Source organism: Staphylococcus sp. GDY8P196P, from assembly GCF_017891705.1.
Lineage (GTDB): Bacteria > Bacillota > Bacilli > Staphylococcales > Staphylococcaceae > Staphylococcus > Staphylococcus ureilyticus.
Genome location: NZ_JAESJS010000008.1, coordinates 57,672 through 173,014, shown reverse-complemented (window position 1 = coordinate 173,014; position 115,343 = coordinate 57,672). Strand labels below are relative to the sequence as shown.

109 protein-coding genes and 1 pseudogene (2 of these 110 cut by a window edge) are annotated in these 115,343 nt (G+C 31.9%); 79 read left to right on the top strand and 31 right to left on the bottom strand.

Translation table 11 applies throughout. The features are described 5' to 3' along the window. Positions 1-853, bottom strand: partial view of a DMT family transporter gene (locus KA814_RS03760; protein ID WP_064209575.1) — the 5' portion only. The gene continues 77 nt to the left of window position 1, outside the view; only the first 853 of its 930 coding nucleotides appear in the window; the start codon lies at positions 851-853; the stop codon falls past the left edge of the window. A gap of 252 nt (positions 854-1,105) precedes the next feature. On the opposite strand from KA814_RS03760, the gene KA814_RS03755 reads away from it, so the two are divergent. Then, a complete protein-coding gene (locus tag KA814_RS03755) occupies positions 1,106-1,354 on the top strand; it encodes a hypothetical protein (RefSeq protein ID WP_046207303.1) in 249 nt (82 codons plus the stop codon). Positions 1,355-1,546: 192 nt separating this feature from the next. Here KA814_RS03755 and KA814_RS03750 read toward each other — a convergent pair whose 3' ends face one another. Continuing rightward, positions 1,547-1,765, bottom strand: a complete 219-nt coding sequence (locus tag KA814_RS03750) for a DUF2922 domain-containing protein (protein ID WP_046207304.1) — start codon at positions 1,763-1,765, stop codon at positions 1,547-1,549. A gap of 14 nt (positions 1,766-1,779) precedes the next feature. Then, the gene (gene sroA, locus KA814_RS03745; protein WP_064209574.1) at positions 1,780-1,986 is read right to left on the bottom strand and encodes a sigS mRNA-stabilizing protein SroA; all 207 of its coding nucleotides are present in this window, start codon (positions 1,984-1,986) and stop codon (positions 1,780-1,782) included. A 146-nt stretch (positions 1,987-2,132) separates the two neighbouring features. On the opposite strand from sroA, the gene KA814_RS03740 reads away from it, so the two are divergent. From KA814_RS03740 to KA814_RS03700, 9 genes are all read left to right on the top strand, one after another. Next, a complete protein-coding gene (locus tag KA814_RS03740; RefSeq protein ID WP_064209573.1) occupies positions 2,133-2,684 on the top strand; it encodes a tyrosine-type recombinase/integrase in 552 nt (183 codons plus the stop codon). A gap of 23 nt (positions 2,685-2,707) precedes the next feature. Next, a complete protein-coding gene (locus KA814_RS03735; RefSeq protein WP_064209572.1) occupies positions 2,708-5,104 on the top strand; it encodes a DUF4040 family protein in 2,397 nt (798 codons plus the stop codon). Then, complete coding sequence (mnhB2, locus tag KA814_RS03730; protein WP_019468412.1) at positions 5,091-5,516, top strand: Na+/H+ antiporter Mnh2 subunit B; 426 nt, start codon at positions 5,091-5,093, stop codon at positions 5,514-5,516. Before KA814_RS03735 ends, mnhB2 begins: the two co-directional genes overlap by 14 nt. After that, on the top strand, positions 5,513-5,860 hold the full coding sequence (gene mnhC2, locus KA814_RS03725) for a Na+/H+ antiporter Mnh2 subunit C (protein ID WP_019468411.1): 348 nt from the start codon (positions 5,513-5,515) through the stop codon (positions 5,858-5,860). Before mnhB2 ends, mnhC2 begins: the two co-directional genes overlap by 4 nt. After that, positions 5,850-7,352, top strand: a complete 1,503-nt coding sequence (gene mnhD2 / locus KA814_RS03720; RefSeq protein WP_046207308.1) for a Na+/H+ antiporter Mnh2 subunit D — start codon at positions 5,850-5,852, stop codon at positions 7,350-7,352. Before mnhC2 ends, mnhD2 begins: the two co-directional genes overlap by 11 nt. Continuing rightward, positions 7,352-7,834 carry a Na+/H+ antiporter Mnh2 subunit E gene (mnhE2, locus tag KA814_RS03715; protein ID WP_040029960.1) on the top strand — a complete coding sequence of 161 codons (483 nt, stop codon included), beginning with the start codon at positions 7,352-7,354 and terminating at the stop codon, positions 7,832-7,834. The genes mnhD2 and mnhE2 overlap by 1 nt, the downstream gene beginning before the upstream one ends. Beyond that, positions 7,831-8,133 carry a Na+/H+ antiporter Mnh2 subunit F gene (mnhF2, locus tag KA814_RS03710; protein ID WP_046207309.1) on the top strand — a complete coding sequence of 101 codons (303 nt, stop codon included), beginning with the start codon at positions 7,831-7,833 and terminating at the stop codon, positions 8,131-8,133. Before mnhE2 ends, mnhF2 begins: the two co-directional genes overlap by 4 nt. Next, the gene (locus tag KA814_RS03705) at positions 8,108-8,557 is read left to right on the top strand and encodes a Na+/H+ antiporter subunit G (RefSeq protein ID WP_064209571.1); all 450 of its coding nucleotides are present in this window, start codon (positions 8,108-8,110) and stop codon (positions 8,555-8,557) included. Before mnhF2 ends, KA814_RS03705 begins: the two co-directional genes overlap by 26 nt. A gap of 404 nt (positions 8,558-8,961) precedes the next feature. Further along, the gene (locus KA814_RS03700; protein ID WP_046207311.1) at positions 8,962-11,013 is read left to right on the top strand and encodes a cation:proton antiporter; all 2,052 of its coding nucleotides are present in this window, start codon (positions 8,962-8,964) and stop codon (positions 11,011-11,013) included. A 692-nt stretch (positions 11,014-11,705) separates the two neighbouring features. Here the strand turns inward: KA814_RS03700 and mntC are convergent. From mntC to KA814_RS03685, 3 genes are read right to left on the bottom strand one after another with little or no spacing between them, the layout of a single operon-like run. Then, positions 11,706-12,638, bottom strand: coding sequence for a manganese ABC transporter substrate-binding lipoprotein MntC (gene mntC, locus KA814_RS03695; protein ID WP_064209570.1), 933 nt, complete (start codon positions 12,636-12,638; stop codon positions 11,706-11,708). After that, entirely contained in the window at positions 12,638-13,468 is an 831-nt protein-coding gene (locus tag KA814_RS03690) for a metal ABC transporter permease (RefSeq protein ID WP_064209569.1), read from the bottom strand. Before KA814_RS03690 ends, mntC begins: the two co-directional genes overlap by 1 nt. A gap of 21 nt (positions 13,469-13,489) precedes the next feature. After that, on the bottom strand, positions 13,490-14,224 hold the full coding sequence (locus KA814_RS03685; RefSeq protein ID WP_064209568.1) for a metal ABC transporter ATP-binding protein: 735 nt from the start codon (positions 14,222-14,224) through the stop codon (positions 13,490-13,492). A gap of 121 nt (positions 14,225-14,345) precedes the next feature. Between KA814_RS03685 and KA814_RS03680 the strand changes: the two genes are divergently transcribed. Beyond that, positions 14,346-14,990: a metal-dependent transcriptional regulator gene (locus KA814_RS03680; RefSeq protein ID WP_046207315.1), complete on the top strand. Its 645-nt coding sequence runs from the start codon at positions 14,346-14,348 to the stop codon at positions 14,988-14,990. Positions 14,991-15,394: 404 nt separating this feature from the next. Here the strand turns inward: KA814_RS03680 and KA814_RS03675 are convergent, their stop codons facing one another. Then, positions 15,395-16,144 carry a M50 family metallopeptidase gene (locus KA814_RS03675; RefSeq protein ID WP_046207316.1) on the bottom strand — a complete coding sequence of 250 codons (750 nt, stop codon included), beginning with the start codon at positions 16,142-16,144 and terminating at the stop codon, positions 15,395-15,397. A 255-nt stretch (positions 16,145-16,399) separates the two neighbouring features. Here KA814_RS03675 and tarA point away from each other — a divergent pair, with 255 nt between their 5' ends. Continuing rightward, positions 16,400-17,146 carry an N-acetylglucosaminyldiphosphoundecaprenol N-acetyl-beta-D-mannosaminyltransferase TarA gene (tarA, locus tag KA814_RS03670; protein WP_046207317.1) on the top strand — a complete coding sequence of 249 codons (747 nt, stop codon included), beginning with the start codon at positions 16,400-16,402 and terminating at the stop codon, positions 17,144-17,146. Positions 17,147-17,303: 157 nt separating this feature from the next. On the opposite strand, the gene tagH is transcribed toward tarA, so the two are convergent. Continuing rightward, the gene (tagH, locus tag KA814_RS03665) at positions 17,304-18,098 is read right to left on the bottom strand and encodes a teichoic acids export ABC transporter ATP-binding subunit TagH (RefSeq protein WP_046207318.1); all 795 of its coding nucleotides are present in this window, start codon (positions 18,096-18,098) and stop codon (positions 17,304-17,306) included. A gap of 365 nt (positions 18,099-18,463) precedes the next feature. On the opposite strand from tagH, the gene KA814_RS03660 reads away from it, so the two are divergent. From KA814_RS03660 to tagD, 4 genes are all read left to right on the top strand, one after another. Beyond that, positions 18,464-19,264 (top strand): ABC transporter permease, encoded by an 801-nt coding sequence (locus KA814_RS03660; protein ID WP_019468398.1) that lies wholly within the window; start codon positions 18,464-18,466, stop codon positions 19,262-19,264. Between the two features lie 129 nt (positions 19,265-19,393). Beyond that, positions 19,394-20,485 carry a teichoic acid glycerol-phosphate primase TarB gene (gene tarB / locus KA814_RS03655; protein WP_064209567.1) on the top strand — a complete coding sequence of 364 codons (1,092 nt, stop codon included), beginning with the start codon at positions 19,394-19,396 and terminating at the stop codon, positions 20,483-20,485. After that, positions 20,482-21,540 carry a glycosyltransferase family 2 protein gene (locus tag KA814_RS03650; RefSeq protein WP_046207321.1) on the top strand — a complete coding sequence of 353 codons (1,059 nt, stop codon included), beginning with the start codon at positions 20,482-20,484 and terminating at the stop codon, positions 21,538-21,540. Before tarB ends, KA814_RS03650 begins: the two co-directional genes overlap by 4 nt. A 91-nt stretch (positions 21,541-21,631) precedes the next feature. Then, positions 21,632-22,030, top strand: coding sequence for a glycerol-3-phosphate cytidylyltransferase (gene tagD / locus KA814_RS03645; RefSeq protein ID WP_019468395.1), 399 nt, complete (start codon positions 21,632-21,634; stop codon positions 22,028-22,030). Between the two features lie 202 nt (positions 22,031-22,232). Here tagD and pbp4 read toward each other — a convergent pair whose 3' ends face one another. Then, positions 22,233-23,525, bottom strand: a complete 1,293-nt coding sequence (gene pbp4, locus KA814_RS03640; RefSeq protein WP_064209566.1) for a penicillin-binding protein PBP4 — start codon at positions 23,523-23,525, stop codon at positions 22,233-22,235. Between the two features lie 241 nt (positions 23,526-23,766). Between pbp4 and KA814_RS03635 the strand changes: the two genes are divergently transcribed. The 12 genes from KA814_RS03635 (at position 23,767) to KA814_RS03580 (ending at position 37,323) form a co-directional block, all read left to right on the top strand. Then, entirely contained in the window at positions 23,767-25,485 is a 1,719-nt protein-coding gene (locus KA814_RS03635) for an ABC transporter ATP-binding protein (protein WP_064209565.1), read from the top strand. A 338-nt stretch (positions 25,486-25,823) separates the two neighbouring features. Beyond that, positions 25,824-27,053, top strand: coding sequence for a NupC/NupG family nucleoside CNT transporter (locus tag KA814_RS03630; RefSeq protein ID WP_064209564.1), 1,230 nt, complete (start codon positions 25,824-25,826; stop codon positions 27,051-27,053). Positions 27,054-27,701: 648 nt separating this feature from the next. Continuing rightward, positions 27,702-28,538 (top strand): YitT family protein, encoded by an 837-nt coding sequence (locus KA814_RS03625; protein ID WP_046207325.1) that lies wholly within the window; start codon positions 27,702-27,704, stop codon positions 28,536-28,538. 313 nt (positions 28,539-28,851) lie between these two features. Next, a complete protein-coding gene (locus KA814_RS03620; RefSeq protein WP_046207326.1) occupies positions 28,852-29,655 on the top strand; it encodes an ABC transporter ATP-binding protein in 804 nt (267 codons plus the stop codon). Positions 29,656-29,663: 8 nt separating this feature from the next. Then, entirely contained in the window at positions 29,664-30,665 is a 1,002-nt protein-coding gene (locus KA814_RS03615) for a FecCD family ABC transporter permease (RefSeq protein ID WP_046207327.1), read from the top strand. Beyond that, positions 30,662-31,678: a FecCD family ABC transporter permease gene (locus tag KA814_RS03610; protein WP_064209563.1), complete on the top strand. Its 1,017-nt coding sequence runs from the start codon at positions 30,662-30,664 to the stop codon at positions 31,676-31,678. The genes KA814_RS03615 and KA814_RS03610 overlap by 4 nt, the downstream gene beginning before the upstream one ends. A gap of 239 nt (positions 31,679-31,917) precedes the next feature. Continuing rightward, positions 31,918-32,886 (top strand): dihydroxyacetone kinase subunit DhaK, encoded by a 969-nt coding sequence (gene dhaK, locus KA814_RS03605; protein WP_064209562.1) that lies wholly within the window; start codon positions 31,918-31,920, stop codon positions 32,884-32,886. A gap of 31 nt (positions 32,887-32,917) precedes the next feature. Further along, positions 32,918-33,493, top strand: coding sequence for a dihydroxyacetone kinase subunit DhaL (gene dhaL, locus KA814_RS03600; protein WP_064209561.1), 576 nt, complete (start codon positions 32,918-32,920; stop codon positions 33,491-33,493). Between the two features lies 1 nt (position 33,494). Next, on the top strand, positions 33,495-33,860 hold the full coding sequence (gene dhaM / locus KA814_RS03595; RefSeq protein WP_046207331.1) for a dihydroxyacetone kinase phosphoryl donor subunit DhaM: 366 nt from the start codon (positions 33,495-33,497) through the stop codon (positions 33,858-33,860). 179 nt (positions 33,861-34,039) lie between these two features. Further along, a complete protein-coding gene (locus tag KA814_RS03590; protein ID WP_046207332.1) occupies positions 34,040-34,540 on the top strand; it encodes a hypothetical protein in 501 nt (166 codons plus the stop codon). 536 nt (positions 34,541-35,076) lie between these two features. Then, positions 35,077-36,144, top strand: a complete 1,068-nt coding sequence (locus KA814_RS03585; RefSeq protein ID WP_064209560.1) for a YkvI family membrane protein — start codon at positions 35,077-35,079, stop codon at positions 36,142-36,144. A 147-nt stretch (positions 36,145-36,291) separates the two neighbouring features. Beyond that, complete coding sequence (locus KA814_RS03580; RefSeq protein ID WP_064209559.1) at positions 36,292-37,323, top strand: alpha/beta hydrolase; 1,032 nt, start codon at positions 36,292-36,294, stop codon at positions 37,321-37,323. Between the two features lie 368 nt (positions 37,324-37,691). Here KA814_RS03580 and KA814_RS03575 read toward each other — a convergent pair whose 3' ends face one another. Then, the gene (locus KA814_RS03575; RefSeq protein WP_046207335.1) at positions 37,692-38,198 is read right to left on the bottom strand and encodes a GNAT family N-acetyltransferase; all 507 of its coding nucleotides are present in this window, start codon (positions 38,196-38,198) and stop codon (positions 37,692-37,694) included. 121 nt (positions 38,199-38,319) lie between these two features. On the opposite strand from KA814_RS03575, the gene KA814_RS03570 reads away from it, so the two are divergent. The 5 genes from KA814_RS03570 to KA814_RS03550 all read left to right on the top strand — a co-directional run bounded on the left by KA814_RS03570 (position 38,320) and on the right by KA814_RS03550 (position 43,260). Then, on the top strand, positions 38,320-39,237 hold the full coding sequence (locus KA814_RS03570; protein WP_046207336.1) for an NAD-dependent epimerase/dehydratase family protein: 918 nt from the start codon (positions 38,320-38,322) through the stop codon (positions 39,235-39,237). Between the two features lie 13 nt (positions 39,238-39,250). Continuing rightward, positions 39,251-39,925 carry a response regulator transcription factor gene (locus KA814_RS03565; protein WP_046207337.1) on the top strand — a complete coding sequence of 225 codons (675 nt, stop codon included), beginning with the start codon at positions 39,251-39,253 and terminating at the stop codon, positions 39,923-39,925. Further along, complete coding sequence (locus KA814_RS03560) at positions 39,918-40,943, top strand: sensor histidine kinase (RefSeq protein ID WP_046207338.1); 1,026 nt, start codon at positions 39,918-39,920, stop codon at positions 40,941-40,943. Before KA814_RS03565 ends, KA814_RS03560 begins: the two co-directional genes overlap by 8 nt. A gap of 678 nt (positions 40,944-41,621) precedes the next feature. Then, a complete protein-coding gene (locus KA814_RS03555) occupies positions 41,622-42,239 on the top strand; it encodes a DUF47 domain-containing protein (RefSeq protein WP_019468170.1) in 618 nt (205 codons plus the stop codon). Between the two features lie 13 nt (positions 42,240-42,252). Then, on the top strand, positions 42,253-43,260 hold the full coding sequence (locus KA814_RS03550) for an inorganic phosphate transporter (RefSeq protein ID WP_046207339.1): 1,008 nt from the start codon (positions 42,253-42,255) through the stop codon (positions 43,258-43,260). A 581-nt stretch (positions 43,261-43,841) separates the two neighbouring features. Here the strand turns inward: KA814_RS03550 and KA814_RS03545 are convergent. Further along, positions 43,842-44,651 carry a LysM peptidoglycan-binding domain-containing protein gene (locus tag KA814_RS03545; RefSeq protein WP_046207340.1) on the bottom strand — a complete coding sequence of 270 codons (810 nt, stop codon included), beginning with the start codon at positions 44,649-44,651 and terminating at the stop codon, positions 43,842-43,844. A gap of 451 nt (positions 44,652-45,102) precedes the next feature. On the opposite strand from KA814_RS03545, the gene KA814_RS03540 reads away from it, so the two are divergent. The 5 genes from KA814_RS03540 (at position 45,103) to KA814_RS03520 (ending at position 50,815) form a co-directional block, all read left to right on the top strand. Continuing rightward, positions 45,103-45,765, top strand: coding sequence for a Bax inhibitor-1/YccA family protein (locus KA814_RS03540; RefSeq protein WP_046207341.1), 663 nt, complete (start codon positions 45,103-45,105; stop codon positions 45,763-45,765). 460 nt (positions 45,766-46,225) lie between these two features. Beyond that, positions 46,226-48,376, top strand: coding sequence for a helix-turn-helix transcriptional regulator (locus tag KA814_RS03535; RefSeq protein WP_107521852.1), 2,151 nt, complete (start codon positions 46,226-46,228; stop codon positions 48,374-48,376). A gap of 166 nt (positions 48,377-48,542) precedes the next feature. Continuing rightward, positions 48,543-48,899 carry a transcriptional regulator, SarA/Rot family gene (locus KA814_RS03530; protein ID WP_046207343.1) on the top strand — a complete coding sequence of 119 codons (357 nt, stop codon included), beginning with the start codon at positions 48,543-48,545 and terminating at the stop codon, positions 48,897-48,899. Between the two features lie 694 nt (positions 48,900-49,593). After that, entirely contained in the window at positions 49,594-50,310 is a 717-nt protein-coding gene (locus KA814_RS03525) for a YebC/PmpR family DNA-binding transcriptional regulator (protein WP_046207344.1), read from the top strand. A 1-nt stretch (position 50,311) separates the two neighbouring features. Further along, complete coding sequence (locus tag KA814_RS03520; RefSeq protein ID WP_064209557.1) at positions 50,312-50,815, top strand: cupin domain-containing protein; 504 nt, start codon at positions 50,312-50,314, stop codon at positions 50,813-50,815. A 68-nt stretch (positions 50,816-50,883) separates the two neighbouring features. Here the strand turns inward: KA814_RS03520 and KA814_RS03515 are convergent, their stop codons facing one another. Next, positions 50,884-51,996 carry a 5-methyltetrahydropteroyltriglutamate--homocysteine S-methyltransferase gene (locus KA814_RS03515; protein ID WP_064209556.1) on the bottom strand — a complete coding sequence of 371 codons (1,113 nt, stop codon included), beginning with the start codon at positions 51,994-51,996 and terminating at the stop codon, positions 50,884-50,886. A gap of 210 nt (positions 51,997-52,206) precedes the next feature. On the opposite strand from KA814_RS03515, the gene KA814_RS03510 reads away from it, so the two are divergent. The 5 genes from KA814_RS03510 to KA814_RS03490 all read left to right on the top strand — a co-directional run bounded on the left by KA814_RS03510 (position 52,207) and on the right by KA814_RS03490 (position 57,059). Further along, positions 52,207-52,923, top strand: a complete 717-nt coding sequence (locus tag KA814_RS03510) for a ribonuclease FAU-1 family protein (protein WP_064209555.1) — start codon at positions 52,207-52,209, stop codon at positions 52,921-52,923. 170 nt (positions 52,924-53,093) lie between these two features. After that, a complete protein-coding gene (locus KA814_RS03505) occupies positions 53,094-53,948 on the top strand; it encodes a LysR family transcriptional regulator (protein WP_046207348.1) in 855 nt (284 codons plus the stop codon). Between the two features lie 88 nt (positions 53,949-54,036). After that, positions 54,037-55,245, top strand: a complete 1,209-nt coding sequence (locus KA814_RS03500; protein WP_046207349.1) for a sugar efflux transporter — start codon at positions 54,037-54,039, stop codon at positions 55,243-55,245. Positions 55,246-55,251: 6 nt separating this feature from the next. Further along, the gene (locus tag KA814_RS03495) at positions 55,252-55,740 is read left to right on the top strand and encodes a DUF456 domain-containing protein (protein ID WP_046207350.1); all 489 of its coding nucleotides are present in this window, start codon (positions 55,252-55,254) and stop codon (positions 55,738-55,740) included. Between the two features lie 158 nt (positions 55,741-55,898). Then, positions 55,899-57,059 (top strand): MFS transporter, encoded by a 1,161-nt coding sequence (locus KA814_RS03490; RefSeq protein WP_046207351.1) that lies wholly within the window; start codon positions 55,899-55,901, stop codon positions 57,057-57,059. Positions 57,060-57,135: 76 nt separating this feature from the next. On the opposite strand, the gene KA814_RS03485 is transcribed toward KA814_RS03490, so the two are convergent. After that, positions 57,136-57,819: a DUF1129 family protein gene (locus KA814_RS03485; protein WP_046207554.1), complete on the bottom strand. Its 684-nt coding sequence runs from the start codon at positions 57,817-57,819 to the stop codon at positions 57,136-57,138. A gap of 98 nt (positions 57,820-57,917) precedes the next feature. Between KA814_RS03485 and KA814_RS03480 the strand changes: the two genes are divergently transcribed. The 4 genes from KA814_RS03480 (at position 57,918) to KA814_RS03465 (ending at position 59,842) form a co-directional block, all read left to right on the top strand. Beyond that, entirely contained in the window at positions 57,918-58,379 is a 462-nt protein-coding gene (locus KA814_RS03480) for a GNAT family N-acetyltransferase (RefSeq protein WP_210122676.1), read from the top strand. 53 nt (positions 58,380-58,432) lie between these two features. Beyond that, positions 58,433-58,645 carry an SA0632 family lipoprotein gene (locus tag KA814_RS03475; protein WP_046207353.1) on the top strand — a complete coding sequence of 71 codons (213 nt, stop codon included), beginning with the start codon at positions 58,433-58,435 and terminating at the stop codon, positions 58,643-58,645. Between the two features lie 251 nt (positions 58,646-58,896). Then, entirely contained in the window at positions 58,897-59,193 is a 297-nt protein-coding gene (locus tag KA814_RS03470; RefSeq protein ID WP_046207354.1) for a hypothetical protein, read from the top strand. Between the two features lie 94 nt (positions 59,194-59,287). After that, positions 59,288-59,842, top strand: coding sequence for a GNAT family N-acetyltransferase (locus tag KA814_RS03465; RefSeq protein ID WP_064209553.1), 555 nt, complete (start codon positions 59,288-59,290; stop codon positions 59,840-59,842). Between the two features lie 202 nt (positions 59,843-60,044). Here the strand turns inward: KA814_RS03465 and KA814_RS03460 are convergent, their stop codons facing one another. Then, positions 60,045-61,475, bottom strand: coding sequence for an aminotransferase-like domain-containing protein (locus KA814_RS03460; protein WP_064209552.1), 1,431 nt, complete (start codon positions 61,473-61,475; stop codon positions 60,045-60,047). A 305-nt stretch (positions 61,476-61,780) separates the two neighbouring features. Between KA814_RS03460 and KA814_RS03455 the strand changes: the two genes are divergently transcribed. Then, on the top strand, positions 61,781-62,398 hold the full coding sequence (locus KA814_RS03455) for a LysE/ArgO family amino acid transporter (RefSeq protein WP_064209551.1): 618 nt from the start codon (positions 61,781-61,783) through the stop codon (positions 62,396-62,398). A 59-nt stretch (positions 62,399-62,457) separates the two neighbouring features. On the opposite strand, the gene KA814_RS03450 is transcribed toward KA814_RS03455, so the two are convergent. The 4 genes from KA814_RS03450 to KA814_RS03435 all read right to left on the bottom strand — a co-directional run bounded on the left by KA814_RS03450 (position 62,458) and on the right by KA814_RS03435 (position 65,235). Next, complete coding sequence (locus KA814_RS03450) at positions 62,458-63,024, bottom strand: LOG family protein (RefSeq protein WP_046207358.1); 567 nt, start codon at positions 63,022-63,024, stop codon at positions 62,458-62,460. A gap of 3 nt (positions 63,025-63,027) precedes the next feature. Further along, on the bottom strand, positions 63,028-63,492 hold the full coding sequence (locus KA814_RS03445) for a YaiI/YqxD family protein (protein ID WP_064209550.1): 465 nt from the start codon (positions 63,490-63,492) through the stop codon (positions 63,028-63,030). A 5-nt stretch (positions 63,493-63,497) separates the two neighbouring features. Continuing rightward, on the bottom strand, positions 63,498-64,199 hold the full coding sequence (locus KA814_RS03440; protein ID WP_064209549.1) for a hypothetical protein: 702 nt from the start codon (positions 64,197-64,199) through the stop codon (positions 63,498-63,500). Between the two features lie 160 nt (positions 64,200-64,359). Then, positions 64,360-65,235, bottom strand: a complete 876-nt coding sequence (locus tag KA814_RS03435) for an undecaprenyl-diphosphate phosphatase (RefSeq protein ID WP_046207361.1) — start codon at positions 65,233-65,235, stop codon at positions 64,360-64,362. 387 nt (positions 65,236-65,622) lie between these two features. Between KA814_RS03435 and KA814_RS03430 the strand changes: the two genes are divergently transcribed. Further along, positions 65,623-67,248, top strand: coding sequence for an ABC transporter ATP-binding protein/permease (locus KA814_RS03430; RefSeq protein ID WP_064209548.1), 1,626 nt, complete (start codon positions 65,623-65,625; stop codon positions 67,246-67,248). Beyond that, complete coding sequence (cydC, locus tag KA814_RS03425; protein ID WP_064209547.1) at positions 67,245-68,921, top strand: thiol reductant ABC exporter subunit CydC; 1,677 nt, start codon at positions 67,245-67,247, stop codon at positions 68,919-68,921. Before KA814_RS03430 ends, cydC begins: the two co-directional genes overlap by 4 nt. Before the next feature lie 242 nt (positions 68,922-69,163). Here the strand turns inward: cydC and mgrA are convergent, their stop codons facing one another. After that, a complete protein-coding gene (gene mgrA, locus KA814_RS03420) occupies positions 69,164-69,607 on the bottom strand; it encodes a global transcriptional regulator MgrA (RefSeq protein WP_046207364.1) in 444 nt (147 codons plus the stop codon). A 226-nt stretch (positions 69,608-69,833) separates the two neighbouring features. Between mgrA and KA814_RS03415 the strand changes: the two genes are divergently transcribed. The 5 genes and pseudogenes from KA814_RS03415 to mdh all read left to right on the top strand — a co-directional run bounded on the left by KA814_RS03415 (position 69,834) and on the right by mdh (position 73,870). Continuing rightward, positions 69,834-70,760, top strand: a complete 927-nt coding sequence (locus KA814_RS03415) for a CobW family GTP-binding protein (RefSeq protein ID WP_064209546.1) — start codon at positions 69,834-69,836, stop codon at positions 70,758-70,760. A 37-nt stretch (positions 70,761-70,797) separates the two neighbouring features. Next, a complete protein-coding gene (locus KA814_RS03410; protein ID WP_064209545.1) occupies positions 70,798-71,706 on the top strand; it encodes an aldo/keto reductase in 909 nt (302 codons plus the stop codon). A 25-nt stretch (positions 71,707-71,731) separates the two neighbouring features. Then, positions 71,732-72,031, top strand: a complete 300-nt coding sequence (locus tag KA814_RS03405) for a hypothetical protein (RefSeq protein ID WP_064209544.1) — start codon at positions 71,732-71,734, stop codon at positions 72,029-72,031. 43 nt (positions 72,032-72,074) lie between these two features. Beyond that, positions 72,075-72,692: pseudogene (locus KA814_RS03400) on the top strand (DedA family protein). Between the two features lie 239 nt (positions 72,693-72,931). Beyond that, positions 72,932-73,870: a malate dehydrogenase gene (gene mdh, locus KA814_RS03395; RefSeq protein WP_064209542.1), complete on the top strand. Its 939-nt coding sequence runs from the start codon at positions 72,932-72,934 to the stop codon at positions 73,868-73,870. A gap of 76 nt (positions 73,871-73,946) precedes the next feature. On the opposite strand, the gene KA814_RS13610 is transcribed toward mdh, so the two are convergent. The 3 genes from KA814_RS13610 to KA814_RS03385 form a co-directional block, all read right to left on the bottom strand. Continuing rightward, the gene (locus KA814_RS13610; RefSeq protein WP_064209541.1) at positions 73,947-74,222 is read right to left on the bottom strand and encodes a hypothetical protein; all 276 of its coding nucleotides are present in this window, start codon (positions 74,220-74,222) and stop codon (positions 73,947-73,949) included. After that, a complete protein-coding gene (locus tag KA814_RS03390; protein WP_081254279.1) occupies positions 74,219-74,884 on the bottom strand; it encodes a DUF1361 domain-containing protein in 666 nt (221 codons plus the stop codon). Before KA814_RS03390 ends, KA814_RS13610 begins: the two co-directional genes overlap by 4 nt. Before the next feature lie 735 nt (positions 74,885-75,619). Next, complete coding sequence (locus tag KA814_RS03385; protein ID WP_064209540.1) at positions 75,620-76,039, bottom strand: PPC domain-containing DNA-binding protein; 420 nt, start codon at positions 76,037-76,039, stop codon at positions 75,620-75,622. Between the two features lie 205 nt (positions 76,040-76,244). Here KA814_RS03385 and norA point away from each other — a divergent pair, with 205 nt between their 5' ends. The 11 genes from norA (at position 76,245) to KA814_RS03330 (ending at position 90,284) form a co-directional block, all read left to right on the top strand. Next, entirely contained in the window at positions 76,245-77,405 is a 1,161-nt protein-coding gene (norA, locus tag KA814_RS03380; RefSeq protein ID WP_064209539.1) for a multidrug efflux MFS transporter NorA, read from the top strand. A 431-nt stretch (positions 77,406-77,836) separates the two neighbouring features. Further along, the gene (locus KA814_RS03375) at positions 77,837-78,583 is read left to right on the top strand and encodes a hypothetical protein (RefSeq protein WP_064209538.1); all 747 of its coding nucleotides are present in this window, start codon (positions 77,837-77,839) and stop codon (positions 78,581-78,583) included. Between the two features lie 164 nt (positions 78,584-78,747). Then, positions 78,748-79,620, top strand: a complete 873-nt coding sequence (gene galU, locus KA814_RS03370; protein WP_064209537.1) for a UTP--glucose-1-phosphate uridylyltransferase GalU — start codon at positions 78,748-78,750, stop codon at positions 79,618-79,620. A 75-nt stretch (positions 79,621-79,695) separates the two neighbouring features. After that, a complete protein-coding gene (gene ybaK, locus KA814_RS03365) occupies positions 79,696-80,175 on the top strand; it encodes a Cys-tRNA(Pro) deacylase (protein ID WP_064209536.1) in 480 nt (159 codons plus the stop codon). A gap of 785 nt (positions 80,176-80,960) precedes the next feature. After that, positions 80,961-81,719, top strand: a complete 759-nt coding sequence (locus tag KA814_RS03360) for a DeoR/GlpR family DNA-binding transcription regulator (protein ID WP_046207377.1) — start codon at positions 80,961-80,963, stop codon at positions 81,717-81,719. Next, positions 81,716-82,639 (top strand): 1-phosphofructokinase, encoded by a 924-nt coding sequence (gene pfkB / locus KA814_RS03355; protein WP_107365390.1) that lies wholly within the window; start codon positions 81,716-81,718, stop codon positions 82,637-82,639. Before KA814_RS03360 ends, pfkB begins: the two co-directional genes overlap by 4 nt. Before the next feature lies 1 nt (position 82,640). Next, positions 82,641-84,578: a PTS fructose transporter subunit IIABC gene (locus tag KA814_RS03350; RefSeq protein WP_064209533.1), complete on the top strand. Its 1,938-nt coding sequence runs from the start codon at positions 82,641-82,643 to the stop codon at positions 84,576-84,578. Between the two features lie 171 nt (positions 84,579-84,749). After that, positions 84,750-85,910 carry an N-acetylglucosamine-6-phosphate deacetylase gene (gene nagA, locus KA814_RS03345; protein WP_064209532.1) on the top strand — a complete coding sequence of 387 codons (1,161 nt, stop codon included), beginning with the start codon at positions 84,750-84,752 and terminating at the stop codon, positions 85,908-85,910. A 298-nt stretch (positions 85,911-86,208) separates the two neighbouring features. Then, positions 86,209-87,561 (top strand): hemolysin family protein, encoded by a 1,353-nt coding sequence (locus KA814_RS03340; RefSeq protein WP_046207381.1) that lies wholly within the window; start codon positions 86,209-86,211, stop codon positions 87,559-87,561. Between the two features lie 255 nt (positions 87,562-87,816). Further along, positions 87,817-88,656: an aldo/keto reductase gene (locus KA814_RS03335; RefSeq protein ID WP_064209531.1), complete on the top strand. Its 840-nt coding sequence runs from the start codon at positions 87,817-87,819 to the stop codon at positions 88,654-88,656. A gap of 527 nt (positions 88,657-89,183) precedes the next feature. Beyond that, a complete protein-coding gene (locus KA814_RS03330; protein WP_064209530.1) occupies positions 89,184-90,284 on the top strand; it encodes a glycosyltransferase family 2 protein in 1,101 nt (366 codons plus the stop codon). A 539-nt stretch (positions 90,285-90,823) separates the two neighbouring features. Here KA814_RS03330 and KA814_RS03325 read toward each other — a convergent pair. The 5 genes from KA814_RS03325 to queC form a co-directional block, all read right to left on the bottom strand. Further along, a complete protein-coding gene (locus KA814_RS03325; RefSeq protein ID WP_064209529.1) occupies positions 90,824-91,078 on the bottom strand; it encodes a GlsB/YeaQ/YmgE family stress response membrane protein in 255 nt (84 codons plus the stop codon). A gap of 63 nt (positions 91,079-91,141) precedes the next feature. Further along, positions 91,142-91,735: a hypothetical protein gene (locus KA814_RS03320; RefSeq protein ID WP_064209528.1), complete on the bottom strand. Its 594-nt coding sequence runs from the start codon at positions 91,733-91,735 to the stop codon at positions 91,142-91,144. Between the two features lie 242 nt (positions 91,736-91,977). Beyond that, entirely contained in the window at positions 91,978-92,694 is a 717-nt protein-coding gene (queE, locus tag KA814_RS03315) for a 7-carboxy-7-deazaguanine synthase QueE (protein WP_046207386.1), read from the bottom strand. After that, complete coding sequence (gene queD / locus KA814_RS03310) at positions 92,687-93,112, bottom strand: 6-carboxytetrahydropterin synthase QueD (RefSeq protein ID WP_064209527.1); 426 nt, start codon at positions 93,110-93,112, stop codon at positions 92,687-92,689. Before queD ends, queE begins: the two co-directional genes overlap by 8 nt. A 1-nt stretch (position 93,113) precedes the next feature. Then, complete coding sequence (queC, locus tag KA814_RS03305) at positions 93,114-93,785, bottom strand: 7-cyano-7-deazaguanine synthase QueC (RefSeq protein ID WP_046207388.1); 672 nt, start codon at positions 93,783-93,785, stop codon at positions 93,114-93,116. A gap of 250 nt (positions 93,786-94,035) precedes the next feature. On the opposite strand from queC, the gene KA814_RS03300 reads away from it, so the two are divergent. The 7 genes from KA814_RS03300 to ltaS all read left to right on the top strand — a co-directional run bounded on the left by KA814_RS03300 (position 94,036) and on the right by ltaS (position 101,506). Beyond that, positions 94,036-94,629: an anthranilate synthase component II gene (locus KA814_RS03300; protein WP_046207389.1), complete on the top strand. Its 594-nt coding sequence runs from the start codon at positions 94,036-94,038 to the stop codon at positions 94,627-94,629. Beyond that, positions 94,613-95,752 (top strand): chorismate-binding protein, encoded by a 1,140-nt coding sequence (locus KA814_RS03295; protein ID WP_046207390.1) that lies wholly within the window; start codon positions 94,613-94,615, stop codon positions 95,750-95,752. The genes KA814_RS03300 and KA814_RS03295 overlap by 17 nt, the downstream gene beginning before the upstream one ends. Beyond that, complete coding sequence (locus KA814_RS03290) at positions 95,752-96,360, top strand: aminotransferase class IV (protein WP_064209526.1); 609 nt, start codon at positions 95,752-95,754, stop codon at positions 96,358-96,360. The genes KA814_RS03295 and KA814_RS03290 overlap by 1 nt, the downstream gene beginning before the upstream one ends. A 197-nt stretch (positions 96,361-96,557) precedes the next feature. Further along, complete coding sequence (locus KA814_RS03285; RefSeq protein WP_071562148.1) at positions 96,558-96,761, top strand: hypothetical protein; 204 nt, start codon at positions 96,558-96,560, stop codon at positions 96,759-96,761. Between the two features lie 22 nt (positions 96,762-96,783). Then, a complete protein-coding gene (locus KA814_RS03280; protein ID WP_064209525.1) occupies positions 96,784-97,491 on the top strand; it encodes a 5-oxoprolinase subunit B family protein in 708 nt (235 codons plus the stop codon). Then, the gene (locus KA814_RS03275) at positions 97,479-98,483 is read left to right on the top strand and encodes a 5-oxoprolinase subunit C family protein (protein WP_046207393.1); all 1,005 of its coding nucleotides are present in this window, start codon (positions 97,479-97,481) and stop codon (positions 98,481-98,483) included. The genes KA814_RS03280 and KA814_RS03275 overlap by 13 nt, the downstream gene beginning before the upstream one ends. Before the next feature lie 1,082 nt (positions 98,484-99,565). Then, complete coding sequence (ltaS, locus tag KA814_RS03270; RefSeq protein ID WP_046207394.1) at positions 99,566-101,506, top strand: polyglycerol-phosphate lipoteichoic acid synthase LtaS; 1,941 nt, start codon at positions 99,566-99,568, stop codon at positions 101,504-101,506. 521 nt (positions 101,507-102,027) lie between these two features. On the opposite strand, the gene KA814_RS03265 is transcribed toward ltaS, so the two are convergent. Then, complete coding sequence (locus KA814_RS03265) at positions 102,028-102,846, bottom strand: ZIP family metal transporter (protein ID WP_046207395.1); 819 nt, start codon at positions 102,844-102,846, stop codon at positions 102,028-102,030. Between the two features lie 112 nt (positions 102,847-102,958). On the opposite strand from KA814_RS03265, the gene KA814_RS03260 reads away from it, so the two are divergent. From KA814_RS03260 to KA814_RS03235, 6 genes are all read left to right on the top strand, one after another. Next, complete coding sequence (locus tag KA814_RS03260) at positions 102,959-104,839, top strand: ABC-F family ATP-binding cassette domain-containing protein (RefSeq protein WP_064209524.1); 1,881 nt, start codon at positions 102,959-102,961, stop codon at positions 104,837-104,839. Between the two features lie 13 nt (positions 104,840-104,852). Further along, entirely contained in the window at positions 104,853-106,631 is a 1,779-nt protein-coding gene (gene recQ, locus KA814_RS03255; protein ID WP_064209523.1) for a DNA helicase RecQ, read from the top strand. Positions 106,632-106,918: 287 nt separating this feature from the next. Then, on the top strand, positions 106,919-107,881 hold the full coding sequence (locus KA814_RS03250; RefSeq protein WP_064209522.1) for an ABC transporter ATP-binding protein: 963 nt from the start codon (positions 106,919-106,921) through the stop codon (positions 107,879-107,881). Further along, a complete protein-coding gene (locus KA814_RS03245; RefSeq protein ID WP_064209521.1) occupies positions 107,878-109,392 on the top strand; it encodes an ABC transporter permease/substrate-binding protein in 1,515 nt (504 codons plus the stop codon). The genes KA814_RS03250 and KA814_RS03245 overlap by 4 nt, the downstream gene beginning before the upstream one ends. A 187-nt stretch (positions 109,393-109,579) precedes the next feature. Next, positions 109,580-110,635, top strand: a complete 1,056-nt coding sequence (gene hisC, locus KA814_RS03240) for a histidinol-phosphate transaminase (RefSeq protein ID WP_046207400.1) — start codon at positions 109,580-109,582, stop codon at positions 110,633-110,635. Positions 110,636-110,865: 230 nt separating this feature from the next. After that, entirely contained in the window at positions 110,866-111,414 is a 549-nt protein-coding gene (locus KA814_RS03235; RefSeq protein WP_046207401.1) for a 5' nucleotidase, NT5C type, read from the top strand. Positions 111,415-111,652: 238 nt separating this feature from the next. Here the strand turns inward: KA814_RS03235 and KA814_RS03230 are convergent, their stop codons facing one another. From KA814_RS03230 to KA814_RS03220, 3 genes are all read right to left on the bottom strand, one after another. Continuing rightward, positions 111,653-112,606, bottom strand: a complete 954-nt coding sequence (locus KA814_RS03230; protein ID WP_064209520.1) for a diacylglycerol/lipid kinase family protein — start codon at positions 112,604-112,606, stop codon at positions 111,653-111,655. Between the two features lie 206 nt (positions 112,607-112,812). After that, positions 112,813-114,321 carry a peptide MFS transporter gene (locus tag KA814_RS03225; RefSeq protein WP_064209519.1) on the bottom strand — a complete coding sequence of 503 codons (1,509 nt, stop codon included), beginning with the start codon at positions 114,319-114,321 and terminating at the stop codon, positions 112,813-112,815. A gap of 260 nt (positions 114,322-114,581) precedes the next feature. Continuing rightward, positions 114,582-115,343 carry the 3' portion of a peptide MFS transporter gene (locus tag KA814_RS03220; protein WP_064209518.1) on the bottom strand. 753 nt of this gene lie beyond the right edge of the window, so 762 of the gene's 1,515 nt are visible here — the last part of the coding sequence; its start codon lies off the right edge, out of view — the gene reads right to left on this strand; the stop codon is at positions 114,582-114,584.

Genomic DNA, 115,343 nt, shown 5'->3' with positions numbered 1-115,343 from the left:
CATATGTGCCTAATAATCCAAAGTGATCAATAATTATGCCCATTAACATTTGACCTAACATCACAATAATTGTTGTTAAGGCAGCACCGAGATGTGGCATCAATATAATATTAGTAGTGACAAAAATCACGCCAAGAACACCACCAATGAAATAAATTGGTTTTAATTTACCTTTGTGCTGATTGTACGCCGTCATTTTAAGCGTTCTATTAAAGAGCAAAGTTAAAATGAATAATGTTATGGTACCAATCGCAAATGAAATTAAAGATGCTAAAATCGATGAATGTAACTGTTGACCTAATGCGCTGTTAATTGCGGTCTGTATTGGTGGACAAAAACCAAATATGAAACCGATAATTAACCAAATGTATACTTGCGTATTCATGTTTTTATCTTTCGGGTTGCTACGCACATAATTCATAAGTATAATTCCGAGCATTAAAAAGAGAATGCCAAGTACTTTAAAAATAGTAAAAGGTTCAACATCTGCGCCAAACCAACCAAAAGTATCAATTGTAACGCCCATAATAATTTGACCAGCAACTGTCATTACGACGGTTAAAGAGGCCCCTAATCTTGGCAACAATAATAAATTTCCTGTAAGAAAAATAACGCCTAATATACCGCCGACAAACCATATGTAACTCAATGACTGATTCGTATAAAAGTCAGTAGTAAAGACATGTGGATTGGTAACTAAATTGATTAAGATTAAAAAGATGGTTCCAGTAGCAAACGAAATTGTAGATGCATAGAATGAAGATTTCGTATAAAGACTTAATCTTGAATTAATCGAAGTTTGAAAAGGAACAACCATCCCAGCTACAATTCCCACTAAATATAAAAAAATCATTAAATCACGCTTTCTCCTAAGATAATTATATTATATAGGAAAGGTGTGGATTTTCCTATGCTCATTTCTATTTATCGAAGAGAAGAAAAGTATAAAATAATGTACACAATTAATGAAATATAATAAAATGCTTATGTTGATGTTATAATAAAAAGAAAATTATTAAATTGAAATTAAACATCAAGACCTATAAAAATTAGTAAGATGAATTTTTGATGGTTTAAAAATATATAGAAGTGGTGACAATTTACATTGAAACAACTTTCGATCATACGCTTATTAGATGAAGAGACTTTTTTTATAGGTGCGGGAAGTAATGAAGGTATTCAAAAAGAACAATTTATTGAAGTATTAAATCCTAGAAAATCATATAAGAATCTTGCTCAAGTGACAGAAGTTTTTGGTCAGTACGCAATGTGTAAAAAATTAGGGAAAAGTAAAATTTTTTTCGGTGATACTGTTAGGCTAAGACCGCTTAGAAACAAAAGTAATCATCGATAATATAGTATATGTGGCAAACAGCGAATACAATTTGATTCGTTGTTTTGTCACTTTTTTTTATTTAAAACAAACGAGCAGCCTCATGTATAGGTACATAGGGCTGCTGCTATTGCTTGTGTAATTTGCTTACATCAACTTTTTGTGACTATTCTACTTCACTAGAAAATTGTATATGTTTCAAAAATAATTGATTTAGTTTTCAAAAATTAATTTTGTAGATTTATCTATGATTTGTGCAGCTCGTACTGTTGTAGGGATTCCCGACTTAGGGCGTAAGATATCTAAAGCAATTAATTTATTCATTCCATCTTTAACCGTACTTTCATTGATGAAATGCTCTATTTTGGGTAATTGTAATTTAATGTCTTTGTTAACAGCATCATTGAATATAAGTTCTAACGTTTGACTCATAGTGTTTAACCTCCTTAATTAACTGTTTCAGTTTTGATGATTTCTACTGTTTCAAATTTTTCGCCAGTGATTTGTTCGATGATAGATTTAAAACTTTTAATTTGATCCGTTGTTGCTTGCGTATTCAGATTTGCGAAGTGACGTTTAAACTGTGTGGCTTTTCCATCTTTGTCATATGTTAGACGCGACAAAGTGACGGCTAAGTGACTGATTTGATTCATTTGTCTAACCTCCTTTCACTATATATATCGTTGTTTAATTTTAAATAGGTTAAAAAAATTTGAAAAAATTAGACAAAATACTTTCATGTGACAAAAACATGATATATCATTAAATATGCAACATTAATTAATTCAGAGGTGAATTTATGAATCAAGTAGATCCTATTAGGAATACTAATGAGATAAAAGCGATGTATGAGGTTTTAAAAGCCAAATCCATGCGTGATTATCTATTGTTTAAGTTTGCGATACATACTGGTGTGAAACTTTCCTCATTATTAAATTTAAATGTAAGTGATGTAAAAATAGAGGACGATGATATCAAACACTATTGGGTAGAGATGCATGCACCTAAAATTCAAATTAGGTTACCAGAAACTTTGAGAAATGAATTAATGACATATATATCACAACAACAATTGAAGAATGATGAGTTATTATTTCAGTCTAATAGGACATTGAAAGGTCTATCGCGACAGCAAGCTTATCGCATTATTCATCTTGCTGCAGAAGATTTAGGGATGTTACATATTGGTTTGACGACGTTGCGTAAAACATTTGCATATCATGCTTATCAATCGGGTATTTCAATATCGATTATTCAAAAGTACTTAGGACATCAAACAACTTTTGAAACGATGAAGTTTATAGGTATTTCTACAAAAGCTAGCAAAACAACGATTGCTTTAAATTTGTAAATTATAGTTAAAGGGGGTATAGGATGAGTTTAGTTTATTTAATGAGTGCTATTGTTTTAATTATGATGGTACTTTTGCTCACAATGACGAAACGAAGTTTTCATAAATTTGCTGGGCCAATCGCTTTAATAGCTCCGATCATTTCTTCTGTTTACTTTCTATGGCAATTGCCACAAGTAATGAAAGGGCAATTTGTAGCAATTAAAATCCCTTGGCTTACATTATTGGATATTAATATAGATTTTAGATTAGATGGATTAAGTTTATTTTTTAGTTTGTTAATATCACTCATTGGTCTAGCAGTATTTTATTATGCTACACAATACTTATCAAAAGAACATGATCATTTACCACGTTTTTATATATATATCTTGTTATTTATGTTCAGCATGCTGGGTATTGTTACAGCAAATAATACAATTTTGATGTATGTATTTTGGGAATTGACGAGTGTATCATCTTTCTTACTCATTGCCTATTGGTACGGGAAAGGTGCAAGTCAATTTGGCGCTATCCAATCATTTATGATTACAGTTTTTGGTGGTCTTGCACTATTAACAGGTTTTATCATGATTTATATTGTTACGGGTACAAATTCTATTACATCGATAATCGCACAAAGTGATAAAATAGCGGATAGTCAGTTGTTTATACCGATTATTATCTTGTTGCTTTTAGGTGCATTTACGAAATCAGCACAATTCCCGTTCCATATTTGGTTGCCAAAAGCTATGGAAGCACCGACACCCGTGAGTGCTTATCTACACTCTGCCACAATGGTAAAAGCAGGTATATTTTTACTATTTAGATTCACACCTGTTTTAGGGCTAAGTGACTTTTATATTTATTGTGTTACTTTTGTTGGTTTGATAACGATGATTTTTGGGGCAGTTAATGCTACACGACAATATGATTTAAAAGGTATTTTAGCTTATTCTACAATCAGTCAACTAGGTATGATTGTTTCTATGGTCGGTCTCGGTGGTGGCTTTGCACAACATATGACAGGTGAACTGTCTAAAGTATATAGCCTTATTCTCTTCGCTGGACTTTTCCATTTAATGAATCACGCATTATTCAAAGGTGCCTTGTTTATGGGCGTCGGCATCATTGATCATGAAACTGGTACAAGGGATATACGTCGATTATCTGGATTAAGAAAAGTACTGCCAATTACGCATGTAGTTATGTTACTTTCAGCTTTATCTATGGCTGGTATTCCATTTCTTAATGGCTTTTTAAGTAAAGAAATGTTTTTTGATGGTTTAGTAAGTTCATATCAATTACCACAATTTAATATCATTTTAACAATTATTATTGCAGTAATAGGCGTGGTTGCTAGTATTTTCACGCTCATTTATGCAGTTTACATGATTAAGGAAGTTTTTTGGGGAGACATTAAACATAATGATTCACCAGTACAAAATCCTCATGAACCATTTCTATTTACGCTACCTTCTGCAATTATGATGATTTTGTTGCCGATAGTGTTTTTTGTGCCAAATTTATTTGGACATCATATTATTTTACCGGCATTACGAAGTATCACAATTGGAGAAAAAGTAGATGCTGTTGCACCGCATATTTCACAATGGCACGGATTTAATTTACCGCTATTGTTAAGTTTTATTGTTATTGTTGTAGGTTTTATAGCGGCGCTTAAAATTGATTGGAAAAAACAATCTGAAAAAATTAGAGTCAAATCTATAACAGATGTTTATTTAGACTCATATAAGCAATTTGAAAATTATTCAGGGTACAGTATTCGTACATTGATGAATAACCGTTTGAATCATTATATTATATTAACGTTAGCTGTTTTTATTATAGTTGTTGTTTATGGCATCATCCAAGCTGGTTTTCCTGACGTTAAACAGATACATGTCAGTGAATTCGGGCCGTTAGAAATCATCACGTTAATTGTTGTTTTTATTTTAGGTATTGCTTTAACGTTTATTCGTCAACGTTTAACGATGGTAATATTAAACGGTATTATTGGTTATTGTGTAACGATATTCTTCATTTTAATGAAAGCACCAGACTTAGCATTGACACAATTAGTGGTAGAAACAATAACTACAATATTGTTTATTGTTAGTTTTTCCCGCTTACCAAACGTACCACGCTCAAAAGTTCATAAGAAACGAGAAGCTGTTAAAATTATCGTTTCATTGATGATGGCAGTTACTGTAGTCACGCTTGTCTTCATTGCACAACAGGGTGAAACGATGCCAACGATTTCAACTTTTTATCATGATGCATATAAACTGGCAGGCGGTAAAAATATTGTAAATGCGATTCTTGGTGATTTTCGTGCTATGGATACTTTATTTGAAGGTATGGTATTAATCATCGCTGGATTGGGTATCTATACATTACTTAACTTTAAAGAACGGAGGGGTCAAGATGAAAGAGAATGATGTAGTCTTACGAACAATTACTAAAATTGTTGTATTTATATTGTTAACGTTCGGGTTCTACTTATTTTTAGCAGGACATAATAATCCTGGTGGTGGATTTATCGGTGGACTTGTATTCAGTTCTGCATTTTTACTTATGTTCTTGGCCTTCGACGTTAAACAAGTATTAGTCGCCTTACCACTTGATTTTAGGATATTAATGATTATCGGTTCATTAGTATCATTTGCTACTGCTGTGATACCAATGTTTTTTGGTAAACCGTTCCTTTACCAAACCGATGCATATGTCCAATTGCCGATATTAGGTGAAGTACATTTAACGACTGTGACACTTTTTGAAGCGGGTATTGTATTAGCGGTCGTAGGCGTTGTTGTAACAGTGATGCTATCCATAAGTGGTGGTCGCTCATGAATTTGATATTGTTAATGGTGATTGGCTTTTTAATATTTATAGGAACGTATATGATATTATCAGTCAATTTAATCCGTATCGTTATAGGTATTTCAATTTATACACACGCAGGAAATTTAATTATCATGAGCATGGGACGCTATGGTAAGAATATGGTAGAACCGCTTATTGGTGAAGGGAGTAAAAACTTCGTAGATCCGTTATTGCAAGCTATTGTATTGACTGCTATTGTGATAGGTTTTGCTATGACTGCATTTTTACTTGTACTCGTATATAGAACGTATCGAGTAACTAAAGAAGATGAAATTGATGTGTTAAGAGGTGATGACGATAATGATGAGTAATTTGTTAATTCTGCCATTACTTCTTCCAGCAATTTGTGCACTTGTACTCGTATTTATCCGTACACATAGCAGATTATCAAGAATTTTTTCAATCGGCACAATGTCTATTACGACAATCATATCTTTATTGTTGTTGATTTATGTTATGCAACATAAGCCAATTGCTTTAGATTTTGGTGGTTGGAAAGCGCCTTATGGTATTCAATTTGTTGGTGACTCATTGAGTTTACTCATGGTCACGACATCTAGTTTTGTCGTTACGTTAATTATGGCGTATGGTTTTGGTAGCAGAGAAAAAAGAGCAATTCGCTATTACTTACCGAGTTTTATTCTGTTTTTAACAGTAGGCGTTATTGGTTCATTTTTAACTGCAGATTTATTTAATATATATGTTATGTTTGAAGTAATGTTGCTCGCGTCGTTTGTGTTAATTACGTTAGGACAATCAGTAGAACAGTTACGTGCAGCGATTATTTACGTTGTACTTAATATTTTAGGTTCTTGGTTATTATTATTAGGTATCGGCTTACTATATAAACTTACTGGCACCTTAAACTTTGCTTTAGTAGCGCAAAGATTAACTGAGATGCAGGGTGAAAGTTCAGTAGTAATTATTTCAATGGTATTTTTAATTGCATTTGGTGCAAAAGCTGCGCTTGTATTATTCATGTGGCTTCCAAAAGCATATGCTGTTTTAAATACTGAATTAGCAGCATTATTTGCGGCATTAATGACAAAAGTCGGTGCTTATGCCTTGATTCGTTTTTTCACATTGTTATTTGATGATTATAGTGGTATTACACATCCACTATTGGTTGTCTTGTCCTGTATCACGATGTTGATTGGCGCATTTGGTGTCTTAGCTTATCGAGATATTAAAAAAATTGCGGCATATCAAGTGATTCTTTCTATAGGTTTTATTATTTTAGGTCTAGGTTCAAATACAATTTCAGGTGTCAATGGTGCTATTTTTTATCTTACAAATGACATTGTTGTGAAAACTTTACTATTCTTTATTATTGGTAGCTTAGTATATATTACTGGTTATCGACAATATAAAAATTTATATGGTTTAGCTAAAAGAGAACCATTCTTCGGTGTGGCATTTGTGGTAATGATTTTGGCCATTGGCGGTGTTCCTCCATTTAGCGGTTTCCCAGGAAAAGTGTTTATTTTTAAAGGTGCTGTTGAAAATGGTAATTATATAGGCTTAACTTTGATGATTTTAACTAGCCTGATTGGTATGTTTAGCTTGTTTAGAATTTTCTTCACAATGTATTTAGGTAATGCTGATAAAGGTGAACATATAGACTTCAAACCAATTCCTAAATATCGTAAAGGTTTGATTGGTATCCTTGTAGCCGCAATTATTGGTATGGGGCTGGCAGCTCCACTGATTTTCAAAGTAACTGACAATGCTACCCATTTAAACATGGATGATGGATTATATGAAAAAATGGTCAATCCTCATTTAGTGAAGGAGGAGAAATAATGAGACAAGTCTTACTTAATATGGTCATTGCATTTTTATGGGTGTTATTTCAAGATGAAGAATCATTTAAAGCTTCTACCTTCTTCTCAGGTTATCTTATTGGTTTAGTCGTTATTTATATCCTACATCGTTTTTTTGGCCAACAATTTTATTTGAAAAAGGTTTGGGTAGCATTTAAATTTTTAACGGTATACTTATATCAGTTAATTACATCAAGTATGACAACAATCAACTACATTTTATTTAAAACGAAAGACTTAAATCCTGGTTTAGTTAGGTATGAAACGACTTTAGAAACTGATTGGGAAGTTTCATTTTTGACTATTCTAATTATCATAACACCGGGTTCAACGGTTATTAGAATTTCAAAAGAGAGAAAAAAGATTTTTATACATGCAATTGATATCTCTGAAAAAGAAAAACAGAAACTGCTTAAAAGTATAAGACAATATGAAGGACTCATATTGGAGGTGGCAGAATGATCGAATCACTGATAAATTTCTTTATTACAAGTTCAATTATTTTATTTGGGATAGCACTTATCTTAACGTTGTTTCGGTTAGTAAAAGGACCGACGACAGCTGATAGGGTGGTTGCATTTGATACTGCTAGTGCTATATTAATGTCAACTGTCGGTGTGTTAAGTGTTGTCTTTGGTACATTTTCTTTCTTAGATTCTATCTTATTGATTGCGATCATTTCGTTTGTAAGCACCGTTTCTATTTCAAGATTTATAGAAGGGGGGCATGTCTTTAATGCAAATAACAAGCGAAATCGTTAATTTAATTGCAGCTTTTATGATGTTTTCGGGTAGTATTATCGCTTTAATTAGTGCGATCGGTCTGATTAAGTTCCAAGATGTCTTTTTAAGAAGTCATGCCTCTACGAAAAGTTCAACATTATCAGTATTGTTAACACTTGTAGGTGTTGTCATTTATTTTATTTCTTCGCAAGGTTATTTAAGTGTTCGGATGATTTTGGCATTGGTATTTATCAATTTAACATCTCCAGTAGGTGGACACTTGATATCAAGAGCGGCATACCGAACGGGCGCTTATATGTACAGGAAAAGTGATGCACCTAAACAAACAAGTATCTTATTAAGCGCTTCAGAAAATGATACATTTGAACAATTGAAAAAGCGTGCTCAAATACGGGAAGAGCGTAGACGTAAAATGAATGAAAAAGATCAGGATATGTATTAAATTAAATAAATCAGTTATTTAAGCATCTATTTATTTGCTTGAAAATAACTTATTTGGAAATTATGTATTTGACTAAGCGGGTTGGAAATCAAAGTTAAGTTTGATTTCCAACCCGCTATTTCTATATATGATGTTATTTGATTGGCATCGTGGTGTTTGTAGAATAACAAAATTTTATCATTGTTGAAGTGCAATACATTTTAGCGGCTGCTAAAAAAATGATAAAATTATATATATTTGTAATTGTGTTAATGTTAAAAAGTACATATCTGACAAATATCATTGTTCATACAAACAAAGATATGAAAGAGTTTGAGACACAATATGTTCATAAATAAAACGATTGTATTTTTGTTTCAACCTCAGCAATTATGAAAGTTTAAATGTTGAAAAGAGGTGAAACCATGCAAATATTTGAAACAATACTTATATTTTTAGCTGTAGTAATCGCAAGTTCTTTAGTTCATATTTTATTACCTAAAATCCCTTTAGCTTTTATACAAATTATACTCGGTATGTTACTGTATATTACCCCAGTTCCCGTCGAATTCCATTTTGATTCAGAATTATTTATGGTTGCTCTGATAGCACCGCTATTATTTGTTGAAGGTGTAAAAGTTTCTCGTGTACATTTAAGACGTTATATCAAACCTGTTTTAATGATGGCATTAGGTCTTGTAGTAACCACAGTAATCGTAGTTGGTTTATTTGTGCATTGGATTTGGCCCGAGTTACCGTTAGCTGCTGCGTTTGCGCTAGCCGCAATCTTATGTCCAACTGATGCCGTTGCTGTTCAAGCAATTACGAATGGTAAAGTACTCCCTAAAGGCTCTATGACAATTTTAGAGGGTGAGTCATTATTAAATGATGCTGCTGGTATCATATCTTTTAAAATTGCTGTAGCTGCATTGATTACGGGTGGCTTTTCAATGGTGAATGCTGTTGAACAGTTTTTAATATCTTCTATTGGTGGATTTATTGTAGGTTTAATTATTGGCGTGGCACTTGTTAGGTTTAGAGTATCACTTTCTAGAAGAGGTATAGAAAATATAAATATGTTTACGTTTATACAACTTGTGACGCCTTTTATTACATATCTCGTTGCTGAAATGTTTCATGCGTCAGGCATTATTGCAGCTGTAGTAGCAGGCTTGGTTCATGGGTTTGAACGTGACCGTATTGCACAGGCACGTACTAGATTACAAATGAGTTATAACCATACTTGGAATATATTGGGTTATGCATTAAACGGTTTTGTTTTTTCCATTTTAGGATTTTTAGTTCCAGAACTTGTTGGCAGAATTATAGAAAATGAACCCCATAATTTTATTTTTCTAATTGTAGTCACAGTTTTAATTGCTTTAGCAATTTATTTATTTAGATTTTTATGGGTGTTTGTTTTATATCCTTATTTTTATTTACCAATTAGCCCATTCCAAAAAATACTAACGAATTATGAAGATAATACGAAAGTCACAGAGAAACCACCAAAACGTGGTATGTATGCTTTTATTATGACATTGTGTGGCGTACACGGGACAATATCTTTAGCGATTGCTTTGACATTACCTTATATGTTGGCTGATCATCATTCTTTCGTATTTAGAGACGACTTATTATTTATCGCATCCGGTATGGTCATTATGAGTTTAATTATTGCACAGGTTTTATTACCTATTGTGACACCTAATGCGGTTCAACCAAAGCAACACGGTATGAACTTTAAACAAGCACGGGTGTATATTTTAGAAAAAGTTATAGAACACTTAAATAAATTATCCTCTGAAGAATCAAGTTATTTATATGGAAATGTTATCAAAGAATACCATGACAAATTAGCATTTCTTAAAACTGTTGAGAACGAAGATGAAAATACTAAAGAGTTAGAACGATTACAAAAAATTGCTTTTGATGTTGAAAATAATACGTTGAATAGTTTGGTATCTAATGGCGATATAACAACAAATATCCTAGATAACTATATGCGCTATGCGGAACGTACTCAGGTTTATAAACAATCATCTCTCATTCAACGTATTAAAGTTGAAGTGAAAACGTTTGTCTTAAAAAGTAGAATTAAAACAAAAGTGAGAACAAATGCAGCTTCCTCATTATCAGTGATTGAAAACTTGAGAGAAATTTCTAATGTTATGAGAACAGTGCATTATCGTGTAGTCAGTCGTTTAGGTAAGGAAACAACTGAAGCAAATAAATTAGAAGTTGGTATGATTTGTGATAGTTATTTAATGAGAATAGAAAACTTAACGCCTTCTAATTTCTTTAATCCAAAAAGTGAAACTTCAATTACTAAAATTAAATTGGGTGCACTTAGAGAACAGCGTCGTGTTTTGAATGAACTTTCTGAAGATGAAGAAATTAGTGAAGTTACTGCGCTAAAATTACGTGAAGCGATTAATTATGATGAAATGATTATCGTAGATAGTTTAACAGATTAAAGCGCATAAATTAGCAAGTTTAATTCATGCTTAAATAAAAGAAGTCATGAGTTACCTCTTCTTTTCAAGTTTTAAGGGAATGAGCGACGATATCTAATTTTATTAAACAGATGTCGTCGTTTAACCCGACAACGATGGTATTAAGGATTACCTGAGCTGTTGCTCATGCATAAGCCCCACTAACCCAACAAGTTGGGAAGTGGTTTTAAGGATTACCTGAGCTGTTGCTCATGCATAAGTCCCACTAACCCAACAAGTTGGGAAGTGGGACTTTAAATTTTTAGTTCATCATCTACTGTCAATATGAAATGAGGTTGGTACGCATTGATTATGTACCAGCTTCTTTTTTATATTACGTTTTGTTCATGCATAAGTCTTACTAATTCAGCAAAGCTGAAAGTATAAAGAGGAACGCCTGAGCTACTGCTCATGCATAAGTCTTACTAATTCAGCTATAGCTGAAAGTATAAAGAGGAACGCCTGAGCTGCTACTCATGCATAAGTCTTACTAATTCAGCAAAGCTGAAAGTAAGACTAAAAAAATCTCCATCAATGGGGGGAGGAGCCAACCATTGATGGAGTTAAGGGAGATAGATGATTTAAGGCTTGAATACCACCATACCGTACGTCATTAGGAGGGAAACGTACGGTATGGGGCTATTCACCTACAATGTAGGTTAAATAGCCTTATTTTATTCCATACTACCGTGAACAGTATTGATATTTTCTTGCATCATATTAAAATATGAATCTCCTTTAGTGCCTTTTTTACCTATAGAATCTGTATATACTTCTCCATAAATATCTAAGTTTGTTTCTTCACTTAGACTTTGCATACTTTTCTTATCTACACTCGTTTCTACAAGTAAATGTTTAAGGTTATTGTCTTGAACAAATTTTACAGCTTGCTTCATTTGTTCAGGGGTACCTTGTTTTTCGGTATTGATTTCCCAAATATAACCAGGTTTAATATCAAACTGTTTTGAGAAATATTTAAAAGCACCTTCACTTGTGATCATTGCACGTTGTTCTTTAGGTATATCGTTGAATTTATCATGACTTTCTTTTTTCAAATCTTCTAACTTAGCGATATAATCTTTGGTATTACTTTGAATATCATCTTTATACTTGTCATTTTTCTTAATCAAGGCTTTGCTTATTTCTTCTACATATTTAATACCATTATCTAAACTTAACCAAGCGTGTGGATCTTGTTTTGATTCATCGCCTTCTTTAGCACCGTTTAAGTATAAAGGTTTAACATTTTTTGAAACTTTAACAACAGAACCATCTTCATATGACTTATTAGCTTGTGATAATGCGTTTTTAAACCAACCATTACCTGTTTCTAAGTTTAGCCCGTTATAAAACACAACGTCAGCATCTGTTAATGCTTTAATATCTTTTGGTTTTACTTCATATTCATGTGGATCTTGACCGATTGGGACGATACTATGAATATCTACGTTATCGCCTCCAACATTTTTGACCATGTCATAAAGGATTGAGTTTGTTGTTACAACTTTTATTTTTTCATGTGATTGAGAATTAGAATCGTTGTTTCCTTTACCACATGCACTTAAAAATAATAAAAGAATCATTGTAATTGTTAATAGTTTTTTCATTAAATTGCTCCTTTTTTTGTGAAAAATTGCATTTTATTACAAGTGAAAATAATGATATAAATGATAAACGCACATAAGACGATAGTTGCACCACTTGGAATATTATAAATATAACTAAAATACATACCGACAATTGAACTTATAACACTAATAAGACTAGAAATAATCATCATCGTATGTAATTTTTTAGCGATTAAAAATGCAGCTGAAGCAGGCGTAATCAATAAAGCGACAACTAATATAATACCTACTGTTTGTATGCTTGCTACCGTAACGAGTGAGAGCAATAGCATAACGAAATAGTGTAAAAATGTAGTGTTTAAACCACTCATTCTACTAAAAATTGGGTCGAATGTGGATATCATTAATGGTCTGTAGAAAGTTATAATTAAAATCATAACGATTAAACCAACTACGACTGTTGACCAAAAAGTAGCGTGTGTCACTGCTAATAGGTTACCGAAAAGAATATGATATAAGTCGGTGGTACTATTAATGAGACTAATTAAAATGACCCCGGTAGCTAAAAATGCTGTAAAACTAATACCTATCGCAGCATCAGGTTTGGTCTTACTACTTTTGGTAATGAATCCGATAAAGATACTAGCAATCATACCTGTCACTAACGCTCCAACAAACATAGGAACGCCGAATAAAAATGATAATGCTACCCCAGGTAAAACTGCGTGACTCATTGCGTCTCCCATAAGGGACAGGCCTCTTAATACAATGAGGCAACCTACTGTACCACAAACGATTCCTACAACAATTGAAATAATCAATGCATTGCTTAAAAATTTGTATTCAAATAGGTGTTGAAAAAATTCCATATCGTGTTACTTCCTTTCTATTTATGCCGATTCTGACTTTTGTTGCTCTTCCTGTGTGGGGTTTAAGAAAGTTTCGTTTAAATGGTCAGGTTGCATCGCAACATGACTTTCTCCAAAGAAACGAATTGTTTTGTTTAAAAGAATAACACGATTAAAATACTTTTCTGCTTTAGATAAATCATGGTGTACAATTAAAATTAATTTCCCAGCTTCTTTAAGCTCATTTAATTGAGTCATTATGATTTGTTCACTATGGAAATCGATACCTACAAATGGTTCATCTAAAAGATAGAGTGTACTTTCTGTCATGAGTGCTCTAGCTATTAAAACTCTTTGTAATTGACCTCCACTGAGTGCAGAAATTTGTCGATTTCTTAAATCTTGTAATTCTAATGTTGATAGTAGTTGATTAAGTCTAGCTCTTGTTTTAGGGGTAACAAACCTAAACCAACCAATATCTTTATAGGCACCTGAGAGTACAACATCTTCTACCTTAATTGGAAAGTCTAAGTCAATATGTGCTTTTTGTGGGATGTATGTAACATTTTTAAGTGTTTGTTGTATAGCAATGTTATGTAAATTAGCGATACCTGTTGACTTAAATTCACCAATAATTGATTTGAGTAAGGAAGATTTTCCTGCTCCATTGGGTCCCATAATACCTATAATTTCACCTTTTACGGGAATTTCTAAATTAATGTTTTCCAAGACATGTTTATTCCCTAAAGTGAGATTTAAGTTATTAATTTCTAACATTTTTCTACCTCCTTAAATTAAATTTTAGGCTAACCTAATTTAATTTATAATATAACATTAACTTTTAGCGTGTCAAGTAGATTCGTGATACAATAAAGTGAATGACTTGAGAGGTGAAACCATGCTAACTGAAGAAAAAGAAGATTATTTAAAAGCAATTTTGACTCATAATGGCGATCATTCTTTCGTTTCAAATAAGACGTTATCCCAGTATTTAAATATCAAACCACCATCTGTAAGTGAAATGGTGAATCGTTTAGAAAAATCGGGATTTGTAGAAACGAAGCCATATAAAGGTGTGCAATTGTCAGAAGAAGGTTTGACATATACCTTAGATATCATTAAAAGACATCGATTATTAGAATTATTTTTAATTAAGATATTGGAATATAATTGGGAAGAGGTACATCAGGAAGCTGAGGTGCTAGAACACAAAGTTTCACACTTATTTGTAGAACGTTTAGATAAATTATTAGATTACCCAATCACTTGTCCGCACGGTGGTATTATCCCTAGAGATAATAAATATAAAGAGATATATACTACAAATTTATTGTCGTTTGAAGCTGGTGATATAGTGACGATAAAACGTGTGCGAGATAGAACAGAATTGTTAGTTTATTTAACAAGTAAATCCATATTGATTGGGGAACAAATAAAAATATTAGATAAAGATGATACCAATAAAGTGGTAATGGTGCAGAAAGAAGAAAAAGTGACAGTACTGAGTTATGATAATGCAGAACATATTTATGCAGAAAAATAAGAATTTGCATACTGAAGTTTTTTATATGCAACTTAGAAGGATTTAAAAAATTGAAATCGTCTATCTAATAAGCATAAGACAAAGCTTGAAAAGGACATTGTAGTCATATTTAATAGTTAATAGTGATATTGAAAGGAAAAAAGTCTGAGTCATAAATCCTAAAAAATAGCACACAGATGATTTAATTCAATCTATCTGTGTGCTTATTGTTATTCAATGCTGCGGCGTATTGTTGGCTCGCTTTCTTATAGGACAGCTTCTGCCCGTCGTCTTCAGTTTGTCCTGTTGTCTCAAGCGTCTTATCAAAATACAACCTATTAAAGCCGATTTTTATATTATTTCAATGGATATTGGCTTTTTCACTTACCCAATAATTTTATGTCCTAGACTCTTTTTGAAGAGGTCTAAGGAATAAAGTAAACTCGGAATAATTGATATACAGTAAATAAATTGATCGCTATCCAAATGAAGCTATAGAGGAAGGTTGGAACACGAGTCAATGCTTTTAAAGTGCTACCATCCCAAGTGATTTCATTTGATGAGAAAGTCAATTTGAATATTGTCCAAGATGATTGAAGAACTTCTCCTAATAAAACACCTAAGATAAAATGTTGTGTAATGGATATAACATAAAGTATCGCTAATTGATTATCACTTTTAAATAAGCAATATAATAAAAAAATTAAAAGTATTACTATGAACATTGGTAATAGCTTTCTAGATGTTAAGCATACAAAATATATAAATATTAATAGGTAAGCAGTGATAAACAAGCTTGGATATTGATATTGCGTAGATAGAAATCCTATATATAACATCAATGGCGGCATAACGTAGCCACCGAATGTAGTGATGGACTGACCAACACTATTTTTTGATTGTGTTATGGCGTAGCCTTGTTGAGATGTTGCTAGACGCTCAGCTGGTCTTGCCACAATCACTAAGTCTCTCGCTCGTCCACCGCTCAATTTATTAAATAATATATGGCCAAACTCATGTGTTAATACAGGGATATAGTTAAAATAGATATCTAAAAATTGGTTGATAGGTTTATTTCGATAAGTATGTATGATGATATAGATTATAGCCACTAAAACAATCCAATAAAGATGTAATTGAATAGAAGAACTGAAAAACGCATTTAGCTTAGACATGAAATACCTCATTTTTAGAATACGAAAATTTAATATTTTACGAGATACGATAATAATCAAACAGTATCTCACATATAATAGTATAAAGTAAGATTATCCATAAATCATTTGGACTTTTGATGTATATTATATTTTAAAGCGGTTTGACCTAGGTTTTATTAATATTGTAATATATGCGAGAGTAACAGTATTCATATTACAAGTAATGTATTATAGGGTAACGAGAAAAAGAATTGAGTTAGGAGATAACCAATTATGACAAGAGCTAATAAATTAGAAAAGGTAAACGTATTATCTGTTTTATTCGATAATGTAACGCTGACAGAAATGCGTGACCGTATAAAGCTTTTTTTTGAATCACAATCTGAAAAAAATTTATTTATTGTAACTGCTAATCCTGAAATAGTTGACTTTTCTACTGAAAATGAAGCATATCGTAAGTTAATTAACAAAGCAGACTATGTCATTCCTGATGGTACAGGTGTAGTTATGGCTTCAAAACTGCTTAAAACCCCTTTGAAAGAACGTGTTCCAGGTATAGAATTAATGGAAGCATGTTTGAAAATTGCTAATGCTAATTATCAAAAAGTCTTTTTATTAGGTGCAAAAGATGAGGTTGTCGTTCAAGCTGTGAAGAAATTAAGTGAAAAATACCCTAATATTCATTTTGATTATCACCATGGCTATTTTAATTTAGAAGATGAAACGGTATTGAAACACGTGAGTTCATTTAATCCAGATTATGTTTTCGTTGGTATGGGTTATCCTAAGCAAGAACAATGGATTGAACGTCATGATCATTATTTTAAACAGACATTACTAATGGGTGTAGGCGGATCTATTGAAGTTTTTAGTGGAACGAAAAAAAGAGCGCCCAAAATATTTCGTAAATTAAATATCGAATGGATTTATCGTTTTATCATTGATTGGAAACGGTTTGGTAGAATGAAAGCCATACCGAAGTTTGTATTTAAAGTGATTAAGCAAAAAGCAAAGCAATAAAAAATCGGCTATAGCATTGTTAAGCTATAGCCGATTTTTTTACTACAATGACTTTGATATATTTAGCAAATATAAGTTTATTTTAGTTATGATTTATTTATTAAAATTGTCATGCAATTGTGCAGTCGTTATCTATGATATTTAACAGTCAATAAAATTATTTCACTTCAAATCTTGAGTTATCCAATTTACTTCTAAAGGCTTTTTGTTCCTCTTTGGAATATTTTTTAAAACCGTTTAAGAATTTTTCATATTCGGGTAAAACCTCGTCTAGTTCACCGAATTTTTTTAATTTACCAGCTTCTATCCACGCGATTTTAGTACAAAATTCACGCACTTGTTTCATATTATGGCTTACGAAGAAAATAGTTTTACCTTGCTTTTTATACTCGTAAATTTTATCTAAACATTTTTGTGCAAAAGTTTGGTCTCCAACTGATAATGCTTCGTCAATGACAAGAATGTCTGGATTTGTCGTGATATTAATTGAGAAACCTAACTTGGCTCGCATACCACTAGAATATTTTTTAACAGGTTGATAAATGAATTCTCCTAGTTCACTGAATTCAATAATATCAGGTGTTAAGGCTTTAATTTGTTTTCTTGTGAATCCCATGCATAACATTTTAAATTCTATGTTTTCAATACCTGTTAACTGTCCATTTAAACCAGCATTAATTGCAATCACACTAACTTCACCGTGGCGATTCACATCTCCAGCAGTAGGAGATAGGGAACCACCAATAATATTACTAAGCGTAGATTTACCTGACCCATTGATGCCTACAAGGCCTATAACATCACCTTCGTATGCTGTTAATGACAAATCATTCAGCGCATAAAATGTCTTGTTTTTATTAAAAGGGACTAAGGCATCTTTTAAACGCTCTTTATTATTGCGATAGATGCGGTATTCTTTAGTTACATGTTCAATGTTAACCGATACATTCATAATTTTACCTTCCTTATTTGCAGATAGTATATAGTATATTATATTATATATGAGTTGTTAAATTTATTAACCTATTGTAAAGTAAGTGAGTACAAATTTTAAGATAACGTTCTTATACAATTGTTAAAGTTTACTGAATTTAAGTTATAAAATCAACTAAAATGAGGTTATTTTAGCTTCGTTGTTTTTCTATTATACAACAATCATATGAGTAAGCACATCCGCTTTTATTACATAAAATATTTAATTTACCCAATTAAATATAGGTTGTTAAGATGAATAACAAAGCGTATATTAGATTTGAATGTAGACTTTTTATAGCATAATTATGATTAGCAAATTGATTGAAAGTGTGGTTTATTTAAATGAGTGCAGTGTGGGTAGTCTTAAAAGAGCATTTTAAAAATTTCTATCTAATTCAAAGGTTAGCACAATTCCAAGTTAAAATTACTAACACCAATAATTACCTTGGTATGGCTTGGGAATTAATTAATCCAGCAATGCAAATTATGGTTTATTGGTTTGTATTTGGTCTAGGAATTAGAACTAATAATCCAATCGAGGGTGTCCCATTTATTTATTGGTTACTCGTTGGTATTAGTATGTGGTTCTTTGTGAACCAAGGTATTTTAGAAGGTACGAAATCAATCGCAAGTAAATATAATCATGTCGCTAAGATGAATTTTCCGTTATCAATTATACCATCATATATAGTGATGAGTAGGTTCTATGGTCATATCGCACTATTAGTTGCTGTTATTTTATTATGTATGTTAGGTGGTTATTATCCATCTATTTATACATTACAATTATTTTTATATGTACCATTTGCATTAATTTTTACTACAACAGTAGCATTGTTTACTTCTACGTTAGGTGTATTAGTAAAAGATACTCAACCAGCAATTCAAGCATTGATGAGAATGGTATTCTTTGCTTCATCTATTTTGATTGTACCGCCAGAAGGTATTGTTAAAGATGTTATGCAACTGAATCCAATTTATTATCTTGCTGAGGCGTATCGTGCATCGGTTCTATATAACGAATGGTATTTTGTTACACATTGGGAATTAACATTTTATAACTTCTTTATCATTGTATTTTTATTTGTCATAGGATCTATATTGCATATGCGTTATAGAGATCATTTTGCAGACTTTATGTAATGGAATTCAGACAAAGACGATTTATATTTAATCCTTTGGTGGCTTAAAAGTCATTAAAGGATTTTTCTATAATTTTAAATATAAAATAGCTATAATAAAAGAGAATAAATAATTACCGGCGGTGGAAATTTGAGACAGCTAATAAAAAAACTTTATATGACAATCATTAGTTTTTTAAATTTGATATATATAAAGAAAAAAATAAATCATCATCATATTGTCGTCATGATGACATTTGTTGAAGATGTACTTCCAATCATCGAAGCATTAAATCGAAAATCTTATGAAGTGACAGTGATTGCCAAGGAAAGTAATAGAAAATATGTTGAACAATTAGATAATGTGACATTTATACCTGCGGGCAATAAAAAAGTCTTTAAACATATAAAGGCCTTGAGTACGGCAAAAATTATTGTGATAGATACATATTATTTATTGTTTGGCGGTTTCAAAAAGAAATCGCAACAGACAATCATTCAAACTTGGCACGCAGTTGGTGCACTGAAAAATTTTGGACTTACTGACCACCAAGTAGATTTAAATAATAAAAAAATGGTGAACCAATATAAAAATGTTTATCGCGCTACTGATAAATATTTAGTAGGGGGCGAACCAATGGTGAATTGTTTTAAATCCGCGTTTGGTGCGAAAGATGATCAATTTTTAAGAACTGGATTGCCTCGTCTTGTTCCATATGTAAATTTAGATATCAAACAAAAGCAGCAAGCATTAAAGTTACAATATGGTATCAATGATAAATTAGCGCTTTATGTGCCAACGTATCGCGAGCATCACCAAGCCAATCAGATTATTGATAAGGCGCGTTTTGAAACAGCATTGCCTTCATACACATTGATGAGTAAGTTACATCCATCACTACCTCAAGATGAGCAACAAAATATTAGTCTACAATCGCTCATGGTTATGGCGGACGTTATCATCACAGATTATAGCTCATTAGCAATAGAAGCAAGTTTGTTAAATAAGCCGACGCTTTTTTATGTCTATGATGAAGCAAATTATGAAAAAGTACGGGGGCTAAATTCATATTATTATGAAATTCCGGAATTTTACAAAGCATATAGCGAAGAAGACATCGTTCATATACTTCAAACACATGCAAATGCATTAATGCCATTGTTCAAAAATTGGCATGACTATAATGTTCCAAACAGCTTAACTCAGGTTATAAATCATATAGAGAAAATGGTGAAAACATGAAAATATCAATTATCATACCTGTCTATAATGCAGCAAATACACTTCAAAGAGCAATAAGCTCGGTGGATACAAAGCAAGATTATGAAATTATTTGTATCAATGATGGATCAACAGATGAAAGTAAACAAGTTTTAGAAAGACTACAAAAAGCATACAAAAACATTCGTATTATTAATCAAGCAAATCAAGGTGCAGCTGTGAGCAGAAATAATGCATTGGAGTATGTTACTGGTGATGCTTTTATGTTTTTAGATGCAGACGATGAATTTTTGCCAAATAGTATCGATGCTATGGCAGATTACTTTCAACAGGATGAACATGTAGATATTGTACTAGGACAAATTGGAAGACTAAATAAAGGTGCATGGCAAAGTTTTTATACACACCAACCCATACAAAAATTTGATAAAGTGAATTTAGCACAATGTCCTGAAATGATGCAATCTATTGGTCCAGGAGGCAAGTTATTTAGTGCGACATTCAAAGATTTACGCTTCGATGAAGATGTAGTGTTTTGTGAAGAGCATACATTTATGATATCAGCTTATAAGAAAGCTCGAGATGTGCAATTATTACCTTTTATTGTGTATGGTTATCATGAAGAAAAAGGGTCGGTGACAGATCAAAGAGCAGATCGCTTTGTAAATTATATGAGCGATGCGATTAAAGTAAGACATAGAGTGATGCACACATTGTTATTAAGAGAAGAACGGATTTATTACAGTTATCGTATGGATGAACTCATTGTCAGTTACTTGTTGCAAGCATTTCTCACAAATAATAAAAAATTAACAGAATCATTTTTAGATGTCGTAACGTCTTATATGTATAATATGCAAGAAGCAGATTATTCAGGAGAAGCAATGTTTAGAATAATTAGGGTTGTTGAACAATGTGGAAAAAATTGGAATAAAGCGTTATATAAAAAATGGCGAGAAGCATTACTTAATGTAGGCATTGGTAGACCGAATTATTACCGTTTTCAAATGGAAGTGTTACCGAAACGTGTGAAATTCAGAGGTAAAATGAAATTAAAACAAATATTAAAAAAATGAATTTTGGGTATAGTTCGTAAACTTCAAATCAGTGTGCTATACTTTTAAAAAATGTAAATTTTAATTAAATTTTGTTAAGGAGTATGAGCGTATGAAACGTGTTATTACTTATGGAACGTATGATTTATTACATTATGGTCACATTGAATTATTAAGAAGAGCTAGAGAAATGGGCGATTATTTAGTAGTTGCACTATCTACAGATGAATTTAATCGCATTAAAAATAAAAAGTCTTATTATAATTATGAACAACGAAAGATGATGCTAGAGTCTATTCGTTATGTTGATCTTGTAATCCCTGAAAGTGGCTGGGGACAAAAAGAAATCGACGTCGATCGCTATGAAATAGATACTTTTGTAATGGGGCACGACTGGGAAGGTGAGTTTGACTTCTTGAAAGATAAATGTGAAGTGATTTACCTTAACCGTACAGAAGGTATTTCTACTACTAAAATCAAGAAAGAACTTTATGGTGATGCTGAAAAATAAATCAGCAGTCATTTGTTGATATTGAATTATAATTTTAATAAATCATATGTTAAATAAATATATTAAGTGAGGCTGGGACATCGTAATGTCTCAGCCTCAACTTGTTTTGTCATCGAACGATCAAGTTATGAAAAACCCCGAGAAGATTTCTAAGTTAAAGCATCTTTTCGGGGTATCATTTTGGCATTAATAATTCATGACTTTATTTATGATTTTTTCTGTTTTTGAAAGTTTCGATAATAAGATAAATAATAATTGCGATTGCAGCTATGATTAATATCGTACCTAATAAAGTGAGGATCGGATGTTCATCCCACGTCGTTTTCACAACTGTCGTAGTTTGATGCAGAATTGGTTTGCTTACTTTAACAGTTGGTGGGCCGTATTTATCGGAAATAAATTTTCGATCATATTCAATATGCAATTTACCATCTTCAATTACATAGTTATAATCATTTTTATCGAAATCATTTGGAAGTACATCGTATAAGTCTTTTTCTACATAATATGTTTTTCCATTAATTTTGTGATTGCCTTTTGAAATAATTTTTTTATATTTATATTGATCAAAAGACATATTCATTAAGGCATTGCCCATCATATTACGTTGTTTCTCGCCACCTAAGTTGTCGTAGTTACCAGCACCCATTATTGTTTGATTAATTCTAAATTTATCTCTTTTTGTAGTGATAGTGTGATTGTAATCTGCAATGTCACTAGAGCCAGTTTTTAAACCATCTGTCCCCTCTAAACTCATATCCGCACCCTCTAAAGAGTGATTAAACGTGTAATATGTAACACCGTGTTGCGTTGGAGCTAATTGTTTAGTGAAATAAATGATTTTTGGTGTATCTTGAATGGTACGTTGAGCTAAAATTGCAAAATCTTTAGCGGTTGATGTATTATTCTCTTCATTTTTATATTTTTTTGGTGCAAAGTCTTTTAATTGTTTATTTTCAGCACCTGTTGGATTAACAAAATGTGTATCTTTCATACCTATTGATTTTGCTTTTTTGTTCATTGCATCTGTAAAATCTGAAAGGTTTCCAGATACTTCTTGACCTAATATAAGCGCTGCGGCATTACTTGAATTTGAAACAGTGATTTGGAGTAACTCTTTAATCGTGTAAGTCTCTCCAGGATAAAGCTTGGTATTACTTAATTCAGGCAAGGTAGACATGCTGTAATGTTTGTCTGTGATTTTAACTTTATCATCTAAAGATAAATCCCCACGATTAACGGCTTCGAGTGTTAAATACATGGTCATCAATTTGCTCATCGAAGCGGGATACCAATCTTTATCAGCGTTATATTGGTAAAGAATTTGACCGGTTTGGGCAATATTTACTGCACCTTCAGGTTGATAATTATCAGTAACATTATAACCATATTGATTTGCCGCCTGTGTAGGTGTGACTGTTTCAGCGTTGGCAAAAGGTGTTATAATTGAACCGACGAAGAGCACAGTTACAATTGCCAGAATTAACTTTCTCATAATTACATTCCCTCTTAATATGTTCTGTTTTATTGCAATAGAGGTATTTTAGCATATTGTATGTAGTTTATAAAATATTAAACAGAAGAATATTTTTTATAACTAATTTATTGAAAATTATTGTGTAAAACATGATAAAATAAATTGAAATTAATTTAACTTAATACTTTAAAATTAATCTGCTCAAAAATAATGTAAGTAAGAGGTAATTTAAAATATTTTTAGAAGAGGTAATTTAGATATGAATCAAGAGAATCCATTATTCTACTTATTTAAAAAATTATCATGGCCTGTTGGACTGATTATCATAGCTGTTTTAATTTCTTCATTAGGTAGTATTACAGGACTAGTAGTTCCTTTTTTTACAGGTAAGCTCGTAGATAAATTTTCTTTTGAAAATATTAATTGGATATTTATCATAGCATTTATTTCTATATTTATTATGAATGCGTTGCTTAGCGGTATAGGACTGTATTTATTGAGTAAAATTGGTGAGAAAATCATTTATGCAATTCGATCCGTTTTATGGAAACACATCATTCACTTAAAAATGCCATTTTTTGATAAAAATGAAAGTGGACAATTGATGAGTCGTTTGACAGACGATACAAAAGTAATCAATGAATTTATTTCACAAAAATTGCCCAACTTATTGCCTTCAGTATTGACTATTATCGGCTCTTTAATAATGTTATTTGTGATGGATTGGCAAATGACTTTGCTGACTTTTATCACGATACCTATATTTGTATTAATTATGATTCCATTAGGTAAAATCATGCAAAATATTTCTAAAAAAACACAGGCAGAGATTGCGAATTTTAGTGGCTTACTAGGTCGTGTATTAACAGAAATGCGCTTAGTTAAAGTTTCACGTACTGAAAAAATAGAGTTAAATAATGCGCATAAGAATTTACAAGAAATATACTTTTTAGGACTAAAGCAAGCTAAGATTACAGCTATTATACAACCTATATCTGGTGTAATTATGCTTTTAACGATTGCAGTTATCTTAGGTTTTGGTGCAATTCGAATTTCTACTGGAGCAATCACAGCAGGAACCTTAATTGCAATGATTTTTTATGTTATTCAACTTACGCAACCTATCATTAATTTATCAACTTTGGTTACAGATTATAAAAAGGCTGTAGGGGCAAGTAGTCGTATATATGAAATCATGGAAGAACCTACTGAAGTTTTTGAAATAGAACAAGCAAAACCAATAATTGATGGTAATTTAACATTTGAAAATGTACATTTTAAATACGGTAATAAACCAATTCTTACAAATGTGAGTTTTGATATACCATCTGGTAGTATTACTGCTTTTGTAGGACCTTCTGGTTCAGGTAAGAGTACAATTTTCAATATTATTGAACGAATGTATGACATAGAACAAGGTGATATCACTTATGGCGACCAATCGATTTATGATATAGATCTAGCTCATTGGCGTGAGAAAATAGGTTATGTCATGCAATCTAATTCAATGATGAATGGCTCAATCAGAGACAACATTTTATATGGCATTAATCGTGAAGTCTCAAACGAAGAATTAATTTACTATGCAAAATTAGCAAATTGTCACGAATTTATTATAGCGTTTGAAGATGGATATGACACAATTGTTGGCGAGCGAGGTTTGAAATTGTCAGGTGGCCAACGTCAACGTATAGATATTGCCAGAAGTTTTGTTAAAAATCCAGATATCTTATTATTGGATGAGGCAACCGCTAACTTAGACAGCGAAAGTGAGCGAAAGATTCAAGATGCTTTAGAAGAATTGATGGAAAACAGAACAACAATCGTGATTGCCCACAGACTATCTACAATTAAAAAAGCTGAACAAATTATTTTTATTGATAACGGTAGTGTGACAGGCATAGGCACTCATCAGGATTTGATTGGTAATCATGAAAAATATCAACAATTTGTTCATACACAAAATTTAACGAAGTAATATTGAAAACACGTATGATTGGATGCTGGATAAATATATTTTTTGACTATAAACGAACCATAAAATTTTTATTTTATATAATGTACATACATGGTATAATTATTGTGAATTCATAAGTGACAATCATTTGGGGAATGATAGATTTTTATCAAGAATGAAATTAAATAAATGGATTACAAAATTTAAGATGAGTATATTCGCTGCTATATAATTAAAATTGATAATTAACTTAATGAGCGAGAGCAGATATACTCATCTTAATAATTCTTATACATAATCGAGTGTTGCTTTTAAATATTCAAGTAGTTATTTATTCAATAAGAAATGGTGGGTGTATGATGTTTTTACTTATTAATATTATTGGGTTAATTGTGTTTTTAGGTATTGCTGTACTTTTTTCCAGAAAGAAATCAGATATCCAGTGGAAATCTATTGGCATTTTAGTCGTAATTAACTTATTCTTAGCATGGTTCTTTATGTATTTCCCTTGGGGGAAATTAGCGGTTCAATTATTGGCAAATGGTATATCATGGGTTATTGATTCTGCACATGTAGGTACGGGATTTGCTTTTGCCAGTTGGACAAATACAGAAATGATGGATATGGCTGTGAGTGCGCTATTTCCAATTCTATTAGTAGTACCACTTTTTGATATTTTGATGTATTTTAATATTTTACCCAAAGTTATAGGTGGTATTGGTTGGGCTTTAGCTAAAATTACACGTCAGCCAAAATTCGAATCTTTCTTTGGTATAGAAATGATGTTTTTAGGTAATACAGAAGCATTAGCAGTTTCAAATGAACAATTGAAACGCATGAAAGAAACACGTGTATTAACAGTGGCAATGATGTCCATGAGTTCGATATCTGGTGCAATTGTTGGCGCGTATGTATCGATGATACCAGGTGACTTAGTGCTAACTGCTATTCCATTAAATATCATTAATGCAATTATAGTTTCTTCTATTTTAAATCCTGTTTCTGTGGAAGAAAAAGAAGATATTATTTATAGTATCCGTAATGAAGAAATTGAAAAACAGCCGTTTTTCTCATTTTTAGGAGATTCAGTATTAAATGCAGGTAAATTGATTTTAATCATCATTGCTTTTGTTATCAGTTTTGTTGCACTTTCTGATTTAATTGACCGTTTTATTAATTTAATCACAGGTATTATCGGTGGTTGGGCTGGTATAAAAGGAAGTTTTGGTCTAGATCAAATTCTCGGTACTTTTATGTATCCATTTGCTTTATTACTAGGATTACCGTTTGATGAGGCATGGATAGTGGCACAACAAATGGCGAAGAAAATTGTGACAAACGAATTTGTGGTGATGGGTCAAATTAAAGATGTTATTGAATCATACTCACCACACAGACGTGCAGTTATTGCAACATTTTTAGTATCGTTTGCGAACTTCTCAACAATAGGGATGATTATTGGAACATTGAAAGGCATTGTAGATAAGAAAACATCTGATTTTGTTTCGCAATATGTTCCAATGATGTTGCTTGCAGGAATTCTAGTATCGTTAATGACAGCTGGATTTGTTGGTTTGTTTGCTTGGTAATGATGGGTTGTAAGTCAATGACTCGCTTAAAGATGATATATGTCGAAATAATTGTCTAGGTCTATCAAGCATATAAGATAATTAAATACAGTGAATTTATAATCGATCGTCTTGAAGTAAAAGTTGTATTAATTACTTAGTTGATATCAATAGACGGTAAAAAAGGAGCGTGTGAAATCAATTGATTATTGATATCAATAACGCTCCTTTTTTATATTAATGCTTGTTCGTATATGTATTATGATGATTTTAAAATAAAAAATAAAGCCAAGTAATTGACGTGAGGAGACACATGCAATATTACTTGGCTTATACGGGAAATGAATTAATTGTATATTAATAGTAAGGACTAGGTACTAAAAATATACTCGAGCAAAAATTGTTTTGTATGTTACTATAAACAACACAAAGGAGATGGCTTCTTATTGGCAATCAATAAGAAGATAAATTTTATTATAGCAAAGGAAAGTGTATAAGTAAACCGAAAATTCAGAATTTTTGAACTTTTAAAAGTGTAATAAAAAGAAATCTTATAATATCAAGGTTTTACAAGTAAGTGATTCAGAAATTTTTTCAAATATTGTTGTGGTATGTTCGATAGTTTGCTAATATTCAATTGATTGAAGTTAATATGAGGGGGTCATGTGGGTGAATAAAACAGTACGAGATTTGTTATTCGTTATAATTGGGTCATTTATATTTTCAGCAGGCGTTAATACTTTTATCATATCTGCTGATTTAGGCGAGGGAGGCGTGACCGGTATAGCTATCGTACTTTATTATGCCTTTCACATATCTCCTGGTGTAACAAACTTTGTATTTAATGCAGTACTTATCGCTATAGGTTACAAGTTTCTGAGTAAGAGAAGTATGTATTTAACGATAATAGCGACAATATTAATCTCACTATTTTTAGAATTAACAGTGAGTTGGAAAATTGAGACAGGTAATATTTTAGTTAATGCAGTATTTGGTGGCATGTCTGTAGGTCTAGGTATTGGTATTATCGTACTTGCTGGAGGGACAACTGCAGGAACAACGATTTTAGCTAGAATTGCTAATAAATATTTAGATGTTAGTACACCTTATGCACTATTGTTCTTTGATTTAATTGTTGTTGCAATTTCATTAACAGTAATTCCTGTTCCGAGTGCGTTGGTTACAGTAATCTCACTTTATATCGGTACAAAAGTAATGGATTATGTCATAGAAGGTTTAAATACGAAAAAAGCAATGACGATTATTTCTAGTAAACCAGATGAAATAGCTAAAGTGATTGATGAACAGGTAGGACGTGGGTTGACAATTTTAAATGGGAGAGGCTATTTCTCTAAACAAGAAAAAGACATATTGTATGTTGTTATTACTAAAACGCAAGTTAGTAAAGCGAAACGTTTAATCAAACGCATTGATAACGAAGCATTCTTAGTGATTCATGATGTTCGTGATGTTTATGGTAATGGTTTCTTAATTGATGAACATTAAAAATGAAAAAATGTTAATTAAAACCTTGGTGTATGGATTAGATCCTACATCAAGGTTTTAATTTGAGTATCGCTATAATAATCCGATAACTAAGAATTTTCTTATATTGCTAAAAAAACTGTATGGCAATTTAAAATATATTCATAAACCATACATTTTGCTTGCTATCATAAAACATTTATTAGTCATCATATCTAAAAAATGATATAATATCATCTGTGATAATGATTATCATTTAAAGGGCAAATTAGAATAAAAATGACATAGATATAGATTGTTTTTGGTACATTTTGTATTAGGAAGAAGGGAAATTATGACTCGATTAGAAGGAGAACAAGTTACGATAGGTTATGGGGATAATGTTATTGTAGATAATTTAGATGTTCATATTCCGACTGGTAAAATCACATCTATTATAGGACCCAATGGTTGTGGAAAGTCTACATTACTAAAAGCATTGTCACGTCTTTTACCGATTAAAGATGGCGAAATTAAATTAGATGGTGAAAATCTGCATACACAATCAACAAAAGAAGTTGCCAAAAAAATTGCGATTTTACCACAATCACCAGAAGTGGCCGATGGACTTACGGTTGGAGAGCTTGTTTCATATGGTCGCTTTCCACATCAAAAAGGATTTGGGAGACTTTCTGCGGAAGATAAAAAGGAAATTGATTGGGCCATGAATGTAACAGGTACTTATGAATTCCGATTACGTTCTATCAACGATTTGAGTGGTGGTCAACGTCAAAGAGTATGGATTGCGATGGCATTGGCTCAAAGAACGGATATTATTTTCTTGGATGAGCCTACAACATATTTAGATATTTCACATCAATTAGAAATTTTAGAATTAATTACCCAATTAAATCAAGAACAAGGTTGTACTATTATTATGGTGTTGCATGATATTAATCAAGCAGTTCGATTCTCAGATCATCTGATTACGATGAAACAAGGAGACATTGTTGCTGCTGGAGGTACAGAAGATGTTTTAACCAAAGAAAACTTAGAAAAAGTATTCAATATAGATGTAGAGATTAGTACAGACCCTAGAACAGGGAAACCTATGCTAGTTACCTATGATTTATGTAGAAAAAGCTATTCAGAAATTTAGGTGTAATCATGGCTACGCAAAAAAAGGGAAAATTAAGCTTCACAACAACATTAATAATTAGTTTGGTTCTATTAGTCATTGCTTTGACGGTATCAATATTGATCGGAGATGCTAAAATTCACATTTCTACAATATTTGATGCGATATTTAATTATGATAATAAGAATCAACAACATAATATTATTAGTGAAATACGTATACCAAGAGATATAGGAGCAATGCTTGTAGGTGTAGCATTAGCGACTTCAGGTGCAGTCATTCAAGGCGTTACTAAAAATGGTTTAGCAGATCCGAGTTTAATCGGATTAAATTCAGGCGCTTCATTTATGTTAGCGCTAACTTTTGCATTTTATCCAACAGCACCATTTATAGTGCTTATGATTGCAGGATTTATCGGAGCAATCATGGGTGGATTTATTGTATTGATGATTGGCAGGTCAAGAAGTGATGGCTTTAATCCGATGAGAATTATACTGGCTGGAGCTGCCGTAAGTGCTTTGCTAACAGCCTTGAGTCAAGGTGTAGCGTTATTGTTTAGATTAAATCAAAGTTTAACGTTTTGGAGCGCTGGTGGAGTTTCTGGTACGACTTGGGGGCAGCTTGTTTGGGCAGCACCATTTATTATTATTGCATTAGTTATCATTATTGCGATGAGTAAACATCTAACTATTTTAAATTTAGGTGAAACTTTAGCAATTGGATTGGGACAAAATGTTGCTTTAACACGTGCAATTGCTTTGATTATATCCATGGTTATGGCAGGTATTGCCGTAGCAATGGTGGGTCAAATAGCATTTGTAGGACTAATGGTTCCACATATTGTACGTTATTTAGTTGGTACAGACTACGCTCGTGTTCTGCCATTAACTGCTGTTATTGGCGGGTTATTGCTACTCGTTGCTGATACGGTAGCGCGCATGTTAGGTGAAGCTCCAGTAGGTGCAATCATTTCATTTATTGGCGTACCTTACTTCTTGTATTTGGTTAAACGAGGAGGACGCTTTTCATGATAGACTCAAAATTAAGATATAAACAGTTCATTACCATGATTATTCTTATAATATTGGTGGTATTCGCATGTGCTTGGAGTATGACTTCAGGTGAATATAAGATGTCTATAGGTACTTTTTTTAAAACGCTTATAGGTCAAGGTGAATATACCGACACACTTATACTTATGGAATTTAGATTTCCGAGAATGGTTATTACTATTTTAGCTGGTGCTGCTTTAGCAATGAGCGGAGCTATCATACAAAGTGTAACTAAAAACCCTTTAGCGGAACCTGGTATTTTAGGTATAAATGCAGGAAGTGGGTTTGCTATAGCACTATTTATTGTAGTTGGTCAAGTGAATGCAGATAATTTTGTATATGTATTACCAATTATAAGTATGATCGGTGGTATACTGACTGCGCTAGTTATTTTTTCATTTAGTTATAATAAAGGAGAAGGTATTACACCAGCAAGTATGGTGTTAGTAGGCGTGGGTATGGCTACTGCTTTAAGTGGTGGGTCCTTGACGTTAATGTCAACATTTGACGAAGATCAATCAGAGTTTATTGCTTCATGGCTTGCGGGTAATATTTGGGGCGATGAATGGGCGTTTGTAATTGCCTTTTTACCTTGGGTCATTGTACTGATACCGTTTTTATTATTAAAAGCGAATGTTTTAAATTTATTAAATACGCATCAACATATTGCTCAAGGTGTAGGTGTGAAAATTGGTAGAGAACGAATTGTATTATTGTTAATAGCAGTAGTTCTGTCGTCAGCTGCAGTATCCGTGGCAGGAGCTATTGGTTTTATAGGTTTGTTAGGTCCACATATTGCTAAATCAATTGTTGGTCCGAGACATCAAATGTTTCTACCAATTTCCATATTTATTGGTGCCTTTTTACTTGTGTTGGCAGACACTGTCGGACAAGTGATATTACAGCCTTCTGGTATGCCAGCTGGTATTGTTGTATCAATTATAGGCGCACCTTATTTTTTATATTTAATGTATAAAACAAAATCAGTTTAAATATGAAAATAGAAATCATTAAATGTTTGTGTGTAATAAATAAGTATGCAATAAAATTTCGTTATAACTAGATAGTCATTTAAGAAAAACTTTACAGATGGGCGGGTTTTAGAATCAATTTTGAAAAAGATTGATTGAGAACCCGCTCCTTTTTTTAAATAAACCCTTTGAGTTGTTAGCGTTTACATTTGTGAGTAGGGTATAATATAAGTGAATAGTGAAAACAGGAGGTCCTCAATATGAAAAAGCTCATTAAAGATAAAACACAATTTTTACCAGATATGTTAGATGGTCTTTCGATTTCAAATAAAAATGTCGAAGTAATTGCTGATACGGTGGTTGTACGTAAACATAAAAAAGAAAAAGGCGTAGCGATTGTATCTGGTGGTGGCAGTGGTCATGAGCCAGCACATGTAGGTTACGTAGCGCAAGGTATGTTAGATGCTGCAGTGTGTGGTGAGGTATTTACATCTCCAACGCCAGATAAAATTTTAAGTGCGATTAAAGCTGTGGACAATGGAGATGGTGTACTGCTTGTTGTTAAAAACTATGCAGGTGATGTCATGAATTTTGAAATGGCACAAGAAATGGCAGAAATGGAAGATATCCAAGTAGAAACCGTTGTGGTCAAAGACGATGTTGCTGTTAGTGATGAAGCACAACGTAGAGGCGTTGCTGGAACAGTATTTGTGCATAAAATAGCTGGATATTTAGCAGAAAACGGAACCCCACTGTCGCAAATTAAAGAAAAATTAAATGAATTATTACCAACTATCAAATCAATAGGTATGGCATTAACGCCACCATTGGTTCCAACAACAGGTCATTATGGCTTTGATATAGATGATGAATCTATGGAGATTGGTATCGGTATACATGGTGAAAAAGGTCTCTCACGCCAAAAAGTTGAAAGTGTAGATTTAGTCGTTAAACGATTGATTGCCGAACTATTGAAAGAGATAGATGATGAACGACTTATTGTGATGATAAACGGTATGGGAGCTACACCTTTATCTGAACTAAATATTGCAACAAAATACGTGGCACAACAACTCGAAGATAAACAAAAAGATGTGAAATTATGGTTTGTTGGAGACTATATGACTTCATTAGATATGGAAGGTTTATCAATAACATTTTTACCATATACGGAACAAGTTTATGAAGCATTGATTGCACCGACAAGTAGCCCGTACTTTAATGCTTAAATAAAAAATATAGGTTAGGAAGTGAAGCGGAATGAATGTGTCAGAGTTAAAAGAGAGATTGCTTAATTTAGTTGATGTCTTTGAAGAGAAGGAATCATTATTAACAGAATTAGATAGAGCAATTGGTGACGGTGATCATGGCGTAAATATGTTAAGAGGGTTTAAAGCTTTAGCCGACCAGCTAGATGATAGCTCTGTGTCTGCATTATTAAAATCTACTGGTATGACTTTAATGTCTAATATTGGTGGTGCTTCTGGTCCACTTTATGGATTTAGTTTTGTGAAAATGTCTCAAGTTGTTGGTGATGAAATTGATAAAGAGAATTTAAAAACATTGCTTAACACATTTTCGGAGGCAGTTGCGCAACGTGGGAAAGTAGAGTTAAATGAAAAGACAATGTATGACGTTATTGAACGTACCAACAAAGCGATAAATAATGGTGAAACTTTATCATTTGAAGATTTACAATCTTTGGCAGAAGCAACTAAGGATATAGAAGCAACGAAAGGTAGAGCAGCCTATTTTAAAGAAGCGTCAAAAGGGCATGTGGACCCGGGTGCACAAAGCAGTGTATATATTTTAAACGCATTAATAGGAGCTGATTAATATGACACAAATTATTATTGTAAGCCATAGTAAAGAGATAGCAGATGGTACAAAAGCTTTGGTAAATCAAATGGTAGGAGAGAATATTAAGATTACTGCACAAGGTGGTGTGCATGGTGAAATTGGCACATCATATGATGATATCCAAACAATGGTGAATCAAGTAGATGACGACGCATTATGTTTTTATGACATAGGTTCTGCTGAAATGAATACAGATTTAGCGATTGAGATGTATGAGGGAGAGCATCGTTTAGAAAAAATAGATGCCCCGATAGTTGAAGGTACTTTTACTGCAGCAGTAAATCTTTCTGTAGGAAAAACGATAGATGAAGTGTTAGATGAGTTGAATACGAAATTTGGCTAAGTCAACGTATTAATCAATGATCTCTTTCAAGTAGTTATAATGATATATATAGCGTATGTCGTTCTAACTGCTTCAATTAACTTGACAAAAATATTCTTTTTTATATGAATATATAATTAAGATATGGTAAAATGAGACTTAACTGTTAAAGAAATCTGGATATCTAGGAGGACATTGCAATGAAAGAATTGATACAAAAGCATGTCTTAAACGGCGAATTTGAATCAGTATACCGTCTTATGTCCCAGACAGATTTTATGGAATTTGAAGAAGCTTATATCTCAAGCGCTCATGAAGTGGAAAGTATCATGTTTTATACATGTATTTTAGATATGATGAAAACTGAAGAAACAGCAGAAATGCATGACTTAGCTTTTCTACTACTCGTTTATCCATTAAGTGAACTACAAGGTGCTTTAGATTCTGCATATTATCATGCAGAATCATCCATAAAACTTACTGACGGCAAAGAAGTAAAAAGCTTATTACAGATGTTGTTATTACATGCAGTTCCTGAACCAGTCATTTCTGATAAAAAAGCATTAGAGATTTCTCGTCAAATACTTAAACTAGATCCAACAAATAGCGTTGCGCGTAATGTACTAAAAGAAACAGCAAAACGTTTAGATAATGTTGTCGTTGATTTCAATGAACTTAATCGTTTTAAAAATGCACATTAACTTGAGTAAGTGACAGTTAAATCATAGAATAGTGTTTAATTCTGATGTGAAAACAATTGTATATGAAAATGACTTTTTGAGGCTGAGACAAATTGATTGTCTCAGCCTTTTTCATGAGCATAGTTCAGATATTTATTTTAAATCAGTAAAGTTTCTGATCCGTTTTCTTTGTTTTATTGTTATAACATTAATGAAAATAAGACTTAAATTTATTTTTTATATTTGTTTGGTATAGTGGATGATGATGCAATGAAAATTTTTTCAAAAAATTTTTCATTATAATTTTTGAATTATTATGAAATTTAGAAATGTATAAATTTGCAAAAAGTTATTGGAATTTATTCATATTTATAGTGTATCTTGGAATTGACGATTTATTTTTAAAAGATAAAATGAATGATTAAAAAGAAATATATTGCTTAACTATTATGTTTAATTTTAATGAATTGTGCAAATCTTAATTTTCTCATGTTGCAAATTACAGTCAGTACGTTATAATTACAAAATGTGTTAACTATGAGGAGGTTATTTATCACATGGGGTTGAATAAAGAAGCTATAAAAATTGGTTTCGCTTACGTCGGTATCGTAGTAGGTGCTGGCTTTTCAACAGGACAGGAAGTTATGCAATTCTTCTCGCCATATGGCTTATGGTCATATATTGGTGTTTTACTTTCTGGGCTAATTTTAGGATTTATTGGTAGACAAGTTGCGAAAATTGGTACTGCGTTTGACGCACAAAACCATGAATCAACTTTGGACTACTTATTTGGAAATGCGTTCAGTAAAATCGTAGATTACTTACTAATCTTTTTCTTATTTGGTATTTCAGTTACTATGATTGCTGGAGCAGGATCAACATTTCAAGAAAGTTTCGGTGTACCAACGTGGTTAGGTGCATTGATAATGGTAATTGCAATATATATCACACTATTGATGGACTTTAATAAAATCGTACGAGCTTTAGGTATTGTTACGCCATTCTTAATTATATTAGTAGTTATTATTGCTGCTTACTATCTTTTCAATGGTAGTATTTCATTAGGTAAAGTTAACGAAACTGTACCAAGTGACAGCTTATGGTTAGGTATACTTAAAGGTATTAACTATGGTGGTCTTGCATTTGCGGTAGGATTCAGTACTATTGTCGCTATAGGCGGCGATGCTTCAAGACGTCGTGTTTCAGGCGCTGGTGCGCTATTTGGTGGTATTATTTATACCGTGTTATTAGCGTTAATTAACTTTGCATTACAGTCTGAATTTCCAAAAATCAAAGATGCAGATATTCCGATGTTAACATTAGCAAATGCAATTAATCCTTGGATAGCACTAGTGTTATCAGTAATTATGTTAGCAGTAATGTATAATACAATTCTTGGTTTAATGTATTCATTTGCAGCGAGATTTACAGAACCGTATAGTAAAAAATATCATATCTTTATCATAGTTATGGTACTTGTGGCTTATGGTTTAAGCTTTGTAGGTTTCGCAGGTTTAATCAACTATTTATATCCAATAATGGGATATGTTGGTCTTATTGTTGTTATTGGAGTACTTATTAAGTATTACAGTAGAAAACGACAAAACAAGAAATTTATTGCTTAACTTTTAAAAGTGAAAAATTGTAAATTGATATATGATATAACTCAGCTTGCATACGTTAGCAAGCTGAGTTTTCTAGTTTATTATCCTTGTAATACTATTGTGAACTTATTTATTATGGTACAATGCTTCCGAAAGGAAAGGTAATCTATGAAGAAAAAACATAAATGGACCCTTATCACAACGTTTATCATAGTCACGGTTATAGTAGTTATGGCAGTACTTTTAAAACTACAGTATGATAGACAAAACTCGAGTAGAGTAAACGAAAAAGTTCAAATTAATAATAAAAATGTGAATGCTTTTACGAATATCACATATGGAAAAGGGGCACCCAATAGTCGACTTGATATATTAACGCCAAATGAATTAGATCAAGATAACAAACTTCCAGTCATTTTTTGGATGCATGGCGGAGGATTTATTGCGGGAGATAAACAATATAAAAACCCATTATTATCTAAAATTGCTGAACAAGGATATATTGTGGTGAATATTAATTATGCACTTGCACCAGATTTTAAATATCCTACCCAGTTACAACAGATTGATCAAGCGGTAAGTTTTATTAAGAGAAATAAACATGAGTTACCAATTGATTTCAATCAAGTTATTTTTGGCGGTGATTCTGCAGGTGCGCAGTTATCAAGCCAATACACAGCAATACAAACGAATAAATCTTTAAGAGAGGATATGAACTTTAAGCAACAATTTGAAGCAGATCAGCTTAAAGCAGCTATCTTTTTTGGTGGCTTTTATGACATGAAGACAGTTAGAGCGACAGAATTCCCAAGAATTCAGCTCTTTATGGAAAGCTATACTGGAAAACGAGATTGGGAACAACAATTTAAGTATATAAGTGAGATGTCTACCATCAATCAAGTTACAGAAGATTATCCGCCAACATTTTTATCAGTGGGCGATGCCGACCCATTTTATAGTCAGAATATTGAATTCTATAAAAAATTAAAGTCAACAGACGTACCGGTGGATACATTATTTTATGACGGTTCTCATAAATTGAGACATCAGTATCAATTTCATATGGAATTGCCAGAATCACAGCAAAATATGAAAGACGTCTTAAGGTTTTTAAGCAGAAATACAACTTCTTCAGGCGTTGAAACGGAATATCAATCTGAAGAAGCGAATCCAAATGGAGTTGAATTAAACCCATATTAGATATCGATGATGTAACTATGTTTGATTTAAATAACATCAATGTTTTAAGGAAATTAAAAAACACTTTCGTTGAATGCAAATGAGATGTATTCATACGGAAGTGTTTTTTATTAATAATGTATATACTCGATTTAACTTAGTCGTTCTTTTGACTAAACGATTGAAATTGAAATAGTAGGATATACAGAACATATGGAAGTGATAACCTAATGGTGTAAGCAAGCTAGGTTTGGTTGGTATCTTCTACACTTCAATAATGGTTTAATTGTTAAAATATAGATGAAGACGAAGTTGTCATTTGGATATTTATCCAAAAACGATTAAACTGCAAATAAGGAACTATTTACTAATTTATTACATTAAAATCATTAAATTAGTAATTTTGCCATGATATATTTATTATAATATCGATGATCAATAAACAATTTATCTTTAAGTTCTCCTTCGACTTGATAGTTTGCACTTTTAAATAAATCAACAGCGGTCGTATTTTCGGGAACTACTTCAACTTCAATACGGTGAATGTCATGGTTTAAGCACCAAGCTTCTATGGAATTAATTAATGATTGTCCTAATCCTTTTTCACGATAATGCCTTATAACTCCCATAGAAAAGTGTGCTTCATGTCGTGTACGTTCGAAACTTTCGGTAGTGACAATTGCAAATCCTACGAGTTCGCCATTGTTTTCTGCAATATAAATTGCATTAGAAGGAGAAGTTATATAATGTTCTAAGGTTGCAATAGCATCCGTATTAGAGGGCGCATACTCACCAGGATTGTATATCAAATAATCAGATTCATCATAGATTGTACTTAATAGTTTTATAAAAGGTTCTATATCGTTGATACCAATTTCTCGAATTTGATGAACCATATATGTCCACTCCTCATTTCTAATTTTTAAAACTCAGTTATAGTATAACTTAACATCATTAACATGAATTTACTAGGGAATATTTAAAACAAGAAAAATATATGATAAAGGATGTCGTATAATGAAACCAAATATATTGCTTGCGGGTGTTACAGGTTATATAGGAAAATATCTAATTGAATCCATTAAAGATGAAGGAATCTTATATACATTGTCTAAGTATCCAAAAGAAAAAGAATATCAAGAAATTATTTGGCTTGAAAAAGATATTTATAACTATAATGATGTTTTAACTGCTATGGACGGTATAGATATTGCAATATTTTATTTAGATCCAACCAAGCATTCTGCTAAGCTGACGCATGCAACTGCTAGAGATATCAATTTGATAGCTGCAGATAATTTTGGGAGAGCTGCTGCCAAACAAGGTGTGAGTAAGATAATATATATTAGTGGTAGTCGCTTCGATGTTGAAACGAAGCAGCGTTTATCAGCATACGGTACTGAAGTAGAAGAAACGACGGCAGAAGTCGCTCGTCCTCACGTAGCAGTTGAGTTACAGACTTCGAAATATGATGATGTCAGAAGTGCGTTAAGTATACAACTACCGATGAATTGGACATTAAGCCAAATGGTAACATATTATTTTAAGTGGCTAGATGAAACGAAAGGAACATTGTTGCATACAGCAAAACAAGGGGATAATTTCATTGTGTACATGAAAAACAAACGCAAACCTATACTAGTACTGCGCAAAGAGAACACTGAAAAAGACATCATTACGTTGCATCTTGTGAGTGGTAGAATTGTAAAACCTAATTTAAAAAAGCAAGGGAAATTAGAATTTCGCAAATTAAAAGACACACAACAAGTCATCGTTCATTTGTTTGATTATATTCCTAAATTAACTTGGCCTGTTTATTACTTAATGCAATCACCTTTCCAAGATTTAATGATGCGAGGATTTGAAATTGATTGCCGCATTAAACATTACCAAGGTCGAATTAACTCCGGGGAAAATATAAAATATACAAAATAATTGAGGTGAGCTTATGGAAATTTTATTAGTGGAAGATGATATGACTTTATTTAAGGAACTTAGTGAAGAGTTGGAACAGTGGGACTTTAATGTTAATGGTATCGATGATTTTAATCTTGTAATAGAGAAGTTTAAAGCGGTTGATCCGGCAATAGTTATTATGGATGTTAAGCTACCCAAATATGATGGGTTTTACTGGACGAGAAAGATTCGCGAAATATCAAATACACCAATTTTATTTTTATCTTCAAGAGATAATCCAATGGATCAGGTAATGAGCATGGAATTAGGCGCAGATGACTATGTTCAAAAACCATTTAATACAAACATTTTAATTGCTAAACTACAAGCGATTTATAGACGCGTTTATCAATTTAGTATAGATGAGAAAAGAGTCATAACTTGGCAACAAGCGACACTCGACCTTACTAAGGATAGTATTAATAAAGACGATCAAGTCATATATTTATCTAAAACAGAAATGATTATTTTAGAGATGTTAGTGAAAAAACAAGATACGATTGTTACTAGAGATACATTAATAACTGCACTTTGGGATGATGAAGCATTTGTCAGCGATAATACATTAACAGTCAATGTGAATCGGTTAAGAAAAAAGCTTGCAGATATTAATATGAAAGATGCAATTGAAACGAAAATCGGTAAGGGATATATGGCTCATGGATAGTATGAAATGGGTATGGTTATTCCTGCGTTCACGTAAAAACTGGATATTTTGGTTGCTTGTTTTACAATTCATCTTTTTAGGTATTGCTTTTTTAGATTATGATTTAAATGTAAATAGTGTTTTATATATAATTATTTTAAATATAGGGTTAAGCTGTATTTTCTTATTATTTACATATTTAAAAGAAGTTAAGTTTTATAAGCACTTAGATGATAATATAGAACCCGAAGCGTTAAAGCATAAATCATTGGCCGATACTCCGTTCCAAGAAGAAATGTTAGCATATTTATATCATCAAATTACGACACAAAAAAGTTTAGTGACTAAGCAAAAACAACAAATCAAATCTACGGAAGCTGCGTTAACAGATTTTGTGCATGATATTAAGACGCCTGTCACTGCTTTAAAATTATTAATTGAAAAAGAAAGCGATGATAATAGAAGACGTGCACTCTTATTTGAATGGACACGTATCAATGACATGCTAGATAAACATCTATTTCTGACTCGATTAGAGTCGCAAAATAAAGATATGTATTATGAAAATGTTTACTTAAAACGTTTAGTTATAGACGAAATACAAATCACTAGATATATTAGCCAAGCGAAAGGTATAGATTTTGAACTTGAATTTGATGACAATTATAAAGTATATACAGATACGAAATGGTGTCGCATGATGATAAGACAAATTCTTTCCAATGCTGTTAAATACAGTGAAAACAGCACGATTCATGTAAGCGGCAAACTACTCGAAAACCATGTGACGTTGGAAATTAAGGATGAAGGTAGAGGAATTAGCAAAAAAGATTTGCCGAGAATTTTTGATAAAGGTTTTACTTCAACGGAAAATCGTAATGAAACGACATCTTCTGGAATTGGCTTATATTTGGTGAAAAATGTAAAAGAGAAATTAGGGATAACTGTTCATATCAATTCTGAAGTTAATAATGGAACGAAAGTGCAATTTGTTTTTCCAAACCAAAATGAAATAGTTAGCATGTTATCTGATTATTGATATTGCTCATGTACATTGTATAAAAAACTCTATAACCATTAAAAAAGCGACGTTTGACGCATAAATGATGCGATGAACGATAAGAAGGCAATTTCTAATTTTATGGAGAAATTGTCTTTTTTTATTATCAACCTTTGATGCAATTAAAATAAAACATATCTACATTTAACTTTATTTAGGATGAAATAGAGCGCAGAATGAAATTTTTGATAGTATCTACAAATTCAAAAAATCAACTTTTTTTTGAACTAATTGTATCTAAATCAAGTTTGATATATAGAAAAATAATTGTTGCTTAAAAATAGTAATTATGCAAATATTGCTATTGTGTGTTTTGATATATGAATTTATAGATTTTAAAATCATTTTTGAAAAATTATAAATTTCGCAGATCAATATACACAAAATTATTAATTTAACGAAAATGTAATGTTAAGAATTTGTAAATTTAATTGTAGGATTGTTAAAATTGTGCTATTTTCAAATAAGGACAAATCAACATTTGTGAGATTTTTTAAACCTAGTAAGCAAAAACTCATTTACATAATTTTAATAAAATTAAAACAGTAATGGGTCTATTGTAAATCTTGCCAATCTTAATTTGTCTAGAAAAGAATGTAATTTTTTAAATTTATTGAAGGTGATTATATTGGTCACTGTAAATGGAGGATTTTTTGAATGTTTAACAAGAAAAAAGATAAGTTCATGGTGAAACTTGAAGAAATGGTTTTCAACTTAGACCGTGCAGCAATTGAATTTGGTAAAATGGATTTTAATACACACTTAGACCTTAAAGCATACTCAGATAATATTAAAACTTACGAATCACATGGTGACGAGCTCATGCATCAAGTGATTTCGGATTTGAACCAAACATTCATTACACCTATTGAACGTGAGGATATCCTCTCTTTATGTAACGCTATTGATGATGTTTTAGATGCAATAGAAGAAACATCAGCAATGTTTGAAATGTACTCTATAGAATATACTGATGAATATATGGCTGAATTTGTTGATAATATCCAAAAAGCTATTGCTGAAATGAAATTAGCAGTAGGCTTACTTGTCGATAAAAAATTATCTCACATGCGCATTCATTCTATTAATATTAAAGAATTTGAAACTAACTGTGATGGTATATTACGTCAGTCAATTAAACATATTTTTAACAGTGAAACTGATCCTATCACGCTTATTAAAATCAAAGAGATTTATGAAAGTTTAGAAGAAATTGCCGATAAATGTCAAGCTGTAGCGAATAACTTTGAAACAATAATAATGAAAAATAGCTAAGGAGTCCTAACTTATGGAATATATTTTGATTATCACAGTAGCTATCGTTATTTTTTCTTTGATATTTGACTTTATCAATGGTTTCCATGATACAGCCAATGCCGTCGCTACTGCTGTTTCAACACGTGCATTAACTCCTAGAACTGCGATTATTTTGGCGTCAGTTATGAACTTTATTGGTGCGTTAACATTTACTGGAGTTGCAAGTACGATAACAAAAGATATTGTAGACCCATTTAAATTAGAAAATGGTCTAGTTGTGGTTTTAGCTGCTATTATGGCAGCAATTATTTGGAATTTAGTAACTTGGTTTTTTGGAATACCTAGTTCTTCTTCACATGCATTAATTGGATCAATTGCTGGTGCAGCAATTGCTTCTCAAGGTACATTTGCTGTACTACATTATCAAGGCTTTACAAAAATAATCATAGTATTACTTTTATCACCAGTTATTGCGTTTTGTGTTGGTTTTATTATGTATTCAATTGTTAAAGTAGTTTTCAAAAATGCAAATCTAACGAAAACGAATCGTAACTTTAGATTTTTCCAAATTTTCACAGCTTCATTACAATCATTTTCACATGGTACAAATGATGCACAAAAATCAATGGGGATTATTACTTTAGCACTTATAGTTGCGAATATCCAAACAGGTACAAGCACTGAGCCTCAATTATGGGTTAAGATTGCCTGTGCTACTGCAATGGGGTTGGGTACAGCTGTTGGTGGTTGGAAAATTATCAAAACAGTTGGTGGAAATATAATGAAAATACGTCCAGCTAATGGTGCAGCAGCGGATTTATCTTCTGCTTTAACTATTTTTGTTGCGTCATCACTACATTTCCCACTTTCAACGACACATGTTGTGTCTTCATCTATATTAGGTGTGGGTTCTTCTAACCGCATTAAAGGTGTGAAATGGAATACAGCACAACGTATGATTGTGACTTGGGTAATTACATTGCCTATTTCAGCATTATTAGCTGCTTTAATATATTTTGTAATTAATATTGTTTTATAAATATTAACAAAAATGAGTAATAAATAGCTGAATGACTTTAAAATAAATACAAGATAAAGATTCTATGACATAAATACTAAAAAAACAGCACTCGGATGATTCAATTCATCTGAGTGCTTCTTTGTTTTATTCCATAATTCGTATTGTTGGTTCGTATTCTTAGGAACGGAGCTTCAACCTGTAGTCTTCAGCTTGTCCTGTTCCTTCAAGCATCTCGTCAAAATATAATGTACACATATATAATTTTATATTGAAATACTTAAAAAAGCACTTACGTATATTTAATAAACACTACTATACTAAATTATCAAGATGCTATATCGTATCATCCTAAAATATTTTATACTACCAACATAATAGGGACTTTATTGGTAGTAGGTAGTGTTTTTGTGTGTGCATTTCTGTGCGCTGCCTTTGCTTGTAGTGTTCGACTAATGCTATGTAGTTGTCATAAATGATTGTCGAGATTAAAATATATATAAATAAAGTAAGTAAACAAAATAAAGCGTCAATTTCTATAAAAACCTTATAGAAATTGACGCTTATTTATTAATGTTAGAGGTTTAAGATGCTTCCTCTTTTTAATGAATGTAATTATAGCTAGAAGCAGTAGATGCTGGAATTGTACGATAATCTACTGTACCTGGAGGTGTATTATAATTCATTTCTGATATTAAAATACTGCCATCAGGATTTACTTGCTCAACATATGCAACGTGACCAATTGGACCTTCGTAATTTTGCATGATAGAACCAGCAGTTGGCGTGTTGTTTACTGTGTAGCCGTCTGCTGCAGCATTGTTAGCCCAGTGATCAGCATTCCACCAATATGTACTAATTGGTTGTCCAGTTTCTGCTCTACGGTTAAATACATGCCATGTACATTGACCCCAATCATATAAATTAGCGTCACTAGCAGAATTATTACCAGTAGAAGGCGATTGTGTAGCAGTGTTACCAGAACCACCTGAACCACCAACACTTGATCCATTTGGAATCTTAAGTGATTGACCAGGTTGGATTAAATAACCATTTAGATTGTTCGCTGACATTAATGCATCAACTGAAACACCATAATTGTTAGCAATGATATTTAATGATTCACCAGATTTAACTGTATGTGAAGAACCACCTGATGTTTGTGAAGAAGCGTTTGAACTTGAGCTTTGACCACTTCCACCAATTTCGATAACTTGTCCCGGAAATACCATGTTGTTATCGAGGTTATTGTTTTGTTTAATCTCATCTACTGAAACACCATATTGTTCTGAGATTGTCCATAGTGACTCACCTGATTGTACTGTATGCTGTGTTGATGCTTCAGCTTCATGGTTAGCAATAAATGCTGCTGCACCTGAAGCAGCAGTGACTGCAAATGCAAACTTTTTCAAAAGAACTCCTCCTCACACCTATATAAATAACTCATTTTAAATTAAATATATCTGTTTGATTTTCTTTAATTGAATTCATGTTACATACTAACAAAAATTAGGTGACTTGTGTCTATTGTTATAGAGATGTAACATTATTAACATTTTAGAACATTGAGATGTAAACCTAATAAATACTTTTGTTATGGACTTTAAACGAAATTTTGGTTTTGAAATTCATTTAAAAATTTATGACTTTGTAACATTAGAAAACGTGTGGAATTCAATTAACGTTAACATCTTTTTGGAATTGATAGTTAAAATGTTTGATTTTAGGTGGAATAGTGAAAATGAAAGTAATGTATTTTATATAAACAAAACTTTAACAACATTTAAGCACATTAATCAGATATGTTGAGGAATACATTCTAATTAATGTGTAAGATGTTATAACATCTAAGGAGTGAAATGATTGGCTGAATCAACACAACAAATTAATCAAAAACAATCTAAATCAAAGCAGGATAAATCCAATTCTCATGCGTATGGTAAAGTATGGTTATTCTTTATTTATTATTGGATTATTTTTGGCATTGGTTGCTATTTTGGACAGTTTTTACCCATGGAATGGAGAAAACCACTCTCTATCGTCTTGCTAGTTTTAGTTTTATTTACAGTTTTAACGAATCGTGCACGTAAATATGGATTGGTAATTTCACATATATATGCAATTATTGTCGGTTTATTGTCCTATGCTACATTTACAGCTTATTTGCAAAATTTAGGACCAGAAGTGTTTTATAAGAATGTGTTACTAGCAATAGGTGCTTTTATCGCATTTGGTTTAATTGGCTATTTCATTGTCGATAACGCTTCAGGAATGGGTAAATACTTATTTGTAACATTAGTGGCTCTGATTGTTGCTGGAATTATTGGTATGTTTGTGCATAATCCAATTTTCCATACAATCATTACAGTAGTAGGCTTACTATTATTCTTATTATATACAATATATGATTTTAATCGTATGAAACGTGGTCAGTATTCTCCACGAGAAATGGGATTCAACCTATTTATCAATTTATTACACATTATTAAATATGTACTAAGACTTGCGAATAAATTTAAAAAGTAAATATTAGATTTAAAATTAAAAAATATGAGTTATAAATTCTAATAGAAGCGAGAGCCGTAACTGGATTTTTACAGAAATTCAGTTACGGTTTTTTAGATTATTATTTTGCTTTTAATTTTTATTTGTCTAGTATCTTAAAATGATCATTACACAATATTCAGCTAATATAAGATTGACATGCAACGATGACTTTAATTTATGATTACATAATAATGTTATATAACAACTTATTTTATCAATAATAAAATATAAAAAAGTTAGAATTAAGGACGATGAATGAAAAAATATGTTGACAAATTAAATTATTATATTCAAAATTATGTAATGGTAAAACATGTACTTTGAAACTAAAACAGTGAATGTTCTATTTTCAAAAGATGAAAATATAAAAGAAATAATCAATTTTATAAAAATGATTTTATATGTATGGTGTATAACAGAATATGAGAGAGGTTGGAATATGGAAGTACAGTGTTTAAATATTATTTCTAATAATTTTTATCCTACTAAACGTGTAACAGATGGCATACTAGTATTACTGCCAATAAAAGGAGTATTAGAAATTCAACAATTTACAGCTAATATAAAAGTTGAAACGGAATTGTTAATCGTAAACCATACAGAAATTTTTAGCATTAAACGCAATGAAGCAACCATTTTATTATATATAGCGAGTGATTGGTTTTTAGAACGAGGTTATCCTTTTTTTGATTATCAATACGCCTCTAAGTTGATTCAGTCTACAGCACAATTAACTAAATCCTTAATTGAGCTGACGAAACACTATTTGAACGATACTTTAAGTTATGATATTTATGAAAATTACATGGTCAAAATTGTTGAAATTATTGCTAATGAAGCTAAAGTAGATTCGGATTATTTATCCCAACAAACTGATCACGCATACTTTGGTATTACTGGAGAAATACTTGATTATGTAAATCGTAATTTGAAGCAACCATTAACATTAAAGTCAATTGCTGACCATATATTTATTTCACAATCAAATATATCTAGTCAATTTTATAGTAAGCTAGATATGAATTTTAAAACTTATGTGGATACATTAAAATTGGCGGCATCTATGAAAGAGCTATTGGATAGTCAACATACCATTGGAGAAATATCTGATTTATACGGTTTTAGTAGTGCAGCACTTTACAGTAAAAAATTCAAACAATATTACGGTTACACACCTAATCAATATCGTAAACTCTCAAAATACAATAAGTATTTATATTTTCCTTATGAAACATTGAATGACACATTTAAAGATCAAGTAAAGGCTCAACTTACTGCAAAATTAGAAGATAGTTATGTACAAAACAATGAAATTAGTATTTGTACTGATCATTTTTTGGATAATCGTAATTCATCCATGATTATTCAAATTTACACAATAGCAGAGTTATACCAATTGTATACTGATTCTAAAATGAGTTATTTGTTTGAAAATGAGGAACAGATTTATATTTATTGCAATATCAACGTAAAAGATATTCAACAATACATTTCTGAACAAAAAACATATAAAGCTTTTGACTTTATCATATCAAACAATGCTAATTTGGTACTTCAAATCTACGAAAGTCAAGATGTTGAAATATATTTGAATCAGATTTGCAAACCCTACGCGGCTTATTTGCAAACTAGCACAAACTTAAACAGAGATTTATTAAAAAAGATAAGCTATTGTTTTGATTTAAGTACAATGTCAATAAAAGAGATATACCGTAACATTATCAAAATTAAACAATTTAGAGAGAATGTAAAATTTGGTATTGATATTACTCGTTTATTTAATGAACCAGATGCTTTTAAAATGATGGAAGTACAATTAAAGAGAATTGGTTTTGATTACTATTTTGTAGATAATCAAAAGTTATCGGTGCCATATTTTAATGAATCACATGAAATGCTGTTGACGAAAGAAATTTTTAAATTTAATTATATAAGGAAAATCATGGCAGAAATGTGTTTGGAGGATAGGTATTATTTTTTATTAAATGTAAGAAATAATTTTTTATTGCATGACGAGTCAATGAATATTATTGAAAGTCCGCCATTGTTAGTCGGTGTGTTTAAAAGAATATTAAAGCATTTTTCGGGTATAGGTGTAGATTTGATACAGCAAATGAACGGTAATGAGGCGTTATACTTATATGATAAAAGTGGTTTCCGTACATTGGTAGGAACTATGTTTCATCGTTTAATAGAAAAAACACGTTATAAAGTTTATGAACATGATTTTTATACTATTATTGATCAAGAGGATAAAATTAGCGTTTATATCAGTGATTGGCAAATTATGGAAAATGAAGTTTCAAAGCACTATACAACAAAAATGTCTGTTAATATCAATTTCAAAGATTTGAAGTCAAGAAAAAAATATTTGATTTTTAAAGAGACATATAATAATGCGCATGGAAATATCAATTGTGTGATACCTTGCAATTTGCGCGAAAAATATCCGTGGTCTGATATATTTATAGAAAAAATTGAATCATATAATCAGCCACGCATAAATGTTTTCGAACATTCATTTAACGACAAATCTTTAAGCGTAGCAATCGATCATAATACTGTACACATTATTGATATTTATAAATAAATGCTTAATCCTAAATTATATAATTAATTTAACATGTTTTGTGATATTCAATTTACTGCTGTTCGTAATAATGACAAAGCTATAAAAATAAATGATAAAGACAGAGTTACTTTTTTTAGAGATAATGAAATTGTATTGCTTACTAGCATTTGGAGGTGTAGCAACAATGAATGATGAAAAAAAGGCGCAGTTATTAAAAATTTATAAAAAATATAATAAAGTAATGTCTTATGTAGAAAATAAATATAAGCTAACAATGAATGACATTGCTATTTTGGAAATAATACAACAAAATTGTCAACAGCAAAACATGCTGATGCAGCCATTTTTAAAAATTGCGACGACTGAACTCGATTTGAGTCGAACAAAAGTGTTGGCATCAATTCGACGATTAATTAACCAAGATCGTGTAAGCAAATTACGTTCGACAAAAGATGAGAGAAAAGTTTATTTATCGATGACTGAAGAAAATGATAGGAAGTATCACACTTTGTTAGATGAAATTGAAACACAGGTAGACTAAAATATTAAAAATTCATGTTTACATAATGACAATAAAGCTTTAATCAGTTACAAATATTAAATAGTATAATGATACTTCGTGACGAAAGTAGGACAGAAATTTAATTTTATTAATTGGATTTCGTCGTCTCCTCTAATAAGGATTACCTGAGCTTAAGCTCATGCATAAGAACCACTAACCCAACAAGTTGGGAAGTGCAATAAGGATTACCTGAGCTTAAGCTCATGCATAAGAACCACTAACCCAACAAGTTGGAAAGTGGCAATAAGGATTACCTGAGCTTTAGCTCATGCATAAGAACCACTAACCCAACAAGTTGGGAAGTGCAATAAGGATTACCTGAGCTTTAGCTCATGCATAAGAACCACTAACCCAACAAGTTGGGAAGTGGTTCTTTATATGTTTCAAAATCACTTTTAATATGTATTTAAGTACTCAAAGAAGCGGTTTTCATATCTTAAAATTACCGATGTATAATGTTAAAAGGGGCTAATTCATTCTATATGGATGATACTCTATGTGACAAACGATCAATGTTTGATACAAATTAATAAGTTGCCAAAGGGTATAGATATTTCGAGAGACGTAATAAAAAATACAAGCAAAGTAGTAGGTTAGTCTATGTGATATAATAAAAATATTGTATAATATGATGTACTGACATACGCATTTAATTAGAAAGTGAGATGACATTATGGGACGTAAGTGGAATAATATTAAAGAGAAAAAGGCCCAAAAAGATAAGAATACGAGTAGAATTTATGCTAAATTTGGTAAAGAAATTTACGTAGCGGCTAAATCTGGTGAACCCGATCCAGTATCAAACCAAGCATTAAGATTAACTTTAGAAAGAGCAAAAACATATTCTGTACCAAACCATATTATAGATAGAGCTATTGAAAAAGCTAAAGGTGGCGGCGAAGAAAATTATGATGAGTTGCGATATGAAGGGTTTGGCCCGAATGGCTCTATGATAATCGTAGATGCGCTTACTGATAATGTAAATAGAACTGCATCTGATGTTCGTGCTGCATTTGGTAAAAATGGAGGTAATATGGGAGTTTCTGGATCTGTTGCTTATATGTTTGAACACACTGCAGTATTTGGTGTTGAAGACAAGTCAGCGGATGATGTCTTGGAAAGCTTAATGGAACAAGAGATAGATGTTAAAGATGTCATTGATGAAGATGGTTTAACCATTGTATATGCTGAGCCTGATCAATTTGCCCAAGTGCAAGATGCATTACGTGCATCAGGTGTTGAAACATTTAAAGTAGCGGAATTTGAAATGTTACCACAGTCAGATATTGAGTTATCAGCAGAAGATCAGGAAACATTTGAACAATTAATTGATGCATTAGAAGAATTAGAAGATGTTCAGAATGTATTCCATAACGTGGATTTGAAATAGCATGAATAAAAATCAAGAAGTACAAAAATGGATTGACCAATTACAATTACATCCGCATCCAGAAGGTGGCTATTATAAAGAGACTATCAAAGCGGTACCGACTAGCTCAAATCAAAGATCGGCTTATTCGAGCATATACTTTCTTTTAACGCACGATAATATATCACATTTTCATCGAATAGATGCTGATGAAATCTGGTATTATCATGCAGGAGATTCTTTGACTGTTCACATGATATACCCTGATGGCAATTATCAAAAAGTAACAGTTGGCCCCAACATCGAAAGTGGTGATGTATTGCAACATGTTGTTCCAAAGGGCACAATTTTTGCATCGTCTATTGAAGGCTGTGCTGGTTATGCGCTTGTTGGTTGCATGTGTCATCCAGCATTTGAATTTAAACATTTTGAGTTATTGAGTAAAGAGTGGCTAAACGAAACATATCCAGCCTTAAAACACATTAATGATCGTTACGCTTTATCAATAATCGACATTAATAGTTAAATATAAAGGAAAACTCGTATTACTTTCTCGTTAAAACAGTTGTGAAAGTAATACGAGTTTTTTAAATATTATTTTGATGTACCAAAAACTTCATTAGCAATTTCAACAATATAAGCTAACTTTTTCCACTGTTCTTCTTCAGTTAATTTATTGCCTTCTTCAGTAGAAGCAAAGCCACATTGTGGACTGAGACAAATTTGTTCTAAATCTATATAGTTTTGTGCTTCTTTTATACGTTTTAAAATAGTGGTTTTATCTTCTAATTCACCATTTTTTGATGTGAATAATCCCAACACTGCAAATGAACGATCTTCTGGGAAAAATCTTAAAGGTTCGAAATCACCTGAGCGATTATCATCATATTCTAAGAAGAAACCATCTAATTGTTCTTTAAATAGATATGGAGCGATTGGTTCATAACCACCAGAAATAGCCCACGTAGATTGATAATTTCCACGACAAATATGTGTTGTGATCAATAAATCTTCTGGTAAACCACTGATTGCTTCATTGATAACTTTATAAGCGAGTTGACGTGCAACTTCTTTTTCAGATTCACTTCTATCACGCCCACGTGTGTTTTGTGTTCCTGATGTTAAATTTGCCCAATACACATCATCTAGTTGTATATAACGTGCACCGAGATCATAGAATTTTAGTAAACTATCGTGATAAGCTTTTGCTACATCATGCGCAAAATCATTGATATCAGGATAAATGTCTTCGTTTAAAATATTAGGATGGAACAATTGATTTGGACTTGGAATAGAAACTTTTGCCGTTGCACGGCCATTTACCTTTTCATATAAAAATTTAAAGTGTTCAAAATGGGGATGATTTGGGTTAAATGTAACTTTATCAACCACCTTGACGTTGTGATTTCTAGTTTCTACACCTTCAAATGTTAAACCACGCTCTGATGTGTAACCTTCAACACCATCTAAGTTTTCTAAGAAATCAAAATGCCACCAACTTCTGCGGAATTCACCATCAGTAATACTATGTAAGCCAATTTCTAGTTGTTTATCTATGATGCGTTCAATTTCCTCATCTTCTATATTTTTTAATGTTTGAGCATTAATAACGTTATTTTGATAATCTTTACGTGCATCTTTTAAACGTTGTGGACGTAGTAAACTTCCTACGTGATCTGCTCTAAATGGTCTTTGTGACGTTGACATATGGCTATCTCCCTTTTTAAAGAATTTTCTGAAAAATATATTAAAAATTTAACAAACTTCTCAACAATTGTCAATTTCGCTTTTACACTATGAAATATAGTACAATAAACATAATTATCTACTCGCTATTAATTAAAAATTTAAATGTAACAAACATAAGATGACATGTAAGGTTCAGTTTTATATAATAATGACAAGGAGTTGGTGGCAGTGAAAGTAAAATATATTGATAAACGTCACTGGCGTCGCATCATTGACCGAGAATATACGGAAGTCAAAGTGAATAATAACAAATTTAAAGGTATTATTGGGTTAGTAACGATGAAAAAGGTACGTGAACCTCTAGAAGTATCGGTCGTAGGACAAAATATTGTTGTGGCTGATGATAACTATCAGTGGTTACAAATATTACCTGAAAAAAAACGTTATAGTATCACAGTGATGTTAGACGACAATGGCAATCCATTAGAATATTACTTTGACATAAATATTAAAAACGTTACGCAAAAAGGAAATGCACGTACGATTGATTTATGCTTGGACGTATTAGCATTACCTAATGGAGAATACGAACTTGTTGATGAAGACGATTTGTTACGCGCGTTAAACCAAGGCCAAATAACCAAGAAGCAATATCACGAAGCTTATATTATCGCGCATCAGTTAATGATTAAAATTGATACAGATTTTACAACTATGCAGAATAAAATTATGTATTGTTTCCATAAAATAAAACAAAAGTCGAAATCTCAAAAGCAATCCTCTTTTAATAAACATAAATTTAAAGGCAAAAAGCATAAAAACGTTGTGTACAATGAGGCTAAACATAAGCCAATAAAAAATTACAATAAGCATCATAATCATTCTAATCAAGATAATAGCAAATCACATCAAAGTAAGATAAAAGATTCTAATGCATCTCAATAATCTTGAAATTGTTATAAAAAATTCCCTATATTAGTCAAGCGTTAACCATGTTATAGTAAACACTGCGAGAATTGAAGCGTATTAAAAGTAATTCATAAGCGCAAAGTAAATAAAAGTAAGGCCACCATAAATAAAGATATTTAGTATTTGTAAAAAATAGGGGGATAATTATGAAGATTGACGATTATCGCTTGTTAACTACATTAGATGAGACGAAAACGCTCAGAAAAGCAGCGGAAATTTTATACATCTCTCAACCAGCAGTAACACAACGATTAAAAGCGATAGAAAATGCATTTGGCGTCGACATATTCATTCGTACAAAAAAACAATTAATAACGACGACTGAAGGCATGATGATTATTGAACATGCACGTGATATGTTGAATAGAGAGCGTCTGTTTTTAGATAAGATGCAAGCACATATCGGTGAAGTAAATGGTACGATTTCTATTGGTTGTTCATCCTTAATAGGGCAAACGTTGTTGCCGGTAGTATTGAATTTGTATACACGACAATTTCCAAATGTAGAAATCCAAGTTCAAGTAGGGTCGAGTGAACAAATTAAAGCTAATCATAGAGATTACCATGTGATGATTATTCGTGGGAATAAAATGATGAATTTAAGCAACACGCATTTATTTAATGACGAACATTATTTTATACATCCTAAAAATCGTAATGATGAAGTAGAAAAGATGCCGTTTATCGAATTTCAGGCTGATCCTATATACATTAATCAAATTAAAGAATGGTATGGCAGCCAAATTGGTCAAGATTATCATGCGATGATTACGGTTGATCAAGTTGCGACATGTAAAGAAATGTTATTAAATGGCGTTGGCGTGACCATATTGCCGGAAATCATGATGAAACACTTAGATAGGGAACAGTTTGCGTTTCAACGCGTAGATATAGACGATAAACCGCTGATTCGTTCTACTTATTTGAGCTATGATCCAAGCATGTTACAGTTGCCGCAAGTTGATTCATTTATTAATTTAATAATGGAATACGTGGAATAACAATTTTAGATAATTGAATATTTTGGTTCATTGATAAATATAACTTTATGAAGAGTTATATGAATTTAATAGGAATAGAGGACGCTAAATGTTTAGTGAATTGTTACATATAAAAAATTACAAATTATTTGTCGTTAATATGATGATGTTAGGTATGGGCATCGCCATTACTGTACCGTATCTGGTATTATTTGCTACAAATGATTTAGGTATGACTTCTAGCCAATATGGGTTGCTATTAGCATTAGCTGCAATTAGCCAATTTACAATGAATACAATTGTAGCACGCTTTTCTGATACACATAGTATCAACAGAAAGACAATTATTATTACTGCACTTTTTATGGGGGCAGTCAGCTTTTCAATTTATTTTTACATTCATGAAATCTGGGTTTTTATAGTAATGTATGCCATTTTCCAAGGTTGTTTTGCCCCAGCCATGCCTCAAATGTATGCGTCAGCAAGAGAATCAATCAATACTTCTACATCAAAGGACAGAGCGAAATTTGCTAACGCTGTATTACGTTCAATGTTTTCATTTGGTTTCTTGTTCGGTCCACTTATTGGTGCATTGTTACTCAGTTTTAAAGGATATGCGGGTTTATTTGGCGGAACGATAACAATCATATTATTCACACTATTATTACAAGTTTTTTTCTTTAAAGATATTCAAACAAAGCATACAGTAGCAGATAGTACACATGTTGAAGCGGCGGCACCTAATATGTTGCGTGACAAGGTCTTATTTGTACCCTTTTTAGCTTTTATTTTATTACATATAGGACAATGGATGTACACGTTGAATATGCCATTGTATGTGACGAACTTTTTGAAAGAACCAGAAAGTCGAGTAGGTGTGCTAGCTAGTATTTGTGCAGGACTTGAAGTACCTTTCATGGTCATATTAGGCATTTTATCTGCTAAATTGTCGACACGTACGCTATTGATACTTGGGGGATTATTCGGAGGATTATTTTATTTTAGTATTGGCGTATTTAATAGTCTGATCATGATGATAATAGGACAGGTGTTTCTAGCTATTTTTCTAGCTATTTTACTTGGATTAGGGATTAGTTACTTCCAAGATATTTTACCTGATTTTCCTGGTTATGCATCTACATTGTTTGCGAATGCGATGGTTATCGGACAATTATGTGGTAATCTTCTCGGTGGTATAATGAGTCACTGGGTAGGCTTAGGTAATGTGTTCTTTGTTTCTGCAGGTTCAATATTTTTAGGTATGATTTTAATATATTTTACAAAAGAACAAAAATTTACAGAAGAAAGTATGGAGTAGATAGAAATGACATTGATTTTATGGTTATGCATTATAGCATCATTTATTTTAGCGTTTATTGGTTTAATAAAGCCAATCATACCGTCAGTACTTGTATTATGGATTGGTTTCTTAATTTATCAATTCGGCTTTGACAATCATCATCTGTCTTGGATATTTTATGTATCGATGGCATTGTTCACAATATTTATCATTATTGCAGATTTCATTATGAATAAATATTTTGTCAGCAAGTTCGGCGGATCAAAATTAAGTGAGTATGCAGCGTTGATTGGTGTTATTGTAGGCTGTTTTGTCTTTCCACCATTTGGAATAATTATTATTCCATTTATAGCTGTGTTAGTAGTTGAATTTATACAAGAGCCGCATTTTTCTAAAGCTTTAAAGGCAAGTTTTGGCTCAGTAATAGCGTTTTTAGCAAGTTCCATCGCTCAAGCGATAATAATGATTATTATGGTTGTTTGGTTTTTCATAGATGCATTATTAATCAATTAATCAATGTGATGAAAGATATTACAAACGGTGTACAATCATGGTGAGCGCACTTATAGCATAAATAAAGTGAAATTTAAGCAATCTTCTTGTTTTCGTAATTACTACTTTAGTATAATCACTCACATGTGTTAAAAAGTGGAAAAGGAAGGGAGTCTTAAATGAAATATCCAATTGCTATATGGATGCTTGCAATCGGTGCTTTTGCAATCGGAATGACAGAGTTTGTAATTATGGGATTATTGCCAAACATCGCTAGAGATTTTGATGTCAGTGTAAGCCAAGCAGGGCAACTGATTACAGGTTATGCTTTAGGTGTAGCTATCGGTGGGCCTATCATTGTGATGTTAACAATTAAATGGAATAGAAAATATTTATTGTTGGCATTAATGGCGATATTTATTGTAGGAAATATTGCAGCCTCATTTAGCCCGAATTATGGCTTTATGATGACGAGTCGAATTATTACTTCATTAGCTCACGGTTCATTTTTTGGTATAGGTTCAATATTAGCAGCGAGTATGGTTAAGCCAGAAAAGCGTGCGAGTGCGATGGCATTAATGTTTATGGGCTTAAGCATGAGTAATATTTTAGGCGTGCCGTTTGGAACTTTAATCGGACAAAACTTTGGTTGGCCAATGACATTTATTATTATATCAGTCATCGGAGCTTTAGCATTAATAGGTATTATCATATTTGTACCGATGAAAAAAGAAACAGTTAAATCATCTGTATTAAATGAACTGAAAATTTTAAAAGAAAAACGTTTATGGTTAACCTTAGCTGTTACATTATTCGGATTTAGTAGTGTATTTGCTTACTTTACTTATATATCAACAGTGCTCATTGATGTGTCACATGTACAAGAAAATTTAATCTCATATTTATTGATTATATTTGGTATTGGGGTCACATTAGGTAATGTTGTAGGTGGAAAGCTTGCAGATTGGAATTTAAATAAGGCATTAAAAATAATATTTAGTGTATTTATTTTATATTTCATTTTATTATACTTTGTGCAAATGAATGGATTATTAATGGTAGCAGGTATTTTCTTTTTCGGTCTCATCGGTTTCAGTATGAGTCCGTCACTACAATATAAAAGTACGTTAATTTCACAAGATGCACCAACACTTGCGAGTACACTTAACCAATCAGCATTTAATTTAGGTAATGCTTTGGGTGCATTTATCGGAGGTGTCGTGGTAACAAATTTACCAGTTGCATCGTTAAGTTTAATTGCGCCGATACTAACAGTGATTGGTCTTATTTTCTTATTTATCAATATTGCAATAGAAAAGAAAGAAAATATAACAACATAGGTGAAATATAAACTAAAAACACGTCAGCCACTTCTCGAATTTTAGAAGCTTGTGCTAACGTGTTTTTTAATAGTATTTATAATGAAGCATTGGTGTTTTTATTAGTAAAATGATGATCGATATATAATGCGATTGGAATGAATATAAATGAAATGATAATAAAAGTCCAATTGCTAATTAATAAATAAGGGCCTACAGTTAAAAACATCTGTGGAATGAAAAAGACATAAAATATTCCACATACAGATAAAAGTAAAACGAGATATGTTAATAACCAAGATAAGTGTGATGTATTAAAACAACGTATTTGTACAGTTTTAAATAACATCCAAATAAAGAAAAATATGATAGCAATACCTACGATTAAAGTAAGCGGGAAAGTATATAAATATAGTCGTTTTGCACCAATAAAAAATCCAGCAAACCCTTTGAGAAAACAAAAAATACCCACAAAAAGCATAATATGACGCATAATGTATTTGAAAATGTTTCTTATTGTTTCATTTGGTAAACGTCTAAGTTCTCTTTTGGCATGGGCTTTAGGATCGTGATCAAAGAATTCCATTGCTAATGTGCCATCCTTTTCAGCTTCTAATAACTGATTTAAAACACGGTTTAACATTTTTTCAGAATCATGTGGGTTGACACTCAAATCAGCTCTGACATAAGTCATGTAGTTTTCAAACGTATCTCTGTCTGTATTATTTAAGCGCAATGCTTTCACATTGTTTTCACGCATTAATTTATCAGTAGATTTCATTGGCATTTGGCATTCCTTCTTATATATAAAATATATTTATAATGCTAATTATGACGAAAATAGTATTATAAATCAATAACACTTTCAAAGGAGTAATAATGGAGTATTTAAAACAAGCACATCAACAATATTTAAATGAAATTGCGGAAATTCATGAACGACAACTTAACCAACAGTATGAGCATTATCAAAACACTACTATTTCTGTTGCATTACGTAAAGAAATGATTGAAAATGGATTAATAGCCAATACTGATGTTGTGATTACCGAAATACAAGACCAACAAATGATTGCTTTTATTTGGGCAAGATATCTAAAGCAATATCAAAAGGTTATTATTGAAATGATGTATGTTTCGGAAGACAATCGAAATCAAGGTATCGCGAAAGCATTAAAAAAAGAGGTTGAAATATGGGCATATAGTAGGGGTGCTTCAGAAATTGAAAGCACGGTAGTCAATCACAACCACGCAATGAAAGATTTGAATTTTAAACTTGGATACTATATAAGTACGGTGACTATGAATAAAAGATTAAGAATAAATAATGAAGATGAGTAAAAATAATGATAAAATTATATTATTATTATGAAATTAACAAAAGGAGTTCTTACATGAAGAAATGTTTAGCACTCATACTAGCATCCACTGTCTTATTGACTGCATGTGGGAAAAATGATGAAAAAGCAACGTTAGAGAAAGATATTGATAAATTAGAAAAACAAAATAAAGATTTGAAAAAACAAAAAGAAGACTTAGAAAAAGAGAAAGATAAACTGAAAGATAAGTCGAAGAATTTAGAAAAAGATGTTAATGCTGAAACATAAGCTTCTATACTAATTGCGTTACAAATGGATTTCATGCAATATTTCCCAGGAAATTATTGTACTATCGTTTTACAAATTGTTATAATGGGTATCATTAACGTAATGAATATAAAAAGTTTCTAAAAAATAGATTTGAAATTATGAGTCAGTTGCTTAGTATTACTTTATATTAAGTGTGACTTTATAATGAATCATTTATTATACGCAGTTTATAAATAATCATTTTTCATTAGGAGAAAGAGGGAATAACGATGCATGAAAAAGATTTTGTATTATTAGAAGGGCGTTCAATTACGCTCCCAGAATTAGGTAGAGAAATTGAAAGTATTACTGGTAGAGAAATCAAAGATTCGACTGGTGAAATTAAACGTGTTATTGCACATTTACCCAATTTTGAATCTGATACAGATACATTTGTAGCTACTTACAAATTAAATCATAAAAATGATTTCATAGATGCAACATTTACGGCACCCAAAAGTGAACGTGGTCGGTTGAAAGAAGTAGCTGTAAACGTTGAATTGATTAGCTATATTTCAAGAGCATAAGCAATGTTTAATCCATGTGATAGCGCGGTATGAGAATAATCATAACGCGTTATTTTCTATAGAAATTTAATTTCCAGTTTAGAGGTGTAACAGTATGACAGTTTATATAGAAACTGAGCGTTTAAGGTTACGGGACTGGCAAGCAGAAGATTTACTTCCATTTCAGCAGATGAACGCGAATCACCAAGTCCGTAGATATTTTCCAAGTTTATTAAGTTTTCGACGTTCAGAACATGATATGAAAAAGATGAATGATATTATTATCAATCATGATATAGGCCTTTTTGCTGTTGAATTAAAAGAAACAAATGGATGGCTTGGTTTTATTGGATTGAACTATGTACCTAAAGCCAGCAAGTATACGTTTGATGAGCTACCATTCTATGAAATCGGTTGGCGTTTGATCCCCGAAGTGTGGGGGAATGGTTTCGCTACTGAAGGTGCAGAAGCGGTACTCGAATATGCAAAACAGCAGGGGATTAACGAGGTCTATGCATTTACTTCAGAAAATAATGAACCTTCACGTAAGGTTATGGAAAAAATAGGTATGAAACTATATGATTTCTTTGAATATCCAGAATTAAGTAAGTATCATCCACTTAAAAGACATGTTAGATATTATAAAGATTTAACAAAACAAGCAAAATAAAATTGTAAATAAGTAATGGGGTATAAATCCTATTCTTATGAAGAAGACTAATCCAATTTTTAATATATGGATTAGTCTTTTTGTTTACTATGATTTTGTATCGTCCATGCCTGCCTGGGAATGTGATTCAAGACATTAGTCTCTCATTCATATCATTTCCCTAGGCGTCAGCATGACATAAAAGCGGTATGGTGACTGTGTTTTAAAGTGTTTTGCTAGATGTTAGTTTTTTAATAAGTTGGCTTAATTTTTGTAATGCGAATTCTATATCTTCAATGTTTATATAGGAATAAGAAAATCTTATATGATATTGTGCGTTTTTATCATAAATTTCGCCTGGATTGATTAAAATTTGATTTTGTATCGCTAAATCGAACAGTACTTTCATGTTTATTGGTACATTTAATTTGAACCAAATATAATAAGAACCTTTAGGTATGGACCAAGTACCTAAATCTTGAAAATGTTGATTTAAAGATGCTAAAAATTTATCACGTCTCTCTATAAGTGCTTGTTTTAAATAATTTACATGTTGTTCATGGTATAAGGGGTTATTTAGCCATTCAGTTGCGATAAATTGTGATAATGAACTGGCACCATAATCATTTTGCATTTTCAAATCCGCTAAGTGCATAACAACTGATGGTTTACCTATAATCCATCCTACCCTTAAACCAGGGCTTACCGTTTTAGATAAACTACTAATATATAGGATATTATCATTCTCTTCTAATGACTTTAAAGGTTGAGGACGATCTCCTTCGAACCACAAGTCGCCATAAACGTCATCTTCTACTATAGGGATTCCTGTTTGTTGGCATTGTTGAATTAATTTATATTTTTCTGTTTGCGTATATGCGTGTTGTGTAGGGTTATGTAAAGTCGGTATACAATAAAAAATGCTATTTTTATACAGTGTTTTAGCATTGAAAATAGTGTTAATTTGTTGTTTGATTTTAGATATTGTCAAAAACCTAAGATCTGCTCGAATGTTATGCCATGTATGCACAGAATTTATATATGAGGGCGTTTCTATAATTATCTTTGAATTTGGAATCAGTAAACCATCAGCGATGAGTTTTAATCCTTGCAATGCACCTGAAGTGACGCAAATGTTTGCTTCATCACATTCAATCCCCAATTTTTTAACATGATTTACAATTGCTTTTCTTAAATTTAAATTACCTAAGGGGTGTTCATAATTAGTTTTAAGCGCAGTAGTCGTTTGTTTTGAAAAAATATCTTGAAATTGCTTGTTTGGGATTAATTGTGGACTGAGTTCACCAGTACTTAAACGTAAGATATGCGCATCGAATTCTAATTCGTTAATTCGTTGTATAAAGTATTGATTATTTTTAGAAGCGCTATTTTTAATGTAGTCATGCCAATTCATATTATGATTAATATAAGTATTCCAATTACTTTTCGAAACGTATAACCCTTTACGTGCTTTGCTTTCTAAAATTCCATAACTTTGTAGTATTTCTAAGGACTGAATAATAGTTGAACGATTGACGCGATATTGAGCTGCCAAATTTCTCTGAGAAGGTAATTTCATACCTGCTTCTAAATCACCATTTTTAATCTTCGAAAGTATGTCATCAATAATTGCTTTATATTTTGGCATGAACATGCTAAATCTCCTTTAAGTAATTGGTGGGTTTTTAAAATTATAACTGGTTGGTAAAAATCAATTAAATATATTGTATCATAATTATATATAGAAAAATGGTCATAACTCATATTTGAATATTTAATGCTTATGGTTAGTGTATAGGATTCATTCATTTATTGACTGCACACGTATCATGCGTCAATAAATACATAATGATAAATAATTCTTATTTATTATGAATATCATATTTTTGCGTTAGTTAAGTTTGAGTGAAAACTGGTACGGTTTAATGATAATTTAGTTTTGAAGAAAGAGGAGATAATATGTTGCAACCAATGATTCATGGTTTGTTTTTAGCTTTGGGTTTAATCTTACCTTTAGGCGCACAAAATGTATTTGTATTTAACCAAGGAGCAAACCAAAAACAATTAATTAAGACTATACCAGTAATTATAGCTGCAGGGTTATGTGATACATTATTAATAGTATTAGCTGTATTAGGGGTGTCAGTCTTATTACTATCACTACCGATGTTACAAATCGTAATTTATTGTGTCGGCTTTATCTTTCTTAGTTACATGGCTTGGTCATTATGGCATGAAAAACCACAAACGCTTGAACGTTATCAATCAATGTCCGCGCGAAAGCAAATTGGATTTGCCATGTCAGTCTCATTATTAAATCCTCATGCAATTATGGATACTATTGGTGTTATAGGAACGAATGCAGCAATATATGAAGGCGTGGATAAAATGGTTTTTACGATGACGACAATTGCTGTTTCTTGGATCTGGTTTATATTTTTGGCAATTGCAGGTAAAGTCGTAGGTAATATTGATAAAAGAGGCAAATATATTTTAATATTAAATAAATTTTCAGCAATAATTATTGTGATTGTTGCATTAATAATATTAAAACAATTACTGGCAATACTATTTTAAGCATAAGAAAAGCAGAGGTAGTGGCATTTGTAGTGCACACATATCTCTGCTTTTAAAATTTAGTCGTAACTTCTAATACCTAATGGTTCATAGTTATGAATCGCTTCGAACAGTGCTTCAGGATTGTTACATAGCGGTGCCAGCGATTGATATTTTTTATCGATAAAGCCTTCATGAATCATATGGTCAATCAATGTTTGCAAAGGCTCAAAAAAGCCGTTGATATTATAGATAGCGATTGGTTTTTCATGAATACCGATTTGCGACCAACTATACATTTCAAAGAATTCTTCTAAAGAACCAGCGCCTCCTGGAGCCATGACAAACGCATCTGCTAATTCTGCCATTTTGTTTTTTCTTTCATGCATAGAATCAACTAAAATGAGTTCGCTTAGTCTCGTACTAGTAATTTCTCGTTCATTTAACATATTTGGCATCACGCCAATAGCACTACCTCCGTGATCTAATACGCCATCTTGAATAGCTCCCATAATTCCAACAGAACCAGCACCAAATACTAATTCATAGTTATGTTTAGCCATATAAGTGCCTAATTGGTAAGCTTGTTTCATGTAAGATTCATCTTTACCTTTACTAGCACCGCAATAAACAGCAATTTTTTTCATACTTTATTCCTCCGTAAATAATGACACATCATTAATTATAGACAAAAATTTTTGTTCAAATATCGCAATGTCATCTGTTGTAAAAGAAGATGGGCCTTTAGTGCGCCCGCCACTTTTTCGAAATTGTGCACTCGCATGTCGTTGTTCTAACAAAGTGTTGATATTATTTTGATCAAATATAAATCCTTTATGGTGCATCACAACTTTAGCTTTGTTTAATAATAAACTTGCAAGTCCATAATCCTGTGTTATTACAATATCTTCTGATCGCGTGATTTTAACAATTTTATAGTCGACTGCATCCGGGCCATCATCAACATAAATGACATTGACGTGATCAGGTTGCATTTTTGAAGAAAAATGACTAAAGCTTCGGACAATGGTAACAAAGATGCTTGTCCCTTTTGTCAATTCAACAACAGAATTGGTAACAGGACAAGCATCTCCATCAATGATGACTTGAGTCATAATAATTATTTACCTTTTTCTTCATTGTTTTGCTTTACAATGCTTTTAGCAACATAATTTTTGTATTTTTTGAACTCCGCTAAACGGTCTTTTTTATTTTTTTCGCGAGCTTTGTCTTCTTCTTTATGACGTTTATCAATATTTTTTTGTAATTTTTTATTGAATTTATTTATTTCTTTGCGGTTTTCTTTTTCAAGTTTTTCGCCTTTTTGTTCTGTCTCTTTGTCTAATTTTCCTGGTGTCATGCCAACTTTTTCCATATGTTTATTAGATTTTTTCATAGATTGAATGCGTTGTTTTTCATTATCTTGACGTTTTTTTTCTTCTTTATTGTGGCGTTTATCAATATTTTTTTGTAATTTCTTCTTCATTTTGTCTGCTTCTTTACGATTCTCTTTTTCAAGTTTTTCGCCTTTTTTCTCAATGTAAGCAGGATCATGTTCTTTAGCAATACGTTTTAATTCACGTTTTTGATCCATATTATGTTTTTTATCAATAACATAATCTTTTGCATTTGCAGATTTATCTACTACTGTATCTTTAATTTGAACAGATTTGTTTGCTACGGTTTTTGAAGCTTTAGCAGTTGCATCACTAGCTTTTTTAACATCTGGATGATCTTTAATACGTTTACGTTCAACGATTAACGGTACTAAAAACACAGGCGCTACTGTGATGATTGTTTTAATTAATTGCTTTTTGTCCATACTCGTTGCCTCCAATAATTTTATACTATCAACTTATTACCCCATAATACATCATAATAAACGGTAAATACACGTACTTTCATGGAAATTATTTCTGCAATTTTGGACATGAAATTTAAGAAGAGGCTGGACAAATTACTTGCCTCAGCCTCTAACTGTTTTATTGTCCACTGATTCCTTGACCTATACCAAAACCAAAGTAAAGGATTGCAATAATAATGACTAATATAATTCTATAAATAGCAAATGGAATCAATTTTATTTTACTAATTAAGAATAAGAATGTTTTAATGGCAATTAAACCAACGATAAATGCTGTGATAAACCCTAGGAAGTAAAAACCGATGTGATTTAAATGAATATATTCAAAGTTTTTGACTAGAGATAAACCACTTGCTGCTAACATTACAGGAACTGCCATAATAAATGTGAAATCAGAAGCAGATTTATGGTTCATTTTCATGAGCACACCTGTAGAAATTGTAGAACCAGATCTACTGAAACCAGGCCACATAGCGATAGCTTGGGATAAACCAATTACAAAAGCTTGGAAATAATTAATTTGGTCTACAGTTTGTGGATTCGTAACTTTTTTACTGTATATATCTGCAATAATCATATATATTGCACCGATAAATAATCCAATCATGACTGTTGGGACACTAAATAAATATTTTTCAATAACATCATCAAACATTAAACCAAGTATACCTGCAGGAATCATACCAACGATAATATGTAGTAAGTTTAAGCGTTTAGGTTTTTGACCGATGCCATCGATAGGTTCAGATCTATATTTCCCTATATGTAACATTTCAAAATAACGTTCACGGAATACCCAGGCACCTGCGAATACAGAACCGAGTTGAATTACAATTTTAAAGGTAAACGCAGATTCTGAACCTAAAAATTGAGTTGATTTTAACCACATATCATCTACAAGAATCATATGTCCAGTAGAAGATACAGGTGCAAACTCAGTTAATCCTTCGACAATTCCTAGAATGATTCCTTTTATCAATTCAAGCAATATCATAATTAACCTACTTTCATAATATGGATTATAGTTTATTCATTTTCATTTTATAATAATAGCACATTAAAATTATAAAGTGCCATAGATAAATAAGATTTTGGACTAAAGACTGAGAGAAAAAGTACTTACTTCAGTTAAATGAGATAAAAGATAAATTATTGTAAATTTTATTCAGAAAGTCAAACTTCTTTTTGCAAATTTTTATTTATAATTTATTAATTATATAATTATAAAAAGTTTGTTTTTTACTTTTGAATTTAAAGCATTCAATCATTTGATTATAATTATGGCAAAAATATGAATTAAGTAAATAAAAATGTATTAATTTTTGAGCCAATTCATTTCATTTTAATACATTCCATTTATAATATGAACCAGGTGATATTTGTGAAAAGATTAACAAGTTTAGCGATGAAATATAAAATTTATCCGATATTAATGTTTGTAATCAGTACAATATTAGCGATTACTGTAGTCATTCTGAACATTGCTATTGCAGAAATTTTAAATGCAATGTTACGTCATACACATCAAGATTTGTTAATTTTACTACTAGTGACATTAATTGTTTTATTAGCAAGAGCGACATTTAACACAATAAATCAAATGATAGGTAATCGTATGTCTTCTCGCGTTAAATATGATTTACGACGTCAATTGATTTTAAATAAATCTTCAGAACCTATTGGTGTTCAAATTAATACATTGACTGAAAATATAGATGGTATAGCACCATTCTTTAATAGTTACTTTCCTCAAGTTTTTAAGTCTATGATGATACCACTATTTATCATTATTGCAATGTGTTTCATACATTTAAACACGGCTTTAATCATGATTGTTACAGCACCATTTATACCAATGTTTTATATCATTTTTGGGTTGAAAACACGTGATGAGTCAAAAGATAAAATGACTTATTTAAATCAATTTAGTCAACAATTTTTAAATAAAATAAAGGGTTTGATTACTCTCAAACTATTTAATAAAACAGAAGCTACAGAACAATCTTTATATGAAGAAAGTACAACATTTCGAAATTTAACAATGCGTATTTTAAGAAGTGCTTTTTTATCAGGTTTGATGTTAGAGTTTATCAGTATGCTTGGAATTGGCCTTGTTGCTTTGGAAGCGGGGTTAGGATTAATATTATTTAATAGTATAGATTTTAAAACAGCAGCCATAGCAATTATATTAGCACCGGAATTTTATAATGCTATTAAAGATTTAGGTCAATCTTTTCATACTGGAAAGCAAAGTGAAGGCTCAAGTGATGTTGTCTTCGATTTATTAGATCGACAAGAAGGTTATGTGAAACCACAAGTGCAAACGAATAGTTATCAAAAGCCATTAATACAGCTTGAGCATATATATTATAAATACAATGATGCACAGCAACATGCTTTGGAAGATATCAACATTAGTATTTATGAAGGGGAACATATTGCATTAATTGGAAAAAGTGGAGCTGGAAAATCTACTTTAGCTCAAGTTATAGCACAACATTTTAAACCACAATATGGTTCTGTTATTTATAAACAACAGTTAAAAATTGGTTTTTTGAGTCAGCATCCATATATTTTTAATGCATCTATAAGAGATAATATGACGATGTTCCAAAAAATTGAAAAAGATAAAATTTTAGAAGCGCTTGACGATGTTAACTTAAAAAATATTGTCAATAAGTTAGAAAAGGGTATTGATACTTGGATTGGTGAAGGTGGAGAGATGCTATCTGGAGGGCAGATGCGAAGAATTGAACTGTCACGGTTATTATTATTACAACCTGATGTACTGATATTCGATGAGCCTGCAACGGGATTAGATGTACAAACTGAGCATGTCATTCAATCTGTGATAAACAGAAAGTTTGAAAATACGACGATCATCACTATCGCACATAGAGAACATACAATAAAAAATGCAGATAGACGTATAAAAATTAATGAAGGTTCCGTTGAAGCTATAAAAGTAATCGAGCAAAATGCGTATAAAGGTGGTGGCTTTTGTTGAGACCACATATTCAATTTAAGGTAGATAAAGATTTGATTTTATCTATCATTGTAGGTATATTGGGCAGTTTAACTGCATTAAGCATGTTTTTCTTAAGTGGTTATATGGTGACGCAAAGTGCTTTAGGGGCACCATTGTTTGCATTAATGGTTTTAATTGTTTCTGTTAAAATGTTTGGGTTTATACGTGCTGTTGCAAGATATATTGAAAGATTGCTGTCTCACAGAGCCACATTTACTATGTTGAGAAATGTGAGAGTACAATTCTTCAAACATATTATACCTGTCGTGCCAGATGTGTATAGAAAATTTAAATCAAGTGATTTACTTGGGCGCATGGTTGGTAGCGTAGAAGCACTACAAAATATTTATTTAAGAGTTTATTATCCGCCAGTAGTCATTGGTTTAACGGCAATGATTGCAATGGTTGTGACGTTTTATTTTTCATTTGTTCATGCAATTATCATCTTTTTAAGTATGTTGATAACATTGGTTTTAATCCCTTGGTTAAGCGCGAAAAAAGCACAATTATTAAAAAGAGATGTTAATCGTGTACAAGACCAATTTTTAAATCAATTTTACGATTATAAAGAAGGGTATCAAGAACTTGCAAGATTTGACCAAACAGCATATTATCAACATCGGGTGTTAAATCAATTGAATCAGTATGAACAAGCACAAGCAAAAGAGCAACGATTCTTATCATTGTATGAATATAGTTTGAATCTGGTTTCAATGATTGCTTTATTTGCAACTTTATATTTAGGTGTTATACAAGTGCAAAATCAACAATTAGATGTTGTTTACTTAACAAGTATTGTTTTGATGATGTTAACATTATTCGAACAAGCAATCCCTATGAGTAATGTGGCTTATTATAAAGCCGAGACGGATGAAGCATTGAGCAATATTAATGAAGTTATTGCTCACCCAATGCAACAAGGCAATCAACCACTATCACTAGAAAGTGATGTGCATCAACCTTTCGTAGAAGTTAAAAATGTTGATTTTAAATATTGGAATCAATCGAATTACACTTTAAAAGAATTGAAATTACGGGTGCATGAAGGTGAACATGTAGCAATTATTGGACCTTCTGGCTCAGGTAAGAGTACCTTATTACAGTTAATATTGGGACTTTATCAAAGTGAAAATGGTGTGGTTTTAATAAATAATCAAGATATTACAACCCTTTTAGATTCAAATAAATACAGTTCGATTAATGCTCTGTTACAGTCACAACAGTTATTTGATGGTACAGTACGTGATAATTTATTCACTGATAAAGATGATGCAGTAATCAAAGAAGTTCTTGATACACTAGGTTTATCGCACATTGAATTAGATAGACACATCACACTTGCAGGTAATACACTGTCTGGCGGTGAGATTCAACGAATGGGTATTGCAAGATTATTATTGAAAGAAGCTCCGATTTGGGTGTTGGACGAGCCTACAACAGCGTTAGATATTTATCATACGAATCATGTGATGGATGAAATTCACAAGCAATCTCAAACACTAATCGTGGCAACACATGATTTACGATTACTACCAAAATTTGATAAAATCGTGGTTATGGTTGACGGTAAAATCATAGAACAAGGAGATTACCAATCGTTACTATCAAATAAAGGCTATTTATATCAAATGGTCACGTTAAATCAAGTGTGACTTTTTAACAAAAGACAGCAATATAAGTACTTGATTTGTAAATGGAAAATGTTAAAGATTTAAAGCGAAAACCTGAGCTGTAGCTCATGCATAAGCCCCACTAACTCAATAAATTGAGAAGTGGGGCTTTAAAATAAACTAGAGCCTAGGACAAATCAATAATGTCCTAGACTCTAGCTTTAAATCAATATATTTAATTAATCAATTTCTTAGTGTTTAACCTTAACATTTAGAATTTAGCATTATTTTGCTTTTTCTTCTGTAAAGGCATTAATTACTTTTGAAAGTAATCGATTTAGTTCTTTGTTTTCTTCTGCGCTAAGTGAAGATGCAACTGCCACATCTTGACATGCTGTGTCCAATTCAGGTCGAATTGCTTCACTTTTATCTGTTAAGTGGATAAACACTTCACGTTGATCTACTTCAGAACGTTCACGTTTAATTAAATCAACTTGCTCCATTCTTTTTAGTAATGGAGATACAGTACCTGTATCAAGTGCTAATTCAGTTACGACTTTTTTCACATTAACAGGTGAGTCAGCCCATAAGATTGTTAAAACTAAAAACTGTGGATATGTCAATTTGTATTTTTTAAAGACATTGTTAGAGTAGTAGCGATTTACTTGTCTTTGAGCATTATACAAACTGAAACATAATTGATCCTTTAAATTAAGTGGTTCAGACATAAAGTTCTCCTCCAGACATTCTATCCGTTTTGTTCTTTCTGTTATCGGATTTGAATCCGTCTATTGTTGTGTAACACTTCCTCAAGCATACTTTCACACTGTGCCATGCTAAAATAAAGTATGTATAAAGTTTAGAAGAAAGTCAACATTTTATCAAGTGAAAGGTTAATTATAAGAATAATTAAAGTTTTACGCAAACATTTTTATTTATGAAATGAGTGAGTATATGAAAAATATTAACAATCAAAAAACCCGAATTACGATTATCACAGGATTTTTAGGGAGTGGTAAAACAACTTTTCTTAGTAAATATGTAAAATATTTACAAAAAAACAATGAAAACCCAAGTGTAATCGTAAACGAATACGGTAATTTAGATATAGATAGCTATGCTATTAGCGATGATATTGAGGTTGCGTCAATATTAAATGGTTGCGTATGTTGTGATTTGCAACTAGATTTAATAAAACAATTAAAACATTTTCTAAGCAAAAGTGCAATGCGCCATATAATAATTGAGGCGACAGGTTTAGCACATCCAATTGAAATTATTGCAGCATGCCAGGATCCTGAAATTATTGAACAAGTCGCTCAACCCACAGTAGTAGGCTTGGTGGATGGGCCTCGCTTCTTAAATCGTTTTCAATATACAAACCATACAATTCAATTGATGGAAGAACAATTATCTGTATGCCATGACATAGTGATGAACAAAATGGATCTCATTGATAATCATACACATGAGCTTGATGAAGCAATCCGCAAAATTAATCCAACAGCATCCAAATATTTTACTACATATGCAGATATGGATATGAATCAAATTGCTCTGGTTGAAAATGGAAACCAAATGAATATAAATAACCATGTACATCATCATGGGATAAATCGTCTACATTATCATTTTTCAGGACCTATTCATAGACAATTATTTTATCAATTTATTTTACGGTTGCCAGATAATGTTCTAAGATTAAAGGGATATGTAAAATTTAAAGATATGCCCAACGATATTTATGAATTTCAATATGCGTTTGGATTACCAGATTATCAAACGATTGATAAAGAAGTACCCTTAACGATTGTTATGATTGGTGAACAATTAGATATAAATCAACTACGAAATCAATTAGATATGCTACAATTTACCTAATTTAAATTAATGTAATGAAGAAGGGGTTTGATTCATTATGGAAAGAGTGAAAGTTAACCAACATGTATCCTTTTCAAATGTAATACAAGGGTTTTGGAGAGCAAAAGATTGGGATTGGACACCACAACAATTAAATTACTATATTAATGAATTAGTCGAGCGTGGAATTACTACAATGGATCATGCAGATATATACGGTGATTATAGTTGTGAAGGGATTTTTGGAGAAGCGCTTAAATTATCACCTAATCTACGTGAGCATCTTGAAATCGTTTCTAAATGTGGCATTGTATTACCATCAGAGCATTTGGCGACAGCAAATGGACATCGATACGATCACAGTAAAAAACATATCAGAGAAACTGTGGAACGTTCGCTTAAACAATTACAAGTAGAACAGTTAGATTCATTATTGATTCATAGACCATCTCCGTTGATGGATCCTCACGAAATCACTGAAGCTGTTAAATCTTTAGTTAAAGAAGGGAAAATCAAATCGTTCGGTGTGTCAAATTTTAACAAATCTCAGTATGATTTATTAAGTAAATGCTTAGTTTGTGATAAATTACATATTACTTTAAATCAATTAGAAGTTTCTCCTTATACATTAGATGCGATTGAAGATGGAACCATTAACTATATGTACAAAGATGATGTTAAAATTATGTCATGGAGTCCGTTGGCTGGAGGGAAACTGTTTGATCTTGAAGACGAAAAATCAGCAAGAATCACTGCGATTATATCTCCATTGGCACAAAAGTATAACGTTACGACAACTGCAATTATAATGTCTTGGTTAAAAAAACATCCAGCTTCAATTATGCCGGTGTTAGGCACGCAAAAGATTAATCGTATTGATGAAGCATTACAAGGTATGACAATAACGTTAACTGACCAAGAATGGTTTGATATTTATACAGCTTCCTTAGGTCATGATATTCCTTAGATTCTAATTAGAAGGAGCGTAGAACATGAGTATTCAGAATGAACAACATCATAGAGATCAGTTTAGATTTCAACGCAATTTTATTAACTTTCCTTTTTTAGGTTTTGCAATAGTAATTGCTTTATTAAACATAATATATCCTGACATAAATGTCATGATGGCATTGTTTGGTTTGTTCTTTTTATACAATGGTGGGATATTGTTTGTGGCGTTTATAAAGCATTATAAACGTGTGATGGTCTTAGCAATTATCTTAACCTTAATGTCATTAGCACTATTTGGAATGACGATGTATTTATATGCTAAATCAAATAATTTACTATAATGTACAATATTACTTGATCTAAATAAGTAGTAGGAGGGTATACATGGAGCAATGGATCACTCATTTTATGGAACAATTTGGTTACTGGGGAATTGCTTTTCTGATATTTTTAGAAAATATCTTCCCTCCTATACCTTCTGAAATCATCTTAACGTTTGGTGGTTTTATGACCACACACTCAAACTTGAGTTTTATTGGTGTAACACTTACATCAACTGTAGGATCTATTGTTGGAGCGATTGCTCTTTATGGCATAGGTGCTTGGATAGGAGAAAGAAATTTATATAAAATTGTAGATCGTTATGGAAAAATAATATGAGTAAAAAGAAGTGATTTAGATAAAACACTGCATTGGTTCGAGCGATACGGTTATTGGACGATATTTTTCTGTAGATTTGTACCTCTTTTAAGAAGTTTAATTTCAATTCCTGCTGGTTTAACACGCATGAATATGCCTTTGTTTTTATTATTTACAACAATTGGTACATTGATTTGGAATATCGTTTTAATTTATTTAGGACAAACAGTTGGTAGCAATTGGCATGTGATTGTGCACTATATGGATATTTACTCTAAAATGATTTATATCGTACTTATTATTTTAATTATTTTTATTATTTGGAAGTGGTTGAAACGTCAACGAAAGCATAAGCAAAATTAAGCATAAGCTTTGCGAATTCGAACAATATTTTAGTAGCTACTAAAGAATGGTTTACTTATTAACATCTTATGGTGTGAGATAGCACTTAAATTTATTCAAATTGATTGTATGTGCACACTTTGCCAAAGTTGACTAGGATTGAGATTCATGCATAAGTCCCACTAACGCAATAAATTGAGAAATGTAATTCAAGCATACTAAGACAATTCACTTATCTATCATTATAAGGGGATGATATTATGACAAAACAAAAGGTTTCTATTATAGGTGCTGGCAATACAGGATCTACATTAGCTTTTATTATAGCTAAACATGAATTAGCAGATGTTGTATTAATTGATCAACCTAAAAATGAAGGACAGGTTAAAGGTAAAGCACTGGATATATTACAAAGTAGTCCAATTTATGGCTTTGATGTAAATGTTTCAGGCTCAGTAGACTATGCAGATACAAAAGACTCGGATATTGTTGTGATTACTGCTGGGGTACCACGCAAGCCTGGAATGAGCAGAGATGATTTGGTTAAAATAAATGAACAAGTAATGGAAGATGTCACAAAAGAAATTGTTAAATATTCTCCTGAATGTAAAATAATAGTGCTCACTAATCCGGTTGATGCAATGACCTATTCGGTCTTAAAAGCATCAGGTTTCTCTAAAGAACGCGTTCTTGGACAGTCGGGTATTTTAGATACTGCAAGATATCAAACATTTATAGCGGAAGCTTTAGGCGTTTCGATTAAAGATATTAAAGGATTAGTACTAGGCGGTCATGGAGATACCATGCTTCCGTTAGTTAATGCTACAAATGTTAATGGTGTACCATTGACTAAATTATTAGATGAAACTACTATTAACCAAATTATTGAACGTACTCGAAAAGGTGGTGCTGAAATAGTAGAATTATTAGGTACTGGTTCTGCTTATTATGCGCCAGCTTCAGCAGTGTATACGATGTTGGAAGCAATTTTAAAAGATCAACAACGTTTATTACCCTCTATTGCATATTTAGAGAATGAATATGGTTTTTCTGATATTTGCTTAGGTGTCCCTACAATATTAGGAGAAAATGGTATAGAACGTATCTTAGAACTCGAGCTTTCTGGTGAAGAATTAAAACAATTAAAAATTTCAGCAAATGCTGTTCAACAAGTAAAACAATCGCTAAAAAATAAATAACTTTTTTAAAAAGAAACACCCACAACATGGCTAATAAGTCTGCTGTGGGTGTTTCGTTATATAATTAAATTTGTGATTACATCCTGAAAATACAGATATACACCGCAACGTACTCAAGAAAAGTTAAAATATACATATACTTTAACCTTAACTTTGTTTTAATAGAAACATGCCAATCAGGATATTTACGTTCGTAATAAAATAATTGCAAATAAAATAAACCGATACCTAGTGGTAAACACATGAGTAGAATGCTTTTTGTGTATGAAAATCCTATGTCATGGAGTAAATGTCCAATAATTAGCTGAAATAAGATGAGTACAATAAGTAAAATTAAAATATTAAAAGTCATTTTGTATGTTGTACTCCTTTCGCAAATGTATAAATTAAAACTTGAAGCAATACCAGTAATATGACAAATAGGAAAGCATCAAAATCTAAATGATTGATGACTTCTCTGTAAATTCGAAGTGGTTCATTGATAATATAAACAGAATGCAAACGCAAGAACCGTCCGATATAAATACCTAAGCCATTTAAAAACATCATTATTAATACAATGATTCTATTTAACCAACGATGCGTTGTAAAATTTTCCATTTCTACAAACATTAAAATTAATAAATATAAGGCTAACAAGACACCGGCAACTAAAAAAGTAAAATACATCCATTCAACGATGATTAGCCCTTGATAAAAATTAAAAGTAAATTGATTTAAATGTATTAAATCAGTAACCATATATAGTGTATTGGGTACCATGCATAAAAATATAAGTACAAAAACGATAAATAATGGCCATTCATATTTATATTTCGGTTTAAATAAATTTAATAGTAAGCACAATTCAAATGGAATATATGCTAAAAATAGATTGAGTGTCATAAATTGATAAAATTGGTTAAAGAAAATAGATATAATCATTAAAATTAAAAATATTGTTCTAGCAATGTAACGTGGGGCGATACTTACACCTACTTTCCTTTTAGATTTATATATGTGATAAACACACATGATCATATAATTATTTTTAGGGGGTCCAGTTTTAGCTAATGTTAAAAATACGACTTTGTTTGAAAATGTATTTTTAATATTCTCATTGACTAAGTTTAGTAAATGACAAGCAGTTTAATTTTTAAATAGCAAATAAAAATCCCCTCAAAAAGCTCAATATCAAGGGAACAGCAATATAAAATTACGAATGTGATTTTTCATAATACAATTTATAAACGAAAATTTCAATTATAAACATAATTCGAACCTATTGAAAACGTTTTAAAATAAAAACAAGTTATACATAAATAGCTATTTTCAAAACAAAGTAAATATAAAGCATTTGAGTTAATATACATTATTTTTAAATTTTCCGTTTTTGAGCAATGAGGTTGTTTACTTTTAAAGTTTATTAGTATGATTTGGACTTGTAATTTCTCACAAATTCAAACTCAGAGCGTCAAGACGTTTCAAAATGGTAATCGATAAATGTTAGTACAAAAATAATTGAAGTGTGCTAGTTGGCAATATTAAAAGAATATATATACAGAAAAAACGTTAATTTCTATCTAATTTCAATAGAAATTAACGTTTATGCTTTAGCAAGAGCAAATAATGTTCATGTGTTTTGATTAAGATAGTTTAAATGTATACAAATAATTCCTGACCTATATATAAATTTTATTTTTTGAAGTTAAACACAGTAAATGTTTTTATGGACTAATGATTCATTATTGTTAAATGGACACAAACAATTTACAAGTCTAATAAATTCAATCCTATGTCTGCATTGTGTTTACGATTTATATCTAGGTTTGTCATTGTAATGACGATTTCTGCGGTAGCAGATACAACTGCTTTTGTTAAATGACCGCTTAATGTTTCATATTGGTTAGTACCAAAAGTTGCATGTAAATGTGCAAACGGCTTTTCATCAATATGAGAAATATTACCTAACAGGCTAATTAATTCTAAAGGTTCTTTAATTTCCTTTTTTTCATAGGTTTTAGTTTCTAAATTATAGAAATTTAATTCTACGTCGTCACAAGCTCCAATACCACTAACCGTTCCAAATTTACCGTTTTGCTCACGAGCAAGATCCGTTACAGCTTCAATAATATCTTCACCTTGTTCTAGAACTAATACGATAGTATTGCCATCTACTTGATATACCATTTGAAAACCTCCATTCAAATTAATACGTTAATATCATTATACAATTAATTATTTATGAGATGTATAATAGTGTTTGAAAATGTAAGTTTTTCTATTGTTTTTCTATAGGAAAATGTTATAGAATGTTCTAATATTGTGCATTCCTCTAAATTAACGATTCAAAACAAGATGATTAAAAAATGTGTATAAGAATGGAGTGAGAAACGTGAATAAACAATTTTATATTTTATATTTTAATATCTTTTTAGTCTTTTTAGGTATCGGTTTGGTTGTACCAGTGTTACCCGTATACTTAAAAGATTTAGGTTTAAAAGGTAGTGACCTAGGAATTCTTGTTGCGGTCTTTGCACTCGCACAAATGATTATTTCACCATTTGGTGGTACGCTTGCAGATAAATTAGGTAAAAAATTAATTATTTGTATTGGGCTTGCACTTTTTGCGATTTCAGAATTCTTATTTGCCGCAAGCCACACGTTTTCTCTACTAATCGTTTCTAGAATATTAGGTGGGTTTAGTGCTGGAATGGTTATGCCTGGTGTTACAGGGATGATTGCTGATATTTCTATCGGAAGAGATAAAGCGAAGAATTTTGGTTATATGTCCGCAATCATTAATTCAGGTTTCATTTTAGGGCCTGGTTTAGGTGGATTACTAGCAGAAGTTTCACATAGATTACCGTTTTATGTGGCTGGTACAAGCGGTGTGATAGCGCTTATATTATCTATCACTTTAATTAAAAATCCAAAAAACGAAACGCAAGATGGTTTTACACATTATCAACCTGAATTATTGTCTAAAATAAATTGGAAAGTGTTTCTCACTCCAGTCATTTTAACACTTGTACTCGCATTTGGTTTGTCGGCGTTCGAAACATTATTCCCTTTATATACAGCCGATAAAGCACACTATTCACCTATAGATATCTCCTTTGCAATTACTGGTGGAGGCATTTTTGGTGCGATATTCCAAGTGTTTTTCTTTGATAAGTTTATGAAATACTTTGAAGAACTTACTTTCATTACTTATGCATTACTTTATTCAGCAATTATATTACTTGCGTTGACATTTATACATAATTACTGGTCAATTATGATTATTAGTTTTATAGTATTTATTGGATTTGATATGATTCGACCAGCAATTACGAATTATTTTTCTAATATTGCTGGAAATCGCCAAGGATTTGCTGGTGGATTAAACTCGACCTTCACAAGCATGGGGAATTTTATAGGACCATTAGTAGCTGGTACATTATACGATATTAACTTTGAATTCCCACTTTATATGGCAATATTAGTAATGTTTATTGGTATGATAGTAATATTTATTGAGAAATCAATTCGAAATCGTCTAAAAAAATCATAAAATTAATAACGCAGACAAGTTACGATGCTTAAAACGAAATGCTATATATGACATGGGAAAATAAGTCACTATTCTATAAAAGATAATTTAGATTTCTCACAAATAAACTAATATTAAAGGAGTAAGATATGAGATTGGAGTTACCAATTTAATTTCATATCTTACTCCTTTTTAATTTGAAAAATAAAGCAATTCAAACTTTAGAAATATGTTGATTTGTTATGTTAATACTCCTAATTGGTTTAAAAGGGGCTGTATTTATTCATTTATAATTTCAAATATGACACGAATATTAAATTAAGTTGCATACGTAATATTCATGTTACAGAAATTACAATTGTTTTAAATTGTAGTCTATATAAGTTTTTTGTTAAATATTTGTGATAATATGTTGTTGTGATTATTAAAGAGAGATGATTAAGGGGATAAAGTTGAAGAATTTACTATTATCAATATTGGCTTTTCTATTAACATGCTGCTTCATATTTTTATTAGTATTAGTTACTAATCAACAAGTGCTAGCCAAAGTACATGAAACGATATCGAGTTATTCCGATACTAATAATACTGTTCAATCCAAAGCAAGCGCGGAAAAAACAGACTTCGAATCAAACGTGCCGAACGATAAAAAGCATGACGCGCAAAAAGAAAAGCCATATAATGCAAAAAACCATGAGCCGATAGCAAAATTAGCAACGCATGATTTGAATGATAAAGAGGCTGGAGAAATCAATTTGCCTCAATTTTCAGAAGCGCTAAATAAAGCGAAAAAAATGGTAGACAATGATAACCATTCTGAAAATGAATATAATGACTATGGTATTGATAGTACATGTGAGGGAACTTATTACTATATTTTTACTTTCGAAAATAAGCAACATCCCAAAACATATTATAGAGTCACTGTAGATCAAAATAATGAGGCAAGAATATTTGATGATGCTTATCAAGTTCAAAAACATCAAGACCAAGACAAACCGAGAATATCGCCTCATGAATCAGAAGTAATTGCTCAAAAATATGCAAAAGATGCACTAGGAAATAATGCTACCTTGAAAAAAGTTCAAGCTTCAAAGCAAGGTATGTCTTATACATTTTATGATGCGGCTGCAAACAAAGAATATAAAGTTATTGTGAATAAATTGGGTGATGTCATACGTCAACCTGCATTAAAATAGGGAAATAAAAACATTCAACTTTTAGATACTATTGAAGTTGAATGTTTTTTAGTATCATAAAAAAGTATAAAGTTAAATGTATCGATGTTATTATTATATTAAGACTAAACTGATTTATATTTTGATGAATATTAAATTATTAAAAATTGAAAAGGATGAATGTTTTGAAAAAAATAAAAAAAGCAATTATACCTGCAGCAGGATTAGGTACAAGATTTCTTCCGGCAACAAAAGCTATGCCAAAAGAAATGCTACCAATTTTAGATAAACCAACGATTCAATACATTGTTGAGGAAGCGGCTCGTGCTGGTATTGAAGACATTATAATTGTGACTGGTAAACATAAACGAGCAATTGAAGATCATTTTGATAATCAAAAAGAATTAGAAATGATTTTAGAAGAAAAAGGAAAAACTGATTTATTAGAAAAAGTGAATTACTCTACCGAACTTGCTAATATTTTTTATGTAAGACAAAAAGAACAGAAAGGCTTAGGACATGCGATTTATTCAGCGCGTCAATTTATTGGGGATGAACCTTTTGCCGTATTATTAGGTGATGATATTGTTGAATCTACACAGCCAGCCATCAAACAATTGATGAATACATATGAAGAAACTGGTAAATCCGTAATCGGTGTTCAAGAAGTGGATGAAAACGATACGCATCGTTACGGTATTATTGACCCATTAAGTAAAAGCGGACGTCAATATGAAGTGAATCAATTTGTAGAAAAACCAAAACAAGGAACTGCACCTTCAAATCTAGCAATTATGGGGCGTTATGTGTTAACACCTGATATTTTTGAATATTTAGCAAATCAAGGTAAAGGTGCTGGTGGGGAGATTCAACTGACAGACGCTATTGAAAGAATGAATAAGGAAAGCCAAGTCTATGCCTATGATTTTGAAGGTGAGCGTTATGATGTTGGTGAAAAATTAGGTTTCGTTAAAACTACAATCGAATTCGCTTTAAAAGACCAAGAAATGAAAGTGGCGTTAACGCAATTTATTAAGCAACTTAATCTGGATGAATGATTTGTGATCAAGTTATTTTATAGATAGAAAATATTTTGATATACATGAAACATTTTAATCATATGAGGTATCGAAATGAAGCAAAAGAAAACGAATGCTATGCGAATGTTAGATCGTCAAAAGATAAACTATAGTGTCAATATTTATGAAATTTCAGATGAACATATAGATGGTACTGAAGTAGCAAATAAAGTAGGCATAGAGGATAAGTATGTTTATAAAACACTTGTTTTAGAAAATAGTGATCATCATCATTTTGTGTTTATTATTCCGGTAAGTAACACATTAGATATGAAAGCGGCGGCACATGCGGTAAATGAAAAGAAACTGCAATTAATGCCTTTAGATGATCTTAAAAAAGTAACAGGCTATATAAGAGGTGGTTGTTCACCGATTGGCATGAAAAAGCAATTTGAAACCGTTGTTGATGAGCAAGCAACAAGTATAGATTCACTTTATATTAGTGGCGGAGAGCGCGGGATACAGATTGAAATGGCAGTAGATGATTTGGTTGAAGTCACCAATGCAAAAGTGATGCACGTCACCCATCATTAACAACGCAAAAATAAATAAAATCACGAAATAGGCATGATTCCATTTCGTGATTATTTAGCAGGCAATAAGTAATTAAATATTTTTTGTAATTTTATAAAATTGAGTGTATTAATGATTTGAATCTTTATTCGAATTTTGCACTCTTTTTTTTATGCGTTTTTTAAATTGACGTTCTACAATCATTAAAAACGTAAGGCTCAATGTAAAAAATGTGAGAGCCATCGTTAGAACAAACATAGATTCTATTGGGAGTAAAAGTAATATAAGTAGTACGATAAAGTTACTAATATATGCATATGTATAGAGTAAAATCATGGTCATTCGTATATATTTGTCGGATGTTTGACTAATAAATTGTAACAGGTTAAACGCCATTTGAAAAAACAACAAAATATATATTATCAAAGTTTGAAAAAACACAAAATCAGTTTTGAATTTTTCACTTATGTATATATTGAGCATCATTAAAATAGCAAAGATAATTGCGGTACTAATTCTGATTCGTCTTTCCCATTTTACAATAGATGATTTTTGCATAACTTCACGGCACTCCTCGTAAGAAATATGTGGAATAAAAAAGATTGTGTTATACATTGTGCATTATAACGTAATGAGATGTATTATCAAGATACTCAAAATGGTTATTAATACATAGTTATGGAGCATAATTATTTATAAAAGGGTCAATCATCAAATTTTATTAGCTTTATATGATTGTTTTTGACAATAAATGATTGAAAAAAGAAAGCGCAACCATTATAATGAAAATGAAATGAGGTGAAGGGATGATTACAGAAAAGCGCCAGGAGCTCATATTGACTGAATTGTCAAAAAAAGATTTTTTAACCTTGCAAGAATTAATAGATCGAACTGGATGTAGTGCTTCTACAATTCGCCGAGATTTATCCAAATTACAAAAAATTGGGAAGTTGAAAAGAGTACACGGTGGGGCAATGCTTAATGAATCATCTATTTTAGAACCTAATTTGGCAGATAAACGCGGTACAAATTTAAAGGAAAAACAAGAAATTGCTCGATTAGCAGCACTAGAAATAGAAGACAATGAATGTATTTTTATAGATGCTGGTTCAACTACACTTGAGATGATTCCTTATATTGATGCACAAAATATCATTGTAGTAACAAGTGGTTTGACGCATGTCGAAGAGTTAATTAAACATGGTATACGTACATTTATTTTAGGTGGAGAAATTAAATCGACAACATATGCGACAGTAGGTGCTAGCGCACTTGAAACGTTGAAAAGCTATCGTTTTGATAAAGTATTCCTTGGTATGAACGGTATTGATTTAAAATATGGTTTAACTACACCAGACGAGCAAGAAGCAATTATTAAAAAACACGCGATATATTTAGGTTCGAAAGCGTATGTTTTAGCTGATCATGATAAATACGACAAGGTGTATTTTGCACATGTGCCTGTCGAAACACAAGTTAGCATTGTTACTTCTAAAAAAGTAAAAGAGAGTGACATATTTAAGCAATATACTGAACATTATACATTTATTGGAGGTACACGATGATTTATACGGTAACTTTTAATCCCTCTATTGATTACATCATGTTTGCTGATGATTTTGAATTAAATGGATTAAACAGAGCGACAGAAACTTTTAAATTTGCTGGAGGTAAGGGTATCAATGTTTCAAGGGTATTGAAAACATTGAATGTCCCTTCAACAGCCTTAGGATTTGCAGGTGGATTTCCAGGTCAATTTATAGATGACACTTTAAAAAAAGCAGGTATTCAAACTGATTTTATAGAGATAGATGAAGATACGCGGATTAATGTAAAACTGAAAACTGGTGATGAAACAGAAATAAATGCACCAGGTCCAAATATTTCTCAAACACAATTTGAAAATCTACTCAGACAACTTAAACAAACTTCAAAAAAAGATATAGTAGTCGTGGCAGGAAGTATACCGAAAAGCGTCCCTAAAGATGCTTATGAACAAATTGCAAAAATCATAAAACAAACAGGTGCTCGATTAGTCGTAGATGCTGAAAAAGATTTAGTGGAATCCGTATTAAAATACAACCCACTATTTATTAAACCGAACAAACATGAATTAGAAGTGATGTTTGATACATCAATCAATTCTGACGAAGATGTTATCCATTACGCACAAGAAATTATGAAACAAGGAGCATCATCTGTAATTGTGTCACTTGGTGGTGAGGGCGCAATTTATGTTGATCATAAACATAGTTTGAAAGCGTCAGTACCTCATGGTCAAGTTGTCAATACAGTTGGTTCCGGTGATAGCACTGTGGCAGGCATGATAGCTGGTCTTGAAACAGGATTGACGATTGAAAACGCGTTTAAACAAGCGGTTTCTGCGGGGACAGCGACTGCTTTTAACGATGATTTAGCCTCATACAAAGCTATTGAAGATATTAAAGAACATGTGACAATTACGACGCTAAAAGGGAGTGAATGAGATGAGAATTACAGAGTTATTAACTCAAGAGACAATAGCTATGGATCTTTCATCAACTGATAAGAATGGTGTCATAGATGAATTAGTGAATCAACTAGATAAAGCAAACAAATTAAACGATGTATCAGTTTTTAAAGAAGCTATTTATAATCGTGAAGCGCAAAGTACCACAGGTATTGGAGAAGGTATTGCGATACCACATGCTAAAGTAGCTGCGGTAGATACGCCTGCTATCGCCTTTGGTAAATCTAAAGCGGGTGTGGATTATCAAAGTTTAGATATGCAACCGGCACATCTGTTCTTTATGATTGCTGCTCCAGAAGGTGGCGCACAAACACATTTAGATGCATTAGCAAAACTATCAGGTATTTTAATGGATGATAAAGTGCGAGAAGATTTACTAAATGCAACGTCTCCACAAGAAGTGTTACAAATCATTGATAAAGCTGATGATGAAGCTACAGAAGAAGTAGAAGAAGAAACCGAAAGTTCTGTCTCTTCAGCTGACACAAATGAACCCTATATATTAGCGGTTACTGCTTGTCCAACGGGCATAGCACATACTTATATGGCTCGCGATGCTTTGAAAAAGCAAGCTGAAAAAATGGGCGTTAAAATAAAAGTAGAAACAAATGGATCTGGCGGTATAAAGAATCATCTCACAAATGAAGATATCGAACGTGCAACTGGCGTTATTGTAGCGGCAGATGTGCATGTTGAAACAGCGCGTTTTAATGGTAAGAATGTTGTTGAAGTACCAGTAGCTGACGGAATTAAACGCCCAGAAGAATTAATAAATATGGCTCAAGATACTTCTCGTAAACCGTTTGTAGCGAGTGCTGATTCAAGTAAGGCACAATCAGAAAGTAATGAAAAGCAAGGTGTCGGTAAGACAATTTATAAACATTTGATGAACGGTGTTTCTAATATGCTACCACTTGTTATAGCTGGTGGTATTTTAATGGCTATTGTGTTCTTGTTTGGTGCAAACTCATTTGATCCAAAAAGTTCAGATTACAATGCGTTCGCAGAACAATTGTGGAATATAGGTAACAAGAGCGCCTTTGCATTAATTATACCAATCTTGGCAGGATATATTGCACGCAGTATCGCTGACAAACCAGGTTTCGCAGCAGGTTTAGTAGGTGGTATGATTGCGGTATCCGGCGACTCTGGTTTTATCGGAGGTATTCTTGCAGGTTTCTTAGCAGGTTATTTGACACAAAGTATTAAGAAAGTAGTTAGTGGTTTACCTCAGTCATTGGAAGGTTTAAAACCAACATTAATTTTCCCTGTATTCTCTGTTTCTATAACAGGTTTACTGATGATTTACGTTTTAAATCCCCCAGCGTCTTGGTTAAATAATTTATTGCTGAATGGATTACAAAGTTTATCAGGTACTAACATTATGTTACTAGGTCTTGTTATTGGCGCGATGATGGCGATCGATATGGGTGGTCCATTTAATAAAGCCGCTTATGTCTTTGCAACTGCAGCATTGACAGAAGGAAACGCAGCACCAATTACTGCTGCTATGGTTGGAGGAATGATTCCACCAATCGCAATTGCCACAGCCATGTTACTGTTCCGTAAAAAATTCACAAAAGAACAAAAAGGGTCTATTGTTCCTAACTACGTAATGGGGCTATCCTTTATTACTGAAGGTGCAATTCCTTTTGCCGCAGCTGACCCTATTCGTGTAATTCCTTCCATGATGATTGGTTCTGGAGTTGGTGGAGCGATAGCATTAGGTTTAGGCTCATCTATCCAAGCGCCACATGGAGGTATCTTTGTCATAGTTGGTACTGACTTCGGACATGTCTTGCAATCGCTATTAGCTATTGCTATTGGAGCGATTATCAGTGCGTTTATTTATGGTATGTTAAAACCAAAATTAACAAAAGATGAGATTCAAAGTTCAGAAGCGATGAATGATTAAAATTATAGAGATTCATAATGAAAAGCCAGAAGAAACTCGTGATTGAGTGAAACTTCTGGTTTTTTTAATTATTTGCTTTTGAATATAATATAAGCGTTGAATTTGGTAAAATAAAATATAAGTGATTTAAGAAAATTTTAACCTAAAATAATTGAAAAGAAGGTAATATAAATGGTTGAATATGTAATTGAAAATGGACGAATATATACTGAAACTGAAACCATTGATTGCGGTTATATCATCATTAAATCTGGTAAAATTGCTGGTTTAGGTGTAGGAACGTATGAAGGTGATTTACAAACGATCGATGCACAAGGGCATCATATTCTACCTGGTTTTATTGATATTCATATGCATGGTGGCTACGGGGAAGATGCGATGGATGCATCGATGACGGGCTTAAAACATTTATCAGAATCATTGCTATCTGAAGGCACAACGAGTTATTTAGCAACTACAATGACACAATCAGATGAAAATATAACAAAGGCACTTAAAAATATTGCTACATATCAAACACAACAAGATACGAAAAATACAGCTGAAATTGTGGGTATCCATTTAGAAGGTCCGTTTATTTCTGAGCATAAGGTAGGGGCACAAAATCCTGGTTATGTCCAACGACCTTCAGTAGAAAAATTAAAATACTTCCAAAATATAGCGAATAATCACATCAAAGTCGTCACATTTGCACCTGAAGTCGATGGTGCTAAAGAAACGTTGGCAACTTTTAAAGATCAAATTATATTTTCAATTGGACATACTGTTGCGACATTTGATGAGAGCAATGAAGCGGTGGAAAATGGTGCCAAACATGTTACGCATTTATATAATGCAGGTACCCCGTTTGAACATAGAGAACCAGGGCTATTCGGTGCTGCGTGGATTAATGAAAAATTAAACACTGAAGTTATCGTCGATGGGATTCATTCACATCCAGCTGCTGTAAATATTGCATATAAGCAAAAAGGCAATGAACATTTCTATTTAATTACAGATGCTATGAGAGCAAAAGGAATGCCGGATGGAGAATATGATTTAGGAGGTCAAAATGTCATCGTGAGAGGCTCAGAAGCACGTTTAGCTTCAGGAGCATTAGCGGGAAGTATTTTAAAAATGAATACTGGTTTGCATAATCTTATTAAATTTACAGGTGATACACTAGATAATCTATGGCGTGTTACGAGCTTAAATCAGGCCATTGCTTTGAACATTGACGATAAAAAAGGTAGCCTAAAAACAGGTAAAGATGCTGATATTGTCATTGTGAACGATGATATTGAAGTTCAGACAACAATTAAAAATGGTGAAATCCATCATTTTATAAAATAAGCATTATTTTAAAGTATATAAACATTTTCAGAACAAAAGATGTAAAATTTAGAAAGTTGACGTGAAGGTGATTTTGCGTTTAAATGGTACATTAGGTGAATATAAAATTTTAATTTGTATAAATTACTTTAGAAATAAGTATTGTGATAAAATAAAAGAAATGCGTATTTTTAGGGAGGTGTTACAATGGGAAGGATTTAGCATATAAAACAAACTTAAGCAATCAAATCATATTTTATAAGCAGTCACCTATTGTGACACAAAATTTGGAGGTGAATCCCTAGAAATAGGGAACTAATTGGAAACAGTGACCATAATAAATTTAGTAATATTCTTTTTTTTAATAGCATTAACTACAGTCTTCGTAGGCTCAGAATTTGCATTAGTAAAGGTACGTACTACTAGGATTGAACAACTTGCAACAGAAGGCAATGGTAGTGCACGTGTTGTTAAAAAAATGATTAAAAACCTAGACTATTACTTATCAGCATGTCAATTGGGTATTACAGTGACATCTTTAGGATTAGGTTGGTTAGGTGAACCAACATTTAACAAGTTGCTACACCCATTATTTGAATTAATCCATTTACCTGAAGCACTGACGACAACTATTTCATTTATCGTAGCATTTATCATTGTGACATATCTACATGTTGTTTTGGGTGAGTTAGCACCAAAAACACTTGCTATCCAATATACTGAAAAATTAGCATTGGTTTACGCTAGACCGCTATATTATTTCGGATTTGTAATGAAACCATTAATTTGGTTAATGAATGGTTCAGCAAGAATGATTATTCGTATGTTTGGTGTGGATCCTGATGCAAATAATGATGCCATGTCAGAAGAAGAAATAAAAATTATTATAAATAATAGTTATAATGGTGGAGAAATCAATCAAACAGAATTAGCATATATGCAAAATATTTTTTCATTTGATGAAAGACATGCCAAGGATATCATGGTACCGCGTACACAAATGGTTACATTAAATGAACCGTTTAATGTAGATGAACTATTAGAAACGATTAAGGAACATCAATTCACACGTTACCCAATTACAGAAGATGGCGATAAAGACCATGTTAAAGGGTTTATTAATGTAAAAGAATTTTTAACAGAGTATGCTTCTGGTAAACCGATGAAAGCAAGTAACTATATCCATGATTTACCAATGATTTCTGAAACAACTAGGATTAGTGATGCGCTTATTAGAATGCAGCGTGAACATGTTCACATTAGCTTGATTATCGATGAATATGGTGGTACTGCAGGTATTTTAACGATGGAAGATATCTTAGAAGAAATCGTCGGTGAAATTCGTGATGAGTTTGATGATGATGAAGTCAATGATGTTGTAAGACTAAGTGATAATAAATACCAAATTAACGGTAGAGTGTTATTAGATGATTTAAATGATCAATTTGGTATTGAATTTGAAGATTCTGAAGATATAGATACAATTGGTGGCTGGTTACAGGCACACAATACTAATTTACAACCCAATGATTATGTAGATACACAATATGATCGTTGGATTATATCAGAAGTGGATAATCATCAAATTATCAATGTTATCTTAGAATTTGAATATCATGAAACACGTCCAACTCCAGAAGAAGATGAAGACGAAGAAAGCAATGATAATTAAGCTATGAGTATGATGCACTAGCAATGTTGAAATTTTTAGCATAGTAATCATCATTTGCTGACAAGATATCAACATATGTTTTGCACCACTCGCATATTACTTGTATGATAAAATATAAGTAGGTATTGCAAAAACTGGGACATCATTGAATGTTCCAGTTTTTTTATAATTATCTTTATAGAAAAGCTAAATGCATAACGTGTTTTTATGTAAAATTGAAAATATATTGATATTAAAAATGAGGAGGATAAGTGTATGTTAGAAGATACATATTATTTAAATAATGGTTATCCTATGCCAAAAGTTGGTTTAGGTGTGTATAAAATCACTGATGAGGAAATGGAAAATGCTGTATCTAGCGCTTTAGATATTGGTTACCGTGCTTTTGATACAGCTTACTTTTATAAAAATGAAATTGCATTAGGCAATGCTTTAAAAAAATCTGATGTACCACGTTCTGAATTATTTATTACATCAAAGATATGGAATGATTATCAAGGATATGATAAAACAATTGAATTTTTTACAAAATCTATAGAGAATTTAGGTACTGATTATCTAGATTTATTTTTAATACATTGGCCATGTGAGGAAGATGGACTTTTTATTGAAACGTATAAAGCGATGGAAAAATTATATAGAGATGGTCGAATCCGTGCCATTGGGGTATGTAACTTTAAACAACATCATTTAGAAAAATTGATGGCAGAGACAGAAATTACGCCTGCTGTGAACCAAGTGGAGGTACACCCTTATTTCAATCAGCATGAGCTACAAGATTTTTGTGATAAGCATGATATTGCAGTGACAGCTTGGATGCCACTCATGAGAAACCAAGGTTTACTTGAACATCCTATCCTTGTTGATATTGCCGAACGTTATAGTAAAACACCTGCACAAATCGTGTTGCGTTGGCATTTAGCACATAACCGTTTAATTATACCAAAGTCTAAAACACCTAAACGTATTAAAGAAAATTATGATATTTTTGATTTTAGTTTAGAATTAACGGATATTGCTGAGATTGATAATCTAAATCGAGATGCGCGCCAAGGTAAAGATCCTGATAAAGTGCGTATAGGCGATTTAAAGTAATGATCTAAAATAGCAAAATTTAGCTTTGTTTATAAAAATTTGAAGCGAAATATAGCTGAAAATGGAGAAGTAGTTGCAAAATCAAGGCTTATTTTTTAGTAGTTTCTTCAAAAAAAGGTGAACGTTAAATATTTTAAATAACGTAGGATAGAGCATAGTGTTCATGACACTTGTTTCTCTATCCTACTTTTTTAATTTTACGAATATATGGTTTTATTTCCTTTTCTGACAAATAGTTGATAAACTAAATGGACAATGTTACAACTTTTTACAAAAAAGATATTGAACAATATTTATATGTATATATGCTCTACATTATCATAAAAATTTAAAAACTAAATTTTAGTGTTTCTTAATGACACGAATTATTGGTATTATCTATTTCAAAATTTTTTAAAAGAGTGTAAGTTTTATAATTGATTATTAAGGAAATATAAAAATTGTGTAAACCTAAATGAAAAGAATGGCGAAATAACTGTAAATATTGGTAAAGTAAAATTGAAGTAATTGAAATGAAGGTGTTTATTATGCATATAAGAGTTATAGTGCCATGTTATAACGAAGGTGAAGTAATATTAAAAACATACCACAAGTTAACTGAAATATTAGATGAAGATAGTCTTAACCGTCACTATAACTATGATTTGCTATTTGTAGATGATGGTAGTCAAGATAAAACGATTAATTATATTCAAGAAATGGCAGCACAGGATGAACATGTAAAATATATTTCATTTAGTAGGAATTTTGGTAAGGAATCAGCAATGATTGCCGGTTTCCAACACAGTGTGGAATGTGATGCTGTTGTGATGATTGATGCTGATTTACAGCACCCGCCAGAGCTTATACCACAGATGATAGATAGTTATTTGGATGGCTATGATCAAGTCGTCGCAAAACGAGATAGAACAGGTGAAAAACGTTCAAGAAAATTTTTAACGCAATGCTATTACAAAGTGATTAATCATTTTGTCGAGGATATTAAACTAGAAGACGGTGTTGGAGATTTTAGATTGCTTAGTCAACGCGCGTTACACTCATTAACATCGTTAAATGAATATAATCGTTTTTCAAAAGGGTTATATGAATGGATTGGCTATAATACTAAAGTTTTTACTTATGAAAATGTTGAAAGAGAAGAAGGTACATCGAAATGGTCATTTGGTAAATTATTGAACTATGGTATAGATGGCTTGATCTCATTTAATAATAAACCATTACGCGCTATGATTTATTTAGGACTAATTGTATTTTTTGTGAGTCTACTTTATATTATATTTAGTTTTGGAAATATTATGATTAATGGTGTGAAAACACCAGGGTACTTTTCAACAATTGCAGCTATTTTATTACTTGGAGGTATCCAACTGATTTCAATCGGTATTGTAGGCGAATATATCGGTAGGATATATTATGAAGTAAAACAGCGACCAAAATATATTGTTCAAGTATCTAATTTAAAGCCGGTAGACAAAACGAAAGGGTTGGACTCTGAATTAGAAATGTCTGAATATCCAGAAGAAGCGGAAGAACAAAATAAAAACAGTATAAATAGAGAAGAACATTTTTATGTACCCTCTCATAAGGTTAAAACTGAAAAGAATAAAACACTTGTTAAACATAGATAATCACTGCCCTCAGGTTATGCTAAAAGCGTAGTCTGGGGGTTTCGTTTATTAAAAAATTGAGTTTAATTGTGCATGGTTGTCCGAGGAGGTGATTTGAGCCTGTGTCTTTCGGCATATCAATCTAAAGCATTATCACATTACAAAATTGTATAAGAGGCAAATTAGTTAAATACTCTTAAAAGCAAAAATAAAAATGTTATAGTCAAAGAAATTTTGATACAGAAGTAATGTTTAGTTTTATAAAGGTTGTTTTAGATTTTAGGTTATTGTTGAGCCTGTACACACAAAGTTAAAATAACAACTAAAGATGATACGAATGACATTTTAAAAAAGATAGATCATAAACCCTCATGATAATAACACTTTAAAAAACAAAAAACGTCAATTTCTAAAGTAACTCAATAGAAATTGACGCTTATTTTTGGTTGAGATTTTAGTATTCCTGAGTGCTTTCGCTATTTAGTCATCTTCTGACGATATAGAAACTATGACATTAAGTTTCAGGAATTTCTTTTAAAACTAAAAAATTAACAAACCATTTATTTTTTACGTAATTTTCCCAATATAAATGATGCAAGGGCAACAAGAATAATTGTTCCAATTAGTGCAGGGAAGATAGCGATACCGCCTAAATGCCAACCCCAATCACCAAATATCCATGAACCTAATGCAGAACCTACGATACCAGCAATGATATTTCCTAAAATACCTCCAGGGATATCTTTACCGACGATACCACCAGCAATCCAGCCGATTAAACCGCCGACAATTAACATAATAATAAATCCAAACATAAGTATACCTCCTTTTTAAATATCATAATCAATTATTACATACCACAAAATATAATTTGCTAATCATTTTTTTGAAAAAAATATATTCTGCCATAATAAAAAAAGTAAGAATAATAAATGTACAATTATAAAGGCATACCAATAAGGTGTTAATAAAGGCATGATTGTAAAAGATAATACAATAATAATTTGGCCAATCACTACTGGTTTGCGAATACGATTCAAGATTTTAATTTGTTCTTTTTCATGTGTTTGGAATGTACTATAGAACAATAAAGTTGCACCTATGAGAAAAATAGCTGGAGCTAAATATGGAATGGACATATAGTAAGAATCTTTACTTGTATCGTATGAAAGGATTAAAGATGTACTCATGATAATCGTTAAAATAAAACCAATAAATTTTTGATCAGTTATGACATATGTTTTTGTTTTTTTATTGAGATACAATTGCAACAATGTCCAAATAATTAAATGGGTGCAAGTATAAAATGTTATGTAATCGTATTTACCAACATGGACTAAATTAATGATACTATTAATGGTTATTGATAAAAGTATAGAGCTAAACTTAAGTTGTTTGAAATTCTGACGATATAAATCAATACCGAGTATGATTGCTACCGTAGCTATATTTATGATTATATTTATTAGCATGTTGCTCTCCTAACCTAGATACTTCACTGCAACATTATATCAATTAAGTTAGATTTAATCATTTAATAACAGTTGATGTTTTAAAAAATTATAAGTCATTATCTGACATATTGTAAAATTGTTATTATTTTAAATAATTATATTTACAGTGACAATCATTGCTATGTTTTATGTACAAAGTAAAAACCGGTTTATTGTATAGACAAAGAGCATTATACAACGAACCGGTTCATTGACTCAATTTAAACACCTTTTTTATTACTCCAAAGTAAAGTATGTAATTGAGGTAATACATATACATTATTCATATCGCTACTATCCATGACACGATTCACAAGGGTTTCATATAATGAAAGTAACTTTTCTGTGTGAGATTCAACATATTCTCCGTCTAGGTATGGATTCCCAACTTGTAAATAAAATGGCACGTTAGGATATCTATGATGAATCATTTTGGCAAATTCAAAGTCCTCATCATTGAAAATAACTACTTTAAGATTGAGTGTTTCTGGCTTACATTTAGCAATAACATCATCTAAAATAGGTAAATTTGGTTTCATCATTGAGCTAGGTGGTTTTGGACTAATTGTTAAATCATCAATTTGTGTCATCCATGGTTGGAATTTACTGCCTTGTGTTTCTAGGGCGCTTTGTATGCCTTTGTCTTCGAATAAATCGACTAATGTTTGAATGCCTTTTATTAAAGCTGGATTGCCTCCTGAAATTGTTACGTGATTAAATGATTCACCTGCAATGTCATATAATTGCGCATAAATTTCTGTAGCATCCATCATGCGTATTTCTTCTTTTGCACTGCCATCCCATGTAAAACTAGAGTCACACCAACTGCAACGGTAATCACATCCGGCTGTACGTACAAACATGGTTTTGCGGCCGATGACACGACCTTCACCTTGTATCGTTGGACCAAAAATTTCAAGCACAGGTATTTTACTCATGGTTTGGCTCCTTTGGTCGATATATGACATAACTTGTTGGTGTTTCTCTGACGTAAACTTGCAAGCATTGTGGTGTGTTTGGCCTTTGGTTTAATGAAGACTGAACCATCTCATATATTGTTTGTGCCACAATTTCAGTTGAAGGACTTTTACCCTTAAATTGAGGTAACTCATTTAATAATTGATGGTCAAATTGACCGTGTACGAGTTGTTTCAATTCACTAAAATTCACTAAAAACCCATTATGGTCTACGGTATCTCCACCGATTGTTAAGTTGACAAAGTAAGTATGTCCATGCGTACGCATGCATTTTCCAGCGTCTTCACTTGGAATATAATGTGCGGCTGAAAAATTAAAATCCTTATTAAGTTCAAATTGGTAATTGTGGTTAACACTAGGGTAATTTTGTTGGAACATATTAATTCGCTCCTTTTTCTTCTAGATAAGCATTAAGACCGCGTGCGCGTAGTTTACAGGCAGGACATTCGCCACATCCTTCGCCAATAATCCCGTTATAACAAGTTAACGTTCGCTTTCGAACGTATTCTAATACACCGAGTTCATCGCTTAAAGCCCACGTTTGTTTTTTATCCAGCCACATTAACGGCGTGTGAATAACGAAATCTTTATCCATAGAGAGGGAAAGTGTAACGTTCATTGACTTAATAAAGCTATCTCGACAATCAGGGTAGCCAGAAAAGTCTGTTTCACATACACCCGTGATAATATGTTTAGTATTTGTCTGATATGCTAGGGCGCCAGCAAAAGATAAGAACAGCAAGTTACGTGCAGGCACAAACGTGTTTGGCATACCACTATCTCCTTCATTTATATCCATATCATGTTGTGTCAATGCGTTAGGAGTGAGTTGAGATAATAGGGACATGTCAAGTATATGGTGCTCGACTGCTTGTTCTTGAGCGATTTGTTTTGCAACCTGAATTTCTGTATCGTGCCTTTGTCCATATTCAAAAGTTACTAAGACAACTTCATCAAAATGTTTTTTTGCCCAAAATAAACAGGTTGTACTATCTTGGCCACCGCTAAATACTACGATGGCTTTATTATTGTTTAATGGCTGTTGTGTCATTATAGTTTACACTCCTTAAAATATCGTGCTAGCTTTGCCATATAAAACTGATGACGCCATAAAAAAACGCCTATCTCTATAAAAAGATAGACGTCGTTCAAGTGTCTAGTTTTTTATAGAGGGTGTCAGCTAGAAACCTCTGTTACATTTATACCGTGACTAGAATAATACATTTAAGCTGTAAAATCAAGTTGAGATTTGGGATAATAACTATATTAGAATAATATATAACTACAAATGAGGTGATTCAATGTTACTTGTAATCGATAATAAAGACTCATTTACGTATAATATCGTGGACTATCTCAAACAATGTTATACAGGGACAATCAAAGTGGTTGATGTGGATGAGATTGATATAGACAAGCTCATCGATATGAAACCATTGGCGATTATCATATCGCCAGGACCAGGAACGCCGTCAGATTATCCGATTTTAAATGAAGTCATCACACAATTTATGAATAATGTACCAATTTTAGGGGTATGCTTGGGATTCCAACAAATTATTACTTATTTTGGGGGACGTATTGTAAAGAATCATAAGCCTATCCATGGCCATACAACTTCAATTACCCACACGGGCAAAGGTATTTTCAAAGATTTACCAAAATCATTTAATGTAATGCGTTATCATTCATTAATGGCAGACATACATACATTTCCTGTTGAGCTAAATGTCACAGCAACCAATGATAAAGGAATAATTATGGCCTGTGAGCACCGAGAATGTGCTATTTATGGTGTCCAATATCATCCTGAATCGTTTTTGAGTGAATATGGTATCGAACAAATTAAATTATTTATTGAAAGTGTGGAGGCGCATCATGCAAGTAAAATTTAATTACCAATATTATATAAATGAAACACAAACCGAAACGTATCAATATCTATTTAAAGAATGTTTGAGCAAAAAAATAGCATATCAAATGCAGGATGTTGGAGAAGTCATTCGATTTGCTGAATTACATCAAAGTAAAGGTAAATATGTGGCGTTATACTTACCATATGAAGCGGCAAGTTATTTTAATAATCAGTTAGCAACGATAACGCCTAAAGGTATATTTGTGTATGCTGCTGCATATGTATTTGAATCAGTACACGATGACTTAAATGAACAAGCTTTGGCATATCAGCGTAAATATAATTTTAAATTTCAATATAGACATGCGCGCATGATTGATCATATTAAACAAGTGCAAAAAGCGATTGTAGAAGGTAATACATACCAAGTTAATTATACAACCAGATTGAGTGATGACGTAAAAGGACCGATTTCTGAACTTTATCACGTACTTCAGGGTGGAAATCATGGTCATTATTCTGCTCTGATTGATACAAAAGAAGTTCAAATAGCATCATTATCCCCAGAGCTATTTTTTCAATTTGGCCCATTTAAAAATCAATCCAATATTGTATTAAGTAAGCCGATGAAAGGAACAATAGCCAGAGGAGAAACAGAATTAGAAGATAAGGCACATTTTGAAAAACTTAGAAACTCTACCAAAGATAGGGCAGAAAATGTCATGATTGTTGATTTATTACGGAATGATATAAGTAGAGTAGCCAACACTGGCACAGTTAAAGTATATCAACCGTTTCATATTGAAAGGTATCAAACGGTGTATCAAATGACATCTATGGTTACTGGGCAGTTAGCAAACCATGTGAGTTTAGCGCAAGTATTAGAAGCTATTTTCCCTTGTGGTTCAATTACCGGCGCGCCGAAAGTAAACACAATGAAATATATTAAACAATTAGAGCAAACACCAAGAAATGGCTATTGCGGAACTATTGGTTTATTGTTACCTGATGGGAAAGCTATTTTCAATGTACCTATTCGTACGATTCAATATATTAATGGGAAAGCTGTATACGGGGTTGGTGCAGGTATTACCATTGATTCCAACCCAGAATCTGAAGTGCAAGAATTCATCGATAAGACTAAAATTTTGGAGAGATTATAATGCAGTTATTTGAAACATTACGATTAGACTCAGGCAAATTTTCAAGGTTGAGATATCATTATGACAGGATAAAACATTCAGCAAATCAATTTCAAATGACATTCGATGATGATCAATGGCATGAAACGATTTCTGAAATTAAAAACCATTATTTTACAGGGACGTATAGAGTGAAAATTATTTTATATCCCAATGGCATTTTTAAATATGAAGTTGCTGAATTACCTCAAAAAGATAGCTTTACGGCAAAAATTGTACCATTAACCCAAATTCAAGATAAACGCATACTTACGAATAAAACGACAAATAGAGATCATTTAGCACATAATCATGAAACTGACCTCATTTTACTTTATGACGAATCAGGAAAAATATTAGAATTTGATATTGGAAATATTATGATCAAAGAAGGAGATCATTATTATACGCCAGTATTTAATGATGATTTTTTAAAAGGATGTAAGAGACAAGAATTAATAGATGAAGGTGAGTTAATAGAAAAAGATTATATTTTGGCAACATTTAAGCAAAAGTTAAGGCAAAATCAAATTCAAGTTTTTCTGATAAATAGTTTAAGAGAGGTTGCCGATGTTGCAATAAATCTATAGAATATAGAAAGTATAAGAAAAATATAAATTTTAATTCTAATAATTGTGATAAAACGTTATTGCGATAGTGTTTGATATCCATAATTGAATGTATCAAATATGCTACACATAGATATAGTTTAACTGTAAGTTATGAAGTAAGTTAAACAAAGTTATATGCGTCTTAAAAATCTAATGTCAGCAAGCGAGGCAAAATAATGATATGGATTTGGATTTTATTAATTATTACGCTAATCGGCCTTACAAAATGGTATGTAACCTATTTAATGAATCACCATAAATATTATATTACTAAGTTAGTCATCACTATTTCATGTGCTATTCAATTTATATTTATCTATGGTTTAGTTAAAGAATTAATACGCTACTTAATACAAATATTAAATGTATTTTATCGATAGACACAATAGATGAGGTGAATTTATGAAGATATATAGTCAAGGTGACCAAGCAATTGTGGTTTCTATAGAAAAGGAAGTTTCCAAAGATTTAACTGATGATTTACTCGCATTAAAAACATATCTTATTAATAAAAATTATCCTTTTATTACAGAAATTGTACCAACAGAGTCGGATATGATGATTTGTTATGATGCTAGAGATATGATTAAACATCACAATATAAAATCACCTTTTTTATATATGAAAGCACTTTTGCAATCTGTTCAATTAGAGATAAAACATGTAGAAGAAACACCCTCACCCATTCAAATACCTGTAGTATATGGTGGAGACTTTGGACCAGATTTAGCATCCTTGCTAAAATATTATAAAATGGATTTCGACAAATTTGTAAAATTACATACAAATTCGAATTTTTTCGTATCAATGATGGGCTATTCTCCAGGATTTCCGTATTTAACAGGGATGGATAAACGCTTGTTTGTCAATCACACAGGTGGCAAAAAAGCATTTATTCCTTCAGGATCAGTGATTATAGAAGGTAAGAAAACTGGCATTACTACAATTGATACTTATGGTGATTGGCTAGTGATAGGCTACACACCAGTAGAATTATTTAATCCACATCAAACAGATTTTACAACTTTAAAATTAGGGGATAATGTGCAATTTCAAGCTGTGTCAGAGGATGCATTGGATTTAGGAGGATTTAAACCATGTCAATCATAATAGAAAATGAAGGATTGTTCTCAAGTTTTCAAGATTTTGGGCGTATCGGTTATGAGCACAATGGTGTAATCCCTAGTGGTGCTTTAGATCCATTATCACATGAAATTGCAAATCGATTAGTAGCCAACGATAAACATGAAGCTACTTTAGAAATGACCAATAGAATGGCAAGTATTCGTTTTACTGAACCTACTTTAATTGCATTAAGTGGTGGCAGTTTTAAAGCTAAAACTGCTAATTTAAAAGTTTTACCCAATAAACTTTATTTAATGGAAAAAGGTGATGTACTCGAGTTTACAGAAACTTCACGGACATCAAGAGTCTATTTAGCCGTTGGTGGAGGATTCGAGCTAGATGAATGGCTGGGTTCTACTTCAACTGATTTTATGTCTAAACTTGGTGGTTTTCATGGGCGCAAACTAGAAAAAGGTGACGAAATCAATATGAAACGTGATTATACAGAACGTCACCATAAACTTTTTGAAAATCTTGAACATACACATCAGACTGACTGGGGCATAGATGGCTATGCGCTTTCATTTAATTATATGTCAGATGTATTTCATGTCATTAAAAATAAAGGAACAGAAGATTTTAATCAAAATGCTTTAAATCGTTTTACTTACGGGGAATATAAAGTGACAAGTAAAGCGAATAGGGTAGGCATGTATGTCGAAGGCCAACCTGTTAAAGCATTTTATGAAGATATGCCCGCACATCAATCTGTACAAATAGGAACAATTCAAGTTAAGAGAGATGGTACGCCAATTATTTTGTTAAATGATCATTACACGTTAGGGAGCTATCCACAAATAGGGACAATTGCCAGTTACCATTTAACTAAGTTAGGTCAAAAACATCCTGGTACTAAATTGAAATTTCAATTTATAGATGTTGAAACTGCAGAAAAGAACTTAATAAAATATACTAATTGGTTAAATCAACTGTTTCATGGTATCGAGTATAGAATGCAATTAGAAATGTTAAAATAATGTACACGATTAGAGAATGAAGTGTATGTGTGTATAGCAAAATGTTACGAGCATTAGCATTTAAAATTAATAATCAGTTAATCTATAAAACATTATTATATTAAGACGCTTTTGAGCTAAAGAATCTTAGAACAAATAAAAGTGTCTTGGACGAGTAAAAAAAGGCAATTTCTATTGAAATATTATAGAAATTGTCTTTTTCAATATTGTTTTATTTATAGTTAGCTCATTGAGTTATTACTTGAGTTTCTATAGATTTATATCTCAAGCTGCTTTTTTATGTTGGATGATTTTTATAATATGTCTGTTGCTTTCGACAAATACTTAAGTAAAATATAGTTCTAAATTAATGTATACAATACATGGACAATGATTATTCGAAAAGCGTTCAGCTATAGCAATTATTTCGTAGATTTACTTTTGGTCTTTCGTATTTATTATCAACAGCATGAATGTCGGATATGATAAGATTTAGTAATTACTTAAGTCATTCTGTATAATTTAACCTTTATTTAAATAGGTCCAAGGCCTGATTAATTTATTAAATAGAACAAGTATAATTATAAAGGAAATTTAAATTTTAACCTTATTTTAATCGCGTATTCATAATAGGTTAATGATACCTTCATAAAACGGTTAAATCAGCTTTTTAAATTAAAAAAAGTGTGTTTTTACTTGATATTAGTCAAGAATTGCTTTATATTTATTAATTGAACTATAATCGTTTTATTACAATGATATTACAGAGTGAACGCAGTGTAAAAACGATGTAAAACATAACAAAACGCATTAACATAATTTACATTACAACAAATATAATTTTTCACAAAAGAACAAATAAAATTCATTGAAAATAAAAAATTGCTACTTTATAAAAATAAATTAGTGACATAAGAAAAAAAGATGTGTTTTAAAAGAAAATACAGGAGTTACCGTGTTTTTTAACTTAAATTTTAACTTTCGCAAATAACGATAAAGATGTTGGTAGAAATTATCACTTACGCGCTAACAACGGGTACAAAGCATTTAATCTAGCTAGGTATTAGCACAAACTTTTATTAATTTATATCGGGGGAACAGACATGAGTCTACACAAAAAGAAACTAACTCTTTTTGCGTTTTTTATTTTAACTGTTATAACAGTTACTGCTAAAACGTATTTTTCATACTATGTTGACTTTTCTTTAGGTGTTAAAGGGTTAGTTCAAAATTTAATTTTATTAATGAATCCATATAGCTTAATTGCATTAGTATTGAGTATTTTCTTATTCTTCAAAGGTAAGAAAGCATTTTGGTTTATCTTTATAGGAGGTTTTATTTTAACCTTCTTATTATACGCAAATGTTGTATATTTCAGATTCTTCTCTGATTTCTTGACTTTTAGTACATTAAATCAAGTAGGAAATGTTGAATCAATGGGTGGCGCTGTATCAGCTTCATTTAAATGGTATGACTTTGTTTACTTTATCGATACAATCATTTATTTATTTGTATTAATCTTCAAACAAAAATGGTTAGATAAGCGTGTGTTTAGCAAGAAGTTTGTTCCAGTAATCATGGCAGCGTCTGTTGCATTGTTCTTCTTAAACCTAGCTTTTGCAGAATCTGATCGTCCAGAATTATTAACGCGTACATTCGATCATAAATATTTAGTGAAATACTTAGGTCCATATAACTTCACAGTTTATGATGGTGTAAAAACGATTCAAAATAATCAACAAAAAGCGTTAGCAAATGAAGATGATTTGACAAAAGTTTTAAATTATACGAAACAAAAACAAACACAACCAAACCCAGAATATTTCGGTGCAGCAAAGAAAAAAAATGTGATTAAAATACACTTAGAAAGTTTCCAAACTTTCTTGATAAACAAAAAAGTAAATGGCGAGGAAGTTACACCATTCTTAAATAAACTTTCTTCTGGTAATGAAGATTTTAGATATTATCCGAACTTCTTCCACCAGACAGGACAAGGTAAAACTTCAGACTCAGAATTCACTATGGATAACAGTTTATATGGTTTACCACAAGGTTCGGCATTCTCACTTAAAGGGGATAACACGTACCAATCATTGCCAGCTATTATGCATCAACAACAAGGATACACATCTAGCGTAATGCACGGTGATTATAAAACTTTCTGGAACCGTGACCAAGTATACAAACATTTTGGTGTAGATAAGTTCTATGATGCAACATATTTTGATATGTCAGAAGAAAACCAAGAGAACTTAGGTCTGAAAGATAAAGAATTCTTTGATGAATCAGCTGATTATTTAGCGAAGGAAAAAGAACCTTTCTATAGTCACTTAATAACGCTAACAAACCATTATCCATTTACATTATCTCCAGAAGATGCATCAATTGATAAACCAAATACTGGTGATTCAACAGTTGACGGTTATGTTCAGACAGCGAGATATTTAGACGAATCGTTAGAACAGTTTGTAAATGAATTGAAGAAAAAAGGTATCTATGATGATTCCGTTATTATGATTTATGGTGACCATTATGGTATTTCTGAAAACCATAATAAAGCGATGGAAAAATTATTAGGTGAAGACATTACACCAGCTAAGTTTACAGATTTAAACCGAACAGGCTTCTGGTTGAAAATACCTGGTAAAGAAGGTACTGTTGATAAAACTTATGCTGGACAAGCAGATGTAATGCCAACATTATTACATTTAATGGGTATTGATACTAAAAATTATCTCATGATGGGTACAGACTTATTGTCAAAAGATCATAATGACACAGTACCGTTTAGAAATGGTGACTTTGTAACGAAAGATTACAAATATGTAAATGGTAGAATATATGATAATAAAAATAATGAGCCAGTTACAGAAAAACCAAGCGATTTTGATAAACGCAAACAACAAGCTGAAAAAGACTTGCAAATGAGTGATGACGTTCTAAACGGTGATTTATTGAGATTTTATGATAACCCTGACTTTGATAAAGTGAAACCATCAAACTATAAATATGAAACAGGTCCACAAGGACAAGAGAAAAAATAATTAATACTTTAGCCCTAATCCATTATTTAAAATGGATTAGGGCTTTTATATATATGTAAGTGTATTGAATGGTATTTTATGATGCGCATGATGATTGTATTGAATTATTTAATATGAGTGAACTTTAAGCAGGGTAGGATAGCAGATTAGTACATATCCAGAGCAAACATGCACATTATAAAAAAGAATGCTAAAAAGGCTAGAACATAAATCCCCATTCTCAAAAAGAGATTGTTTGAGACATTTAGTTCTTGGACAAATGTGACGTATTTTGGCGAGACGCTTGAGTGAATAGGAGAAGCTGAAGACTACAGGCTGAAGCTGTTCCCCTAAGAAAGTGAATCACCAATATGAAGTATTGAAAAAATAGAAGCACTCAGATGAATTGAATTAAATCATCTGAGTGCTATTTTTCTTGTATTTACCCCAAAATCTTTGTTTTGAACTTGAGACGATTGTCTCAGCTTCATCATTTTTTTATTTAAAAAATGGATTCAAGTTATTTCTTTTTCTTTTACCTTTTATCCAAGTGCAACGTCTAAAATCATCATGATAGTAAAACCTAGCATTAAACTTAATGTTGCTAAATCAGTATTATTACTAGCTTGAGAGTCTGGTATAAGTTCTTCTACAACTACAAATATCATCGCTCCAGCGGCAAAGGCGAGTGCGTATGGTAACATAGGTGTAATGAACAGTACTGCAGCAGCACCTATAGTAGCAAATATGGGCTCAACAATTGCAGATGCTTGACCATAGTTAAAAGCTTTCCATCTTGAAGCCCCAGCTGCTCTGATAGGCATAGAAAGCGCAGCACCTTCGGGAATATTTTGAATCCCGATACCAATTGCCAAACCAAGTGCGCCTAAGAAAGTGGCTTGTCCATTACCGGCTACTACACCACCAAATGCTACACCAATAGAAAGCCCCTCTGGTATGTTATGGAGTGTAATAGCCAATACAAGTAATGTATTTTTATTGAGTTTTTTTGTTCCTACACCTTCTTGGTATTGGTTAGTGTCTTGGGTGTTTGGGTGAATGTGTGGGATAATTAAATCTAACGCGCGTATAAAAAAACCGCCCAATAAAAAACCTATTGCTGCTGGTAACCATGCAATAGATGAACCTGAACCATAATCAATAGATGGTTGTAATAGAGACCAGAAACTGGCAGCAATCATTATGCCTGCAGCAAAACCTTGCATTGAGTTCAGTATTTTATCATTAACTCTTTTAAATATAAAAACTGCAGCAGCCCCTAATGCAGTCAACAACCAAGTGATGATACCGGCGATGAGTGCTTGGATAAAAGGAGGTAAGTCTTGAAAAAAATCTGACATAAGCTACGCTCCCTTGTATCATTTGAGTTCAAAAAGGTGTATAATATATAGAACTGAAATTAAGTTTAACAGAATTAATTATAATTTTCGATATTAAAAAGGATGTTGGACGATGGAAGCCTACAAAATTGAACATTTACATAAATCATATGCCGATAAAATCATTTTTGATGATTTGCATCTGTCTATTTCTGAAGGAGAAAAAATAGGTCTTGTAGGTATTAATGGTACAGGCAAAAGTACTTTGTTAAAGGTAATCGCTGGTTTGGATGAAGACTTCGAGGCAGAGGTTTCACATCCTAATGCATATCGCATACGTTATTCGTCTCAAAAGCAAGAATTCGAAGAAAATTTAACGGTTTTTGAAGCGGTATTAACGTCAGAGACAAAGACACTTCAAGTGATACGTTCATATGAAGCTGCTGTAACAAAATATAGTGAGACACAGAATGAGACAGATTTTCAACAGATGATGCAAGCACAAGAAGCAATGGATACATATCAAGCTTGGGATTATAGTGCTGAAATCAAAACTATTTTATCAAAGCTAGGCATCAATGATACGACTAAAAAAGTGAGAGAACTTTCGGGTGGCCAACAAAAACGAGTTGGTCTTGCTAAAACACTTATAGAGCAACCAGATTTATTACTCTTGGATGAACCTACGAACCATTTAGATTTTGAGTCAATTAGTTGGCTAATTAATTATGTTAAACAATACCCACATACAGTGCTGTTCGTAACTCATGATCGTTATTTTTTAAATGAAGTATCATCTCGCATTATTGAATTAGATCGTGGGAAATTAACTACTTATCCCGGTAATTATGAAGATTACATCGCACAACGCGCTGAAAATGAAGTCGTAGAGCAAAAACAACAAGCGAAACAACGTGCATTATATAAACAAGAATTAGCTTGGATGCGTGCAGGAGTTAAAGCACGTTCTACTAAACAACAAGCACGAAAAAATAGATTTAAAGATTTAGAACATGATGTAAAAAATCAACAACAACAAGATAAAGCCTCTTTAAATCTTGCATATTCACGTTTAGGTAAACAAGTTTTTGAACTTGAAAACGTGTCAAAACACATCGGCGATAAGGTATTGTTTGAACACATCACAGAAATTATACAAAATGGACAACAAATTGGTATCGTTGGACCAAATGGCGCCGGTAAAACAACATTACTGAATATTTTGAATGGTGATGACCAAGCGTTCGAAGGGGCATTGAAAGTTGGTCAAACTGTTAAAATTGCTTACTTCAGACAGACAGAAGCGCGCTTAGATCGAGACATCAGAATGATCGATTACTTGCGTGAAGAAAGTGAAGTAGCTAAAGAAAAAGATGGAACTGCTGTTTCTGTTACACAGTTGTTAGAACGCTTTTTATTCCCTAGTGCAACGCATGGAAAAAAGGTGTATAAATTATCTGGTGGAGAACAAAAAAGATTGTATCTATTAAAATTATTAGTACATCAACCTAATGTTCTATTATTAGATGAACCGACGAATGACTTGGATACAGAAACTTTAACCATTTTAGAAGATTATATCGCTACTTTTGGTGGTACAGTCATCACGGTGAGTCATGATAGATATTTTTTAAATAAAGTTGCTCAAGAATATTGGTATATTCATGATGGCAAATTAGAACGTATTATAGGAAGTTTTGATGACTATGAAGCATATAAAAAAGAGATAGATAAACGCCAAATGCAAGAAAAGCAACAATCAAAAGTGAAACCAACATATGCAAAGAAAAAGAAAAAGGGTCTATCATATAAAGAAAAACAAGAATATGAAACAATTATTGCGCGTATTGAAACAACCGAACATAGATTAGAAGAGATCGAACAAGAAATGGTTGAAGCAAGTTCTGATTACGCTAAAGTCAAAGAATTAAATGAAGAACAACAAAATCTTAATACGTTGTATGAAGATGATATAACAAGATGGAGCGAGCTTGAAGAATTAAAAGAACAATGAGGGATTATATAACATGGAAGCAACATTATCACATTATTTTGGCTATGACACATTCCGTCCAGGTCAAAAAGAAATAATAACTAAAGTAATGGATCATCGTAATGTGCTTGGCGTTTTACCAACTGGTGGGGGAAAATCAATTTGTTATCAAGTGCCGGGATTAATGCTAGGTGGTACCACAATCGTAATCAGCCCATTAATTTCACTTATGAAAGATCAAGTTGATCAATTGAAGGCCATGGGGATTCGCGCAGCATATTTAAATAGTAGTTTGACACAAAAGCAACAAAAAGATATTCAAACACAACTGAAAAGTGGGGAAATCCAATTTTTATATGTTGCACCAGAACGTTTTGATAATGCCAATTTTATGCGCTTATTACAGCAGTTAGATATACACTTAGTTGCGTTTGATGAAGCCCATTGTATTTCAAAATGGGGACATGATTTTAGACCAAGTTATCAGGAAGTCATCCATAAAGTTTTTGCACTACCACAAGATTTTTCAATTGTAGCATTAACAGCAACGGCAACAATCGAAGTACAAAAAGATATTATGGATCGCTTAAACATCGATAAACACGATGAAATCAAAACAAGTACGAAACGACGAAATTTAATATTTCAAGTTAATCCAACGTATCAGCGTCAAAAGTTCGTATTAGAATATGTTAAAGATCATCAAAAAGAAGCAGGCATTATATATTGTTCGACACGTAAACAAGTAGAAGAACTACATGAAGCATTAGAAAACAATAAAATTAGCAGCACAATATATCATGCTGGTTTATCCAATAAAGAGCGGGAAGCAGCTCAAAATGATTTTGTATATGATCGTGTGCGTGTCGTAGTTGCAACGAATGCATTCGGTATGGGGATTGATAAATCTAATGTGCGCTTTGTGATTCACTATAACATGCCTGGTGATTTAGAATCGTATTATCAAGAAGCGGGTCGTGCAGGTCGTGATGGACTGAAAAGTGATTGCATCCTTTTATTCAGTGATAGAGACATTGGTTTACACCAATATTTTATTTCATCTTCAAAAGCAGACGATGATTACAAAGAAAAAATGGGTGAAAAATTGAATAAAATTCTACTATATACGAAAACTAAAAAGTGTCTAGAAGCAACACTCGTACATTATTTTGAACCCAATGAAAAACTAGAAGAGTGTGAGCAATGTAGTAATTGTGTTAGAGAAAATAAAACATATGACATGACGAACGAAGCGAAAATGATCGTAAGTTGTATTGCACGTATGAAACAGCAAGAAAGTTATAGTGTCATTATTCAAGTTTTAAGGGGTGAAGACTCTGATTATATTCGCTATTGTGATTATAATCAATTGTCCACACATGGCATTATGAAAAACTATACGACATCTGAACTCAGTCATCTTATGGATGAATTGCGATTCAAAGGATTTTTAAATGAGCATGATGAAATATTGATTTGCGATGTATCTGTAAAGGAATTGCTAAATAATCAAATTTCAATTTATACAACACCATTTAAACGTAAATCAAAAGAAAAAGTTAACATCAATACCGTAGAAGGCGTAGACCGTGCCTTATTTGATGAATTAGTTGCCGTGCGTAAACAATTAAGTGAAAAATTAACTATTCCACCAGTAAGTATTTTTTCAGATTTTACTTTGGAAGAATTTGCCAAGAGAAAACCAGAATCAAAGCAAGATATGATCTTAATTGATGGTGTCGGAAGTTATAAATTAAAACACTACTGTCCAATATTTTTAGAAACAATACAATCTTATAAAGCTCAAATTTAGTTGAGCAAATAATTGTTTTTAGAATATATAATCTCATATACTTAATTTTAACGGTATTAGTATTTTACATTGAAATAATTGCGATAAATACGAAGTTAATTTGACAACTATTAATATACTATACAAGTACAAATGTAATAGTTATATTGATGGGTTTCAATTAACTTCGTTTTTGTTTTATCTAACTATGTTCAAAAGGGTTAAATGATACATAAATCGGTTATGTGTTAACTATGTGAATTTTTTTAAGTGATAGTAAAGGCAATGAAAAGAGTGAGGGTGAAAAATTGATAGAATTTAAAAATGTAATCAAACGTTATGGGGATAAAAAGGCTGTAGATGATCTTAGCTTTAATATAAAAGAAGGTGAGTTTTTTGTTTTAATCGGACCTTCAGGTTGTGGTAAAACAACGACATTAAAAATGATTAATCGTTTAATTTCATTAACAGAGGGATTTATTTATTTTAAAGGTAAACCAATTAGTGACTATCCAGTATATGAAATGCGTTGGGATATTGGTTATGTCTTGCAACAAATTGCATTATTTCCACATTTAACAATAAAAGAAAATATTGCACAAGTACCACAAATGAAAAAATGGAAAGACGTGGATATTGATGAACGTATAGATGAGTTGTTAAATATGGTTGGCTTAGAGCCAGAACTTTTTAAAGATAGAAAACCAGATGAACTATCAGGTGGGCAACAACAACGTGTTGGTGTGGTGCGTGCATTAGCCGCAGACCCACCAGTTATATTGATGGACGAACCTTTCAGTGCATTAGATCCAATCAGTCGAGAAAAACTACAAGATGATTTAATAGCATTACAGCAAAAAATAAAGAAAACAATCGTTTTTGTAACACATGATATACAAGAAGCGATGAAACTTGCTGACAGAATTTGTCTATTAAACAAAGGACATGTAGAGCAAATAGATACACCTGAAAATATGGTTAATCATCCTAAAAGTGATTTTGTAAAACAATTTGTTGGGGATAAATCACTTAAAATAGAAAAAGATATTAAACTATCAGAACTTATTGGAGAATTAACGATTGATGAACAAGCAGCTACCAAAGGCTATCCTATTGTTAACAGCGACGTCTCTATTAAAAACATTTATAGTGATTTAGCTAATCATGATGCTATCATTATTAATGATGAATCGACTGCTACTCAACATGTGCTTAAACGCGAAGATATGTTTAAATATCTATCCGAGCATACAGGGGGTGGTCAAAGATGAATGAATTAATAAATACACTTTCAGATCGAAAGGGACAATTGTTAACTACGATATTTGAGCATATCCAAATATCATTTATTGCATTGCTCATTGCTGCAATAATTGGAGTACCATTAGGTATTTTGCTCACGAAGACACGTAAGATTTCTGAAATTGTGATGAATATTGCGGCAGTACTACAGACAATACCATCATTAGCATTGCTTGGTTTGATGATACCACTGTTTGGTATTGGTAAGGTACCAGCAGTGATTGCGTTAGTAGTGTATGCATTATTACCGATATTAAGAAATACATACACTGGTATCAATGAAGTGGATAGCTCATTAATTGAGGCAGCTAAGGGTATCGGTATGAAGCCAGGAAGAAGATTAACGAAAGTGGAATTACCCATAGCTATGCCAGTAATTATGGCAGGTATTAGAACAGCTATGGTATTGATTATAGGGACTGCTACATTAGCAGCTTTAATTGGTGCTGGTGGTCTTGGTGATTTGATTCTTTTAGGTATAGATAGAAATGACACATCATTGATCATTATTGGAGCGATTCCCGCAGCTTTATTAGCAATTCTTTTTGATTTAGTTTTACGGTATATGCAAAAGCTGTCCTATAAAAAGTTACTTATTTCTCTAGGTGCAATTATTATAATTCTGCTATTAGTGATTATTGGACCAATGTTTGCTCAAAAAGGAGATAAAATTACATTAGCAGGTAAACTTGGGTCAGAACCATCTGTAATTACAAATATGTATAAAATTTTAATTGAAGAAGAAACAGATGATACAGTAGATGTTAAAGACGGCATGGGGAAAACTTCATTCCTATTTAATGCTTTGAAATCTGACGATATAGATGGCTACCTTGAGTTTACAGGTACTGTACTTGGAGAGTTAACAAAGGAAGATTTGAAATCAAAACAAGAAAATAAGGTATATCAACAAGCAAAATCAAGTTTAGAAGATAAATACGATATGACTATGTTAAAACCAATGAAATATAACAATACTTATTCATTGGCAGTTAAAAAAGATTTTGCGAAAAAACATAACCTTAAAACGATAGGTGACTTAAACAAAGTAAGTGACCAAATTAAGCCAGGTTTCACATTAGAGTTTAATGATCGTGGTGATGGTTATCCAGCTGTTAAAAAAGCATATGATTTAGATTTTGGAGAAGTTAAGACGATGGAGCCGAAATTAAGATATCAAGCAGTTGAAAGCGGAAATATTAACTTAATTGACGCATATTCAACAGATGCCGAATTAAAACAATACGATATGGTTGTTTTAGAAGATGATAAAAAGGTATTCCCACCATATCAAGGTGCACCTATGTTTAAAACATCATATTTAAAGGAACATCCTGAAATCAAAGCACCACTTAACAAATTAGCAGGTAAGATATCTGATGAAGATATGCAACAAATGAATTATGAAGTTACAGTGAAAAAACAAGATCCTTATGAGGTAGCTAAAAACTATTTAGAAAAGCATAATTTAATTGATTAATTCATAAGACAATACGAGTTTAACAATGTGTTTTACTATGTTAAAGCACACATTAAGTTGAACTCGTATTTATATTTGATTAAATTCTCACTTCAAAAAAAGTTACATTGATTTTCAATGGAAATAAGGTATATAATGGTTACTAAGTTTTGAAATTTCTGTAAATTTAAGGAGGCCCGAATCAACAATGAAAAAACAAATAGAACAATTATCAGCATATCAACCAGGTTTATCACCAAGAGCACTAAAAGAACAATACGGGATTGAGGGTGAACTTTATAAATTAGCTTCTAATGAAAATTTATATGGACCGTCACCTAAAGTGAAAGACGCAATCACGCAGCATTTAGATGAATTGCAATTTTATCCTGAAACGGGTTCTCCGTTAATTAAAGAAGCAATAAGTGAGCATTTGAATGTTGATCCAGCACGTATTTTGTTCGGTGCAGGATTAGATGAAGTGATATTAATGATTTCACGTGCTGTTTTAACTAAAGGAGATAAAATTGTTACAAGTGAAATGACTTTTGGTCAATATTATCATAATGCCATAGTAGAAGCAGCAGATGTTGTTCAGGTACCACTAAAAGATGGTGGGTTTGATTTAGAAGGCATACTTTCTGAAGTTGATGATAACACTAAACTTGTATGGCTATGTAACCCTAATAATCCTACTGGCACATATTTTACACATGATGAATTGCAACGTTTCTTGTCACGTGTGCCTCAAGAAATACCAGTAATTATAGATGAAGCTTATGTTGAATTCGTGACAGCTGAAGACTTTCCAAATTCATTAGCACTGCAAGAGCAATTTTCCAATGCTTTTTTACTTAGAACGTTCTCTAAAGCATATGGATTAGCAGGTATGCGTATTGGATATGTGGTCGCTGCTCAAGAAGCAATTGAAAAGTGGAATATTATACGACCACCATTTAATGTAGGACGGTTATCAGAACACGCTGCACTTGCTGCATTAGAAGATCAAGCGTATTTAGATTCTATTCGTGAAAAAAATGCTCGAGAAAGAGCAAAATTCTTTGATTCAGTTAGTAGTCATAAATTAAATCCAAGCCAAACGAACTTCATTTTTGTGAATACGTCACGACCTCACGAATTGTATGAAGCATTGTTAAAACAGGGGTGCATTACAAGAGAATTTCCGAATGGTGTCAGAATTACGATTGGCTTCCCTGAGCAAAATGATAAAATGATCGAAGTATTAAATAACTTTGATTTATAACAAACATCATTTATAACGTTCAATAAATTAAAATGTATAAAGCTTGAACTATATAACGAAAATATTTAATTTATATAGTATATTATGATAGGCTTATGTACAATTTTGGTTTCATTGAACGTTTTTTGCTATACTAATAATGATAAACAGGGTCATGTTGTCAGATGATTAATGTAATCATGCGTGATCATTGTTAGTGAATGAGAACTTAAAAGGGAGTAGAGTATGAGATGACTAGAAAATCAATTGCTATTGATATGGACGAAGTACTTGCTGATACAGTAGGTGCACTGATTGAAGATGTGAACAAACGTACAGATTTAGGTATAACCTATGATATGCTGGACGGTAAAAAATTACGTCACGCAATGCCCGAACATGATGGCTTATTGCATGAAATTTTACGCGAACCAGGTTTTTTCAAAAAATTAAAAGTGATGGCACATGCTCAAGAAGTTGTGAAAAAATTAACTGAATACTATGATGTTTATATTGCTACTGCTGCAATGGATGTTCCTACATCATTTCATGATAAATATGAATGGTTAAGAGAGTATTTTCCATTTTTAGATCCACAGCACTTTGTTTTTTGTGGGCGTAAAGATATCGTAAATGCAGACTATCTCATAGATGACAACCCTCGTCAGTTAGCTATATTTACAGGTAAGCCAATCATGTATACTGCGTCTCATAATGTAAACGATGATCGTTTTACACGTGTAGATGACTGGTATGATGTTGAAAAGTATTTCTTAGGTGACCGTGATTACGATATATAAATTTAATGACATGAACGTGTCTTTGTGTGTTTAAATATGTGATTTTAATGATGCTATACTTAAAATGTGCAGAATCTTGAAAATCCATGAGTGAGCGGGCGATAAGTTCAAGTGTACCTATCTATACTTTAAGAGAGTAAACATTTCTAAACGCTATATCAAAAGGACTAATCCATTGTGTACGCGGATTAGTCCTTTTTAATAAGATTTTATTTAGTAAACATTATATATAGTGTATTTATTCATATTCATTATCTGGCGTATTTTCAGGTAACGTTAAAATTTGTATTGCTTTAGGTATGACTTCAATATGGATAGGTGTTTTTAATGCAATTTCTCCGTCGATGTCCACCTTCATTTCCGGTGTGGTCTCTATTTTGATATCTTTAGATAATAAATGCTGAATACCGTTTGTCATATGGTTCCAGTTCATGCTATCTCTTTGTTTAAATATATCACTCAATACACTCGAACTGTGTTCTTTAAAAATAAATAAATTCAGATAACCATCATTAGATGAAAGGTCTGTTAAAGGTATGCGACTGCCTCCTATAAATGACCCATTAGCAACAACGAGCATTGCAGTATTACCATCAATAACTTTACCGTCAACGGTTAATTGATAATCAAAATGCTCCGGATTAAGCAAAGTTTTAACCGTAGATCCTACGTAACTCAATTTGCCAAAGATGTCCTTATTACCGTTTTGAACATTTTCTGCATTTTGAACAATGAGTCCCAATCCAGCAAAGTTTAGTGCGTATTGATCATTGATTTTCATAACATCATAAGACTGTAACTCTGATTGAATAAGTTGTTGACTGGCTATTTTATGACGTGGACTCAGGTTTAATGTTTTAACAAAATCATTAAATGTGCCACCTGGAATAATACCAATAGGGATATTCAATTCATGTTGCATTATGCCATTGATTAATTCATTGACAGTACCATCGCCACCAAGGAGGAAAATGATATCTACATCGTCACTATAACTTTGGTCTTTAATCTTCTGACAAAATCTTATAATATCACCTTCGTCTTCACTTAGTTGGAGCGACAGATGTTTACAAAATGTAGTTAAGGAAGCTGCCACATCTCCAAGTCCTCGATATATATCTTTAATACCACTATATTCATGATAAAATAAGACACCGTGTTTGAATTTAGTATTTTCCAATTTTTTCACCATATTCTTTTAAATTTTGTTGCTTATTCACTTTACCCATATTTTCATAGTTATAATTATATAGGAAGAGTTGGTGGCATTTACTTCATTTTTAAATTTTTTGCTGTGACAATTTTTCGCAAGGATGAATAAGATAATGTTTATCTGACCTTTAGCGCATGAAAAAACCCACTTACTCAATAAAGTGAGAAGTGGGCTTGATACGTATGCTATTTAATGCCACGCATACCTTTGACGATTTTTGGTACAAATGCTAAAACAATCAAACTAACTACAATTGCAATACTTCCTAAAAATAGGAAATAATTTTTGTGTCCTAGAGGCTCAATGAGCTTCACTAAAGTACCATTTATAGCTTGCGCACAAGCATTTGTTAATAACCATAAACTCATCATTTGTGTGTTGAAAGCTTTTGGTGCGAGTTTAACTGCTGCACTGTTACCTGTAGGTGATAAACAGAGTTCACCGATAACACAAATAATATAAGACAAAATAACCCAGTTTACACTAATGTCTGCTCCGCCAGCTGAATGTCCAATAGAGCCAATCATTATGTAAGAAGCACCTGCTAATATTGCGCCTAGAACAAATTTTGTTGCTATGCTTGGTTGACGTCGAGCCATTTTGGCCCAAATCAGTGAAACCACTGGCGCTAACAATACAATAAATAATGGATTTATCGACTGGAAGAGTGTAGGGCCGAAATCTGTTTTCCACCCAAATAGATTTAATTTCATGTCACTGCTTTCAAATGCAAAGAGATTAAGAACGTTAGCACCTTGTTCTTGAATAGACCAGAAAATGACGCCAAGTATAAATAGCGGTATAAATGCGATTACTCTTGAGCGTTCATCATCTGTGACTTCTTTACTTCGAATCATAATTGTGAAATATACGATTGGTAAGGCAATCCCTAGTATAAGTACTGTTGTACTAACTAAATTAAATGATAATGTGCCTGTTAAGCCAGTAATTAATAATACAACTGCAATGATTACAATGATTGCAGCAAATAAAATACCATATTTTTTCTTCTCGCTTTTATTCAATGGGTTAGTTGGTTTTGTACCAATTTGACCTAAATTTCTTTTATTGAAAAATATATACCAAACAAGTCCAAGCGCCATACCAATGGCAGCGATTAAGAACCCGCCGTGGAAGTTACCTGTATGTACAAAGCGATCTAGAATAATAGGTGAAATTAATCCGCCTAAGTTAACCGACATATAGAATATAACAAAACCAGCATCTATTCGTGTATCTCTATCGGGATATAATCTACCAACAATATTTGAAATGCTTGGCTTCATTAAACCAGAACCTACAATAATAAAGAACATAGAAATAAATAATCCTATGATATCTAAAGGTAAACTTAAGAAGATATGTCCAATAATGATTAGAACACCACCGTAAAACGTTGCTCCGCGTGTCCCTGTAATTCTATCGGAAATCCATCCGCCGAGTACAGATGTCATGTATATCAGTGCCCCGTATACTGCCATAATTGACTGCGCAGTACTTTTATCCATGCCGAGTCCACCATCTTTAATAGCGAAATACATGTAGAAAATGAGTAAGGCACGCATACCGTAATAGCTGAACCTCTCCCAAAATTCAACAAAGAATAATACGCCTAGCCCTTTAGGGTGTCCAAAAAATCCATTTTGTGGGATGGATTGAACCGCTTGTTCATGGGCTTTATCTTGATTTTGCATAAAAACATTCCCCGTCCTTTCATACTCCCTATAAGAATGTATAAAAATGATTTTACGCTTAATTAAATTAAATTTCAATAATATTCTTAAAACAACAATATTCGAAATATTCTGATTTATTTTCAATTTATATAAGCATAAATCTTTATTTATTTATATTTAAATGGGTGGCAGTGTATTATTATACAAAAAAAGCAATATAGAAACCTTTGAAATCAGATTTCTATATTGCTCACTTAGAAATATCATAATTTAAGCAATTAATATACACCTTTCATCGCACGTTTTACTTTTGGTGAAATGATTAAGAGTATAACCCCAATAACGACTGCTACTAATCCTGAGTACATGAAGTAATCGCTTTGATTCATTTTTGTATATACAACAACAAGTTGGGCATTAAGACCCTGTGCAGTTGCGTTACTTAACATCCATAAACTCATCATACGTGCAGTAAATGTCAGTGGTGCAAGTTTTGTAGTTGTTGATAAACCAACAGGTGATATACACAATTCACCAATTGATATTAATAAGAAGCTTAGTACAAGCCATAGAGGATTAATCAACTCATTTCCTGATGCTAACGGAATAATCATCACTAAATATGAAAGGCCTGCAATGATAGCCCCAAAAGCAAATTTATGAACTGTTGGTGGATTATGTTTTCCTAGTTTCATCCATAAAGTTGCAAATACTGGTGCAAGTATCACAATGAATACTGGATTTAATGATTGTGCCCAAGAAGCAGGAATTGAAAAATCTATTAAACCATTGGTTAATGTTTTCATTTCTAATTGAGTTTTTGTATCTGCAAACGTCGCAAGTATCGTTGAACCTTGCTCTTGAATCATCCAAAATGCCACAGATGTGATATATAAAGGTACGTAACTGTATACTCGTGAACGTTCATCTTTTGTAACATCTTTGCTCACAATCATATTAATAAATATGTATATAGGTAGTACGATTCCTAAAATTGTGATTAAAAGACTAAAGTTTCCTAATGTAAGTGCATTATTTAA

Coding starts and splice junctions, on each gene's coding strand:
- KA814_RS03750 (WP_046207304.1), bottom strand. CDS start 1,765: ATGAGTCAAACGTTAGAACTTATATTCAATGATGCTGTTAACAAAGAC.
- sroA (WP_064209574.1), bottom strand. CDS start 1,986: ATGAATCAAATCAGTCACTTAGCCGTCACTTTGTCGCGTCTAACATAT.
- KA814_RS03740 (WP_064209573.1), top strand. CDS start 2,133: ATGAATCAAGTAGATCCTATTAGGAATACTAATGAGATAAAAGCGATG.
- KA814_RS03735 (WP_064209572.1), top strand. CDS start 2,708: ATGAGTTTAGTTTATTTAATGAGTGCTATTGTTTTAATTATGATGGTA.
- mnhB2 (WP_019468412.1), top strand. CDS start 5,091: ATGAAAGAGAATGATGTAGTCTTACGAACAATTACTAAAATTGTTGTA.
- mnhC2 (WP_019468411.1), top strand. CDS start 5,513: ATGAATTTGATATTGTTAATGGTGATTGGCTTTTTAATATTTATAGGA.
- mnhD2 (WP_046207308.1), top strand. CDS start 5,850: ATGATGAGTAATTTGTTAATTCTGCCATTACTTCTTCCAGCAATTTGT.
- mnhE2 (WP_040029960.1), top strand. CDS start 7,352: ATGAGACAAGTCTTACTTAATATGGTCATTGCATTTTTATGGGTGTTA.
- mnhF2 (WP_046207309.1), top strand. CDS start 7,831: ATGATCGAATCACTGATAAATTTCTTTATTACAAGTTCAATTATTTTA.
- KA814_RS03705 (WP_064209571.1), top strand. CDS start 8,108: ATGCAAATAACAAGCGAAATCGTTAATTTAATTGCAGCTTTTATGATG.
- KA814_RS03700 (WP_046207311.1), top strand. CDS start 8,962: ATGCAAATATTTGAAACAATACTTATATTTTTAGCTGTAGTAATCGCA.
- mntC (WP_064209570.1), bottom strand. CDS start 12,638: ATGAAAAAACTATTAACAATTACAATGATTCTTTTATTATTTTTAAGT.
- KA814_RS03690 (WP_064209569.1), bottom strand. CDS start 13,468: ATGGAATTTTTTCAACACCTATTTGAATACAAATTTTTAAGCAATGCA.
- KA814_RS03685 (WP_064209568.1), bottom strand. CDS start 14,224: ATGTTAGAAATTAATAACTTAAATCTCACTTTAGGGAATAAACATGTC.
- KA814_RS03680 (WP_046207315.1), top strand. CDS start 14,346: ATGCTAACTGAAGAAAAAGAAGATTATTTAAAAGCAATTTTGACTCAT.
- KA814_RS03675 (WP_046207316.1), bottom strand. CDS start 16,144: ATGTCTAAGCTAAATGCGTTTTTCAGTTCTTCTATTCAATTACATCTT.
- tarA (WP_046207317.1), top strand. CDS start 16,400: ATGACAAGAGCTAATAAATTAGAAAAGGTAAACGTATTATCTGTTTTA.
- tagH (WP_046207318.1), bottom strand. CDS start 18,098: ATGAATGTATCGGTTAACATTGAACATGTAACTAAAGAATACCGCATC.
- KA814_RS03660 (WP_019468398.1), top strand. CDS start 18,464: ATGAGTGCAGTGTGGGTAGTCTTAAAAGAGCATTTTAAAAATTTCTAT.
- KA814_RS03650 (WP_046207321.1), top strand. CDS start 20,482: ATGAAAATATCAATTATCATACCTGTCTATAATGCAGCAAATACACTT.
- tagD (WP_019468395.1), top strand. CDS start 21,632: ATGAAACGTGTTATTACTTATGGAACGTATGATTTATTACATTATGGT.
- pbp4 (WP_064209566.1), bottom strand. CDS start 23,525: ATGAGAAAGTTAATTCTGGCAATTGTAACTGTGCTCTTCGTCGGTTCA.
- KA814_RS03635 (WP_064209565.1), top strand. CDS start 23,767: ATGAATCAAGAGAATCCATTATTCTACTTATTTAAAAAATTATCATGG.
- KA814_RS03630 (WP_064209564.1), top strand. CDS start 25,824: ATGTTTTTACTTATTAATATTATTGGGTTAATTGTGTTTTTAGGTATT.
- KA814_RS03620 (WP_046207326.1), top strand. CDS start 28,852: ATGACTCGATTAGAAGGAGAACAAGTTACGATAGGTTATGGGGATAAT.
- KA814_RS03615 (WP_046207327.1), top strand. CDS start 29,664: ATGGCTACGCAAAAAAAGGGAAAATTAAGCTTCACAACAACATTAATA.
- KA814_RS03610 (WP_064209563.1), top strand. CDS start 30,662: ATGATAGACTCAAAATTAAGATATAAACAGTTCATTACCATGATTATT.
- dhaK (WP_064209562.1), top strand. CDS start 31,918: ATGAAAAAGCTCATTAAAGATAAAACACAATTTTTACCAGATATGTTA.
- dhaL (WP_064209561.1), top strand. CDS start 32,918: ATGAATGTGTCAGAGTTAAAAGAGAGATTGCTTAATTTAGTTGATGTC.
- dhaM (WP_046207331.1), top strand. CDS start 33,495: ATGACACAAATTATTATTGTAAGCCATAGTAAAGAGATAGCAGATGGT.
- KA814_RS03590 (WP_046207332.1), top strand. CDS start 34,040: ATGAAAGAATTGATACAAAAGCATGTCTTAAACGGCGAATTTGAATCA.
- KA814_RS03585 (WP_064209560.1), top strand. CDS start 35,077: ATGGGGTTGAATAAAGAAGCTATAAAAATTGGTTTCGCTTACGTCGGT.
- KA814_RS03580 (WP_064209559.1), top strand. CDS start 36,292: ATGAAGAAAAAACATAAATGGACCCTTATCACAACGTTTATCATAGTC.
- KA814_RS03575 (WP_046207335.1), bottom strand. CDS start 38,198: ATGGTTCATCAAATTCGAGAAATTGGTATCAACGATATAGAACCTTTT.
- KA814_RS03570 (WP_046207336.1), top strand. CDS start 38,320: ATGAAACCAAATATATTGCTTGCGGGTGTTACAGGTTATATAGGAAAA.
- KA814_RS03565 (WP_046207337.1), top strand. CDS start 39,251: ATGGAAATTTTATTAGTGGAAGATGATATGACTTTATTTAAGGAACTT.
- KA814_RS03560 (WP_046207338.1), top strand. CDS start 39,918: ATGGATAGTATGAAATGGGTATGGTTATTCCTGCGTTCACGTAAAAAC.
- KA814_RS03555 (WP_019468170.1), top strand. CDS start 41,622: ATGTTTAACAAGAAAAAAGATAAGTTCATGGTGAAACTTGAAGAAATG.
- KA814_RS03550 (WP_046207339.1), top strand. CDS start 42,253: ATGGAATATATTTTGATTATCACAGTAGCTATCGTTATTTTTTCTTTG.
- KA814_RS03535 (WP_107521852.1), top strand. CDS start 46,226: ATGGAAGTACAGTGTTTAAATATTATTTCTAATAATTTTTATCCTACT.
- KA814_RS03530 (WP_046207343.1), top strand. CDS start 48,543: ATGAATGATGAAAAAAAGGCGCAGTTATTAAAAATTTATAAAAAATAT.
- KA814_RS03525 (WP_046207344.1), top strand. CDS start 49,594: ATGGGACGTAAGTGGAATAATATTAAAGAGAAAAAGGCCCAAAAAGAT.
- KA814_RS03520 (WP_064209557.1), top strand. CDS start 50,312: ATGAATAAAAATCAAGAAGTACAAAAATGGATTGACCAATTACAATTA.
- KA814_RS03515 (WP_064209556.1), bottom strand. CDS start 51,996: ATGTCAACGTCACAAAGACCATTTAGAGCAGATCACGTAGGAAGTTTA.
- KA814_RS03505 (WP_046207348.1), top strand. CDS start 53,094: ATGAAGATTGACGATTATCGCTTGTTAACTACATTAGATGAGACGAAA.
- KA814_RS03500 (WP_046207349.1), top strand. CDS start 54,037: ATGTTTAGTGAATTGTTACATATAAAAAATTACAAATTATTTGTCGTT.
- KA814_RS03495 (WP_046207350.1), top strand. CDS start 55,252: ATGACATTGATTTTATGGTTATGCATTATAGCATCATTTATTTTAGCG.
- KA814_RS03490 (WP_046207351.1), top strand. CDS start 55,899: ATGAAATATCCAATTGCTATATGGATGCTTGCAATCGGTGCTTTTGCA.
- KA814_RS03485 (WP_046207554.1), bottom strand. CDS start 57,819: ATGAAATCTACTGATAAATTAATGCGTGAAAACAATGTGAAAGCATTG.
- KA814_RS03480 (WP_210122676.1), top strand. CDS start 57,918: ATGGAGTATTTAAAACAAGCACATCAACAATATTTAAATGAAATTGCG.
- KA814_RS03475 (WP_046207353.1), top strand. CDS start 58,433: ATGAAGAAATGTTTAGCACTCATACTAGCATCCACTGTCTTATTGACT.
- KA814_RS03470 (WP_046207354.1), top strand. CDS start 58,897: ATGCATGAAAAAGATTTTGTATTATTAGAAGGGCGTTCAATTACGCTC.
- KA814_RS03465 (WP_064209553.1), top strand. CDS start 59,288: ATGACAGTTTATATAGAAACTGAGCGTTTAAGGTTACGGGACTGGCAA.
- KA814_RS03460 (WP_064209552.1), bottom strand. CDS start 61,475: ATGTTCATGCCAAAATATAAAGCAATTATTGATGACATACTTTCGAAG.
- KA814_RS03455 (WP_064209551.1), top strand. CDS start 61,781: ATGTTGCAACCAATGATTCATGGTTTGTTTTTAGCTTTGGGTTTAATC.
- KA814_RS03450 (WP_046207358.1), bottom strand. CDS start 63,024: ATGAAAAAAATTGCTGTTTATTGCGGTGCTAGTAAAGGTAAAGATGAA.
- KA814_RS03445 (WP_064209550.1), bottom strand. CDS start 63,492: ATGACTCAAGTCATCATTGATGGAGATGCTTGTCCTGTTACCAATTCT.
- KA814_RS03440 (WP_064209549.1), bottom strand. CDS start 64,199: ATGGACAAAAAGCAATTAATTAAAACAATCATCACAGTAGCGCCTGTG.
- KA814_RS03435 (WP_046207361.1), bottom strand. CDS start 65,235: ATGATATTGCTTGAATTGATAAAAGGAATCATTCTAGGAATTGTCGAA.
- mgrA (WP_046207364.1), bottom strand. CDS start 69,607: ATGTCTGAACCACTTAATTTAAAGGATCAATTATGTTTCAGTTTGTAT.
- KA814_RS03415 (WP_064209546.1), top strand. CDS start 69,834: ATGAAAAATATTAACAATCAAAAAACCCGAATTACGATTATCACAGGA.
- KA814_RS03410 (WP_064209545.1), top strand. CDS start 70,798: ATGGAAAGAGTGAAAGTTAACCAACATGTATCCTTTTCAAATGTAATA.
- KA814_RS03405 (WP_064209544.1), top strand. CDS start 71,732: ATGAGTATTCAGAATGAACAACATCATAGAGATCAGTTTAGATTTCAA.
- mdh (WP_064209542.1), top strand. CDS start 72,932: ATGACAAAACAAAAGGTTTCTATTATAGGTGCTGGCAATACAGGATCT.
- KA814_RS13610 (WP_064209541.1), bottom strand. CDS start 74,222: ATGACTTTTAATATTTTAATTTTACTTATTGTACTCATCTTATTTCAG.
- KA814_RS03390 (WP_081254279.1), bottom strand. CDS start 74,884: ATGTGTGTTTATCACATATATAAATCTAAAAGGAAAGTAGGTGTAAGT.
- KA814_RS03385 (WP_064209540.1), bottom strand. CDS start 76,039: ATGGTATATCAAGTAGATGGCAATACTATCGTATTAGTTCTAGAACAA.
- ybaK (WP_064209536.1), top strand. CDS start 79,696: ATGAAGCAAAAGAAAACGAATGCTATGCGAATGTTAGATCGTCAAAAG.
- KA814_RS03360 (WP_046207377.1), top strand. CDS start 80,961: ATGATTACAGAAAAGCGCCAGGAGCTCATATTGACTGAATTGTCAAAA.
- pfkB (WP_107365390.1), top strand. CDS start 81,716: ATGATTTATACGGTAACTTTTAATCCCTCTATTGATTACATCATGTTT.
- KA814_RS03350 (WP_064209533.1), top strand. CDS start 82,641: ATGAGAATTACAGAGTTATTAACTCAAGAGACAATAGCTATGGATCTT.
- nagA (WP_064209532.1), top strand. CDS start 84,750: ATGGTTGAATATGTAATTGAAAATGGACGAATATATACTGAAACTGAA.
- KA814_RS03335 (WP_064209531.1), top strand. CDS start 87,817: ATGTTAGAAGATACATATTATTTAAATAATGGTTATCCTATGCCAAAA.
- KA814_RS03330 (WP_064209530.1), top strand. CDS start 89,184: ATGCATATAAGAGTTATAGTGCCATGTTATAACGAAGGTGAAGTAATA.
- KA814_RS03325 (WP_064209529.1), bottom strand. CDS start 91,078: ATGTTTGGATTTATTATTATGTTAATTGTCGGCGGTTTAATCGGCTGG.
- KA814_RS03320 (WP_064209528.1), bottom strand. CDS start 91,735: ATGCTAATAAATATAATCATAAATATAGCTACGGTAGCAATCATACTC.
- queE (WP_046207386.1), bottom strand. CDS start 92,694: ATGAGTAAAATACCTGTGCTTGAAATTTTTGGTCCAACGATACAAGGT.
- queD (WP_064209527.1), bottom strand. CDS start 93,112: ATGTTCCAACAAAATTACCCTAGTGTTAACCACAATTACCAATTTGAA.
- queC (WP_046207388.1), bottom strand. CDS start 93,785: ATGACACAACAGCCATTAAACAATAATAAAGCCATCGTAGTATTTAGC.
- KA814_RS03300 (WP_046207389.1), top strand. CDS start 94,036: ATGTTACTTGTAATCGATAATAAAGACTCATTTACGTATAATATCGTG.
- KA814_RS03295 (WP_046207390.1), top strand. CDS start 94,613: ATGCAAGTAAAATTTAATTACCAATATTATATAAATGAAACACAAACC.
- KA814_RS03290 (WP_064209526.1), top strand. CDS start 95,752: ATGCAGTTATTTGAAACATTACGATTAGACTCAGGCAAATTTTCAAGG.
- KA814_RS03285 (WP_071562148.1), top strand. CDS start 96,558: ATGATATGGATTTGGATTTTATTAATTATTACGCTAATCGGCCTTACA.
- KA814_RS03280 (WP_064209525.1), top strand. CDS start 96,784: ATGAAGATATATAGTCAAGGTGACCAAGCAATTGTGGTTTCTATAGAA.
- KA814_RS03275 (WP_046207393.1), top strand. CDS start 97,479: ATGTCAATCATAATAGAAAATGAAGGATTGTTCTCAAGTTTTCAAGAT.
- ltaS (WP_046207394.1), top strand. CDS start 99,566: ATGAGTCTACACAAAAAGAAACTAACTCTTTTTGCGTTTTTTATTTTA.
- KA814_RS03265 (WP_046207395.1), bottom strand. CDS start 102,846: ATGTCAGATTTTTTTCAAGACTTACCTCCTTTTATCCAAGCACTCATC.
- KA814_RS03260 (WP_064209524.1), top strand. CDS start 102,959: ATGGAAGCCTACAAAATTGAACATTTACATAAATCATATGCCGATAAA.
- recQ (WP_064209523.1), top strand. CDS start 104,853: ATGGAAGCAACATTATCACATTATTTTGGCTATGACACATTCCGTCCA.
- KA814_RS03245 (WP_064209521.1), top strand. CDS start 107,878: ATGAATGAATTAATAAATACACTTTCAGATCGAAAGGGACAATTGTTA.
- hisC (WP_046207400.1), top strand. CDS start 109,580: ATGAAAAAACAAATAGAACAATTATCAGCATATCAACCAGGTTTATCA.
- KA814_RS03235 (WP_046207401.1), top strand. CDS start 110,866: ATGACTAGAAAATCAATTGCTATTGATATGGACGAAGTACTTGCTGAT.
- KA814_RS03230 (WP_064209520.1), bottom strand. CDS start 112,606: ATGGTGAAAAAATTGGAAAATACTAAATTCAAACACGGTGTCTTATTT.
- KA814_RS03225 (WP_064209519.1), bottom strand. CDS start 114,321: ATGCAAAATCAAGATAAAGCCCATGAACAAGCGGTTCAATCCATCCCA.